Source organism: Rahnella sp. BIGb0603 (assembly GCF_024808755.1).
Lineage (GTDB): Bacteria > Pseudomonadota > Gammaproteobacteria > Enterobacterales > Enterobacteriaceae > Rahnella > Rahnella contaminans.
Genome location: NZ_JANUEX010000001.1, coordinates 576715 through 689179 on the forward strand (window position 1 = coordinate 576715; position 112465 = coordinate 689179).

Annotated in this window: 113 protein-coding genes, 4 tRNA genes, 1 pseudogene and 1 riboswitch (1 of these 119 cut by a window edge); of the genes and pseudogenes, 53 read left to right on the forward strand and 65 right to left on the reverse strand. The window is 54.1% G+C overall.

Features of this window, described 5'->3' with window-relative positions:
* Together M2403_RS02665 and M2403_RS02670 are read right to left on the reverse strand one after the other, a co-directional pair.
* Positions 1–230, reverse strand: the 5' portion of a protein-coding gene (locus tag M2403_RS02665; protein ID WP_152325581.1) for a hypothetical protein. It extends 127 nt beyond the left edge of the window; 230 of the gene's 357 nt are visible here — the first part of the coding sequence; its start codon is at positions 228–230; its stop codon lies off the left edge, out of view.
* Between the two features lie 131 nt (positions 231–361).
* Positions 362–760, reverse strand: a complete 399-nt coding sequence (locus M2403_RS02670) for a VOC family protein (protein WP_152325580.1) — start codon at positions 758–760, stop codon at positions 362–364.
* 226 nt (positions 761–986) lie between these two features.
* On the opposite strand from M2403_RS02670, the gene M2403_RS02675 reads away from it, so the two are divergent.
* A complete protein-coding gene (locus tag M2403_RS02675; protein ID WP_259228523.1) occupies positions 987–1394 on the forward strand; it encodes a MysB family protein in 408 nt (135 codons plus the stop codon).
* Positions 1395–1409: 15 nt separating this feature from the next.
* Here the strand turns inward: M2403_RS02675 and M2403_RS02680 are convergent, their stop codons facing one another.
* The 3 genes from M2403_RS02680 to M2403_RS02690 form a co-directional block, all read right to left on the reverse strand.
* On the reverse strand, positions 1410–1655 hold the full coding sequence (locus M2403_RS02680; RefSeq protein ID WP_165059597.1) for a YceK/YidQ family lipoprotein: 246 nt from the start codon (positions 1653–1655) through the stop codon (positions 1410–1412).
* Between the two features lie 237 nt (positions 1656–1892).
* Positions 1893–4475, reverse strand: a complete 2583-nt coding sequence (mdoH, locus tag M2403_RS02685) for a glucans biosynthesis glucosyltransferase MdoH (protein ID WP_152325577.1) — start codon at positions 4473–4475, stop codon at positions 1893–1895.
* Positions 4468–6003 carry a glucan biosynthesis protein G gene (locus tag M2403_RS02690; RefSeq protein WP_152325576.1) on the reverse strand — a complete coding sequence of 512 codons (1536 nt, stop codon included), beginning with the start codon at positions 6001–6003 and terminating at the stop codon, positions 4468–4470. The genes mdoH and M2403_RS02690 overlap by 8 nt, the downstream gene beginning before the upstream one ends.
* 329 nt (positions 6004–6332) lie before the next feature.
* On the opposite strand from M2403_RS02690, the gene mdoC reads away from it, so the two are divergent.
* Positions 6333–7517 (forward strand): glucans biosynthesis protein MdoC, encoded by a 1185-nt coding sequence (gene mdoC, locus M2403_RS02695; protein WP_259228524.1) that lies wholly within the window; start codon positions 6333–6335, stop codon positions 7515–7517.
* Positions 7518–7616: 99 nt separating this feature from the next.
* Here the strand turns inward: mdoC and M2403_RS02700 are convergent, their stop codons facing one another.
* Positions 7617–8651 carry an HlyD family secretion protein gene (locus M2403_RS02700; RefSeq protein ID WP_259228525.1) on the reverse strand — a complete coding sequence of 345 codons (1035 nt, stop codon included), beginning with the start codon at positions 8649–8651 and terminating at the stop codon, positions 7617–7619.
* 58 nt (positions 8652–8709) lie between these two features.
* Positions 8710–10320, reverse strand: a complete 1611-nt coding sequence (locus tag M2403_RS02705; RefSeq protein ID WP_259228526.1) for an MFS transporter — start codon at positions 10318–10320, stop codon at positions 8710–8712.
* 255 nt (positions 10321–10575) lie between these two features.
* Between M2403_RS02705 and M2403_RS02710 the strand changes: the two genes are divergently transcribed.
* Positions 10576–11340, forward strand: a complete 765-nt coding sequence (locus tag M2403_RS02710; protein WP_208950251.1) for an IclR family transcriptional regulator — start codon at positions 10576–10578, stop codon at positions 11338–11340.
* Between the two features lie 38 nt (positions 11341–11378).
* Positions 11379–11825: a universal stress protein gene (locus tag M2403_RS02715; protein ID WP_152325572.1), complete on the forward strand. Its 447-nt coding sequence runs from the start codon at positions 11379–11381 to the stop codon at positions 11823–11825.
* Positions 11826–11898: 73 nt separating this feature from the next.
* On the opposite strand, the gene M2403_RS02720 is transcribed toward M2403_RS02715, so the two are convergent.
* The 3 genes from M2403_RS02720 to M2403_RS02730 all read right to left on the reverse strand — a co-directional run bounded on the left by M2403_RS02720 (position 11899) and on the right by M2403_RS02730 (position 13310).
* The gene (locus M2403_RS02720) at positions 11899–12159 is read right to left on the reverse strand and encodes a hypothetical protein (protein WP_165059738.1); all 261 of its coding nucleotides are present in this window, start codon (positions 12157–12159) and stop codon (positions 11899–11901) included.
* 426 nt (positions 12160–12585) lie between these two features.
* On the reverse strand, positions 12586–12927 hold the full coding sequence (locus tag M2403_RS02725) for a DUF2502 domain-containing protein (protein WP_152325571.1): 342 nt from the start codon (positions 12925–12927) through the stop codon (positions 12586–12588).
* Positions 12928–13178: 251 nt separating this feature from the next.
* Entirely contained in the window at positions 13179–13310 is a 132-nt protein-coding gene (locus M2403_RS02730; RefSeq protein WP_013576285.1) for a hypothetical protein, read from the reverse strand.
* Between the two features lie 212 nt (positions 13311–13522).
* On the opposite strand from M2403_RS02730, the gene M2403_RS02735 reads away from it, so the two are divergent.
* Entirely contained in the window at positions 13523–13735 is a 213-nt protein-coding gene (locus M2403_RS02735; protein ID WP_152325570.1) for a YccJ family protein, read from the forward strand.
* Between the two features lie 70 nt (positions 13736–13805).
* Here the strand turns inward: M2403_RS02735 and M2403_RS02740 are convergent, their stop codons facing one another.
* The 3 genes from M2403_RS02740 to M2403_RS02750 all read right to left on the reverse strand — a co-directional run bounded on the left by M2403_RS02740 (position 13806) and on the right by M2403_RS02750 (position 15028).
* The gene (locus M2403_RS02740) at positions 13806–14069 is read right to left on the reverse strand and encodes a hypothetical protein (RefSeq protein ID WP_226790063.1); all 264 of its coding nucleotides are present in this window, start codon (positions 14067–14069) and stop codon (positions 13806–13808) included.
* A 48-nt stretch (positions 14070–14117) separates the two neighbouring features.
* On the reverse strand, positions 14118–14393 hold the full coding sequence (locus M2403_RS02745) for a hypothetical protein (protein WP_152325569.1): 276 nt from the start codon (positions 14391–14393) through the stop codon (positions 14118–14120).
* A gap of 128 nt (positions 14394–14521) precedes the next feature.
* Complete coding sequence (locus M2403_RS02750; RefSeq protein ID WP_152325568.1) at positions 14522–15028, reverse strand: YlaC family protein; 507 nt, start codon at positions 15026–15028, stop codon at positions 14522–14524.
* Positions 15029–15211: 183 nt separating this feature from the next.
* Between M2403_RS02750 and M2403_RS02755 the strand changes: the two genes are divergently transcribed.
* Complete coding sequence (locus M2403_RS02755; RefSeq protein ID WP_152325567.1) at positions 15212–15688, forward strand: GyrI-like domain-containing protein; 477 nt, start codon at positions 15212–15214, stop codon at positions 15686–15688.
* Positions 15689–15693: 5 nt separating this feature from the next.
* On the opposite strand, the gene deoR is transcribed toward M2403_RS02755, so the two are convergent.
* Together deoR and M2403_RS02765 are read right to left on the reverse strand one after the other, a co-directional pair.
* The gene (gene deoR, locus M2403_RS02760; RefSeq protein WP_152325566.1) at positions 15694–16458 is read right to left on the reverse strand and encodes a DNA-binding transcriptional repressor DeoR; all 765 of its coding nucleotides are present in this window, start codon (positions 16456–16458) and stop codon (positions 15694–15696) included.
* An 84-nt stretch (positions 16459–16542) separates the two neighbouring features.
* Positions 16543–17202: a metallophosphoesterase gene (locus M2403_RS02765; RefSeq protein WP_152325565.1), complete on the reverse strand. Its 660-nt coding sequence runs from the start codon at positions 17200–17202 to the stop codon at positions 16543–16545.
* 226 nt (positions 17203–17428) lie between these two features.
* Here M2403_RS02765 and M2403_RS02770 point away from each other — a divergent pair, with 226 nt between their 5' ends.
* The gene (locus tag M2403_RS02770) at positions 17429–17695 is read left to right on the forward strand and encodes a hypothetical protein (RefSeq protein WP_152325564.1); all 267 of its coding nucleotides are present in this window, start codon (positions 17429–17431) and stop codon (positions 17693–17695) included.
* A gap of 185 nt (positions 17696–17880) precedes the next feature.
* Here M2403_RS02770 and M2403_RS02775 read toward each other — a convergent pair.
* From M2403_RS02775 to uvrY, 6 genes are all read right to left on the reverse strand, one after another.
* Positions 17881–17966, reverse strand: a tRNA-Leu gene (locus tag M2403_RS02775).
* An 11-nt stretch (positions 17967–17977) separates the two neighbouring features.
* Positions 17978–18051: transfer RNA gene (locus M2403_RS02780), tRNA-Cys, on the reverse strand.
* 58 nt (positions 18052–18109) lie between these two features.
* A tRNA-Gly gene (locus tag M2403_RS02785) sits at positions 18110–18185 on the reverse strand.
* A 147-nt stretch (positions 18186–18332) separates the two neighbouring features.
* Positions 18333–18881 carry a CDP-diacylglycerol--glycerol-3-phosphate 3-phosphatidyltransferase gene (pgsA, locus tag M2403_RS02790; RefSeq protein WP_152325563.1) on the reverse strand — a complete coding sequence of 183 codons (549 nt, stop codon included), beginning with the start codon at positions 18879–18881 and terminating at the stop codon, positions 18333–18335.
* Between the two features lie 56 nt (positions 18882–18937).
* Positions 18938–20773 carry an excinuclease ABC subunit UvrC gene (uvrC, locus tag M2403_RS02795; protein WP_259228527.1) on the reverse strand — a complete coding sequence of 612 codons (1836 nt, stop codon included), beginning with the start codon at positions 20771–20773 and terminating at the stop codon, positions 18938–18940.
* The gene (gene uvrY / locus M2403_RS02800; protein ID WP_152326324.1) at positions 20766–21422 is read right to left on the reverse strand and encodes a UvrY/SirA/GacA family response regulator transcription factor; all 657 of its coding nucleotides are present in this window, start codon (positions 21420–21422) and stop codon (positions 20766–20768) included. Before uvrY ends, uvrC begins: the two co-directional genes overlap by 8 nt.
* A 776-nt stretch (positions 21423–22198) precedes the next feature.
* Between uvrY and M2403_RS02805 the strand changes: the two genes are divergently transcribed.
* The 3 genes from M2403_RS02805 (at position 22199) to M2403_RS02815 (ending at position 23490) form a co-directional block, all read left to right on the forward strand.
* Positions 22199–22423, forward strand: a complete 225-nt coding sequence (locus M2403_RS02805; protein ID WP_015697982.1) for a DUF2594 family protein — start codon at positions 22199–22201, stop codon at positions 22421–22423.
* A gap of 116 nt (positions 22424–22539) precedes the next feature.
* Positions 22540–22710 (forward strand): hypothetical protein, encoded by a 171-nt coding sequence (locus tag M2403_RS02810; RefSeq protein WP_165059584.1) that lies wholly within the window; start codon positions 22540–22542, stop codon positions 22708–22710.
* A gap of 3 nt (positions 22711–22713) precedes the next feature.
* Positions 22714–23490: a helix-turn-helix transcriptional regulator gene (locus tag M2403_RS02815; protein WP_152325561.1), complete on the forward strand. Its 777-nt coding sequence runs from the start codon at positions 22714–22716 to the stop codon at positions 23488–23490.
* Here the strand turns inward: M2403_RS02815 and leuA are convergent.
* Positions 23459–25129 (reverse strand): 2-isopropylmalate synthase, encoded by a 1671-nt coding sequence (leuA, locus tag M2403_RS02820; RefSeq protein WP_259228528.1) that lies wholly within the window; start codon positions 25127–25129, stop codon positions 23459–23461. The two genes, M2403_RS02815 and leuA, sit on opposite strands and share 32 nt — an antisense overlap.
* Before the next feature lie 192 nt (positions 25130–25321).
* On the opposite strand from leuA, the gene M2403_RS02825 reads away from it, so the two are divergent.
* On the forward strand, positions 25322–27088 hold the full coding sequence (locus M2403_RS02825) for an EAL domain-containing protein (RefSeq protein ID WP_259228529.1): 1767 nt from the start codon (positions 25322–25324) through the stop codon (positions 27086–27088).
* Positions 27089–27156: 68 nt separating this feature from the next.
* Here the strand turns inward: M2403_RS02825 and M2403_RS02830 are convergent, their stop codons facing one another.
* Positions 27157–27570, reverse strand: coding sequence for a hypothetical protein (locus M2403_RS02830; protein ID WP_152325558.1), 414 nt, complete (start codon positions 27568–27570; stop codon positions 27157–27159).
* A gap of 416 nt (positions 27571–27986) precedes the next feature.
* A tRNA-Lys gene (locus tag M2403_RS02835) sits at positions 27987–28062 on the reverse strand.
* A 373-nt stretch (positions 28063–28435) separates the two neighbouring features.
* Here M2403_RS02835 and cycA point away from each other — a divergent pair.
* A complete protein-coding gene (gene cycA / locus M2403_RS02840) occupies positions 28436–29836 on the forward strand; it encodes a D-serine/D-alanine/glycine transporter (protein ID WP_152325557.1) in 1401 nt (466 codons plus the stop codon).
* Between the two features lie 53 nt (positions 29837–29889).
* Here cycA and M2403_RS02845 read toward each other — a convergent pair whose 3' ends face one another.
* Together M2403_RS02845 and rutR are read right to left on the reverse strand one after the other, a co-directional pair.
* Positions 29890–30879, reverse strand: a complete 990-nt coding sequence (locus M2403_RS02845; RefSeq protein WP_152325556.1) for a metal-dependent hydrolase — start codon at positions 30877–30879, stop codon at positions 29890–29892.
* Positions 30880–30889: 10 nt separating this feature from the next.
* A complete protein-coding gene (gene rutR, locus M2403_RS02850; RefSeq protein ID WP_208952226.1) occupies positions 30890–31570 on the reverse strand; it encodes an HTH-type transcriptional regulator RutR in 681 nt (226 codons plus the stop codon).
* Between the two features lie 407 nt (positions 31571–31977).
* Between rutR and rutA the strand changes: the two genes are divergently transcribed.
* The 13 genes from rutA to M2403_RS02915 all read left to right on the forward strand — a co-directional run bounded on the left by rutA (position 31978) and on the right by M2403_RS02915 (position 45423).
* On the forward strand, positions 31978–33069 hold the full coding sequence (gene rutA, locus M2403_RS02855) for a pyrimidine utilization protein A (protein ID WP_217153330.1): 1092 nt from the start codon (positions 31978–31980) through the stop codon (positions 33067–33069).
* Positions 33069–33836: a pyrimidine utilization protein B gene (gene rutB, locus M2403_RS02860; RefSeq protein ID WP_259228530.1), complete on the forward strand. Its 768-nt coding sequence runs from the start codon at positions 33069–33071 to the stop codon at positions 33834–33836. Before rutA ends, rutB begins: the two co-directional genes overlap by 1 nt.
* Positions 33837–33862: 26 nt before the next feature.
* Entirely contained in the window at positions 33863–34249 is a 387-nt protein-coding gene (rutC, locus tag M2403_RS02865) for a pyrimidine utilization protein C (RefSeq protein ID WP_152325552.1), read from the forward strand.
* A gap of 41 nt (positions 34250–34290) precedes the next feature.
* A complete protein-coding gene (rutD, locus tag M2403_RS02870; protein ID WP_208952224.1) occupies positions 34291–35130 on the forward strand; it encodes a pyrimidine utilization protein D in 840 nt (279 codons plus the stop codon).
* Positions 35115–35633, forward strand: coding sequence for an NADH-dependent FMN reductase RutF (rutF, locus tag M2403_RS02875; RefSeq protein WP_259228531.1), 519 nt, complete (start codon positions 35115–35117; stop codon positions 35631–35633). The genes rutD and rutF overlap by 16 nt, the downstream gene beginning before the upstream one ends.
* A gap of 25 nt (positions 35634–35658) precedes the next feature.
* The gene (rutG, locus tag M2403_RS02880) at positions 35659–37014 is read left to right on the forward strand and encodes a pyrimidine utilization transport protein G (RefSeq protein ID WP_152325549.1); all 1356 of its coding nucleotides are present in this window, start codon (positions 35659–35661) and stop codon (positions 37012–37014) included.
* A 249-nt stretch (positions 37015–37263) separates the two neighbouring features.
* Complete coding sequence (locus M2403_RS02885; RefSeq protein ID WP_152325548.1) at positions 37264–38904, forward strand: TIGR04028 family ABC transporter substrate-binding protein; 1641 nt, start codon at positions 37264–37266, stop codon at positions 38902–38904.
* Positions 38905–38920: 16 nt separating this feature from the next.
* Positions 38921–39880, forward strand: coding sequence for an ABC transporter permease (locus M2403_RS02890; protein ID WP_101077266.1), 960 nt, complete (start codon positions 38921–38923; stop codon positions 39878–39880).
* Positions 39877–40740 carry an ABC transporter permease gene (locus tag M2403_RS02895; protein ID WP_152325547.1) on the forward strand — a complete coding sequence of 288 codons (864 nt, stop codon included), beginning with the start codon at positions 39877–39879 and terminating at the stop codon, positions 40738–40740. The genes M2403_RS02890 and M2403_RS02895 overlap by 4 nt, the downstream gene beginning before the upstream one ends.
* Complete coding sequence (locus tag M2403_RS02900) at positions 40737–42356, forward strand: ABC transporter ATP-binding protein (RefSeq protein ID WP_259228532.1); 1620 nt, start codon at positions 40737–40739, stop codon at positions 42354–42356. Before M2403_RS02895 ends, M2403_RS02900 begins: the two co-directional genes overlap by 4 nt.
* Positions 42357–42387: 31 nt before the next feature.
* The gene (locus M2403_RS02905; RefSeq protein WP_259228533.1) at positions 42388–43464 is read left to right on the forward strand and encodes a putative FMN-dependent luciferase-like monooxygenase; all 1077 of its coding nucleotides are present in this window, start codon (positions 42388–42390) and stop codon (positions 43462–43464) included.
* The gene (locus tag M2403_RS02910; RefSeq protein WP_152325544.1) at positions 43461–44570 is read left to right on the forward strand and encodes an alkylhydroperoxidase domain protein; all 1110 of its coding nucleotides are present in this window, start codon (positions 43461–43463) and stop codon (positions 44568–44570) included. The genes M2403_RS02905 and M2403_RS02910 overlap by 4 nt, the downstream gene beginning before the upstream one ends.
* The gene (locus tag M2403_RS02915; RefSeq protein WP_259228534.1) at positions 44563–45423 is read left to right on the forward strand and encodes a VOC family protein; all 861 of its coding nucleotides are present in this window, start codon (positions 44563–44565) and stop codon (positions 45421–45423) included. Before M2403_RS02910 ends, M2403_RS02915 begins: the two co-directional genes overlap by 8 nt.
* Before the next feature lie 796 nt (positions 45424–46219).
* Here the strand turns inward: M2403_RS02915 and M2403_RS02920 are convergent.
* Genes M2403_RS02920 through M2403_RS02930 form a run of 3 tightly spaced genes read right to left on the reverse strand, consistent with a single transcriptional unit; the run spans position 46220 to position 48478 of the window.
* Positions 46220–47155, reverse strand: coding sequence for a phosphatidate cytidylyltransferase (locus M2403_RS02920; RefSeq protein ID WP_152325542.1), 936 nt, complete (start codon positions 47153–47155; stop codon positions 46220–46222).
* Entirely contained in the window at positions 47152–47802 is a 651-nt protein-coding gene (locus M2403_RS02925; RefSeq protein WP_259228535.1) for a 1-acyl-sn-glycerol-3-phosphate acyltransferase, read from the reverse strand. Before M2403_RS02925 ends, M2403_RS02920 begins: the two co-directional genes overlap by 4 nt.
* Positions 47786–48478, reverse strand: coding sequence for a CDP-alcohol phosphatidyltransferase family protein (locus M2403_RS02930; protein ID WP_259228536.1), 693 nt, complete (start codon positions 48476–48478; stop codon positions 47786–47788). Before M2403_RS02930 ends, M2403_RS02925 begins: the two co-directional genes overlap by 17 nt.
* Before the next feature lie 294 nt (positions 48479–48772).
* Here M2403_RS02930 and M2403_RS02935 point away from each other — a divergent pair, with 294 nt between their 5' ends.
* On the forward strand, positions 48773–50254 hold the full coding sequence (locus M2403_RS02935) for a sugar ABC transporter ATP-binding protein (protein WP_152326323.1): 1482 nt from the start codon (positions 48773–48775) through the stop codon (positions 50252–50254).
* Between the two features lie 11 nt (positions 50255–50265).
* The gene (locus M2403_RS02940; RefSeq protein ID WP_152326322.1) at positions 50266–51261 is read left to right on the forward strand and encodes an ABC transporter permease; all 996 of its coding nucleotides are present in this window, start codon (positions 50266–50268) and stop codon (positions 51259–51261) included.
* A 599-nt stretch (positions 51262–51860) separates the two neighbouring features.
* On the opposite strand, the gene M2403_RS02945 is transcribed toward M2403_RS02940, so the two are convergent.
* Positions 51861–52397, reverse strand: coding sequence for a GNAT family N-acetyltransferase (locus tag M2403_RS02945; protein WP_259228537.1), 537 nt, complete (start codon positions 52395–52397; stop codon positions 51861–51863).
* A gap of 24 nt (positions 52398–52421) precedes the next feature.
* Positions 52422–52991 (reverse strand): helix-turn-helix domain-containing protein, encoded by a 570-nt coding sequence (locus M2403_RS02950; protein ID WP_152325538.1) that lies wholly within the window; start codon positions 52989–52991, stop codon positions 52422–52424.
* Positions 52992–53169: 178 nt separating this feature from the next.
* Here M2403_RS02950 and M2403_RS02955 point away from each other — a divergent pair, with 178 nt between their 5' ends.
* Genes M2403_RS02955 through M2403_RS02995 form a run of 9 tightly spaced genes read left to right on the forward strand, consistent with a single transcriptional unit; the run spans position 53170 to position 60075 of the window.
* Positions 53170–54024, forward strand: a complete 855-nt coding sequence (locus M2403_RS02955) for a MerR family transcriptional regulator (protein WP_152325537.1) — start codon at positions 53170–53172, stop codon at positions 54022–54024.
* Positions 54024–54476 (forward strand): nuclear transport factor 2 family protein, encoded by a 453-nt coding sequence (locus M2403_RS02960; protein WP_165059559.1) that lies wholly within the window; start codon positions 54024–54026, stop codon positions 54474–54476. Before M2403_RS02955 ends, M2403_RS02960 begins: the two co-directional genes overlap by 1 nt.
* Positions 54476–55192 carry an SDR family NAD(P)-dependent oxidoreductase gene (locus tag M2403_RS02965; RefSeq protein WP_152325535.1) on the forward strand — a complete coding sequence of 239 codons (717 nt, stop codon included), beginning with the start codon at positions 54476–54478 and terminating at the stop codon, positions 55190–55192. The genes M2403_RS02960 and M2403_RS02965 overlap by 1 nt, the downstream gene beginning before the upstream one ends.
* A gap of 2 nt (positions 55193–55194) precedes the next feature.
* On the forward strand, positions 55195–56550 hold the full coding sequence (locus tag M2403_RS02970) for an NAD(P)/FAD-dependent oxidoreductase (RefSeq protein ID WP_259228657.1): 1356 nt from the start codon (positions 55195–55197) through the stop codon (positions 56548–56550).
* Positions 56547–57263 carry a DUF1365 domain-containing protein gene (locus M2403_RS02975; RefSeq protein WP_259228538.1) on the forward strand — a complete coding sequence of 239 codons (717 nt, stop codon included), beginning with the start codon at positions 56547–56549 and terminating at the stop codon, positions 57261–57263. Before M2403_RS02970 ends, M2403_RS02975 begins: the two co-directional genes overlap by 4 nt.
* Positions 57264–57265: 2 nt before the next feature.
* On the forward strand, positions 57266–58498 hold the full coding sequence (locus M2403_RS02980; protein WP_152325532.1) for a cyclopropane-fatty-acyl-phospholipid synthase family protein: 1233 nt from the start codon (positions 57266–57268) through the stop codon (positions 58496–58498).
* Positions 58495–58989: a DUF2878 domain-containing protein gene (locus tag M2403_RS02985; protein ID WP_259228539.1), complete on the forward strand. Its 495-nt coding sequence runs from the start codon at positions 58495–58497 to the stop codon at positions 58987–58989. Before M2403_RS02980 ends, M2403_RS02985 begins: the two co-directional genes overlap by 4 nt.
* Positions 58989–59516, forward strand: coding sequence for a hypothetical protein (locus M2403_RS02990; RefSeq protein ID WP_152325530.1), 528 nt, complete (start codon positions 58989–58991; stop codon positions 59514–59516). The genes M2403_RS02985 and M2403_RS02990 overlap by 1 nt, the downstream gene beginning before the upstream one ends.
* A 22-nt stretch (positions 59517–59538) precedes the next feature.
* Positions 59539–60075: a DUF3833 domain-containing protein gene (locus M2403_RS02995; protein ID WP_259228540.1), complete on the forward strand. Its 537-nt coding sequence runs from the start codon at positions 59539–59541 to the stop codon at positions 60073–60075.
* Between the two features lie 5 nt (positions 60076–60080).
* Here M2403_RS02995 and yedA read toward each other — a convergent pair whose 3' ends face one another.
* Positions 60081–60998: a drug/metabolite exporter YedA gene (yedA, locus tag M2403_RS03000; protein WP_259228541.1), complete on the reverse strand. Its 918-nt coding sequence runs from the start codon at positions 60996–60998 to the stop codon at positions 60081–60083.
* Between the two features lie 224 nt (positions 60999–61222).
* Between yedA and M2403_RS24870 the strand changes: the two are divergent.
* Positions 61223–61324: pseudogene (locus M2403_RS24870) on the forward strand (hypothetical protein); the annotation flags it as partial.
* A 63-nt stretch (positions 61325–61387) separates the two neighbouring features.
* Here the strand turns inward: M2403_RS24870 and M2403_RS03010 are convergent.
* The 4 genes from M2403_RS03010 to M2403_RS03025 are packed head-to-tail and all read right to left on the reverse strand — an operon-like array spanning position 61388 to position 65264.
* Positions 61388–62158 (reverse strand): ABC transporter permease, encoded by a 771-nt coding sequence (locus tag M2403_RS03010; RefSeq protein ID WP_259228542.1) that lies wholly within the window; start codon positions 62156–62158, stop codon positions 61388–61390.
* Positions 62155–63099: an ABC transporter ATP-binding protein gene (locus M2403_RS03015; RefSeq protein WP_152325526.1), complete on the reverse strand. Its 945-nt coding sequence runs from the start codon at positions 63097–63099 to the stop codon at positions 62155–62157. Before M2403_RS03015 ends, M2403_RS03010 begins: the two co-directional genes overlap by 4 nt.
* Positions 63096–64265, reverse strand: coding sequence for an ABC transporter permease (locus M2403_RS03020; protein ID WP_165059550.1), 1170 nt, complete (start codon positions 64263–64265; stop codon positions 63096–63098). Before M2403_RS03020 ends, M2403_RS03015 begins: the two co-directional genes overlap by 4 nt.
* A gap of 60 nt (positions 64266–64325) precedes the next feature.
* On the reverse strand, positions 64326–65264 hold the full coding sequence (locus M2403_RS03025; protein ID WP_152325524.1) for an ABC transporter substrate-binding protein: 939 nt from the start codon (positions 65262–65264) through the stop codon (positions 64326–64328).
* A 236-nt stretch (positions 65265–65500) separates the two neighbouring features.
* On the opposite strand from M2403_RS03025, the gene M2403_RS03030 reads away from it, so the two are divergent.
* A complete protein-coding gene (locus tag M2403_RS03030) occupies positions 65501–66565 on the forward strand; it encodes an NAD(P)-dependent alcohol dehydrogenase (RefSeq protein ID WP_259228543.1) in 1065 nt (354 codons plus the stop codon).
* A 115-nt stretch (positions 66566–66680) separates the two neighbouring features.
* Positions 66681–68177 carry an MFS transporter gene (locus M2403_RS03035; RefSeq protein WP_259228544.1) on the forward strand — a complete coding sequence of 499 codons (1497 nt, stop codon included), beginning with the start codon at positions 66681–66683 and terminating at the stop codon, positions 68175–68177.
* A gap of 186 nt (positions 68178–68363) precedes the next feature.
* On the opposite strand, the gene M2403_RS03040 is transcribed toward M2403_RS03035, so the two are convergent.
* Together M2403_RS03040 and M2403_RS03045 are read right to left on the reverse strand one after the other, a co-directional pair.
* Positions 68364–69470, reverse strand: coding sequence for a suppressor of fused domain protein (locus M2403_RS03040; protein WP_152325521.1), 1107 nt, complete (start codon positions 69468–69470; stop codon positions 68364–68366).
* A 157-nt stretch (positions 69471–69627) separates the two neighbouring features.
* Positions 69628–70524, reverse strand: a complete 897-nt coding sequence (locus tag M2403_RS03045) for a LysR family transcriptional regulator (RefSeq protein WP_152325520.1) — start codon at positions 70522–70524, stop codon at positions 69628–69630.
* A 345-nt stretch (positions 70525–70869) separates the two neighbouring features.
* Here M2403_RS03045 and M2403_RS03050 point away from each other — a divergent pair, with 345 nt between their 5' ends.
* The 3 genes from M2403_RS03050 (at position 70870) to abgT (ending at position 75255) form a co-directional block, all read left to right on the forward strand.
* Entirely contained in the window at positions 70870–72186 is a 1317-nt protein-coding gene (locus M2403_RS03050) for an amidohydrolase (protein WP_165059547.1), read from the forward strand.
* Positions 72186–73640, forward strand: coding sequence for a M20 family metallopeptidase (locus M2403_RS03055; protein WP_259228545.1), 1455 nt, complete (start codon positions 72186–72188; stop codon positions 73638–73640). The genes M2403_RS03050 and M2403_RS03055 overlap by 1 nt, the downstream gene beginning before the upstream one ends.
* Positions 73641–73731: 91 nt before the next feature.
* Positions 73732–75255, forward strand: coding sequence for a p-aminobenzoyl-glutamate transporter (abgT, locus tag M2403_RS03060; RefSeq protein ID WP_101077294.1), 1524 nt, complete (start codon positions 73732–73734; stop codon positions 75253–75255).
* 2 nt (positions 75256–75257) lie between these two features.
* Here abgT and M2403_RS03065 read toward each other — a convergent pair whose 3' ends face one another.
* Positions 75258–76145, reverse strand: coding sequence for an oxygenase MpaB family protein (locus tag M2403_RS03065; RefSeq protein WP_259228546.1), 888 nt, complete (start codon positions 76143–76145; stop codon positions 75258–75260).
* A gap of 3 nt (positions 76146–76148) precedes the next feature.
* On the reverse strand, positions 76149–76808 hold the full coding sequence (locus tag M2403_RS03070) for a TetR/AcrR family transcriptional regulator (RefSeq protein ID WP_165059540.1): 660 nt from the start codon (positions 76806–76808) through the stop codon (positions 76149–76151).
* 202 nt (positions 76809–77010) lie between these two features.
* Between M2403_RS03070 and M2403_RS03075 the strand changes: the two genes are divergently transcribed.
* From M2403_RS03075 to M2403_RS03090, 4 genes are all read left to right on the forward strand, one after another.
* Positions 77011–77268 carry a hypothetical protein gene (locus M2403_RS03075; RefSeq protein WP_152325514.1) on the forward strand — a complete coding sequence of 86 codons (258 nt, stop codon included), beginning with the start codon at positions 77011–77013 and terminating at the stop codon, positions 77266–77268.
* 414 nt (positions 77269–77682) lie between these two features.
* Positions 77683–77940, forward strand: a complete 258-nt coding sequence (locus M2403_RS03080; RefSeq protein ID WP_259228547.1) for a YdgH/BhsA/McbA-like domain containing protein — start codon at positions 77683–77685, stop codon at positions 77938–77940.
* 167 nt (positions 77941–78107) lie between these two features.
* The gene (locus M2403_RS03085; RefSeq protein WP_013576350.1) at positions 78108–78365 is read left to right on the forward strand and encodes a YdgH/BhsA/McbA-like domain containing protein; all 258 of its coding nucleotides are present in this window, start codon (positions 78108–78110) and stop codon (positions 78363–78365) included.
* Positions 78366–78515: 150 nt separating this feature from the next.
* On the forward strand, positions 78516–78773 hold the full coding sequence (locus M2403_RS03090) for a DUF1471 domain-containing protein (RefSeq protein ID WP_152325512.1): 258 nt from the start codon (positions 78516–78518) through the stop codon (positions 78771–78773).
* Positions 78774–78904: 131 nt separating this feature from the next.
* Here M2403_RS03090 and ddlA read toward each other — a convergent pair whose 3' ends face one another.
* Positions 78905–80002 (reverse strand): D-alanine--D-alanine ligase, encoded by a 1098-nt coding sequence (gene ddlA / locus M2403_RS03095; protein ID WP_208951633.1) that lies wholly within the window; start codon positions 80000–80002, stop codon positions 78905–78907.
* Positions 80003–80054: 52 nt separating this feature from the next.
* Complete coding sequence (locus M2403_RS03100; protein WP_259228548.1) at positions 80055–80384, reverse strand: DHCW motif cupin fold protein; 330 nt, start codon at positions 80382–80384, stop codon at positions 80055–80057.
* Between the two features lie 360 nt (positions 80385–80744).
* Between M2403_RS03100 and M2403_RS03105 the strand changes: the two genes are divergently transcribed.
* Together M2403_RS03105 and M2403_RS03110 are read left to right on the forward strand one after the other, a co-directional pair.
* The gene (locus tag M2403_RS03105) at positions 80745–82124 is read left to right on the forward strand and encodes an NAD-dependent succinate-semialdehyde dehydrogenase (protein ID WP_152325509.1); all 1380 of its coding nucleotides are present in this window, start codon (positions 80745–80747) and stop codon (positions 82122–82124) included.
* A gap of 157 nt (positions 82125–82281) precedes the next feature.
* On the forward strand, positions 82282–83403 hold the full coding sequence (locus M2403_RS03110; protein WP_259228549.1) for a cupin domain-containing protein: 1122 nt from the start codon (positions 82282–82284) through the stop codon (positions 83401–83403).
* A 76-nt stretch (positions 83404–83479) separates the two neighbouring features.
* Here M2403_RS03110 and phnE (M2403_RS03115) read toward each other — a convergent pair whose 3' ends face one another.
* From phnE (M2403_RS03115) to phnC, 4 genes are all read right to left on the reverse strand, one after another.
* The gene (gene phnE, locus M2403_RS03115) at positions 83480–84403 is read right to left on the reverse strand and encodes a phosphonate ABC transporter, permease protein PhnE (protein WP_152325507.1); all 924 of its coding nucleotides are present in this window, start codon (positions 84401–84403) and stop codon (positions 83480–83482) included.
* Positions 84403–85266, reverse strand: coding sequence for a phosphonate ABC transporter, permease protein PhnE (phnE, locus tag M2403_RS03120; protein ID WP_152325506.1), 864 nt, complete (start codon positions 85264–85266; stop codon positions 84403–84405). The genes phnE (M2403_RS03115) and phnE (M2403_RS03120) overlap by 1 nt, the downstream gene beginning before the upstream one ends.
* A 68-nt stretch (positions 85267–85334) precedes the next feature.
* Positions 85335–86267, reverse strand: coding sequence for a phosphonate ABC transporter substrate-binding protein (gene phnD, locus M2403_RS03125; RefSeq protein ID WP_015698041.1), 933 nt, complete (start codon positions 86265–86267; stop codon positions 85335–85337).
* Between the two features lie 114 nt (positions 86268–86381).
* On the reverse strand, positions 86382–87215 hold the full coding sequence (gene phnC / locus M2403_RS03130) for a phosphonate ABC transporter ATP-binding protein (protein WP_165059528.1): 834 nt from the start codon (positions 87213–87215) through the stop codon (positions 86382–86384).
* 206 nt (positions 87216–87421) lie between these two features.
* On the opposite strand from phnC, the gene dld reads away from it, so the two are divergent.
* Positions 87422–89113, forward strand: coding sequence for a D-lactate dehydrogenase (gene dld, locus M2403_RS03135; RefSeq protein WP_152325504.1), 1692 nt, complete (start codon positions 87422–87424; stop codon positions 89111–89113).
* Positions 89114–89189: 76 nt separating this feature from the next.
* Here the strand turns inward: dld and M2403_RS03140 are convergent, their stop codons facing one another.
* The 5 genes from M2403_RS03140 to M2403_RS03160 all read right to left on the reverse strand — a co-directional run bounded on the left by M2403_RS03140 (position 89190) and on the right by M2403_RS03160 (position 94723).
* The gene (locus M2403_RS03140; protein ID WP_152325503.1) at positions 89190–89780 is read right to left on the reverse strand and encodes a Yip1 family protein; all 591 of its coding nucleotides are present in this window, start codon (positions 89778–89780) and stop codon (positions 89190–89192) included.
* A gap of 199 nt (positions 89781–89979) precedes the next feature.
* Positions 89980–90636 carry a hypothetical protein gene (locus M2403_RS03145; protein ID WP_259228550.1) on the reverse strand — a complete coding sequence of 219 codons (657 nt, stop codon included), beginning with the start codon at positions 90634–90636 and terminating at the stop codon, positions 89980–89982.
* Positions 90637–90865: 229 nt separating this feature from the next.
* On the reverse strand, positions 90866–92173 hold the full coding sequence (locus M2403_RS03150) for a cytochrome c (RefSeq protein WP_152325502.1): 1308 nt from the start codon (positions 92171–92173) through the stop codon (positions 90866–90868).
* A 2-nt stretch (positions 92174–92175) separates the two neighbouring features.
* Positions 92176–93948: a GMC family oxidoreductase gene (locus tag M2403_RS03155; protein ID WP_152325501.1), complete on the reverse strand. Its 1773-nt coding sequence runs from the start codon at positions 93946–93948 to the stop codon at positions 92176–92178.
* A gap of 55 nt (positions 93949–94003) precedes the next feature.
* Positions 94004–94723, reverse strand: coding sequence for a gluconate 2-dehydrogenase subunit 3 family protein (locus M2403_RS03160; RefSeq protein ID WP_152325500.1), 720 nt, complete (start codon positions 94721–94723; stop codon positions 94004–94006).
* A 266-nt stretch (positions 94724–94989) separates the two neighbouring features.
* Between M2403_RS03160 and M2403_RS03165 the strand changes: the two genes are divergently transcribed.
* Positions 94990–95622, forward strand: coding sequence for an aspartate/glutamate racemase family protein (locus M2403_RS03165; RefSeq protein ID WP_259228551.1), 633 nt, complete (start codon positions 94990–94992; stop codon positions 95620–95622).
* Between the two features lie 353 nt (positions 95623–95975).
* Here M2403_RS03165 and pbpG read toward each other — a convergent pair whose 3' ends face one another.
* The 4 genes from pbpG to M2403_RS03185 all read right to left on the reverse strand — a co-directional run bounded on the left by pbpG (position 95976) and on the right by M2403_RS03185 (position 100065).
* Positions 95976–96914 carry a D-alanyl-D-alanine endopeptidase gene (gene pbpG, locus M2403_RS03170; RefSeq protein WP_193333123.1) on the reverse strand — a complete coding sequence of 313 codons (939 nt, stop codon included), beginning with the start codon at positions 96912–96914 and terminating at the stop codon, positions 95976–95978.
* A gap of 240 nt (positions 96915–97154) precedes the next feature.
* Positions 97155–97580, reverse strand: coding sequence for a VOC family protein (locus M2403_RS03175; RefSeq protein WP_152325497.1), 426 nt, complete (start codon positions 97578–97580; stop codon positions 97155–97157).
* A 51-nt stretch (positions 97581–97631) separates the two neighbouring features.
* A complete protein-coding gene (gene dusC / locus M2403_RS03180) occupies positions 97632–98561 on the reverse strand; it encodes a tRNA dihydrouridine(16) synthase DusC (RefSeq protein ID WP_259228552.1) in 930 nt (309 codons plus the stop codon).
* 58 nt (positions 98562–98619) lie between these two features.
* Positions 98620–100065 (reverse strand): MFS transporter, encoded by a 1446-nt coding sequence (locus tag M2403_RS03185; protein WP_152325495.1) that lies wholly within the window; start codon positions 100063–100065, stop codon positions 98620–98622.
* A gap of 120 nt (positions 100066–100185) precedes the next feature.
* Between M2403_RS03185 and M2403_RS03190 the strand changes: the two genes are divergently transcribed.
* A complete protein-coding gene (locus M2403_RS03190; RefSeq protein WP_165059520.1) occupies positions 100186–100833 on the forward strand; it encodes a metalloregulator ArsR/SmtB family transcription factor in 648 nt (215 codons plus the stop codon).
* Positions 100834–100896: 63 nt separating this feature from the next.
* Here M2403_RS03190 and rhlE read toward each other — a convergent pair whose 3' ends face one another.
* Positions 100897–102306 carry an ATP-dependent RNA helicase RhlE gene (gene rhlE / locus M2403_RS03195; RefSeq protein ID WP_152325493.1) on the reverse strand — a complete coding sequence of 470 codons (1410 nt, stop codon included), beginning with the start codon at positions 102304–102306 and terminating at the stop codon, positions 100897–100899.
* 377 nt (positions 102307–102683) lie between these two features.
* Here rhlE and M2403_RS03200 point away from each other — a divergent pair, with 377 nt between their 5' ends.
* A complete protein-coding gene (locus M2403_RS03200; protein WP_152325492.1) occupies positions 102684–103886 on the forward strand; it encodes a multidrug efflux MFS transporter in 1203 nt (400 codons plus the stop codon).
* 104 nt (positions 103887–103990) lie between these two features.
* On the opposite strand, the gene M2403_RS03205 is transcribed toward M2403_RS03200, so the two are convergent.
* The 6 genes from M2403_RS03205 to moaA all read right to left on the reverse strand — a co-directional run bounded on the left by M2403_RS03205 (position 103991) and on the right by moaA (position 107552).
* Entirely contained in the window at positions 103991–104701 is a 711-nt protein-coding gene (locus M2403_RS03205; RefSeq protein WP_013576373.1) for a Bax inhibitor-1/YccA family protein, read from the reverse strand.
* 118 nt (positions 104702–104819) lie between these two features.
* Positions 104820–105272 (reverse strand): molybdopterin synthase catalytic subunit MoaE, encoded by a 453-nt coding sequence (gene moaE, locus M2403_RS03210; protein ID WP_152325490.1) that lies wholly within the window; start codon positions 105270–105272, stop codon positions 104820–104822.
* 1 nt (position 105273) lies between these two features.
* Positions 105274–105519 carry a molybdopterin synthase sulfur carrier subunit gene (gene moaD, locus M2403_RS03215; RefSeq protein ID WP_165059518.1) on the reverse strand — a complete coding sequence of 82 codons (246 nt, stop codon included), beginning with the start codon at positions 105517–105519 and terminating at the stop codon, positions 105274–105276.
* A complete protein-coding gene (gene moaC / locus M2403_RS03220) occupies positions 105516–106019 on the reverse strand; it encodes a cyclic pyranopterin monophosphate synthase MoaC (protein WP_259228553.1) in 504 nt (167 codons plus the stop codon). Before moaC ends, moaD begins: the two co-directional genes overlap by 4 nt.
* A 2-nt stretch (positions 106020–106021) precedes the next feature.
* Complete coding sequence (gene moaB / locus M2403_RS03225; RefSeq protein ID WP_101077326.1) at positions 106022–106534, reverse strand: molybdenum cofactor biosynthesis protein B; 513 nt, start codon at positions 106532–106534, stop codon at positions 106022–106024.
* Positions 106535–106565: 31 nt separating this feature from the next.
* Positions 106566–107552, reverse strand: a complete 987-nt coding sequence (gene moaA, locus M2403_RS03230) for a GTP 3',8-cyclase MoaA (protein WP_152325487.1) — start codon at positions 107550–107552, stop codon at positions 106566–106568.
* Positions 107542–107699: riboswitch (molybdenum cofactor riboswitch) on the reverse strand. Its footprint overlaps the gene before it by 11 nt.
* A gap of 296 nt (positions 107700–107995) precedes the next feature.
* Between moaA and yvcK the strand changes: the two genes are divergently transcribed.
* Positions 107996–108904 (forward strand): uridine diphosphate-N-acetylglucosamine-binding protein YvcK, encoded by a 909-nt coding sequence (yvcK, locus tag M2403_RS03235; RefSeq protein ID WP_152325486.1) that lies wholly within the window; start codon positions 107996–107998, stop codon positions 108902–108904.
* A gap of 65 nt (positions 108905–108969) precedes the next feature.
* Here the strand turns inward: yvcK and M2403_RS03240 are convergent, their stop codons facing one another.
* Genes M2403_RS03240 through uvrB form a run of 3 tightly spaced genes read right to left on the reverse strand, consistent with a single transcriptional unit; the run spans position 108970 to position 111962 of the window.
* Complete coding sequence (locus tag M2403_RS03240) at positions 108970–109494, reverse strand: isochorismatase family protein (protein ID WP_152325485.1); 525 nt, start codon at positions 109492–109494, stop codon at positions 108970–108972.
* 40 nt (positions 109495–109534) lie between these two features.
* Positions 109535–109903, reverse strand: coding sequence for a VF530 family DNA-binding protein (locus M2403_RS03245; RefSeq protein ID WP_152325484.1), 369 nt, complete (start codon positions 109901–109903; stop codon positions 109535–109537).
* Between the two features lie 52 nt (positions 109904–109955).
* Positions 109956–111962: an excinuclease ABC subunit UvrB gene (gene uvrB, locus M2403_RS03250; RefSeq protein ID WP_152325483.1), complete on the reverse strand. Its 2007-nt coding sequence runs from the start codon at positions 111960–111962 to the stop codon at positions 109956–109958.
* Positions 111963–112465: the final 503 nt, after the last annotated feature.

Sequence of the window (112465 nt, forward strand, 5' to 3'; positions counted from 1 at the left end):
TCCGTTGGATTATCGCTAGCCATGCTCGCACAGAATAGTGCGCCCGGATGGCAGAGCCCCATCATCACCGGTGGCGGAGGCAGCATGCCTTCATGGTCGGATGGCGGCATACCGTGCGGATATTCCATCGGCGGTTGTGGATGCGTACTGTCAGCCGCCATACCGGCGACACTGAAAAACAGGCCAAGACCACACAGCGGCATAAGCAAAGTACGGGAAAAAATCTTCATAACAGTAACCTTTTTCTTGAAAGTTCACCGTCACTCTACCCGCCAATTCTTCCCCGGACTGGCGGTTTGCTAAACTTTTACCTTCTGCCACCGTCCTCTTTGCAAAGCTGAAGCTCTTCTGACATTTCTCTCTACACGGTCCAGTCACGTGAAGCCAGCACCACGCGATAACCGTCTAAATCTTCAAACGTTTGACCATTTTCATCCCAGTACGGATTGTACGAAGGAACGGCAATAAACCCGGCTTGCAGCATCGCGTCACACTGCGCCTGCCATTGCGCATCCTCCGGGATATAAAACACCAACAGGCTATCCTGCGTTGGCGCGCGCCCGACGGTTGTTCCCCGGTGATGTGTAAATTCCAGGTGATAGTGATGATGCGGATGGCCGATCAGAACGCCATCAAAATTCTGATGGTCGCTGAAACCGCCGATCACCTCAAAGCCCAGTCCCTGACTGTACATCGCCGCAATCCGCTCCAGATTATCGGTCGGACGGGCAACCCTCAGCACTGCGTTTCGTGAAACCATAGCCGCCATAACTCCTTCAACTTACCGTGTTCCGGCATTAAGACTCAGAGAATAGCAGAAGAAAGGCGACCTGTTTTTTCATCTCAAAACTTGCATCCTGTCAGTTATCGACAACAATCATTTAATCAGAGTTTTCACTGTCAGATGGCTGTTACTTCTTCATTCCTAACGCTATTTACTATCAAGACTATTGATTATTTCCCCTTATTCAACTCAGGAGACAACAATGAGCATGTACGCAACGCTTGAAGAAGCTATTGATGCCGCCCGCGAAGAATTTCTCGAAGCCGCACAGGAAAGAGTTCAGAACGATGAAGAGCCCGTTCCGGATCAGTTCAACCTGCAAAAGTACATCATGCAGGATGGCGATGTGATGTGGCAGGCAGAATTTCTCAGCGATGAAGGCGATGCCATCGATGCGCTGACGTTCCGCAGCGGCCCGGCCGCGCAGGCTATCTTTGATGAAGATTACGATCAGATTGAACTCGAAGAAGAATGGCAGGAAGAAGCGACGCTGTATGAATGGGATGAAGGTGAATTCCAGCATGAGCCGCAGCTGGATACGGAAGAAGGCGAAGCCGCCGCCGAAGAGTGGGATGACGAGGACGATTATCCGGGACGGGATATCGACTAAACGTTTATAACAGATTTATTCGTAAGGCCCGTGGCGGGCGTCAATCGGCAACATGAAGGTATCGACAATCATGGACAGCGGGACATCAATAACAGTGACATACCGCCACGGGCTGTCACGTAAATCCCACTGCACGCCGGGATAATACTGGTTGCCATGCCCCTGCCCTGGCACGGTCCGGCTGATAATGCTGCCACAACCTGTGAGCGAGGTAGCCAGTAGCACCAGTACACATCCACGAAAAATTACGCGATTAATCACTTACCCAACCTGTCGATTCAAATCAAAAAGAAGCTCTTTTTAAGCGCTGAACAGCGCGCTCAGAATAGCACGCGCGTCATGTTCCCTGATGTTAAGGGGACGTAAAACTTTATACGCTGCAGGCCTGAGAGTCACCTGTTGTCTTTGCGGCGTGATGGCCTGTGCGGGCCGGTGATCGTGAAGCAATAAAAAGGGCAGCATGTTTTCACATACTGCCCTTTCCGTCCGCTATTTAACTCAGGCGGATTTAACTTCCAGAGTCTGCGTCACAGGGAAAGCCTGCACGTTACGCGGAAGCTGGTCGTAATAAGCTCCCCACGCCTGCTGATCGGGTTGCGTCCACACCGCGGAGTGTAAACGCGCCATCAGCACCGGGTCGCTCAGCAAGACCAGACGGTCAGCTTTGCCCAAATCTTTTGGCCCGGTTTTCAGGGCCTGCTCCAGACGAGCCCGACGACCGTTTTCTACAGTTTCACGCAACAGATGACGGGATGTTGCCATCGCCGTAGCCAGTGCGTTGAAGCCCGGATCAAACACCGCATGCATAAAGCCGTTTTGCAGCTTACGTTCACGGTTCAGTGCCAGATATTCTTCAGTCGCAACCAGCTCACGCGGCGGATCGTACTCTTCCGGGATCAGGAACAGCTTGGCTTTCTTACTCTTAATCCCCAGCGTTGCTCGGCTCGACAGAACCGAAACAATCGGTGACAGGATCAGAGAGAAGACGATTGGCGCCAGCCACCACAGGAAGCGCAAGTCCAGCCATGCCATACCGGCAGCCCAGACGGCACCGAGCAGAAGCTGCGAACCATGGCGTTTAAATGCTTCACCCCACGGCGTGTCATCATCATCACGCTGCGGAGAGTTCCAGACCACTTCCCAGCCCAGGAATGCGCTGACCACGAAAACGGTGTGGAACAACATACGCACCGGTGCGAGCAGCACCGAGAACAGCATTTCCAGGAACATGGAAACCAGCAGACGGAATGCACCACCAAATTGCTTCGCTCCCTTCGCCCAGATCAGGACGATACTCAGCAGTTTTGGCAGGAACAACAGAACCATTGTTGTCGAGAACAGGGCAATTGCCAGCTCAGGACGCCATTGTGGCCATACCGGGAATAACTGCCGCGGTTGCAGGAAGTACGTCGGTTCCATCAACGTATGCACCACCTGTAATGCCGTGGACAACGCAAGGAACGTAAACCACAGCGGCGCAGAAAGGTAGGACATAACGCCGGTCAGGAAGACCGCACGGTGAACCGGGTGCATGCCTTTGACCAGGAACAGGCGGAAGTTCATCAGGTTACCGTGACACCAGCGACGGTCGCGTTTCAGCTCGTCGAGCAGGTTTGGCGGTAATTCTTCATAGCTACCCGGCAGGTCGTAAGCAATCCACACCCCCCAGCCTGCACGGCGCATCAGCGCAGCTTCCACAAAGTCGTGAGACATGATGGAACCGGCAAATGAACCTTCACCCGGCAACGGTGCAAGCGCACAGTGCTCGATGAACGGTTTCACGCGGATAATGGCGTTGTGCCCCCAGTAGTGAGATTCACCCAACTGCCAGAAGTGCAGACCGGCGGTAAACAGCGGGCCGTAAACACGTGTCGCAAACTGCTGGCAACGCGCATACAGCGTATCCATGCCCGACGCTTTTGGCGCAGACTGAATAATACCGGCGTTCGGATTCGCATCCATTAGACGAGCCAGACCGGTCAGACATTCGCCGCTCATGACGCTGTCCGCATCGAGGATAACCATGTAGGCATATTCCCCGCCCCAGCGACGGCACCAGTCATCAATGTTTCCGCTTTTACGCTTCACACGGCGACGGCGACGGCGATAGAAGATACGACCATGACCGTCTACGTCGCGGCATACTTCCATCCAGGCTTTCTGTTCAGCGACACAAATATCCGGATCGTAACTGTCACTCAACACGTAGATATCAAACTGATCCAAATCACCGGTAGCTTTAACAGATTCGTAAGTAGCACGCAGGCCCGCGAAAACGCGTTCCACGTCTTCGTTACAAATCGGCATGATCAGCGCAGTACGGTTATTCGGGTTCAGCGGCTCATCGCCCTTAGTCGAGGCGGTGATGCTGTATTTGTCGCGCCCGATAAGCAATTGTAAAAAGCCCATCAGCGCGGTCCAGAAACCGGCCGAAACCCAACAGAACAGAATTGCAAACAACACCAGAATCCCGGTCTGCAACACGTACGGCAGCAATTGCAGAACCGACTGCAACCAGTCCTGATTCAGCATATCTGCGGGGTCGATCAGCGCCCACCCCTGATAAGGCAGGATGGTTTTCATGTACCAGGTTGCGATCGCCGTCTGAACCAGCATCAGAACCAGCAGGACATAACGACGAACCGAACCGGCATGACGCCAGCGCTTTTCTGACTCCGGCATATCGGCAACCGTATGACGCGAAGCCGCGCTGCGTCCCATCAGATTGTCCCAGAAACGCCCTACCGGGTTGGTACGCCAGACATCCGGGAACATACTTGAACGCTTCACAGGCGGCATTGCGCTGGCGATGGTACGCCCTTCGTTGTCCACTTCGTCCAGAGAACCGTTGGCCAGCGCATCCGGCCAGCTTGCGCCGACGCGCGCTTTCACCGAGAGCAAAGGTGCATCCGGTTCAGGGGCATTAGCAGAGGCTGTCACATCACCGCCTAAGCGGTGATGTACGGTAGCAAAAGCCTGCTCATCTTCAGCGGGAAGCTGCTGAGTGAGCGCCGCTTTCTGATCATCAGTAAGCGGCAAAGCTTCTACATAATCATGAGTAGAGTGCGTTGACTTATTCATTTGCAGGCAGCTGATAGCTCCAGGTTTCACTCAGTGTTTTATCGCCATTAGCCAGAGAAGCGCGCATTTCGATCGCTTTCTTCGGATCTTTCACTTTCAGGCGCAGCGTCAGACGCCAGCCTTTGGTTACCGGATTATAGCGGACAGTGTTTTCAACCAGTTCACCGTTGTCACCCACGCTGACCTGAGACGCCACCGGAGTGTCGCTTTTCAGGGCTTTCAGATTTGGGCCGACAAAATCAACCAGGAAAGCCACGCTGCCGTCAGGTTCACGGATCAGATTCGACTGTTTCACATCACCGGTAGAACGCATGGTACGTTCAACCCACGCCAGATCAGGAGAATGTAATTTTTCTTCTTCACGGGTGAAATGCAGACGATAGTTCAGGCTCAGCGGTTTACCGGCATCCGGCAATTGTTCCGGCGTCCAGAATGCGACGATGTTGTCGTTGGTTTCGTCTGCGGTTGGAATTTCCACCAGCTCAACTTTACCTTTACCCCAGTCGCCTTTGGTCTCGACCCAGCCACTCGGACGCAGGTCGTAACGATCGTCGAGATCTTCAAAGTTTGAGAAGCTGCGACCCCGTTGCAACAGACCGAAGCCTTTCGGGTTCTCCATGGAGAACTGGCTGACAGCAAGGTGTTTCGGATTGTTCAGCGGACGCCAGATCCATTCACCGTTACCGGCATGGATAGACAGACCATTGGAATCATGCAGCGCCGGACGATAGTTCATCACCGGAGAGGGCTGATTCGCGCCAAACAGGAACATGCTGGTCAGCGGAGCGATACCCAGTTTGCCGACTTTGTCACGCAGATAAACTTGTGACTGCACGTCAACGGTCGCTTCTTTGCCCGGATACACATCCAGACGATAAGCACCGGTCGCACGCGGCGAATCGAGCAAGGCATAAATGACTAAATGTTTTTCGTCTGGATTTGGACGTTCAATCCAGAACTCGCGGAAACGCGGGAATTCTTCGCCGGAAGCCAGCGCGGTGTCGATCGCCAGACCACGGGCAGACAAGCCATAAACCTGGCCTTTACCGATGACGCGGAAGTAGCTGGCACCCAGCACACTCATAATTTCATCATCTTTGTCTGCTTTATTGATCGGATAAAGCACTTTGAAGCCAGCAAAACCGAGGTTTTTGACTGAGTCAGCGTCATGTTTGACGTTGCCAAAGTTAAAGTAGTCCGGGCTGTATTTGATTTCTTTTACGGAGTCTGCCGTCACTTCGTTGATTTTTACCGGAGTGTCGAAGTACATCCCCTGATGGTAGAACTCAAGCTTGAAAGGCGTATTCAGGTTTTTCCAGTACGCTTTGTCATGATTGAACTGAATTTGTTGGTAATCTGCGAATTTAAGATCGCGGAATTGAGACGGAAGATTGCTTTTCGGCGCTTCGTAACCTTTATCGGCTAATGCCTTCGCTTGTTTGGCAACATCATCTATAGAAAAAGCCCAGGCAGATGAGGTGAACATGGTCATCAACACTGCGGCACTTAGCAAACGGACTTTGATCATACGTGACCCTATGGAAAAATTTTTATCCGACACTTTGTCTCCTATGCGCGCTTCAATCATTCACTGTAACTATTTTATGGGAAGTGTCAGGTTTCCGACAACTTGAGCAGTCGATGGTTCAGCCATTGATGAACCGTTTAAGCGCAACAGGGTACAAGGATATCAATTCGTTGAAACTCCGGCTATGGAAACTTGTCCTATAACAATGCATGTTTTAAGGTGAGAAACTAAACTAATGTCAACGACAGTCATTTTTGGTTACCTGAGAAATTAGCCCGAATACAAACTACGCTCTAAAATTAGGATGAGCCACATACAACGGATACGTAATGAAACCACAAAAACCACAACGTGAGTTTTTCCTGGACTCTATCCGCGCATATTTGATGCTGCTGGGTATTCCTTTCCATATATCATTGATTTACTCCAGTCATATCTGGGCGGTAAACAGTGCGGTGCCTTCGCACGGCCTGACAATTTTCAATGATATTATCCATGCCTTCCGGATGCAGGTTTTCTTTGTCATCTCCGGGTATTTTTCTTATATGCTGTATGAGCGCTACGACTCGCACCAGTGGCTCAAGGTACGTCTGGAGCGGGTTGCCATCCCGCTGGTAGCGGCCTTCCCGCTGATTACAATCCCGCAGCTCTATTTCCTGATGAAATTCACCAGTAAATTCTCAGACTGGGGAAATATGGATTTCTATCAAAAGATTAACATTACCGTCTGGGAATTAGTGTCCCATTTATGGTTCCTGTTAACGTTAGTTATTCTGACCAGTATTTGTTTTTACCTCTTCAAATTTATTAAAGAAATTAAGACTAGTCGTATTCAATTAATAAAAACCCGGACAAACACGTTAGGAAAACTCTCAATTGTATTTTTATTTATCGGCTTAATTTACGCCGCGTTTAACCGCGGGCTGTATCTTTTTGCACCTAATTTACTTTCCAACGGTGCGTTTAATTTCGTCGTGATGCAGACATTGTTTTATCTGCCATTTTTCATCATCGGCGCGTGTGCTTATAAATTCTCCTGGTTGAAAGAGCTGTTCCTGAAGCCTTCAGCAACTGCCGGCGTGGTGAGTATCTTCCTGTTCGCCGCTTACATGTTTAATCAGCACGTGAATACTCCGCAGCTGTACTCGATGGAAATCGACGCCATCATCACCACCCTGTTGGGGATCCTGATGGTTAATGTGGTGTTCTCATTCAGTCACTACCTCCTCAATTTCCAGGCGCCGTGGATTACTTATCTGGTGAACTCGTCGCTGTTTATCTATCTGATTCACCACCCGTTAACGCTGATTTACGGGGCATTTATCACGCCGAAGATCCACAGCGACTGGCTGGGTTTCTGGCTGGGTCTGGTGTTTGTATTCGGTATTGCGTTTATCTTGTACGAAGTACACAAACGCATTCCGATTCTGCGATTCCTGTTCTCGGGTAAACCGCAGCATCCGGCGAAGAAGGATTCATCGGACGCCACGCCACCGCAGAATCAGGCGTCCTGACGCTTCAGGTGAAGCGAAAACAAAAAGGGCCGTGCGGTTAAGCATGGCCCTTTTGCTTTCAGGCGGCTGATTTTTGACGCAAAGAAAGACAAACGAAAATCAGCGTGACGCAGTATCTATCGTCGGGATCACCGACATTCCGACTTTCAGCCGCTTCGCATCGGCCTGATCTTTATCCAGCACAATCTTCACCGCCAGACGCTGCACCACTTTGGTGTAGTTACCGGTTGCATTATCCGGTGAGATCGGCGAAAACGTGACACCCGTGGCCGGAGAAATACTGTCCACTGTCCCTTTCAGCGTCACGCCCGGCAATGCGTCGATTTTGATATCAACTGGCTGATTTTGCTGCACATCACCCAGCTGCGTTTCCAGATAATTCGCCACAATATAAGCATCGTGAAGCGGCACGACTGCCAGCACACGGGTTCCTGCGCTGACATAGCCGCCGATGCGCAGAGAACGCTGGCCGACCACGCCGTCAACCGGCGCCGTGATTTCTGTATAGGAAAGATTGAGTTTCGCCTGCGCCAGCGCGGTGGCAGCAGAATCAATCGCCGCTTTGGCCTGCGCCTGCTCCGCTTTCAGTACGTCAACCTGCTTTTCAGCGGCCTGCACGGCGGCCATATCACTTTGCTGGGAAGCCAGTTTTGAGCGCAAACTGGCATCTGATTCATCACGAGCATCCGCCGTGCCGGAGCCATTTTGCAGCAAACGTTGGTAACGGTCAGCACTCTGGCGTGCATACGCAATACTGGCAGAATCCGCATTCACCAAGGCCTGCGCCTGTAAAATAGTCTGCTGCTGTTTCGCAAGTTGCGCGTTCAGGCTGAGCATTTGCGCATTCGCCGTTTCGAGGCTGGCCTGCGCGGTGAGCACGGCGTTGCGGTAATCGCGATCGTCAATTTTTGCCAGCACATCGCCCGCTTTAACACTCTGATTATCCTTAACATACACATCAGCAATCGTACCGGAAATCCGCGGTGCAACCAGTGTAGAGTCTGCCGACACAAAAGCGTCATCGGTTTCCGGTGCGCTCCCTGAAGACAACATCCAGAAGGCAATCACAATCAGTAATACCACCACCACGGCGGCAACCAGCCAGCTCAGGCGGACAGGCGATGTTTTTATCATGATGATTTTCTCTCGTACTTTCTTATAGTGAAATTCATTCGTTCAGGTGATGCTTCATTCAGGGGCGTTTAACCAGAGACTGAGGCGGATAAGAGCGTTTGGGCAGGATTGAGGCCAGCACAATCAGCGCAAGCGCCAGGCCGATAATCAGCATGTAAATATCAGCCAGGCTCATAACCAGTGCCTGCTTCCTGACCAGCGTGGAAAACTGCGTAATGACTTCCGTTGAAATCGCAGAACCGTCAGTGTTCAGCGGTGCCAGAAAACTGCTGCCACCGCCATAAGGCTGGGAAAGCAGATAATTCACACCGCCAATGTGATTGAGTAAAACGTTAGAATGGAACTGCTCACGGTCGCTGACCATCACGCCCAGAAGGGCACTTCCCGCAATACTCCCCATTCCGCGCGTGGTATTAAACATCGCTGCGGCAAAAGGGCCTTCCTGCGGTTGAACGACGCTGGTTGCGCCCAGCAAAATGGGCAACACCGCCATCGGCTGGCCGAACGCCTGCATAATCTGAATCACATAAAAGTTATCACGTGCCCAGACGCTGGTGATATGCGTTCCCCAGTAACAGGAAACCCCCACCAGCCCCAGCCCGCAGGCCAGAACCCAGCGGCTGTCTACCCAACGAATAGTCAGGAAAAACGCCACCAGCGGAGCCAGAAGCAGCTGCGGCAAACCGATCGTCAGCGCCAGCGGCCCGACCTGCACCGCACGAAATCCCCCCACCTGCTGCATGAAACTCGTCGGTAATGCCGAGCCGGATAAAAACAGGAACATCAGCGCAAACAGCGTGATTAAACCGTGCGCCAGATTGTGGCGTTTCAGCATTTGCAATTTGAACAGCGGCAACGGGTGATGCCATTCGTTAACCAGAAAAATCGTTAGCAGCGCCAGCGAGGCGAAAAACATGACGGTAATCAGCGGCGAGTTGAACCAGTCCAGCCGTTCGCCCTGTTGAAGAACCAGCACCAGCAAGGAAATGCCGCTGCATCCCGTCACCATGCCGACAATATCCATCTGTTTAAATCGCTCAAAACGCTGCGGATCTTGTGGCAATCCGTAACCAATCAGCAAATACCCCAGCACACACGGTGGAATAACCTGCCAGAACACCCACTTCCAGCCGACATAATCGGTCCAGATGGCTGCCATGGAGGTCGCGATGTTTGGCCCAAAAGTAGCGGTCAGCGCATAAGCACTCAGCCCGTAAAGTTTGTACTGCGGCGGCATAAAGCGCAGCGCCGCCGTCATCAGCAAAGGCGGCATCGCCCCGCCAAACAGTCCCTGAACCGCACGCAGCGTAATAAACACCGGCAGGTTGGGTGAATACGGTAAAACGGCGGCGACCAGCAAAAAGCCCAACGTTACGAACAGCGTGAAGCGGCGCAGCGAAAACGTCACCGCCAGCCACGGAGCAATCATCATGGCCGCCACTTCCGCAGCCTGATAGGAGCCGATCAGCCATGAACCGGCATCATTACTGATACTTAAAGCGCCACGAACATCAGCCAAAGCAATATCCGTGACACGGTCGTTCAGGCCGGAGCAAAGTGCGACGATCAATACGCCCGCTAATCCGGTGACCAGCCTCGCGGTAAACGGCGGTGGTCCGGACATTCCGGCGCTGCTTGCGGCCGGTGCCTGTGCAATTGACTGATTCATAGTTGTACTCATTAACTTCGCCGCTTTATGGTGCGCCGATAGTGAGAAGGCAGGTCTGCGCCGGGAAGGCGCAGTTCAGTGAGCGATGTCACTCATATTTCGATGCAATGCACCGCATCGTGATACACGCCAAAATACTATAATACGGTACAGTGTATTGCAATGTGATTAGGAATTGTTTTTCACCGGTTCAGCCATTACATTGGCAAGACAAGGTGTTGGCGGATGACACCGGATAATGAAGAAGGAAAAAGAATGGCGCAGGATATTCCGGCAGACGAAGAGCGCAGCGGTGGGATCCAAGTGATCTCGCGGGCAGCATCGGTGCTTAACGCACTGGGCAAACATCCTCAGGGCATGAGCCTGGGAGCCATCGCGAATGATGTCGATCTTCCGCGCTCGACGGTTCAGCGCATCGTTGCAGCACTGGCAGAAGAAGGGCTGGTGCGTTCGGAAGGCAACGGCGGTGTCCGGCTCGGGCCGACGTTGCTGAAACTGGCGTCAACAGTACACACCGACATGATCGCCATTGCCACACCGTTTCTCCGTCATCTGAACGAAATTACCGGGGAGACCGTCGCCATTGGCCGCGCCAGCGGTCGTCAGATTGCCAATATTCACTGCATTGTGTCGGAAAAAGAGTTACGCATTGTTCCCCGCGTGGGCCTGAATTTGCCGATATACAGCACTTCCTCAGGCCGTGCGCTGCTGGCGTTAAAAACCGATGAGGAAATTCGAATTATTGTCGGTGAAGTGCTGGAGCCGGCGACGAAAAATACCGTCGGCACGCTCGGCGCACTGCTCGATATCGTTGCCGACGTTCGCCGTAACGGTTACTCGATTGAAACGGGCGAAACGGTAGAAGGTGTATCCACTATTGCGATTGCCATCGACACGATTTTGGGGCGCTATTCAGTTTCCGTTCTGATTCCCACTCCGCGCCTTGAGGCTAAACAGGACGTGATCCGCACCGCTTTGCTTGAGTGCAAAGAAGCGCTGACCAGCGAAATTGGCAAGTAATACCGAACCTCAAAAATCAGGCTGTATAAGGAATACAAATGTTTGACGTCATTTTGTTAGCCGTAGATGGCTCCAGACAAACGGGATTTGTAGTGGATCTAAGCCGTCAGCTTGCCACCGGCCATAACTCAACGGTCTATGTCACCTGTTGCATCGATGAGTCTTATGCACTGGAAGAAAACGGGGATATGCCCGGCGAAATCATCGAATATCCTCCTGCGGAGGAAGAACAGACTACCGCCCGCGCCGTGGTCGGTCAGGCATTGAAAACGCTCGCAGAAGCAGGGATTCAGGCGAAAGGCAATATCATTGTCGGTAACGCCGGAGAAGCGCTGGCGGCAGAAGCCGTGAAAAGACAGGCGTCGGTCATTGTGATGGGCCACCGGCAGCTTTCAGCTTTTGGCCGCATCATCAAAGGTTCGGTCAGCGCAGAGGTTATCGCGCGATCGCCCTGCCCGGTGATGGTAGAAGTACGGGGAAACTGATTCTTCTGTCATCCGCACAAGTAAAAATGCAAAAAGCGCCCGAAGGCGCTTTTTTAATGTCGGGAAAGCAATACTATTTCGTATTCATCAATCCCATCAATTTTGCCCATTCCGTAATGTGTTCACGATAGAAAAAGGCAATATCAAATTCCAGCGAACATTCTTTGGAAGGCGTGACCGTTCCTAAACATGGATATTCCTGCGGACGGCATTCAAATAAAAACTCATCCATCTCTTCGTCGGTCAGCAACGTATCGCCTTCTATCTTATCCTGATAAAAATAGGCATCCAGCATCCAGAGACGGAACTCAAAATCGTTTTTAATCAGGCGCATAGCGGTAATCTCAGTAAATGACAAATAGCGCACCTGAGTAAAAATTCCATAACACTTCAATATGATATCAGGCACGCATTGCGTTCAGGCCTTCCATTGCTGATCTCATATAACAAGAAATTAACACAATAGTGACACTTAGCAAGCAGCACTTTCTCTGAAAAGTTTATGGGATAAGCGTTTATTGCTATTCCTTGCAATAATCGGTTTAAAATATAATTCTCATGAATGGTTTATATTTTAAATATTCAGCATGCGATTAATTTTGCAGGAAATTATCAGCAGCGGAGGTTTTAAAATGATTAAAAACGAAAGGAACAGAACTGACATTGGGGATGCTTTGCATCGCCACTGCCAGCCCTGTTCCCAAAATCTGTCGTTACTGTTCTTTCGTGTTCTGACTCTTAGCCGTTCTGTAAAACGTGATTACCAGCGGCCAGGAGGCGGGCCTTCACGCCAGTGCCCCGGAGGACCATCACGCCAGTAGCCGGGAGGCGGACCTTCATGCCAGTGCTCGTGATGCCAGTAGCGCGGCGGTGGCGGCGGAGCCGGTTCGTAATAAACCCAATGCCCGCGGCCTTCATCACGATAATGGTTATCCCACCAGCCTGGCGGACGCCAGTCACCACCGTCCCAGTAATATCCACGATTATCTCGGTCACCGACATGCAGTGACAACCCCGGCATATTAAGCCCTACCTCGACGTCTGCCTGTGCGATAGCGGGCAAAGTGAGCAAAACGGCGAGAACAAAAATTAGTTTTTTCATTGTGAACCTCACGACCTGCTTATCAGGTGGTGACAAAGTACCGCCAGCTATCTTCCTGTTCTATAGGAATTTATCCCAAAAAAAATGTCCTGACGTTATCCTTACAGTTGCGTCAGAAGCGATGTCGGGAGACTGCGATGCAACACTATGTCGGTAAAGGAGATTCAGCCAGAAGTGCCAGAATAGGAATAGATGACAGATACAAAAAAACCGCCGAAGCGGTTTTCTGTTTGCTGCTAAGTTGTGCAAAATCAGATTTTGCAGCCTTCGCAGTCGCTTTCGTCCTGAACGGCTTCAGGCACTTCTGCTGCTTTTTCAGCCGCTTTTACTTCAGCAGTTTCTAGTGCAGCATCAATGTCAAAATCAAAAATATCGTCGCTCATTCTCATCACCTTAATTGTTCAAAATCGCGTTCAGTATAAACGACAGTCCCCGCCCGGTGCCGGTTTTTTTGTGCCCTGCACCGGCACTAATCATGGAATTTCTGCCCTATCCTGCCTCGCAGATTTGCATTAACCCCGCGCAGAAACCATAGTTAACCTGAATATGATGGTGTCATGGAGACACCGTTGCGCAAAAATACGAGGAGAACCGGATGACGACGTCAAACATCAAAGCCTGGGCCAACACACGTGAAACCTCTCATGAAATCGCTGAAGCCATTTTCGAACTGGCTAAAAATGATGAGAAACTGGCGCAGAAAATTTGGGAAGAAGGCAGCGATGAAGTCTTGCCCATCGCGTTCGCAAAAACCAAGGACGACTATTTGTTCTGGGGTGAAGAGAAAATCGACAGGAAAAATGTCTGATCAGTAGCCCGGCCATTCGCCAGGAAACCCTGGGACCTTCCCGGGGTTTTTGCGTTAACCGGATGCGCCGTTAGCTGTCAAAACCAAAGCCCATTTTGTGTGCCCACTCAAATACCTGTTCTTTATAAAAGAATCGGGGTTCGCATACGCCAGGCTCACCGGGCGTCTGAATCATCACTGCGACGCAGGGATAAGCCACCGGACGCGCGTCAAAGATAAAATCTTCCACTTCCTGATCGGCAAACTCAGAGGTTTCGCCTACCGCGCTTGCCTGGAATATTTCGTCCATGATCCACTGGCGGTATTCAAATTCGTTACTGATAAATTTCATCATTCCCCCCTGTTCGGCTTTTACTTAACATGCGGTCAGGCCCGGATTTATTCAATGGTGCAGGGCATCGCCACCGCAGCAAGGGCACACTTCAGCGCGGGAAACCGACATTGCGGCGCTGCCGTCGCTGTCCCATTCCACACGTAAAGGTTTGCCATTGTCGTTTTCGGCTTGGATAAAGCGATCAAAATGCATCGCCTGCCCGGTCATTGTTTCAGTCAGCAACAGTTCATCGCCAGCATAAATGCGCGCAGTCGCCTGTGCATCCTGTTTTTCACCGGAAATGATTTTGTGCAGATGATGAATAGTAAGTTTGATTCGTTCCACTGTCGCTCCTGTAACGGCTGGCATCATTTTTCGCATGTACGATTCATTCACGAAAATGATACCCAGCCACTATTTTATCAGAGCATGCAGGGTAACGTCATGGGCAGAAGCCATGTTTAAGGGCGCGATCAGTGAGCTAACTGTGCTGTTCTGGTGGGATCTTGCTGCTGATTTTCCAGACGAGCCAGATCGTATACATCATAAAAGTCGATCGAGCCTTTGTTGCGTACGATCGATTCAATACGATTTTTGATGTGCGAACTTACGCTGCCGGCACTCAAAATTTGCTTAACCGCATCACCGGATAATTCACGGCTGAAATACCATTCGCCGTTATAGCAAACGCGAAGATCTAACACGCCGATATCTTCGTAACGGTAAACCGGTTTGATTTCGAGCAGCAGCATCGCCGACATAAACACCAGAAATGCGGTGAAGCCGATAAACCAGCCCACGCCCATGTACGGTGAAACATACATCACCACGCCGACGGCGATATAGCCGACCAGCATCGCCAGGCATAACCATGGATGGTTCACGAAGAACTCTCCATTAATGCGCGCCTTTCCGTCACGGCCTTCCTGACGATTGATCCGATCAATTTCACTGTTTAATACGTTTTTGATTACGTCCATCTCATAACCTCACTGCGTCACGACTATAATGCAATCTGATTACATAATTTTATCATGACAACTGTTATAGCGCGTAGAGCAGTTACCGTGAGTAAAACGGTGAACTGTTATAGATAAGCTTGGCATTGACGTTTTTACCCACATGGAAACCACCCAATCTATGTCAGATAAAAGGAGATCATCGTGGCATTATCAATCGTAGAAAGACCGGCCAAAAAGCTGGTGAGCTACCGGGTTGTCGGCCCTTATCAGCAGTCAATCCACAGCGGCTTTCAGCAACTGACCAAATGGGTTGCGCGGCATCATCAGCCGCGTACCGAATGGCTGACCTGGTTTCATGATAACCCTGATACCACGCCGGCAGAGGCTTTGCGGGCCGATCCTTCGGTTTGCGTTGCCGATAATTTTATTCTGGATGAAGCAGAAGGTCTGTCGCTGCAAACGTTGCCAGGAGGCACTTATGCGGCCTATCACACCACTATTGCCGACGGTGATTTTGAGAAAGCCTGGCGCGATTTTTATGCTCAGTTGCTGACCAGTGCGCACTACCGGCCGGACGGAAAAGCCTGTTTCGAACACTATCTCAGTGATGGTTCGAAAAGTGGCATCTGGGAAGTTGTACTTTATCAGTCTGTGGAGAAAATTCCCGCTATCCGCTAAAAGGCTCAGACCAGAAGCGGAATGTCAGACTGACTGCAAAAATCGAGATAAGCCCGCGGTGGCTCAGCGTCGCTGACCAGTACATTGAATCGGGCAAGAGGTGCGATTGCCGCCGGTCGCACCTGATCAAACTTCGTGCTGTCTGCCACCAGAATACTTTGCGCAGAACGCTCCATCGCCTGATGTTTCATCAGCAACTCATCAAAATTGTAGCAAGTGACGCCGTGTTCAATACTGACACCGGCCGCCGAAATAAAAGCTTTGGACGGACGGATATAATCCAGCTCACTGCTGCGCCCTAACGGGGTAAAAATACTGTTGCTGGATTTGAACGCGCCGCCACACAAAATCACTTCACAGTGAGGCTTTTCCTGCAATGCGAGAAAGGTATTGAGCGAATAGCAGATTGCCGTAAAAACGAGGGTTTCGGGAATGCTTTCGATGACGTAAGGCATTGTGGTGCCGCAATCAAAAAACACCGTGTCGTTCGTCTGAATCAGCCCCGCTGCGCGTGAGGCCAGGCGTTTTTTCTCCGCAACCTGACGCATTTTCTGTTCGCTGACGAAATAATGTGTCGCCGGGTTATTCTTAGGATCCATGACAATGTAGCCACCCAGCAAAATAACCGGCGCAGGCTCCACGTTAAGGTCACGCCGTATGGTCATTTCGGAAACATTGAGCAGTAAAGACGCTTCTTTCAGATGAATTTTGTCGGTCTTTTTTAATGCCAGCAACAAACGCTGGATCCTGTCTTCACGCTTATTTTCCATGGTGTTATCTCACGCCTTTCCCGTTCGCAGCCGCTCACTATACCTTTGCCGCGCAACCACCGCAAACCCGCCTGCAGCCTGATATTATTGCAATTGCCGTATCGTCAGATAACCACCAAAGACCGCGCCGGTATCAATATAAAACAGGTTCGCAAATTGCAGTGCAGGTTCAACCGGCGTATGTCCGAAATAGAAAGCATCAGCGCCGGATATCGGCCCGTAACGTCCGGCAAGCGCAGAGTTAATACGGTCGCGGTTCCAGATAGTTTCATAACTGTCGAGCGGCTTTCCGAAAACATATTCGTCCGAAACGTAATCCGCATGCGCAATGACGATGCGTTTTCCTTCGCGCGTGTTGAGTTCGAGAACGTGTGGCAATTTGTCTGCCTGCAAAATCAGCGCTTTTGCCTGCTCCTGAATCTCATCCTCCAGTGCGTAAAACCAGTCGCCGCCGTTACGCAGCCATCTTGAAACATTCTCTTCATGTATCGCGTCAATCGCCATCTGTTCGTGATTGCCGCGGACACAGGAAAACCACGGCTCATTGATCAGGCGCAGGCACCCGACACTGTCAGGGCCGCGATCGGCGAGATCGCCGACAGATAACAGTAAATCGCGTTGCGGATCGAACGCTATCTTTGCCAGTTCATGCCCGAGCAGGCTGAGACATCCGTGCAGATCCCCCACGACAAAAATGCGGTGGTAAAGCGAGCCATTGATACGCTGATACAAAGCAGGCGTCATACGAAACAGAAATCCATTTAAGCAGTGAATTCTTTAAGTGTAACGTATGAGAAGAAGGAGGAAAGAATGCGTGCGGCCGGGAGGAAAATTTTCACTGCCCGTCAGCGGTTTGAGCGCTCTTTACACGTAGTTGGCGCTGAAATCCACTGATAATTAAATTATCGTTAAGTAACTGCCGCCTTTTTGTGCTAGACTACTGCCCGCTCTAAGTAAAACCGGAGGTTTTATGAGTTCCACCGTTGTAAGCGCTCAAGACGAGTGTCCGTTGTGCCAAAGCACGAATAAAACGTCGGTGAATATGTCGGCGAAAATTGTCACTGTGACCTGCACTTCTTGCGGCCGTTACAGTATCTTCCGCAAAACTATGGAAGAAATTTCTATAGACCGGAAGAAACGCGTTGCCCTGCAGGCGTTTTTTACCAGCCAGCCTAACTACCATCTGCCTTTATCTATCAGGGCACTGAGCAACACTGATTCACCGGGTGAATTTTAACCCTAAAAACGCCCCTCGGGGCTGTTTTAATTCCCTTCTCTGCACTTACTCCCCTGCACGCCACACGAAAAAGCATCATTGTGCATTCTTGTGGCTTGCCGAATTTCAGGCATAAAAAAACCACCCGAAGGTGGCTATAACGACATTACTACTTTATTGCTTTTGATTATTCAGCTAATTTTCCATGGTACCCGGGACGAGACTTGAACTCGTACAGCCATAAGCCGAGGGATTTTAAATCCCTTGTGTCTACCGATTCCACCACCCGGGCTCCGGGAAAATTGGAGGCGCGTTCCGGAGTCGAACCGGACTAGGCGGATTTGCAATCCGCTACATAACCGCTTTGTTAACGCGCCTTAAATCTTACTACTTGTCTTGCACTTAAACCAATTCACGAACCAGTTTAAGAAAATTTGGAGCGGGAAACGAGACTCGAACTCGCGACCCCGACCTTGGCAAGGTCGTGCTCTACCAACTGAGCTATTCCCGCTTTAATCAGAACGTACTGATTTTTTTAACTATCTTCTGGCGCATGACTGGCTGCCTTCCGATGCGTTGCATTCTACTGACCTGACGGATTGAGTCAATAAAATTATCAGGTTCATGCGATCGTTTGACGTTTTTTACGTCAGTTTGATCAGGGTTCCAGCAAATCGTGGCGCGCAGCGTTCAAATACTGGAACATTGACCAGAAAGTCAGCACCGCAGCAATGTAAAGCGCAACCACACCGACACCCACCACGATGTTATCCGGACGCCACAATAACGCGACCAGAGACAACATTTGCGCCGTTGTCTTCACTTTACCAATCCAGGACACCGCAACGCTGCTCCGTTTACCAATTTCCGCCATCCACTCGCGCAGCGCCGAAATGATAATTTCACGTGCAATCATCGTCGCCGCCGGCAACGTAATCCACCATGAATGAAAGTATTCTGCGACCAGCACCAGCGCGATGGCAACCATCACTTTGTCTGCGACCGGATCCAGAAATGCACCAAAACGCGTTGTTTGCTTCAGGCGACGGGCAAGATAACCATCAAACCAGTCAGTCACCGCAGCAAAAACAAAAATCAGCGCGCAGGCCAGTGATGCCCAGGGATAAGGCAGATAGAAAGCCAGCACAAAGAACGGTATCAGTACAACGCGGAACAGGGTAAGGCACGTAGGTATATTAAATTGCATAGCGAAGGTAACTGTTTGTCCGGTGTGGATATTATGAGTATGTTGCTACATTGCCTTTAGTGTTTCAACGCATTATGAATCTTTTCTGCCAATGCGTTAGAAATACCCGGCACCTGTGCAATTTCCTCTACGCTGGCATTCAGTAATGGCTGAATGCCTCCCATGTATTTCAGTAAAACCTGACGCCGTTTTGGCCCGACGCCTTCAATTTCTTCCAGTGCACTGGTCGTACGCACTTTAGCGCGACGCTGACGGTGGCCGGTGATCGCATGATTGTGCGAGTCATCGCGGATGTGCTGAATCACATGCAATGCCGGAGAATCCGCCGGTAACGCAATGCCCTCACCTTCTGGTACGAAAAACAGCGTTTCGAGCCCGGCTTTGCGGTCAGCACCTTTCGCGATACCAATCAGCAGCGGTTTAGATTTATCCCACTCAACATTCAGCGAATCAAAAACATCGCGCGCCATGCCGAGCTGGCCTTTCCCGCCGTCAATAAAGATGACATCGGGAATTTTCTTTTCATCGAGCGCTTTACCATAACGGCGGTTCAGCACCTGAGCCATCGCCGCGTAATCATCGCCTGGCGTAATACCGGTAATGTTATAGCGGCGGTATTCCGGACGCACCGGGCCGTTGCCGTCAAAAACAACGCAGGAAGCGACCGTTTGCTCGCCCATAGTATGGCTGATGTCGAAGCATTCCATGCGGTTAATTTCGGCAAGATGGAGTGTTTTTGCCAATTCTGCCAGCCGCTGATGGATGGTGGATTGCTGCGCAAGCTTTGTTGTCAGCGCGGTGGACGCGTTGGTACGCGCCAGTTTCAGATAACGCGCGCGATCACCGCGAGGCTTACTTTGAATCTGAACTTTACGTCCGGCCATTTCACTGAGCGATTCCGCCAGCAAGTCTTTTTCTGGCAAGCTGAAATCCAGCAGAATTTCACCGGGAAGCGTACGCATCTGGCTCCCCTGCAAATAAAACTGCCCGACAAACGTCTGCACGACTTCGCCCAGATCGGTGCCGCCCGGCACTTTCGGATAATAGCTGCGGCTGCCAAGGACTTTACCCTGACGGATAAACAGCACATGAAGACAGGCCATTCCCGACTCAAAGGCCACGCCGATGACATCCAGATCTTCGCTGTTGCCCGATACAAACTGACGTTCTGTGACGCGACGGACGGCCTGAATCTGATCGCGGATCCGCCCGGCATCTTCAAATCGCAAATCTTTGCTGGCTTCTTCCATACGACTGACCAGCTGCGTCACAACCTGCTGATCTTTGCCCGACAGGAACAGACGCACGTAATCTACCTGATCGTTGTATTCCTGATCGCTGACCAGCCCTTTGACACACGGGCCCAGACAACGGCCAATCTGATATTGCAGACACGGACGTGAACGGTTGCTGTAAACACTGTTTTCACACTGTCGGATGGGGAAAAGTTTTTGCAACAGCGCCAGCGTTTCGCGAACAGCGTAAGAGTTTGGGAAAGGCCCGAAATATTCGCCTTTCGCATGCTTCGCGCCACGGTGAACGGTAATTCTCGGATGGTTGTCCGCGCTGAGGAAAATCAGCGGATACGACTTATCATCGCGCAGCAAAACGTTGTAGCGCGGCTGATACAGTTTGATGTAGTTGTGTTCAAGCAGCAGCGCTTCAGTTTCCGTATGCGTTACGGTGACATCGATTTGCGCGATATTTTTGACCAGCGTTTCCGTTTTACGACTGGAAACCTGGACGCGAAAATAGCTGGAAAGACGTTTTTTAAGGTCTTTGGCTTTACCTACATAGATTACGGTGCCGCTGGCGTCATACATCCTGTAGACGCCCGGCTGGCTGGTGACCGTTTTCAGAAAGGCTTTAGGGTCGAAACGCTCATCACTCACTGCCTGATAAAGTCTCCGCGTTGAACAAGCCGTGCCGGATAGCCAAATGGGTTAACTCAACATCGCCGCTAATATTTAATTTACTAAACATCCTATAACGATAACTGTTAACTGTCTTCGGACTCAAGTTCAGCTGTTCTGAAATTTCATTCACCTTTTGCCCTTTGGTAATCATAAGCATGATCTGTAATTCACGCTCTGATAAGGAATCAAAAGGCGTTTCAGATTGGGGTTCAATCTGGCTGAGTGCCATTTGCTGAGCGATGTCAGACGCAATATAGCGCTGACCCGAATCAACCAGGCGGATAGCATTCACCACTTCCTGTGGCGCAGCCCCTTTACTCAGATACCCCGAAGCCCCGGCCTGCATCACTTTGGCGGGTAACGGATTTTCGGTATAAATCGTCAGGATGATTATCTTGATGTCGGGCGAAAAACGAATAATTTTCTTCGTCGCTTCTAACCCGCCGATACCCGGCATGTTCATATCCATCAGGACAATATCAACATCGTTGGCGCGACACCATTTGACGGCATCTTCACCGCACTGCGCTTCACCAACGACTTTGATGCCTTTGATATCTTCAAGAATGCGTCGGATCCCTGCGCGCACCAGTTCATGGTCATCAACAAGAAGAACGCTAATCAAAGAGAATTCTCCAAAAAATAAGGGCGACACACCGTCAGGTTCTTCAAGCCCGTCTTAACGTAATCATGTACGCTGAACATTAATAGTGTTCTCAGACCGCTTATAAACGAAGAGGAGGTGGCAATTAGAGGCCAGCATTAACAAACTCGCCCCACTACCGCTCATCGGCAGTGTTTTAAATCAGGAAGACGAAAACATTATTATAGCCCGCGTATTTTACTCTATCATGCCGTCCTGACCAAGGAATGTCTGAAAAAAACTACTTTGCTGAATGTAAATGAGAAGTGCCATCACCTGTATTAATAATTCGTTAAAAAAACCTGTCTAATCAACGAAAAGGCTGATCAGAGGTCCGATGTTTTCAGCAGTAAAAAAATAATAACACCGGAATTTTCAGGTCTAAAACAGGCATTTTCTTAGACAGCTTATTTATCCGTCAACGTCGTTCTTTCATATATCTATGATATATCCGATTATTATTTTGGATAGCACGAATTGCTGATGGCTTATATGAATAAGTCTGCACATCTGCATGAAAGGTTCTCAGCTTGCTATTACGTTTAGTATTCTTTACGGCGCCCATAATATTCCGTATGAATAATCCTATTTGGCTGTTTTAACCGCAACAGGTCCGCGCTGCACTAAACCGTGCCAACTATGCTAAAATGCTGCCACTTTTCACCCTTCATAGCGGGTGAGTTCACTTTTTGCCCTGTTCTTTTTACCGTTCAGAATTCGGCGTGCTGCCTGCCAGCCTGTCTGAGGAGATTTAAATAATGAGTAATTGCGATTTTACGACTGAAGCAAACGTTGAAACACTGGCGACCGAAGTTGCCTGCCTGAAAGCCACGCTGACCCTGATTTTGAAAGCCATTGGTCAGGCTGATGCAGGTAAAGTCATGTTGAATATGGAACGTTTTGTGGCGCAGATGGAAGACGAGCAACAGGCTGAAGTCTTCAAAAACTCCCTGCAACAAATCAAATTTGCTTATCGCCAGTAAGAATATTTCGGAGCCTGCCGCCTGGCGGGCTCCGCGCTTTCCCCGCACGCCCCCCGGCTTTCGCCCTATATTCTGCTATAATAGAGCCCTGCATTCACATCATCAGGACAACCGTAATGAGCGAAAATAATAAAGAAAACAAAAGCAAGGCAGACGAAGTCCATGTCAGCGACGGGCTGGCAGAACTGATTGAAGCGGCCGAGCAACTGACAGAAGAAGAGATTGAGAAAGCGGCAGAAGAAGCCAAAAAAGCCGTCGAAGACGCCAAGAAACAGAAACATCACTGATCAATGCACCGCAACTTCCTTGCACCTCATCAGGCCATCGCGCCGCTGGCCATTGATTATCAGCATGGTGATAGCGAAGCGGCACACAGCCACCACTGTTCGCAACTGATCCATACTTTATCTGGCGTTGTTGAGGTGAACACCGCGCTCGGCACCTGGATGGTTCCGCCGGGCCGCGGCGTCTGGCTGCCCGCAAACGTCGAACACAGCCTGCGTTTTATCGGTGGCGTAAAAGCCCGCACCTTATTTGTCGATCCCCTCGCCCGCGCCGATTTACCCGCGCAGTGTCAGGTGGTCCAGATTTCCCCCCTGCTCCGCGAACTGATTCTGACATCTCTGACGATCCCGCACGATTATCTGCCGGGCGGCCGTGATGAACGGATTATGGAGTTACTGCTCGACGAACTTCGGTTGCTGCCAACGTTGCCGCTTCATTTGCCCGAGCCCAAAGAACCGGAGTTGCTTGTGCTCAGCCAGCAAATTCGCGCCGATTTGTGTGCGTCATGGGAGCTTGAGGAAGTGGCTAAGCGTCTGGATATCAGCAGCCGGACACTCTCGCGCCGCTTTCAGCGCGAAACCGGGCTGCGTTTCAGTGACTGGGTCAGACAGGCAAAATTACTCGAAGCGATTAACCAGCTGGCAGCAGGTCTCTCGGTGATTGATGTCGCGCTGGCACTGGGCTATGACAGCCCGAGTGCATTCAGCGCGATGTTCCGCCGTTCCCTTGGCATTTCACCCAGCGAATATTTTAGTCAGACAGAATCCCGCCAGCCGCATTAAACAGCGCCTGCACGGAAGCACTGGAGACATCGCTGTCGATACCCACGCCGTAGCGGGTTTCACCATGACGTCCCTGACAACTCAGGTACGCAACGGCACGGCTGTGGCTCTGATGCCCTAACGTATGCTCGTGGTAATCGCCAATTTCCAGCTCCACGTCAAAACTGCGGCGCAGGGCATCGACCGCGCCGGACAACAGCCCGTTGCCGCTGCCGGCAATTTGCTGCTCTTCATTGCGGTAGCGGATGCGCGCACTGAAATGACAGACATTTTGCTCATCACTGCGGATATCGTAGCTCAGCAGTTTTACCACCGGTTGCTCGGTCAGTCCGTAACGCGCACGGAACAGCCGCCAGATATCGCTGGTGCTCATTTCCTTGCCATGCGTATCGGTTTCGCGCTGCACGGTTTTACTGAAATCTATTTGCAGGCCGCGCGGCAATTTCAGCCCGTGATTCTGTTCCAGCAACCAGGCCGCCCCGCTTTTGCCCGACTGGCTGTTGACGCGGATCACTGCCTCGTAACTGCACCCGACATCAGCGGGATCGAGCGGCAGATAAGGCACCCGCCAGACGTCACTGTCTGAGGTTTTCTGCGCCGCGAAGCCCTTTTTGATGGCATCCTGATGTGAACCGGAAAATGCGGTGAACACCAGTTCACCGGCATAAGGATGGCGCGGATGCACCGGCAGCTGATTACATTCCTCAACCGCTTCGACAATCGCCTGCAAATTACTGAAATCCAGTTCAGGGTTTACGCCCTGGGTATAGAGATTCAGGGCCAGCGTCACAATATCCACATTCCCGGTACGTTCGCCGTTCCCGAACAAACAACCTTCCACGCGATCGGCACCCGCCAGCATCGCCAGCTCGGCACACGCCACCCCGGTTCCGCGGTCATTATGCGGATGCACGCTGATGGAAACCTGCTGACGACGGCTGAAATGCCGGCAAAACCATTCAATCTGATCGGCGTAAATATTCGGCGTACTGACTTCCACGGTGGCCGGTAAGTTGATAATCATCGGACGCTCAGCGCCGGGCTCCCAGACATTCGCTACCGCTTCACAGACTTCCAGTGAAAACTCCAGCTCAGTAAAACAAAACGTTTCCGGGGAATATTCGAACGTCCATTGCGTCTGAGAATATTGTTCGCACAACTGGCGGATCTGCTGCGCACCACGGACAGCCAGCTCGCGGGTGGCGGCCTTATCCTGACTGAAGACCACTTCGCGGAAAACCGGCGCCGTAGCGTTATATAAATGTACGATGGCGCGCGGCACATCTTTCAGGGCTTCAAACGTGCGGGCAATCAGATCCGGGCGCGACGGCGTCAGCACCTGAATCACCACGTCGTCGGGGATCAGCTTGTCTTCAATCAACCCGCGCACGAAATCAAAATCGGTTTGTGATGCAGAGGGAAACGCCACTTCAATTTGCTTAAAACCACAGCGCACCAGCAGGTCAAAAAACTGGCGTTTACGTGCATTATCCATCGGTTCCGCAAGAGCCTGATTTCCGTCACGCAGATCACTTGAGCACCATTGCGGCGCTTTATCGAGCGTATTCCCCGGCCACTGGCGGTCCGGCAAATTCACCGGGGGGAACGGGCGATATTTCTGTGACGGGTCGTTTAACATACGAATCTCCTTAGGAATAAAGTGAGCGGCAATGCTCTGCGAATTCCATAGTACGCAAACGATATCCTTCTGCGCCTTGCTAACTGACAGCAACCCTCGCAAAACGGACAAAAAGAAAATGATAAATGAATCAGAGTCACGCTATAGTGCATAACTAAACGCGTCCAGTTCGGCGATCAGAGGTCGTACAGAATGAAAAGGGTTCTGAATCCAAACGAAAATAAACGGCTTGCGGCGCTGCAAAAACTCAAGATTGCAGACAGCAATCCGGATGAAGTGCTTGACCTGATTACCCGCCTGACTCAACAAATTTTCGATATTCCTATTTGCATCATTACTCTGGTTGACCAACACCGTCAGTGGTTTAAATCCAAAACTAATACAGCAACTCAGTACACCGCACGTGATATTGCATTTTGTGATCACACCATCCGCTCTTCTTCGGTAATGGTCGTCAACGATGCCAAAAAGGATCCGCGTTTTCGCGAGAATCCGCTGGTCACCGCCGATGAGGGAATGCGTTTCTACGCCGGTGCCCCGCTTATCACCCGCGATGGTTTTGCCGTCGGCAGCCTGTGTCTGGCCGACAAACAACCGAGAGATTTTTCCGTGCAGGAAGTGGAAATGCTCTCGGATCTCGCGGCTATCGTCATTGATATTATCGAATCGCGCAGCTCGGTGAGCTTTGTGGATATCGTTACGCGCCTGCCTAACCGCCAGCGGCTGATGGAAGATATCGCGCAACTGATCAAAACGCCGGATAACACGTCCTATCTGCTGATCCTGATTGATACGCTCGACACGCTTTATGCCTACGACATCGGGCGTTCAATTGGCATTCCGAAAGTCGAAAACATTCTTAAAGACGTCGGTGCTTTCCTGCGCAGTGAACTGAATGAAAACGACAAAGTTTACAGCCTGATGCTCGGCCGCTTTGCGCTGATCAAACGGCTCGATGAACAGCAGGAGATTTTCAATCAGCTGGAAATCGCCGCCGCTAAAATCCAGCGCAGCATTACCAGCGATATCCCGATCAATGTCCGCTTGCACGCAGGTTACACTGTCTTTTCGTCAACCTCTTCCTGCGCGGAAACCACCCTGCGTCAGGGTATGTCGTCCCTGCATGAAGCCATCAGCAATAATCAGCTGGTGATGCCGTATCAGCAGGAATCCGATGTTATCCAGCTACGTGCCTTCAATTTGCTTAATGATCTGATGGCGACCGTCGCGTCCTGCGAAGATTTTCATCTGCTTTATCAGCCAAAAATTCGTCTGGCTGACAAAAAATTCCAGGGCGTGGAAGCGCTGATCCGCTGGCGGCACCCGACACTCGGGGTCATTTCACCTTCAGAGTTCATTCCTCTGGCAGAAAAAACCCCGCTGATTACGCCGCTGACTAACTGGGTCATTACTCAGGCCGTAATGCAGATTGCCGAATGGCAAAAACGCGGTGCGCAGATCCAGGTTTCCATCAATCTGACGGCCAATAATCTGGTGGAACAGGATTTGGTTCAGCGCATCCATACCGCGCTAATCCTGCATCAGGTTTCCCCGTCGATGCTGGAAATCGAGTGTCTGGAAACCCAGACGCTGGTGAATAATCCGCACGCCGTCGCATCGCTGGATGCCCTGAGACAAATGGGTATCAGCATTGCGCTGGACGATTTCGGTTCCGGCTACAGCAACCTGAACTATCTGCAAAAAATTCCGGCGGATACGCTCAAGCTGGATCAGTCCCTGATTCAGGGCATCAGCAATGACAGCAAAAGCAAAGTGATCGTCAAATCGATGATTGAAATGGCGCATGCGCTGAGTTACCAGGTCGTTGCCGAAGGCGTGGAAGACAATGACACGCTGATGTGTCTGGAAGAACTGCGTTGTGATTCCGTACAGGGCTTCTATTTTTCCCGCCCGCTGCATCACGATCAGATACTGGAATGGTCGAAACCGTACATCTGATATTCCCCGTGTAATCATTGCGAAAAATAGCCATAAAAAAACCCGCAGGAGCGGGTTTTTCATTTCGGTCATTCGCCGGTTTTCTGCCGGATATTGTAGGTTCCGAAGAAACTGCGGTCTGTTTCGAGACTGACAGGTTTCCCGTTCGCATCCACAGTAATCGAACCGGTCGTTTTGGTCAGTGCGCAGGCAAGACGAACGTCGATGGTTCGCATGCCGTTTGGCACATTTAAATCCACATACTGATTAAAGTGCAGCGACGCGACGGTCTGACCATCTAGAATCACGATCAGCGGACAGGTCTTTTCAAAAGGTATTACCGACCACTGCTCGATGCGGTGCAATCTGACATGCGTCTGGCCCGCCGGCGGTGTGGTGCTGGCATTGGCAAACGACGATTTGACCTGAAGTGTCGGCTCGTAAGGATTAGCTGCACACCCGGCTAAAAATAGAGCAGCCAAGGCCACCAGTGTTTTTTTCATCGTTATCTCCCTGAGTTTATGCACGAATAATAGCAGCGTGCGCGCATTTGTCCGACTCTTTTTAGGAGAGATTGTTGCACCGGAAGCAGGCCGGGCAAAACAAAATCACACCCCAGATTGCAATGTTAAAGCATTGGGAAATTAATGCCGTGCCAAAGAAAGCCTGAATATTTCCTGTCAAAAAATGAAGTTCCTGAACCAGTAAAGTTAAACAGCCGCTCCAGAAAATTTATATCCCGCATTTCATCAAATTTAACCACAGTAAAACTAATCCGAACTCACTGATTAAATTTAAGGCAAAGCACAGCTTTATATTTCCGGAATTAGAACGAAATAATAATATTGCTGAATCAGGAAGATAAAACAGAAGGGAATGACGAAATAGGGGAATCACAACACATTGATAACCAGATTGTTGGTGGGTCGTGGCGGGTTCGAACCGCCGACCAATTGATTAAGAGTCAACTGCTCTACCGACTGAGCTAACGACCCAACGGGACGGATTATTCTCTTCTCAACGGATGATGTCAAACGCTTATCCCTACTTTTTTTACAGTTATTCTCAGTGATAATTGTGAAGCCCATCACAGTGAAAAACGGTATTATTCCCGTCGCTGTCACTGACATTTGATTAATTAACACTCAGTTATCCGCGTTGTAAAAAATACGATACATTTTTTTCTGCGGCATTTTTCATGCCAGTTATAATAAATGCGCATATAACATTACTATTACACCGGTCATCCCGGCTGTCGTTCCAGTTAGGCTGACAAAAGAGCCATTGAGAGCTCAATTTACTGACATAAATAAATGCGATATGGCGGAGTTCATACGCAAAAAAGCAAAAAACAGGAATCAATACAACATGCAAGAAGAGTCAAAAATCCTCACTCAGTCAGAGGAAGAGAACGCAGAAGGCTTGCGGCGAAACCTCTCTAACCGCCATATTCAGCTTATCGCTATCGGCGGTGCCATCGGTACCGGCCTGTTTATGGGCTCAGGAAAAACCATCAGTCTCGCCGGTCCTTCCATCATTTTTGTGTATATGATCATCGGCTTTATGCTGTTTTTCGTGATGCGCGCGATGGGCGAACTGCTCCTTTCCAATCTTGAATACAAATCCTTCAGCGATTTTGCCGCCGACCTTCTCGGTCCGTGGGCCGGATATTTCACCGGCTGGACCTACTGGTTCTGCTGGGTCGTCACCGGTATCGCCGACGTCGTCGCCATCACCGCCTACGCGCAATTCTGGTTCCCCGGTCTTTCACAATGGATCGCCTCGCTGCTCTGCGTTCTGGTTCTCCTTAGCCTGAACCTTGCTACCGTCAAAATGTTTGGTGAGATGGAATTCTGGTTCGCGATGATCAAAATCGTCGCCATTGTCGGGCTGATTATTGCCGGACTGGTGATGGTTCTGACTCATTTCCAGACCCCAACCGGCACCGTCGCGGCTTTCAGTAACCTGTGGAACGATGGCGGATTCTTCCCGAAAGGCGTCAGTGGATTCTTCGCCGGTTTCCAGATTGCGGTGTTTGCCTTTGTCGGGATTGAACTGGTGGGCACAACGGCTGCCGAGACGAAAGATCCGCAGAAATCGCTGCCACGCGCCATCAACGCGATTCCGCTGCGCATCATCATGTTCTACGTTTTCTCGCTGATCATGATTATGTCAGTCACACCGTGGAGCCACGTTGTTGCGGATAAAAGCCCGTTTGTTGAGCTGTTCGTTCTGGCCGGTCTGCCGGCTGCGGCGAGCATCATCAACTTTGTCGTGCTGACCTCTGCTGCTTCTTCCGCCAACAGCGGCGTGTTCTCCACCAGCCGCATGTTGTTTGGTCTGGCCCAGGAAGGCAATGCGCCGAAAGCGTTCGGCAAACTCTCTTCCCGCGCCGTGCCGTCTAACGGGCTGACCTTCTCCTGCATCTGCCTGCTCGGTGGTGTGGTGCTGATTTACCTGATCCCGAACGTGGTGACGGTCTTCACACTGGTCACCACCGTTTCTGCGATTCTGTTTATGTTCGTCTGGACCATCATCCTCTGCTCGTATCTGGTCTACCGTCGTAAACGTCCGCAACTTCACGAAGCATCCATCTACAAAATGCCGCTCGGCAAAATCATGTGCTGGGTATGCATGGCGTTCTTCGCCTTCGTGCTGGTGCTGCTGACTTTGCAGGATGACACCCGTCAGGCGCTGATGGTTACGCCGCTCTGGTTCGTGATCCTCGGCATTGGCTACTGGCTGCGAAGCAGAAGCCGCCGCGCTTAACTGAACCGGTAATAGTAGAAAGGAGCCTTTACGGCTCCTTTTTCTTGGGTTGTTTACTCCACATCCAGCGCCGATCTGAACTGCCGCCACATTTTCACCGCTGAGGGTCTGGCCGAGGCCACTTTGACCGGTAATTGAGGCGGTTCTCCGGCTTTCATCTCGCCAAGATCAAACACAAAGGTGTAATCCGGTTCCTGCCCCATGCGTAAATCGCTCACCAGAATGTGGCCGCCCTGCTCTTTCACACTGAAAAATCCGTGACTAAACCACGCGACGCGGGCGAGAAACGCATTGTCTTTATGCGCTTCGTAAAGTGCTTCTCCGCGCGGATAAAAGCGGAAACGGATCGGGGAATCCGGGTGCAGCAGCGATGTAAAACCTTCGCCGTAGCTGTCTTTATTCATCACCACGACGCGCCACACCAGTGAGTTGAGCGGCGTCGGCGTCACCAGAACCTGTGTGCTTTCGATGTTCTGCCGCTGCAATTCTTCGCTGACGTGCACCGTCACCTGATGCTGTTCGATAACCGTGCAGACCAGATACAAACAGCTCACGCCCAGCAGCACGTTATTCCACATAATCCCGCGCTGTTGCTCACGGTACAGCGCCAGCCCGACGCCGATGATCAGCGGCAAGGTATACAGCGGATCGACGATGAAAATGCTGCCGACCGCAAACGGATAATGCGTAAAAGGGATGCCCAGCTGTGTGCCGTAAACCGTCATTAAATCCAGCAACGGATGCGTGATCAGCGCCAGCCAGACCGTGCTGCACCAGCGTCTGAAGTGCTGCCCGGCGCTGAAAATTTTCGCCATCATCCAGGCGAGCAGCGGCGAAACCAGCGTGAGATACAACAACGCATGAGTGTCCGTGCGGTGCTGCGTCATATTGCTGATGGCGTCGCCGTGATCGTAGAAAACATCCAGATCCGGCAGCGTTCCGCAGACCGCGCCCGCCAGCGCGGATTTCCACACCGGCGTCCGCTTGCCCATCACTGCGATACCCACGGCGGCGCCCAAGACTAATTGTGAAACCGAATCCATCCTGACCTCTTCAAGCCCGAAGCTGTATGCCTTCGGTAATAATGCGCTGCACGTTGCTCACGGTCAGTTCGAAAAATTCAGGATCGTTGAGCGTTTTGCCGGTGATGGCTTCCACCTGCACACCAAAATCGGCGTAATGCTGGGTGGTTGCCCACAGCATAAAAATCAGCTGCATCGGGTCAACCGGCGCAATTAATTCATCTTTGATCCAGCCGCGGATCACATCCGATTTATCTTCCACCAGCGTTTTCAGGCTGCCGCCAAGTTCCTGTTTCAGCAGCGGCGCGCCCTGCACCATCTCCAGACAAAACAGTCGCGACGCCTGCGGATGATCGCGTGAAACACAGAGTTTCAGGCGGATATATTCACGTATCGCTTCCAGCGGATGCTGATCCCGTTGCAGCGCTTTCAGCGGTGCCAGCCAGATATCCAGCAGGCCTTTCAGCACGGCGATATACAGATCTTCTTTCGACGGGAAGTAATACAGCAGATTGGTTTTTGAGACATCGGCACGCTCAGCGACCTGATCCAGGCTGGTGCCGTGAATGCCGTACAGCGAGAAAAACTCCAGCGCGGCGGCCATGATATTGCCACGTTTGGCGGCGACCGCCCGCGAGCGGCGCGTCGGTGCTTTCACCCCGGTTTTGCGGGAGTTGCTTTCCCCGGCGGCGGGCTGAGGAGGTTCGACCAATGGCTTCACAAGGATTTCCTGAGACAAACAGCAAGGGAGAAATCATAACAAATAGGGATAAACGCGACTATCGCTATAAGTCCGGTCAATTAAACAACAAATAAATAACCACAATAATTGTGTTATTTAACAAAAATGCACCATTTGCGGACATTCCTGCCTGATTTATGTGCAGTTTGTTTTGACCAAATGGTCTGAAACAGACCGTTTGCTCCACCACAAGTCAAAACACATTTTTAACTTATTGATAACCATAACATTTAAAAAAGTGGCACTGCCCTTGCAATACTCACCCCGTTAGGAAATTTCAGCACGGTGCAATTCGGAACCCGCAGGACGCACTCAAGCCGCGCAGAGATTTTCGCAAGCCCTTGTATTGAAAAACAAATATTCAACTGAGGTGAGCTATGAAAATCGGTGTCTTCATTCCTATCGGCAACAACGGCTGGTTAATTTCTGAAACAGCGCCACAGTACAAACCGACTTTTGAACTGAACAAAACCATCGTGCAGAAGGCGGAACACTACCATTTTGACTTCGCGCTCTCGATGATCAAACTGCGCGGCTTCGGCGGTAAAACCGAATTCTGGGAACACAACATGGAGTCGTTCACGCTGATGGCGGGCCTTGCCGCCGTGACCTCCCGCATCCAGCTCTACGCCACCGCCGCCACGCTGGTGATGCCACCGGCAATCGTGGCGCGCATGGCGGCCACGATTGATTCCATCTCCAACGGTCGTTTCGGCGTGAACGTCGTCACTGGCTGGCAGAAACCGGAATACGAACAAATGGGCATGTGGCCGGGCGACGACTATTTCAGCCGCCGTTATGACTATCTGACCGAATATGTCAGCGTCCTGCGCGACCTGTGGGGCACCGGCCACTGCACGCTCGACGGCGAATTCTTCAAGATGGACGACTGCCGTGTGAGCCCGCGCCCGCAGTCTGAAATGAAAGTGATCTGCGCCGGACAAAGCGACGCAGGCATGGCGTTCTCTGCTAAACACGCCGATTTCAACTTCTGTTTTGGCAAAGGCGTTAACACGCCAACCGCGTTTGCGCCGACCGCTGCACGTATGAAAACGGCGGCGGAAGCCGAAGGCCGCGATGTCTCCTCTTACATTCTCTTTATGGTCATTGCGGATGAAACCGACGCCGCCGCCCGCGCCAAATGGGAACTGTATAAAGACGGTGCCGATGCCGGTGCGCTGGCGTGGCTCACCGACCAGAGCAGCAAAGATACCAAATCCGGTGCTGACACCAATGTCCGCCAGATGGCCGATCCCACGTCGGCGGTCAATATCAACATGGGTACGCTGGTCGGCTCCTACGCCAGCGTCGCCAGAATGCTTGATGAAATCGACACCGTGCCCGGCGCAGGTGGCGTGTTGCTGACCTTCGACGATTTCGTAGAAGGCATCGAAAACTTTGGCCGTTTCATCCAGCCATTAATGAAAACCCGCCAGCACATCGCAACGCAGCAGAAAGAGGTGGCCTGATGACTTTGTTTGAGAAACCCAAAGCGGTTGATGAACTGAACGTGGTTCGCCGCGACCCCAAAAACAGCGGTGAGGAAACCATTCTCACGGCCCGCCCGGAAGCCATTGCGTTTACGCCACAGCAAACGGCGCTGATTGTGGTCGATATGCAGAATGCGTACGCCTCGCAGGGCGGTTATCTGGATTTAGCCGGTTTTGACGTTTCCGCCACCGCACCGGTGATCGCCAACATCAAAGTGGCGATTGCCGCCGCGCGTGCCGCAGGCATCAAAGTGATCTTCTTCCAGAACGGCTGGGACAACCAGTACGTCGAGGCCGGGGGTGCCGGTTCGCCAAATTTCCACAAATCCAACGCGCTGAAAACCATGCGTAAACGCCCGGAGCTGATGGGCAAATTACTGGCAAAAGGCGACTGGGATTACGACCTGGTGGATGAACTCCGGCCACAGCCGGGCGACATCGTGCTGCCAAAACCGCGCTACAGCGGATTCTTCAACACCCAGCTCGACAGCTTGCTGCGCAGTTACGGCATTCACCATCTGGTGTTTACCGGCATCGCTACCAACGTGTGTGTGGAATCCACGCTGCGTGACGGTTTCTTCCTCGAATATTTCGGCGTGGTGCTTGAAGACGCCACCCATCAGGCTGGCCCGGAATTCGCGCAAAAAGCGGCGATTTATAACATCGAAACGTTCTTCGGCTGGGTCTCCAGCGTCCGCAACTTCTGCGACGCCGTGGGTTATGACGCTAAACAAAACGCCGCATAACGGCTTTATGAAGAGGAAATAGCAATATGCCTAAAAGTGCCATTATTCCGGCTGGCAGCGGCGTTCCGCTGGCACCGTTTGTTCCGGGAACGCTGGCCGACGGCGTGGTCTACGTCTCCGGCACACTGCCTTTTGATAAAGACAATAACGTCGTGCATCTGGGCGATGCCGCCGCGCAAACCCGCCATGTGCTGGAAACCATTAAAAGCGTGATTGAAACCGCAGGCGGCGCAATGGATGACGTCACCATGAACTCGATTTTCATAACCGACTGGGCGAATTACGCCGCCGTGAATCAGGTTTACGCTGAGTACTTTCCGGGCGAAAAACCGGCGCGGTTCTGCATTCAGTGCGGGCTGGTCAAACCGGGCGCGCTGATTGAAATCGCCACCATCGCGCACATCGGCAAGTAAAACGCCGGGATCCGTTCTCCTGAAGACCTTGAGGAAACATCATGTATTACAAGGTATTGGGTAAGAATAATGCAGACGCCGAAACCGTGGTGCTTTCCTCCGGCCTCGGCGGTTCAGGCAGTTTCTGGCAACCCCAGCTGGCGATGCTGAGCGAGCATTTTCGCGTCATCATTTATGACCAGCACGGAACCGGCGTCAGCAAAGGCACAGTGCCCGCCGGTTACCGGATGGAAGATATGGCCGATGAACTCGCCGGACTGCTCAACGAACTGGATATCACCCGCTGCCATCTGGCAGGTCACGCGCTCGGCGGCATTATTGGCCTGCATCTGGCACTGCGTTATCCCGCGCTGCTGCAAAGCCTGGTGGTGATCAACGGCTGGGCGAAGCTCGACAACCAGACGCGCCGGTGCTTTGAAGTCCGCCAGAATTTACTGCTCAACAGCGGCGTCGATGCCTACGTGCAGGCGCAACCGCTGTTTCTGTATCCGGGCGACTGGCTGTCGGCCAACGACGCATTACTTCAGGATGAGCGCCAGCATCAGGTGGCGCATTTTCAGGGAATGGAAAATCTGCTTCACCGTTTACAGGCGCTGATGAATTCCGATCTGACCCAAACGCTCGGGCAGGTCATCGCGCCCACGCTGGCGTTCAGCTGCAAAGATGATTTGCTGGTGCCGTGGATGCGTTCTGCCGATCTTGCCGAACGCCTGCCGAACGGTGAACACACACAAATGTTGTACGGCGGCCATGCCATGAGCGTGACCGACCCGGAAACGTTTAACCCGATTTTACTGGAATGGCTGCAACGGCATTCATCGCAAAAACCTGCCGCGCCTTCCCATCGCCTGCCCACGGAGACAACATGGCCGAAACATTAACCGCTATGCCAGCCGTTGAAAAACAAGCGTTTCGCGATGCGATGGCGCATCTCGGTTCCGCCGTTAACATTATCACCACCGACGGCCCCGGCGGTCGCGCGGGCTTTACCGCATCCGCCGTGTGCAGCGTCACCGACTCACCGCCGACCCTGCTCGTTTGCCTGAACCGCTCGGCGTCGGTGTATCCGGCATTTACCGAAAATCAGGTGCTGTGCGTCAACACGCTCGCCGACTGTCATGAATCGCTGTCGAATTTATTCGGCGGAAAAACGCCAATGGAACAACGCTTTGAGGCCGCCGAATGGTCATCCCTTTCCACCGGTTCTCCCATTCTCAGCGATGCGCTGGTCTCGTTTGATTGCAAAATCACGCAAGTCACCCGCGTCGGCACCCACGATATTTTGTTTTGCGAAGCCGTCGCGATCACCCGCAACGACGAACGCCACGGACTGGTGTATTTCGACCGCCGCTATCACCCGCTGATGCGGCAGTCAGCCTGTTAACTCAACCTGATTAGGGAATTGCAGCATGGCAAATACCAATACCTCCTGGTTTCCAAAGTGGCGTAAAAGAGAAGGCAATCTGGATGGCGCCGTTATTGCGCCGGACGAACGGCTGCCGTTAGGGCCGACGGTGATTATGGGGCTGCAACATACCGTCGCCATGTTCGGCGCGACGGTATTAATGCCGCTGCTGATGGGGTTTGACGCCAACATGGCGATCCTGATGTCCGGCATCGGCACCCTGCTGTTTTTCCTGGTGGTCGGCGGACGCGTGCCGAGTTACCTCGGGTCGAGCGCGGCGTTTGTCGGGCTGGTGATTGCGGTGACCGGCTACAGCGGCCACGGCGCAAACCCGAATATCGGCGTCGCGCTCGGCGGGATTATTGCCTGCGGCGTCATTTATACGCTGATTGGTTTTGTGGTGATGGCCGTCGGTACGCGCTGGATTGAACGCCTGATGCCGCCGGTCGTGACCGGTGCGGTGGTGATGGCAATTGGTCTGAACCTCGCGCCGATTGCCATTAACAGCGTCTCCGCGTCGTCGTTTGACAGCTGGATGGCGGTGGTCACCGTGCTGTGTATTGGCTCAGTGGCCGTTTTCACCCGCGGGCTGGTGCAGCGTTTACTTCTGCTGCTCGGGCTGGTGGCGGCGTATCTGATCTATATGCTGGTCACAAACGTCATGGGGCTGGGCGCGCCGGTAGATTTCACTACCGTCGCGCAGGCGCCGTGGTTTGGCCTGCCGACCATCACCACGCCGGTGTTCAGCACCCACGCAATGCTGATGATTGCGCCGGTGGCCGTGATTCTGGTGGCGGAAAACCTCGGGCACATTAAAGCGGTCGCGGGCATGACCGGTAAAAATCTCGATCCATACATGGGCCGCGCGTTTGTCGGCGACGGGCTGGCGACATTACTGTCAGCCTCTGCGGGCGGAACCGGCGTGACAACCTACGCGGAAAACATCGGCGTCATGGCGGTCACAAAAATTTATTCCACGCTGATTTTCGTCGCTGCTGCCATTGTTGCCATTGTGTTGGGCTTTTCGCCCAAATTTGGTGCACTGATCCACACCATTCCCGGTCCGGTATTGGGCGGCGCGTCGATTGTGGTGTTCGGATTGATTGCCGTCGCCGGTGCGCGCATCTGGGTACAAAACCAGGTGGATCTGGGTCTTAACGGCAATCTCATCATGGTTGCGGTCACGCTGGTACTGGGCGCAGGCAACTTTACCCTGAGTCTGGGCGGCTTCAGCATGGGCGGTATCGGCACAGCAACGTTTGGCGCAATTTTGCTGAACGCTTTCCTCAGCCGCAGCAAACAGGTAAAAACGCAGCCGGAAATAAAAACTGGCACAGAAGCTGCATTAAAAGATCACTGACGACCTCAGTTTCTCCTTAGCTCATCATTTTTGATGATCGCCAGCGGTTATCCGGTCCACCCGTCCGGATTAGCCGCTGGTTTTTTTCTTTCTGCGCCTCACACATTCCCACATTGCAGCTAAGTAATGCGAAATTCCTTCGTTCACCTCCCCTTTAAATTGGTTTGTTATGGAACCAGCACTTTCGTTCTATATGAATAAAAAGTGATTCATCTGCCAGACATCGCCAAAAATAAAAAGGGTCTCACTATGCACATTCTTCGCCGGAAAAACGCGGTCACACGCGCACTGGCTTTAGGGGTATTGATCACCAGTTCTTCCGCCGTTTTTGCCGCCGACGCAACACCGGTTAAGGGCGGAACACTGGTTTATCTCGAACAACAGGCGCACACCAATTTGTATCCTCCGGCCGGTGGCTTTTACCCGAACGGCGGCATCCTCAATCAGATCACCGACAAACTGACCTATCAGAACCCGCAGACGCTGGAAGTCGAACCGTGGATTGCTGAGTCCTGGAGCTTCAACGCCGACAAAACCGAATACACCTTCAAACTGCGTCCGGGCGTGACCTTCTCCGACGGCACGCCGCTTGATGCTAACGCCGTGGCGAAAAACTTCGACACCTACGGGCTGGGCAATAAAGAACGCCATCTGCCGGTTTCCGAAGTGATTAATAACTACGACCACAGCGAAGTGATTGACCCGCTGACCGTGAAGTTCTACTTCAAAAAATCCTCACCGGGCTTCCTGCAAGGCACGGCGACCATCGGCTCCGGGCTGGTATCACTGAGCACGCTGGATCGCAATTTTGATGCGCTGGGTGACGCGACACACATCATCGGTTCCGGCCCGTTCGTCGTCAGCAAGGAAACGCTCGGTCGTGAAGTCGATCTGACGGCGCGCAAAGATTACAACTGGGGGCCGAAAAACCTCAAACAGCAGGGCCGCGCCAATCTCGACGGCATCAAAGTGATCGTCACCGGCGAAGACAGCGTGCGTATCGGCGCGCTGCTGGCCGGTCAGGCAGATTTCATCCGTCAGGTTCAGGCGTATGACGAGAAACAGGCCAAAGACCAGAACTTCCCGATTTATGCCGCGCCAACCAAAGGCGTGAACGACAGCATTTCGTTCCGTCCGGACAACGCGCTGGTATCTGATCTCAAAGTCCGTCAGGCGCTGCTGCACGCCACCAACAGCAAACAGGTGGTCGATACGCTGTTCTCGCCAAACTATCCGCAGGCCACCTCCGTCATCGCTAAAACCGCCGCCGGTTACGTGGATCTGAGCAACAAACTGACTTATGACCCGACGCTGTCGAAAAAACTGCTGGATGAAGCAGGCTGGAAACCGGGCCCGAACGGCCTGCGCCAGAAAGATGGCAAAACGCTGTCGCTGACCATTTATGAATCCCTGCCGCAGCCGCAAAACAAAGAAGTCTTGCAGCTGGTTTCACAGCAGTGGAATCAGGTCGGCGCGAAGCTGAACATTCTGGCCGGTGACGCGGGCAGCCGCGTGGCGGACAACCTGGATCCTGAAAAAACTCCGGCGAACGTGGTGGAAGTCGGTCGCGCCGATCCGGACGTCATCAAAAGCTCCTTTTACCCGACCAACCGCGATGCGCTGCTGCAAAAAGGCGGCCTGAGCAGCAAGGTGAAAAGTTTCCGTGACGACAAACTGAACGACCTGCTGGTGGCGATTTCAGCTGAAGTGGATCCGAAAAAACGTCTGGCCCTGGCCGGTGACGTGCAGAACTACCTGCTCGATCAGGCTTACGTCATTCCGATTTTCGAAGAACCGCAGGTCTTTGCCGGTGCGCCTTATTTTAAAGGCGTGAGCTTCGAAGCCGTTGGCCGTCCGAGCTTCTACGGCGCATGGCTTGAAAAGCACTAACAGGCAGGAGTGAATCATGAACCGATACGTTAGCGGCCGGTTCGGGCAGGCTTTGCTGGTGTTGTGGGCGGCGTTTACCGTCTCTTTCATTCTCCTGCAAGTGCTGCCTGGCGATGCCATTCTGATTAAATTCCAGAACCCGGACATGGGGCTGAGCCCGGCGCAAATCGCGGATATGCGCGCGGCCTACGGCGCGGATGTGCCGCTGGTGCAGCAATATCTGCATACGCTGGGGAATTTCCTGCGCGGGGATCTGGGCTATTCGATTCAGGCTGGCGTACCGGTCACTGAATTACTCAGCAGCAACTTTCCGCCGACCTTGCGGCTGGCGCTGATGGGCTTCGCACTGGCCGCCGTGGTGGCCTTTGCGCTGGCGTTTATCTCCAGCCTGCTGCATTTCGGCTGGCTGAAAAACCTGTTGCAGTCGGTGCCGTCGCTGTTTATTTCCATTCCGACCTTCTGGCTCGGCATCGCGCTGATTCAGTTTTTCTCTTTCCATTTGCGCTGGATCCCGGTGATCAATCCGGGGGAATGGGTCGGGCTGATTTTACCGGTGGTGACGCTGGCCGTGCCGATTTCCGCACCGCTGGCGCAAATTCTTATCCGCAGCATTGATCAGGTGCAGACCCAGCCGTTCGTCGCCGTCGCCCGCGCCAAGGGGGCCAGCCGCAGCGGCGTGCTGTGGCGTCATGTGGCGCGCAACGCCCTGCTTCCGGTGCTGACTATCGCCGGTTTGCTGTTTGGCGAACTGATCGCCGGGGCGCTGATCACCGAAACGGTATTTGGCCTGAACGGCCTCGGGCAACTGACGCAGCAGGCGGTGAACAATCAGGACGTCGCGGTTTTACAGGCGATTGTGGTGATTTCCGCCGCCGCTTTTGTCGGCATCAATTTACTGGTTGATTTGCTTTATCCGCTGCTTGATCCGCGTCTTAAAGCTAACGCTTCGAAAAACTCAAAGGGAGCCACCGCATGAGCAGCTTACCGCTGGGTAAAAGCACTCTTTCCCTGCCCGCCACACAGCGCCGCCGCTGGAAACCGGCCCGTTTACAACCGGGGCTGATCATCGCCTGGCTGGTGATCGCGACCGTGATTTTATGGGCGGTCGCGCCCGGCTGGTTTACCGGTTACAGCGGCACCGAAGGCATCGCGGGCGCACAGCGTCTGGCTCCGCAGGCCGGTCACTGGCTGGGCACCGATCAGCTCGGCCGCGATGTTTACGCCCGCATCGTTTACGGCGCGTCGCATTCACTCTCCGGCGCACTGGTCGCCGTGGCGCTCGGGCTGGTGTTCGGCACCGCATTAGGGCTGGCAGCCGGTGCCAGCGGCGGCATTGTTGATGCAATTGTCATGCGCATCAACGACGTGTTGCTGTCGATTCCCGGCCTGCTGTTGTCGCTAAGCGTCATCATTTTGCTCGGCTTCGGCACGGTTCACGCGGCGATTGCCGTCGGGGTCACCTCCGTCGCCAACTTCGCCCGCCTCGCCCGCGCCGAAGTGGTATTGGTGCGCCACAGCGATTACGTCGAAGCGGCCTATGGCAGCGGCGGCACCTTCTTCTCGATCCTCTGGCGGCACATTCTGCCGAACTCGCTGACCTCGGTCATCGCCTTCTCGGCATTGCAATTTGGCAGTGCGATTCTGGCGATTTCCACCCTGAGTTTCCTCGGTTACGGCACACCGCCGCCAACGCCGGAATGGGGTTTACTGATTGCCGAAGGCCGTAACTACATTTCAACCGCCTGGTGGCTGACCACCTTCCCCGGCATCGTCGTGGTGCTGGTGGTGCTTTCCGCCAACCGCATCAGCCAGTCATTACGCAGGAGAACGCGATGAGCACACAGGCAATTTTGAATAACCACGCCGCACCCGTTCTTGAGCTGGATAATCTGACGATTGCCTATGACGGCAAAGCTGTCGTCCACAACGTCTCATTTTCCATTAACGCCGGAGAAGTGCTGGCACTGGTGGGCGAATCCGGTTCCGGTAAAACCACTACCGCGCAGTCGATCATCGGCCTGCTGGCGGAGAACGGTCATATCGAACAGGGCGAAATCCGCCTGAACGGCACCGACATCAGCCAGTGGTCGCAGCGCCGCCTTGATGCCCTGCGCGGCGCACGCATCAGCCTGATCCCGCAGGACCCGACCAGTTCTTTGGATCCGGTGAAAACTATCGGTTCGCAGGTTGCCGAAATTCTGGATATCCACCAGCGTCTGCCGCGTGTTCAGCGCGACGCACGCGTGGTGGAACTGCTGACCCGTGTCGGCCTTACGCACCCGGAACAGCGCGCGAAACAGTATCCGCACGAGCTTTCCGGTGGCATGAAACAGCGAGTGCTGATTGCGATTGCCATTGCGCTGCAACCGGCGCTGATCATTGCCGACGAACCGACCAGCGCACTCGACGTCACGGTGCAAAAACGCATTCTGGATTTGATTGACGATTTGCGCCGCGAATCCGGCACCGCTGTTTTGCTGGTCACGCACGATCTGGCGATTGCCGCCGAACGCGCCGACCGTTTACTGGTGTTCCGCCACGGCCAGGTGCAGGAACAGGGCGTGACGGCGGAAGTGCTGAACGCGCCGAAAAGCGATTACACCCGCCAGCTGTTTGCCGACGTTCCTGCCCTTTCCGGCCGACACCGCGCGCATATTGCCGCCGTCGCCGAACCGGTGCTGTTGGTCGAAAATGTCACCCATGATTTCTCCCTGGGCGGTAAACATCAGGCAGCATTCCGCGCCGTTGATAACGTTTCGTTCAGCATTCCGCGCGGCACCACGCATTCTCTGGTCGGCGAATCCGGCTCGGGTAAAACCACGCTGGCGCGCATTCTGCTCGGTTTTCAGAAACCGGACAGCGGCCGCGTATTGATCGACGGCGAAGACATCACGCGCCTCAAAGGCGAAGCGCTGCGTCAGGTACGCCGTAAAATTCAGCTGGTCTATCAGAACCCGTTCGCCTCGCTGGATCCGTCGCAGACCTTGTTCAGCGTGATTGAAGAACCGCTGCTGAACTTCGAAAAAATCCCGTCAGCCGTACGCCGTGAGCGCGTTCTGGATATCGCCCGCCGCGTGGCGCTGCCGGAAGAACTGCTGGGCCGCAAACCGCGTGAGCTTTCCGGCGGCCAGCGTCAGCGCGTGGCGATTGCGCGGGCGCTGATCCTCGAACCAAAAGTACTGGTACTCGACGAAGCGACCTCGGCGCTCGACGTCACCGTACAGGCGCAAATCCTGACCCTGCTCCGGGAGCTACAGGATTCACTCGGCCTGACCTATTTATTTATCTCGCATGATCTGGCGACCGTCCGGCAAATCTCCCACAGCGTCTCGGTGCTCAACCGCGGGCAACAGGTGGATTCCGGCAACGTGGAAGACGTGTTTGCGCTGCCTTCCAACGATTACACACGGCAGCTGATTGATGCGATCCCCGGCCGCCACCGCGCCGCCTGAGTCAGCACATGAAAAAGAAAAGAGGGACATTATGAGCAGCAAACGTCTTGGGTTTTTCACCCGACTTCTGGATAACACCAGCGCGCAGGAACGTTACCGGCTGGCGACCGAGCAAATTATTCACGCCGAGCAGCTGGGTTTCGACTCCGCGTGGGTCGCGCAGCACCATTTTCACGAAGCGGAAGGCGGCCTGCCCGCACCGCTGGTCTTCCTTGCTCAGGTCGCGGCGCATACCCGCTTTATCCGTCTCGGCACCGGCGTGATTACGCTGCCGATGGAAAATGCGCTGCGCGTGGCAGAAGACACCGCCGTGCTGGATTTACTCTCCGGCGGACGGCTTGAAATCGGGCTGGGTTCCGGCGGCACGCCGTCGTCATTTCTGCCGTTCGGCTTTGAAAGCAGCGAGCGCGGTGCGGTGTTTAGCCATAATCTGCAAACCCTGCTGACCGCCTGGCGCGGCGAACCGCTGGCGGGCACCGATAACCGGTTGTATCCGGCGGCACCGCATCTGGAAAAACGCGTCTGGCAGGCCACATTCTCGGTTGACGGCGGCGCACGTGCCGGTAAATCCGGCGACGGGCTGATGCTTTCGCGCACCCAGCCACGCCCGGCGAATGCGCCAGACCTGCGTCTCGACGAATTGCAAAACCCGATTATCGATGCCTATCTCGACGCGCTGCCGGACGGCGTTGCGCCGCGCATCATGGGCTCACGCACGGCATTTGTGACCGAAAACGGCGACGAAGCCCGCGAACTGGCGCAAAAAGGTTTACGCCGTCAGGCCGAAAATCACCGTGCCAGCGGACAGATTGTGAAAGGCGATACGCTGGATGATTACATCCGCACCTTCGACGTGCATCTTGGCACCGCGGAGCAGGTCACCGCCACGCTACAGGCCGACACCGCACTGGCCCGCGTCACCGATCTGGCGTTTCAGGTGCATTCTATCGATCCGCCGCATCCTTACATTTTGCGTTCCATTGAACTGATTGCGCGTCACGTCGCGCCAGCCCTTGGCTGGGTTCGCCGCACGCCGCAGCGCCGTGTTTCCACCTCTTCCGCCGACCCTACGCTCTCAAAGGCTGCATTTACACAGGACAACTTATGACCACTTATTCGACTGATCTGCTGGAAAAACTGGCTGAAATCGCGCCGTCTTCTGAACTGAAACAGGCACGCGACACCCGCGACGCCGCGACCCGCCACGCGCAAGGCAGTTACGATGCGCTGTTTACCGAACAGGACGGCGTGGATTTCACGCTTGCCGAGCGTCTGCGTTTAGCGCAAAACGTCGCGCGCTGGCACGGCGATTCACAGCTCACCAATCACTATTCTGAGCGTTTGCAGGATTTGCCGGACATCGACGAAACCGCCCGTCTCGACGCCGCGCTGACTCACGGCGAACGCCTGAGCTTCAAACCCGCCAGCGCCACGCCTGCACATTTACAGGCACTGAAAAAAGCGGGCTGGTCGGTGGATGCCATCGTCACGATTTCGCAGCTGATTGCTTTCGTCAGTTTCCAGAGCCGCGCGCTGCGCAGCTACCGTCTGATTGGCGGCAAACCGGTGGAAAACGCCAGCAATAAACCGGTCGGCGCCGCGTTCTGGCGCACTGAACCGAATACCCACAGCGGCCGCGACGCACCGCAGGCATTCACGCAGGAAGAGCTTGGCTGGGAACCGTGGATCCCGTCCAAAAAGCTGGAGGAATTTGATGAAGCCCAGCAGGCGATTCTGGCGAAATTTGGCCATACCGATTCCGACTATTTCCGCCTGTTAGGCCGTAACCTGCCGGTGCTTGAACAACGTACGCTGACCGACAAAGGCATTTTCTACACGTCCGGCGGCCTGCCGCGCAAAGAGCGTGAACTGGCGGCCACCGTAGCGAGCAAAATCAACGGCTGTATTTACTGTGCGTCGGTGCATTCGCGCAAAGCCAGCCAGCTTTCCAAACAAACCGAAGACGTTCAGCGGCTGATCGACACCCCGCCGGGCGGCATTCTCAGCAAGGAACAATCCCCGCGCTGGCAGGCCGAAATTGATTTCGCCGCCGCGCTCTCCGCCACGCCGCCGGTCGCCTCGCCGGAACACATTAAGGCACTGCGCGATCAGGGTTTGAACGAACTGGAAATCGTCGATCTGGCGCAGTCTGCGGCGTTCTTCGCCTGGGCAAACCGCCTGATGTTAACGCTGGGAGAACCGTTTAATGACTGATTCACAGACTTCTCAACGCCCGGTTCCGCAGCTCGATCACGTAGTGATTAACGTCGCCGAACAGCTTAACGGTGCCGAGCAGCAGTTCCGTCGTCTCGGTTTCCGGCTCACACCGCGAGGCCATCACTCGCTCGGTTCCAGCAATCATCTGGCGATTTTCGGCGAAAACTATCTGGAACTGCTCGGCTTCGAACCGGGCAATGCGCATACGCGTAAAGATCTCTGGCAGGCTCCGCTCGGCCTCACCGGTCTGGTGTGGAAAACGCAGAATTCGAACGCCGTGTTTGATCATCTGCAACAGCAAAACATCGCGGGTTCAGCACCGGCAGAATTCTTTCGCCCCGTGGCGCTCAACGACGGCACCTCGCCCAATGCACGGTTCCGCACGGTCCCGCTGGCCGCCGACCGCGTGCCCAATGGCCGCAGTTTCTTTTGCCAGCACCTGACCCCGGAACTGGTGTGGCGCACCGAGTGGCAAAACCACCCGAACGGCGTCGCGGACATCACCGGTTTTGTGATTTCCGCCGCCTCCCCGCAGGCCGCAGCGAAAGTGTACGGCGAACTGTTCGGCGCAGAAGCCTTGCAGACTAGCGCTGAAGGCGTGACATTACGCGCCGGTCGCGCAACCGTCCGGTTTGTGACGCCACAACAGGCGCAGGCCGAGTTTGGGATCGTACCTGAGGGGGAAAACGGGAGTGCGCGGATGGTCGGGTTGGAATTTGCGACCCGGTCGCTGGATGCGGTGCGCAATAGCCTGCGCGTGGGCGAAATTTCGTTTAATGACTTAACCAGCCGGGTTTTGGTTCGCGCTGCGGATTCGCTGGGAGTGGCGGTTAGTTTTAGCGAAGAATAAATTCCAGGTCGTGGGCTCGCCGCCCAAACCCGCAAAACCTTGGGTTGCCGCTCAAAACTGCAAAACCTTGGGTTGCCGTTCAAAACTGCAAAACCTTGGGTTGCCGTTCAAAACTGCAAAACCTTGGGTTGCCACCCAAACACTGCAAGACCTTGGGTTGCCACCCAAACCCGCAAGACCTTGGGCTCGCCGCCCAAACTGGCCCAAAGGGCGCGTTAACGCGCGCGCCCTCTGGACACCCGCGCTTTTCAACTGCGCGCTGCCGCTCGCTGGCTATGTTTCAGTAACTCCGGCTAGTGCCGCAAACGCCGCCGCTGCGCGGTACTTTCGCTTCGGGTTCGAACCTGCTCGGAAAAAAACCTCGCCGTTTCTCACCTCTCACTCAACGTCGTTTTGAAAGCGGCCGCAGTTTTCTAATTCGCAACCTCACCGCTGATTGTCATCAAAAAAATAAGCAGACGGTTTTACCAAAAGTTAAGTAAGAAAACAGAATGCCGTTGAATTTAGATAAGCCCCCAGCCGCTTTCAGAAAGCTTGCCGTGCGAAGAGTTTCGAGACCTGTGGCTCGAAACCGAGTAAGGGAACCGCGCAGCGGCAAGTTTTCGCGGCAATAACTGCGGCACCTGAAACATAGCCAGCGAGCGGCAGCGCGCAGTTAAAGAGCCCGGGATTCTCAAGGGTGGTGGCGATAGACCACCCTTGAGGCCGGTTTGGGTGGCAACCCAAGGTCTTGCAGCGTTTGGCCGGCGAACCCAAGGTTTTGCAGTGTTTGGGCGGCGAGCCCAAATCCCTCCCTTCAGGTGAAATAAAACCTGATCAGGTGAAAAAACACCGGTGCTGCAAAGCACAACGAATCAATGCGATCCATCATCCCACCGTGCCCCTCGATCATCGCGCCGAAATCCTTCACGCCGCGATCGCGCTTAATCGCCGACATACACAAGCCCCCGGCGAAGCCGAGTAAGGTAATGACCAGCGAAATCAGTGCGGCCTGCCACGGTGCGAACGGGGTGATCCACCACAGCAACGTCCCGACCAGCGTGGCGCTGAGGATCCCGCCGGCAAAGCCTTCAAGGGTTTTGTTCGGGCTCAGACGCGGCGCAATCGGGCGTTTGCCGAAAAGCTTGCCGAACACGTACTGCAACACATCGGAAATCTGCACCACAATCATCAGAAACAGCAGCAATTTGATGTTCTGGTTTTCATAGCCGGGAATGTTCAGCATCAGCAAGGCAGGCGCGTGGCTTATGCAGTACACCGCCAGCATCATGCTCCACTGAATTTTCGCGCTGCGTTCGAGGAAGTTGACCGTGTCTCCGGCCAGCGCCATGCGGGTGGGGATAAACAGAAACGCGTAGACCGGAATGAAGATCGCAAACGTGCCGTACCAGCGTTCGCCGACCAGCAAATATTGCAGCGGCAGCATAATGAAGAAACACCAGAACAGCGCTTCGTGGTCACCGCGCCGGGTGGGCGTCAGTGTGATGCATTCGCGCAAGGCCAGAAACGACATCACGGCAAACAGCAGCGTCGAGCCGACCGGGCCGAACCACATTGCCATCACCGATAAAATACACATCATCCACCAGGCGCGGATGCGGGCATTGAGGTTGGCGACGACCGGCGTATTACCTTTCACCAGCGCGATCAGATAGCCCAGAATGCTGGCAATCAGCAGCAGACCGAACAATCCGCACAGTAAATAAACTAACGATTTATCCTGAAAATTCATGGTGCCAGTGTCTCCAGAGCAGCCCGCACACGAAGCAGAAATTCCGCTTTCTCTTCCCCTTCCCGGATACTTTCAACCGGTTCGCCAAACGTTGCCGAACACAGAATGGGCACCACCAGACGGGAGCCTTTCGGCAGCACACGGTTGAGGTTTTCGAGATAAACAGGCACCAGTTCGACATCCGGATTCATTTTCGCGAGATGCCAGATCCCGCTTTTGAACGCCGAGATTTCCTCGCCGTTACCACGGGTGCCTTCCGGGAAAATAATCAGCGACTGGCCTTTTTTCAGAGGGTCGTTCATCAGTTCCAGCGCATTGTTCGGCTGTTCAGACTGCTTTTCAGCAGGACGCCGTTTGATCAACACCGCGTTAAACACACGACGCGCAATGTAACGGCGCAATTTAGAAGAGAGCCAGTAATCAGCCGCCGCAACCGGACGAACCTGCGGACGCAGATGACCGGGCAGGCTGGCCCAAATCACCATACCGTCGAGATGGCTGGAGTGATTGGCGTAGTAAATGCGGGCCTGTTTTTCAGGTAAAGGTGCCAGCCAGCGGGCGCGGACGCCGGTCAGCAGGCGGCAAAGCCGTACCAGAAAACCGGCCACCAGCCGGCCATCCAGCGGTAATTTAGTGCGAGGTTCCATCGTTATCTCCCTCAGTTCCGGCCTTTTCATGCAGTTCACGCAAAATACGTGAACCGCGACGCCAGCAGGTCACCAGTGCGCCGAGCGTAATGATCACCAGACAACTCAGCAGCAGGAGTTGCCCCCACTGCGACGGCAGGAAAATCGCAATCACCGCGCCCGCACACAGAATCGCCATGCGGTGCTGTTTTGCCATCGGCCCGAGAAATTGCTGTTTCAGCCCGCAGGTTCCGCCCAGCAGACGCAAATACGCCGTCATCAGCGCCAGCAGCGCCGCAATCCAGCCCAGCGTGACGGCCTCCGGCATCGCCACCAGACCATAACCGACGCCCGCCAGAATCAGCGTATCGGAAACACGATCCGGTAATTCGTTGTAAACGGGTCCCGCCGGGCTGGCCATGCCGCCTTCCACCGCCACCATGCCGTCGAGCAGGTTACAGATGAGCCGCCCCTGAATCATCAGCGCCGCCAGCAGGAGAAGAAATCCACGCCCGAAAGCCGTTTCACAATAAAATGCCAGCAGAAAACACAGCCAGGACACCAGCGCAAAACCCATGCTGGCCACGGAAATCTGATTCGGCGTAATGCCTTTATTCTTTAACCAGACCGCGCTGTTTTTGGCCCAACGTTTATCCCGGGTGGCGATCGGCCGCCGGTCCTTGAGATCTAAGTCCATAAATAATATCCCTTTATTACTGAAAACTGATGACCCTGATTTCTATAAGCCTTTGTAAGGCATCCAGATAATAGTGAAGTTGCCTGCGCGGTGAAATGTTTTTGTTCAGCCCTCACCCTGAAACGTTCCTGGCCGCTTATGCCGGTTTGAGCATTCCTTAGATCTTTTAATTGGTTGATTAAATCACACAATATGTTAAAACTCTGCTACACCGCATTTTAGACGGCTAAACGTCTGAAGCTCCACATCCCCCGTTTAGAAGGCCAACGTCCAGTGACCGCTTCCCGTCTTGAGATGCGCAACATCTCGATTTCATTTGCCGGTTTTCCCGCGCTTCGCCAGGTAGATTTTACGCTGGAAGGCGGATCCGTCCATGCGCTGGTCGGTGCGAACGGCGCCGGAAAATCGACGCTGATGGCTGTGCTTTCCGGCACGCACGATCATTACACCGGGCAGATCACCATCGACGGCGAGCCGGTGAACATTAAACTCCCGCACCACGCGCGCGCTCACGGCATTCATCTGGTCCAGCAGGAAGTGGATGTCGCGCTGGTGCCGACGCTGAATGTCGCCGAAAACATCATGCTGGACCGGCTTTCCGAGCCCGGACATTTGCATAACTGGCCGCGTTTATACCGTCAGGCGCAGCGGCTGACCGAACAGCTTGGCCTGAACATCAGCCTGAAAGCCCGTATCGAAAACTGCACGCTGGCCGAGAAACAGCTGATTTTGCTGGCGCGCGCGTTGTCGCATAAATGCCGTTTCCTGATCCTCGATGAACCGACCGCGCCGCTCGATCAGGCGGAAAGCGCCCGTCTGTTTGCACTGGTGCGTAAGCTGAAAGACGCGGGCATGGCGGTGGTCTTTATCTCCCACCGCATTCATGAACTGCGCGAAATCTGCGACCGCATGACGGTGCTGCGCGACGGTCGTCTGGTCAGCGATGACAGCATGGACGGCCTGAGCAACGAGCAGATAATCGAGAAAATGATCGGCCATCAGCTCGATGATATTTATCCGCCACGCCGTCCGCCGCACAGCGGCGAAACGCTGCTGCGCATTCACGGCATGCACGACAAAGACAAACTGCGTGATATTTCACTGCGCCTGCATCGCGGTGAGATCCTCGGCATTGCCGGGCTGGCCGGTGCCGGAAAAACCGAGCTGTGCAAAGCGTTGTTTGGCGCGACGCCCAGCCAGGTCGAAAGTGGTGAGCTGAACGGCAAACCGTGGAAGCCGAAAGAACCGCATCTTTCCGTCGAACAGGGTCTGGCATTAGTGCCGGAAGAACGGCGCAAGGAAGGGATTTTCATTGATGAAAATATCCCGATGAACCTCAGCGTCACCGCTGACGATTCGTTTTCGCGCTGGAGTATTTTCAGTAAACGCCAGTCGCTGTCGTGGGCGAAAGACATTATCAGCCGTTTAGGCATTCGCGCTTCCGGGCCGATGCAGAAGCTGGCGAGGCTTTCCGGTGGTAACCAGCAAAAAGTGGCTATCGGAAAATGGCTGCGCAGTGAGAGTCAGGTGTTGATTTTTGACGAACCGACCAAAGGCGTGGACATCAAGGCCAAAACGGACGTGTTCAGGCTGATTGACGGCCTGGCGCAACAGGGAAAAGGCATTATTTATGCTTCCGGTGAGTTCGCCGAACTGGTCGGTTTATGCGACCGCATTCTGGTGTTATGGGATGGCCGCATCGTGGCCGAACTGGACGCCGCAGACGTCGACGAAGAAACCTTATTAGTCTATTCAACCGGAGGAACACCCGCGTGAGCAAAGCCGTGGTGAGTAAAGAAAGTACATTGGCAGCGGGTCAGCCCTGGCGTCATCAGTTGTTCGAATTTTTGTATAAATGGGGCATGTTGCTGACCGTTGTGCTGCTGATCGCCGGTTTTGGCGTAGCCTCGGACAACTTCCTCGAGCCGTCGAACATCATCAACATTCTGCGTTCCATCGCCATCGTGACGGTGATTGCCATCGGCGTATCGATTTCACTTTCGGTCGGCGGCTTTGATTTGTCGGTCGGTTCAACGGCGTCGCTCGCCAATGCGCTGGTGATTTCGATGTTCGTCTGGCACGGGTTTGGCACCACCGAAGCGATTCTGATCACGCTCGCGCTGTGTACGCTGGTGGGCCTGTTTAACGCCTTCCTGATTGTTATCCTGAAAATCCCCGACATGCTCGCCACCCTCGCCAGCCTGTTTGTGATTCAGGGCGCGGCGATGACCTACAGTTACGGCGGTTCCATCACGGAGAACATGCTTCTGCCAAGCGGCGACATGGCAGAAGGCACGGTACCTGCGGTATTCAGCCTGCTCGGTCAGGTGCCGGTGATTGTGATCGTGATGGCGGTCGTGACCATTGCGGTACAATTGTTTATGTCGCTGACCAAACATGGCCGCCGTATGTACGCCATCGGCGGCAACCCGCTGGCCGCGCGCCTCGCGGGGATCCGCACCGCGCGTTACCGCGTGATTGCGTACGTGATTTCTTCGGTTCTGGCGGGCGCAGGCGGCATTTTGCTGGCGTCACGTATCGGTTCTTCGCAGGTGAATGCCGGTGGCGGTTATCTGATGGACGCCGTTGCCGCCGCGTATATCGGTTTCTCGCTGGCCGGTTCCGGCAAGCCGAATGCGCTGGGAACCTTGCTGGGCGCAGTGATTCTGGGCGTGCTGTCAAACGGGCTGGTGATGCTGTCGGTGCCGTACTACGCGATGGATATTATCAAAGGGCTGGTGTTGGCGGTGGCGCTGGCGCTGACGTACATACAGAAGCGGTAGGTCGCCTGAACGGGCTTTGCGTTTTTAAACGGAAAAGGATCGAGGAAGTTTCGGTTTTTCAATAGCAGTGATCACATGGCTTTTCGCGCCGACACCGACCAGAGAGGCCCGGGACGGGGCCTCTCTGGACTCTCCGCGTCTTTTTACAACACGCGCTATCGCCCGCTGGCTATGTTTCAGAAGCCACAGCTAGTGCCGCGAAAACTTGCCGCTGCGCGGTTCCCTTTCTCGGTTTCGAGCCACAGGTCTCGAAACGCTTCGCGCGGCAAGCTTTCTGAAAGCGGCCAGAGGCTTATTTAAATTCAAAATCAGGCTGGTTCTAATCTTTTAGAAAAGGCAATTTGGCGCGCTCAGAAATTTTGCTGACCGAGGGGTCGAGACCGCAGGCTCGAAGCCCTCGAGGAAGGAACCGCGCAGCGGCAAGATTTCGCGCCACACGCCGTAGTAACAGAACACGTCAGTCGACCTAGCGATAGCGCGCAGTGAAAGAGCCCGGGGGGTCTTGGGGGGTGGCGGCGATAGGCCGCCCCCCAAGTCGGTGTGGGCCGACGCCCACGACCTTGAATTTGAAGTTGAAGTTGAAGTTGGCTTTAAAGTATTTATGTGAGTACCTTAAACATCACACTCGTCGACTCCAGCACGCCTCCCGTCGACATTGCATACTGCGGAATGATCCCGCTCAGCGTAAACCCCTGATTTTCATACAGCGTCTGCGCCGGACTGCCCGTAACGGTATCCAGCACCAGCAGGGTTTTGCCCTCTTCACGCGCCAGCGCTTCCACCGCATCCATCAGCTTTTTCGCCACGCCTTTACGGCGCCCTTCCGGATGGACCATCAGTTTCACCACGTCGCCGCGATGGAGGCCGTTGCCCGGTTGATCGACCACCAGCTGGACGGTGCCGATGATTTTTCCGGCTTCGCGGGCGACCAGAAGACGCTTTTCGCCACGCTCAAAAGCAGGCAATAATTTTTGCCAGAACGCCTGCGCCTGCACAAACCCGAACGGCAGAATGAACCCGATGCTTGCGCCGAGCGCCACCGACTGCATCAGGGTTTCTGCCAGCGCGTCCAGATCCACCTCCGGCAATACGCCACCCTGCACTTCACTTATCACGACTTCTCTGCCGTTTTGCATAATGATGCTCCTGTTCTGTCAGATTTAAGGACGTGAAATCACAATGGCGTAGCGGGCATCCGCCGGGCCGGGAACGTGGAATGACGAGGTGCCGTGAAGATGGAAACGCAGGCAATCTCCGGCCTCAAGCCGGTAAGTGCGTGAAGCGAGCGTGAACTCCAGTATGCCTTCCAGCATCCAGATATGCTGCTCGAGGCCGTCCACCGGCGGGGAATCATACGAAATCGTGGCACCGGCTTTTAACGTGCCGGAGATCAGTTCGGCGCGAAAACCCGGTGCGGGCGGGGAAACCGAACGGCGCGCAAAACCGGTTTCGCGGTCATGCCACACCGGCTGCTGCGCGGCGCGGATAAGCTCCGGCGGGTTATCCTCCAGCGCCATCAGCAGGCGCGAGGTGGTCAGCCCGTACGCCGCACTCAGTTTGCCCAGCAGCGACGCGGTCGGGCTGGTTTCTGCACGCTCCACGCGGGAAAGCGTTGCCCGGCTGATGCCCGTGCGTTGCGCCAGTTGTTCCAGCGACCAGCCCTGGCTGACGCGTAATTCTGCCAGCCGTTCGGCCAGACGCAGATCGTGACTGTCCTGCCCTTCTTCCATTTCGTTCCCCTTGAAAATTCTCAATACAGGGAAAATATCTCTCATTTGAGAAATGCGCAAGTTAAAATAATGTAAGCAGAAAGTATTAGCTAAGTTGTACAAAAATAATAAAGTTGTACAGCTTTCAGATCAGGCGCTAGAGTTACGATAAGTTGGATGAATATTTTTGGATTTAACTATGTCTCTTTACAGCATCGGCGAAGTCGCCCGAATTTGTGGTATCAACCCGGTCACGCTTCGCGCATGGCAACGCCGCTATGGTTTGCTTAAACCGCAGCGCACCGAAGGCGGCCACCGCCTCTTTAACGATGATGATCTCGACACCATCCGCACCATTCTGGGCTGGATCAATCGCGGCATTCCCGTCGGCCAGGTGAAATCCCTGCTGGAAGGCAAAGTCGAGGCACTGCCCGGCGGCTGGTCGCAGGGCGAACACCGTCTTCTGACCGCGCTTCAGGACGGACGCAGCAACAAAGTGCGTCAGCTGATTATCGAACTGGGGCGGGAATATCCGGCGGCCTCGTTTGTGAATAATATTTTGCGCCCGTTGCGTGAGCGCCTGAGTTCCGGCGATTCACGGCTGCTGATGATGCGCAGCCAGCTCGACGGACTGATCATCGAGCACGCCGTGATGTGTATGAATGCCGCACGTAAACGGCCGGGAACCCCGGCAACGCTGACCGGCTGGGGGCACACCGACAGCACCGAGCTGTGGCTCGAAGCCATTGTGCGTTGCGAAGAAGGTATGCAGGTTGAAATCCTGCCGGTTCCGCTGGATGAGCCACATCTGGAAAACCTCAGCGGCTCGCAAATATTGTTGTGGTCGGAAGGCAAGCTCACGCAGATCCAGCGCCAGCGCCTTCTGAACTGGGTGGAACAAGGGCTTTCGATCATTCTTCTGGGCAGCTCGGCGGTCATTCTCAGCGCCGGAGAAGACGAACCTCACGAAGAGTCTGAGCCGGCGCTTTTGCCGCATGACGAAAGTCACACCATTCTCCAGATGGTGCCTTTGCGCAAAGAAGGAAAAAAATAATGATTAAACATTTTCCTGAGCCCGCCATTGCTCCCGACGTTTTGTCGCGGCTTTGCGAATTTTATCATCAGCTTGAGATGAGCCAGCTGCCGCAGCTTTCACGCATCTATCACCCGCATGTGGTGTTTATCGATCCGGTTTCGCATTACGACGGCGTGGACGCGCTCGAGCGCTATTTCTCGCAGTTGCTCAGGAAAGTGAATTATTGCCGCTTTGAAATTCAGCCCCCGCTGTTGCAGGGCGACGAAGCATCCCTGTTCTGGCAGATGGAGTTTTCCCATCCTGCCCTGAAAAAAGGCCAGCCGATGTTTCTCCACGGCGCGAGCCATATCCGCCTGCACGATAACCGCGTCATTTATCAGCGTGATTATTACGATCTCGGCGCGATGCTGTATGAGCATCTGCCGGTGCTCGGCGGCGCCGTCCGCGTAGTCAAAGCCAGGTTGAAATAATGCGCCGCGTTCTGATTACCGGTGCCAGTTCAGGTATCGGAAAACAGCTGGCACAGGATTACGCCGCCGAAGGCTGGGAAGTGACGGCGTGCGGTCGCAGCCTGGAAAAACTGATCAGTACGGCAGCCGCCAGTCCGCTGATTATTCCGCTGTGTTTTGATATCACCGATTTGGCCGCCACGCGTCAGGCGTTACACGACGTACAGGCCGATTTAGTGATTCTGTGCGCCGGAACCTGTGAATACCTGGATAACGGCGTGGTGGAAGCCGAAAAAGTTGCCCGCGTGATGAACGCCAATTTCATCGGCCCGGTCAATTGCCTGGACGCCCTGCTGCCGGGTTTAGCAGCCGGAAGTCGCGTGGCGATCGTCGGTTCCACCGCCTGGCTTTTGCCCTTTTCGCGCAGTGAAGCGTATGGCGCATCGAAAGCCGCGCTGGCCTTTTTCGCACGTTCACTGAGCGTCGATCTGGCTCCGCGTCAGATTCACATTTCGCTGATCCAGCCGGGATTTGTGGAAACACCGCTGACGGCGCGAAACAATTTTCCGATGCCGATGATGGTGACCGTCACGCAGGCTTCTCAGCACATTCGAAAAAAACTGGCGCGCGGTGCCAGTGAAATTGCATTCCCGCCGCTTTTTGCCGGTTTCCTCAGGGTGGCATCTTTGCTGCCGGTGAGTCTGCAAAAATGGTTATGTCGGAAAATGGTGAAATGAAAATGACAATAAAAGTGGCGATCGTGGGAAGCGGCATTTCGGGCCTGAGCTGTGCGTGGATGCTGGCGAAAAGCCAGCCCGGCTGCGAGATCACGGTTTTCGAATCGTCGGCAACCTTAGGCGGGCATACTGCCACGCAGGACGTGATTTCAGACGGCAAAGCCTACGCCATCGACACCGGTTTTATTGTCTACAACTCGCGGACGTATCCGCATTTCATCGCCCTTTTGCGCGAGCTGGGCATTGAAGGCCAGCCGACGGAAATGAGTTTTTCCGTGCGCAATCCGGCCAGCAAGCTTGAATATAACGGGCATTCGCTCAACAGCCTGTTTGCCCAGCGCCGCAATCTGTTCAGGCCGCAATTCTGGCGCTTCATTTTCGAGATCCTGCGCTTTAATAAACTCTGCAAGGCGCGCCTGCTGAATCCACACAATGACGAAGATACACTGGCCGATTTGCTCGATCAAAATGGCTTTTCGCCGTTTTTCGCACTGCATTATGTGTTGCCGATGGGCGCGGCGATCTGGTCGTCCTCGCTGGGCGACATGGCGAATTTTCCGCTGTCGATGTTCCTGCGATTCTTTGATAACCACGGGCTGCTCGATGTGACAAATCGTCCGCAATGGAGGGTGGTGCCGGGCGGTTCGCGTGAATATATCCGCCGCTTACAGGCGCGGTTACCCGCCAGTGTGAAACTGCTGACGGACGCTCCGGTGACTAAAGTCATCCGTTCTTCTTGCGGCGTGGTTGTGCATTACGCGCAGGGCGAAGCGCATTTCGATCAGGTGATTTTCGCCTGCCATTCGGATGAAGCACTGGCGATTTTGGGCGAACAGGCCACGGCCGATGAGCGCGGCATTCTCGGTGAGCTGCCTTATCAGGCCAACGACGTGATTCTGCATACCGATACCCGCCTGCTGCCGCGTGAAAAACGCGCCTGGGCGAGCTGGAATTATCAGTTGCCGAATACCGTTAGTGACGCGCTGCGCGGGGATATGCGTGATGGCAATCCGTCAAACATGCGCCGTGCCAGCGTGACGTACAACATGAACATTTTGCAGGGGCTGGACGCGCCGAAAACCTTCTGCGTTTCGCTCAATCCGCTCACGCCGGTTGACGGCAGCAAAGTCCTGTTCCGCGCGACCTATATGCATCCGGTGCTGAACGTCGCCAGCCATCATGCGCAGCAGCAGCGTTACCGGATCAACGGCGTCAACCGCACCTGGTTCTGCGGCGCTTACTGGTACAACGGTTTCCATGAAGACGGCGTCAACAGCGCCCGCGACGTGGCCGAACAGCTGACCCTGCAACTTGAACGCGAAGACACCGCCGGGCAGGCCGAACGGGAGGCGTCATGAACAGCACGTTGTACGTCGGTACCGTGCGCCACCGGCGGTTTACGCCGGTCGAACACCGTTTCGATTACGACATTTTCATGCCGCTGATTGATCTCGATGAGCTGGAACAACTGCCTGCACTCGGCGTAAAGCTGGAACGTTTTTCGCCGGCCAGCTTTCGCCGAAAAGATTATCTGGGCGGCGGCGACATCAAAACCAAAGCGCAGGAAAGAATTGCCGAACTGACCGGCGATCGCCCTGACGGACGGGTAATGTTGCTTTGTCAGTTATGTTATTTCGGCTGTTATTTCAATCCGGTCAATTTCTACTACCTTTATGATAAGACCGGAATTTTGCGCTGGATGCTGGCCGAGGTGCGGAACACGCCCTGGAATGAACGCCACACCTACGCCGTGCTGCCCGACGGTTCGCAGCCGGTCCCGAAAGCCTTCCATGTGTCGCCTTTTAATCCGATGGACATGGTCTATCACTGGCGTCTGACATCCCCGGGAAAAGAATTACATATCACTATCGAAAATCACCGTAAAGAACGGGAATTCGATGCTGCCCTGTCGCTGACTGCCCGCCCGCTGACCCGCGACGCGTTGCGCCAGCAATTATGGCGGCTGCCTCTCATGACCGCGAAAACCGCCCTGACGATTTACTGGCAGGCGCTAAAACTGTGGCTGAAACGGGCACCTGTTTATTCTCATCCTCCCGTTGATAAGGACTGACCATGAGCCAACCCGAAGTGCAATTCGCCCGCGAAGGGGCGATGAACCGGCGCAGCAAGGCTGCACGCGCACTGATTCTCGGCGTATTAAAAAATCTGAATGGCGCCGGGTTAACGCTGCGTGAACCGGGTGAAGATGCGGTCTTTTTTGGCGACGCGACAGCCCCTTTGCAGGGCGAAATTGAAGTTCACAATCTGCGGGCTTACCGGCGGGTTTTGCTCGGAGGAAGCATCGCGGCGGGCGAAAGTTTTATTGATGGCGACTGGACGACGCCCAATCTGACGGCGGTTCTGCAACTGCTGGCCGAAAACATGAAGCTGGTGGATAAAATCGAAGCGCGGCTGAGCTGGCTGAGTACGCCGCTGAACAGGCTGATTCACTTATTCCGCCGCAACAGCCCGACGCAGGCGCGCAAAAATATCTCCGCGCATTACGATCTCGGTAACGATTTTTATCAGGGCTTTCTGGATGAGCAAATGCTCTATTCATCTGCCTGGTATCAGACACCGCAGATGTCGCTGGAACAGGCGCAGGAAGCCAAAATGCGCCGCTTGTGCGAACAACTGCAACTGCATGCGGGCGATCATCTGCTGGAAATCGGTACCGGCTGGGGCGCGATGGCAGAGTTTGCCGCCCGTGAATACGGCTGCAAAGTGACGACCACCACTATTTCCCGCGAGCAGTTCCGCTACGCCAGCCAACGCATTGCGAATGCCGGGCTGAGCGACCGCGTGACGGTGTTATTTGAAGATTACCGCTCGCTCGACGGCCAGTACGACAAGCTGGTTTCCATCGAAATGATCGAAGCCGTCGGGAAACGCTACCTTTCCACCTTCTTCAAACGCTGCAATGCCCTGCTAAAACCACAGGGACGGCTGGCGATCCAGGCAATCACCATTGCCGATCAGCGTTACGCGACGTACAGCCGCAAAGTCGATTTTATTCAGCGCTACGTTTTTCCCGGCGGTTTTCTGCCGTCTATCACCGCCATGAATGAAACGATGACCCGTTATACCGGCCTGGTGGTGCGCGACTTGTTCGACATCGGTTTTGATTACGCCCGCACGCTGCACGAATGGCGCGAACGGGTACAGCGTTACTGGAATGCTCAACCGGACGGCGTTCAGGACGAACATTTCCGCCGCCTGTGGCTGTTTTACCTGTGCTACTGCGAGGCCGGATTCCGCGCCCGTACCATCAGCACCGTACAGCTTATCGCCGAGCGACGCGGATGAAATCGTGGCGGTTCTGGCTGCTGACGCTGGGCTTTGATGTCTGGTGGACACTGGCAGTCCGGGGACGCGATCAGTTTATCTTTTTTCTGCTGATCAGCAGCTTTCTGATGCTGGCGTTTACGCCTTCGCATCGACGTTTATGGGTGGCGGTCGTTTGCACGCTGGGCATCATGCTTGATTCGCTGTGGTGTATTTTGGGTCTGTTGGAATTTACAGATTCGCAGGCTGTTCCGCCGTGGATGATGGCGCTCTGGCTGGGGTTCAGCGCGTGGTGGCTGTGGCTGCTTGGCGTAATACGCCTTGCGTGGTACTGGCTGATCCCGCTCGGCGCGGTCAGCGGGCCGCTGGCGTATTTCCTCGGTATGCAGCTCGGCGCCATGCAGCTCATCGCCGCACCGGTTTACGTCTGGCTGGCGCTCGCCGCCGGATGGGCGGTTTTCCTGCCGCTGGTCAGTCTGCCGGTATTGTTCCGTAACACACGGAGAACCTGATGAAACGTTTTTTACTGCTGGCAATACCGCTGCTGTTTTCATTCTCTGCTATCGCCGCCACACCGTGGGATCACTGGCGGCAGGTGGGACGCGCCACGCTGAACTGGGGACCGTTTGAAGTTTACAACTCACAGCTGCTGACGCCGGAAGGCCATTATCAGGCGCAAAAATGGCCACAGGCGTTAGTGATCGACTATCTGCGCAGCATTGATCGCGAGGAACTGACCAAAGCCACGGAAGAGCAATGGCAGGCACTCGGACTGCTGGAACAGGCGCGGAAAAATGACTGGCTGAACCGCGTTGAAAAGATCTGGCCGGACGTCAGTAACGGCAGCGAAATCGTTTTTCTGGCTGATGAGAACGGTGGCCAGTTTTACAGCCGCGCGCCCAACAGCGTGCTGATTCAACCCATCGGCGAACCGTTCAACCCGGCGTTTCGCGACGCATTCCTGGCCATCTGGCTTTCACCCGCCACGCAATATCCTGATTTACGCAGCAAGCTCATCGGCGCGACGGCGTCCGATTAATGTTCATTCGACCGGAGGTTTTATGACTGCCCTGCGCAAAATGCTTCTTCCCCTTCTGGCGGCCTGCGCGCTGCTGCTGACCAGTTGCAGTGCCAGTATCAAAGATTATGCGCAAGCGCAGCCAGCGCTGGATATCTTCACCTATTTTGCCGGTGATACCGTGGCATACGGCATGGTGCAGGATTACAGCCATAAACAGACCCGGCGTTTTACCGCCAAAATTCAGGGTGACGTGGTGGCGGATACGCTGACGCTGCACGAGGATTTTGTATATGACGACGGCGAGAAACAGACCCGCGTCTGGCGCATCCGGAAACTCGCAGATGGCCGTTATACCGGTACGACGGGTGACATTATCGGCACCGCGACCGGGCAATCGGCCGGAAATGCGTTCAACTGGAAATATGTGATGGACGTTAAATCAGGCGGCAGCACGTACCGCCTGACCTTCGACGACTGGATTTATCAGCAGGACAAACAGCATCTGTTTAACGTCACATCGCTGAGAAAATTCGGCGTCGAAGTGGCGCGTGTGACGCTGTTCTTTGAGAAGAAGTGAGGGTGTTAAATCTTCACCTCTTTAATCACCGTTTTGCGGCGGCCGAAGACGAATTTACCCAGCGTCACCAGCAGAACGGCGCAAAGAATTACGCCTAACGCTACCCATTCGACTGGCGAAAGGGATTCACCGGCGAAGCCGATACCCAGCAAAACCGCGACTATCGGGTTCACATAGGCATAACTGGTGGCGACGGCGGGACGCACGGTTTTCAGCAAAAACATATAGGCGCTGATGGCAATCATCGAGCCGAAAACCACCAGATATCCCAGCGCCAGAAAGCCGCTGAGCTTCGGCGCGGCCGACAGATGTTCACCGGTGAGTCGGCTGGCAACCAGCAATACCACACCCGCAATAATCATTTCTGCCGCACCGGCCATCAGGCCAACCGGAAGGGTCAGGCGCGAACTCCACACCGAACCAAACGCCCAGCTCAGCGAGGCCAGCAGGATCAGCGCCGCGCCCCACGGGTTTCCTTCCAGATTGCTGCCGGTATTGAGCAGCACAATACCAAACAGGCCGATCGCCACGCCGGTCCATTCCAGACGGCTGTTGGGCATTCCCCACAGACGGCTGAAGCACAGCGTAAACAGCGGAACCGTAGCGACCATCACCGCGGCAATGCCCGACGGCACCTGCATATGTTCGGCGACAGTCACCAGACCGTTACCGACGGAGAGCAGCAAGATGCCCACCGCACCGGCGGCCATCCACTGTTTCAGCGTCGGGACTTTATGCCCGCGCAGCAGCAAAAAGGTGAACATAATGCATCCGGCAACAAAGAAACGCAGCCCGGCCATCATCAGCGGCGGCCAGCTTTCCACGCCCACGCGGATCACGAAATAGGTAGAACCCCAGATAAAATACAACGCAAACAGTGCTGCGATTAATGGCAGCAGGGAACGGGTCACAGAGGCAGTCATAGGAATAACTTATTAGCGTGATAATAAAGGCAAACAGTTAACGCTATTGGCCCGATTACCGGCAAGGGAATCTGTGCGATCGCGTCAAAATGTTGCTAAAAAGTTTCTGCATATGACAAAAAATGAGAGGCATTGGCGGTTAACGTAATTAGCGCATGAATAGTGTGTTGCAGGAGGAGGTAAACAATTTATAATTCGTCGTTCAAATTTCCGAGGTACTGCACATGAATTCGCTAGGCAAAAAATTATTTATCGCACTGTTCGGCCTGATGGCAATTGGCGCAATTGGTGGCGTGATGGTCGCGGGTTATGCGGTGGTGATTCAGGACGACGCCAAACCGGTCAGCGATAGCGACGCCCCTTCCGTAGTTCCGGCGCCGTCTTCGACGTCAGCGCACTGATTCACCGCCAGACCGCTGCTGCCACCGTTGCAGCCAGCGGCTCCAGCGTTCAAACAGCATATCCACGCAAATCGCCAGCAGCGCGACAATCACCGCGCCCTGCAAAACATACGCCGTATTAAAGCCGCTCAGACCGATAATAATCGGCGACCCCAGGCTTGATGTCCCGACCGTTGACGCAATCGCCGCCGTCCCTATATTGATGATCACTGATGTGCGGATACCGGCAATGATCACCGGCGCGGCCAGCGGGATTTCGACCTTTCTCAGCATCTGCCAGCGGCTCATCCCGACGCCCTGCGCAATTTCGCGTGCCGACGCTGGCACCGATTCAATCCCGGCAATGGTGCCCTGCAAAATGGGCAGCAGGCCGTAAAGCACCAGCGCGATTATCGCCGGTTTTTCGCTAAACCCCATCACCGGCACCGCCACCGCCAGCACGGCGACCGGCGGAAAAGTCTGCCCCATCGCCACCAGCGTTTCGATCAGCGAGCGGAATTCCTTGCCCGCCGGACGCGTGACACCCACGCCCGCCGCCACGCCGATCACCACCGCAATCAGGCTGGAAACACCGACCAGCAAGAGGTGCGCTTCCACCAGCGAGGCGAAGCTTTCCTGCTGATACACCGGTCTGCTGAGCGCGGGAAACATCCAGTGAAACAGGCCGCCGAGCGACGTCATGCCGAAAATCAGCGCCAGCAAAAGCGCCAGTACCCAGATGAGAGGATCCGTGAGAGCTCGCCGTAAGCCGTGTTTCATACAGCGTTCCCTGTCGTCGTCAGATCCGCAAAATGCAGCACACCGACCGGCTGCCCCTGCTCATCCACCACCGGCAGTTGCTGAACCTGTTGCGCGACAAATTTTGACAGCGCCTGGCTCAGGCTCATCGACGCCACCAGAGGTTTTTCATTACCGGCGTAATATTCGCCCTGACGTGTGCGCGAACCGACTTCCTGCAAGGACAGCAAACGAAGGCCCATATCGCTGCCGCCAAAGAAATCACGCACGAACGGCGTCGCCGGTTTGGTCAGCAATTCCAGCGGCGTGCCCTGCTGCACCACCTGCCCGTCGTTGAGCAGCACGATGCGGTCAGCCAGCGCCAGCGCTTCGTCGATGTCGTGCGTCACCAGCACAATCGTGCGGTGCGAGAGTTTATGAATACGCGCCACTTCTTCCTGCAACGTCGCGCGCGTTACCGGATCGAGCGCGCCGAACGGTTCATCCATCAGCAGCACTTCCGGGTCTGATGCCAGCGCACGCGCCACGCCGACACGCTGCTGCTGCCCGCCGGAAAGCTGGTGCGGATAACGCGTGCGGAACTGTTTCGGATCCAGACTCAGCAGTTCGAGCAATTCGGTCACGCGGTCGCGGATTTTGGCCTTCGGCCATTTCAGCAACTGCGGCACGGTGGCGATGTTCTCTTCCACCGTCCAGTGCGGAAACAGGCCAATCGACTGAATGGCGTACCCCATCCGGCGGCGTAAATCCTGCGCGCGAAATTTTTCAATCGGTTCACCGGCAAAGAGAATTTCGCCGCGATCGTGCTCTTCCAGCCGGTTGATCATCTTCAGCGTGGTGGATTTCCCCGAGCCGGACGTCCCGATCAGCACGGTGAATTCGCCTTTGGCCATTTCCAGCGTCAGGTCACGCACGACCGCCTTGCCAGCAAAGTGTTTACTTACCTGCTTGAAATGAATCATCTGCGTGAGGTTTCCAGTATTGAGACTGCGAATTTAAAAATGCTGTCGACCACGACGGCCATCAGAACCGCGGGGATCACCCCGAGCAACACCAGATCCAGCGCGCTGCTTAACAGGCCCTGGAACATAATCGCCCCCAGCCCGCCCGCGCCAATCAGCGCCGCGACCATCGCCATTCCGACGGTTTGCACCGCCACAATCCGGATGCCGGTGAGGATAACCGGCAGCGCAATCGGCATCTGGACGCGGAAAAAGACCTGCCCGCGGTTCATGCCCATACCGCGCGCGGATTCAATCACCGCTTCCGGCACGGAATCGAGCCCGGCAATCACGCCGCGCACCAGTGGCAACAGGGAGTAAAGCACCAGCGCGATAATTGCCGGGGCCAGCCCGATACCGCTGATCCCATGTTCGCCCAGCCACGGCAGCGCTTTTGCCAGCCCGGCCAGCGGCGCGAGCAGCAGGCCAAACAGCGCAATCGACGGCACGGTCTGAATAATATTGAGCACCGACAGCACCGGCCCGCGCCAGCGCACATGGCGGTGGCAGAGTAAACCGACCGGCAGGCCGATCAGCACCGCAGGCACCAGCGTGCCGAACAAAATCCCCAGATGCTGCCAGAGTGCGTCGTTAAAAACGTCTGAACGGTTGTCGTACTCTTTCAGCAGCGACAGCCCGGAAAGCTGGCCGTAAAACAGCAGCAAAACCACCGGGATCAGCATCTGGATATTGAGCAAAATGCGCAGGGTGTGATTGCGGGTAAAACGGGAAATGGCGTCGGAGGCAATCAGCAGACACAGCGCCGCTGCCGCCCAGAAACCGCCGCCGAGCGAGGTGCGCGCAATACTGTCTTCGTTGCCGCCGGTCAGTTGTACCGCGGTGTATCCGGCCAGCCAGACCAGCGCCGCCAGCAGAATTTCTGCCAGCAACATCACCAGCAAATGGCTGCGGCCAAACAACGTAAGAAAAGCGCTCACCACCAGCAATATCACCGGCAGAAGCACGAAAAAGGTATAGCCGTGGAGCAACGAGGCCAGCGAAATGCCCTGCCCCGACACCAGGCGGTTAGGCGCATGGCTGAGAAAGGCCAGACCGGAACCGGACAGCAATAACAGGAAAACCAGCGTCAGCAATACGCGGTTTTTAACGGGTGAATGATGAGCCAAAACGTTACCTGATTTCAGTGAACACGGCCCGCAGGCCGCATTCAGGGCGTCACTGCCCGATTATTTTTTAACGAAACCTTTGTCCTGCAAATATTTCGCCGCGACCTTTTTCGCATCCTGACCATCGACCGCAATTTTCGCGTTCAGCGTTTGCAGCGTTTTGGTATCGAGGGAAGCAAAGACCGGTTTCAGCAGATCAGGAATGTTCGGATGCGCTTTCAGCGCGGCTTCGCGGATGATTGGCGCAGGCGCATAAATGGGCTGCACACCTTTCGGATCTTCCAGCGTTTGCAGGCCGAGCGCGGCCACCGGGCCGTCGGTGCCATACGCCATCGCCGCGTTCACACCGGACGTTTTTTCCGCCGCCGCTTTTATAGTCACCGCCGTATCACCGCCCGCCAGCGACAACAGTTGTTGCTGATTCAGCTTGAAGCCGTAGGCATTTTCAAACGCCGGCAACGCATCCGGACGCTCAATAAACTCCGCCGATGCCGCCAGTTTGAAATCCCCGCCGCTGCTGATGAATTTGCCCAAATCGGCCAGCGATTTCAGGTCATGCGCACTCGCCACATCCTGACGCACCGCGATAGTCCAGGTGTTATTCGCCGGTGACGGATCAAGCCAGACAATCTTGTTCTGGTCGTAATCGAGTTTTTTCACTTTATCGAAACCGGCCTGCGCATTTTTCCACGCCGGATCTTTTTCATCGGAGAAGAAGAATGCGCCGTTACCTGTGTATTCCGGGTAAATATCGATTTCCCCGGCGGTGATCGCACCGCGCACCACTTTGGTCGTCCCCAGCTGCAATTTATTGGTAGTGTGAATGCCGTTGGCTTCCAGAACCTGAATAATGATGTTACCAAGGAGGGAACCCTCGGTATCAATTTTCGAGCCGACACGAACGGCATCCTCTGCGGCCTGTGCGCTGAAACTCAATGCCGAAACCAGCGCCAGCGCTGCCATGGAAACGCCCCGTACTCGCCCAGTTGTTACAGTCATGTTCTATCCTCTTATCGGGTTATGTTGGTTTTTGTCGCCCGGCGACTGCTCTGTCTTTCTGCTTTCATCTGAATAAACAAGCTGCTAACAAGAATAGTCCAATTTCGCGCAGGGGAATGGATGGTGAGCCATAAAAGCAGGCAGCGGTAGCTGAGTAAAATGCAAAAATGTTCGAAGCTTATCCGGTAAAACACTGAGCCGGAATCTTCTGTTTTCCCTTTAATAAGGAGAGCCAGATGTCCGTTTATTCACCGAAAAGAACCGCACCACGCATGATTGAAGCCGCCGTGGTCAGTGATAACCATCAGCTCAAATTTGAAAAGTTGCGCCTGAGCGCGCCGCGCCGTAATGAGGTGGGTGTCCGCATCGTTGCCTGCGGAATTTGCCACACCGATATCAGTTTTTTCTCGCCGGGCGCTGTTTTGGGCCACGAAGGCGCGGGGATTGTCGAGCAGATCGGCAGCGCGGTGACGACGGTAAAACCGGGCGATCACGTTGTGCTGTCTTTTCAGTCATGCGGCCAGTGCGACGCCTGTTCCGCGCACCGCCCGGCAGACTGCGAACATTTTTCTACGCTGAACTTTGGCTTCTCCCGCCTTGATGGCAGCAGCGCTTACCCTCCGGGCATCAGCGGGCATTTTTTCGGGCAATCCTCCTTTGCCAGTTACGCGCTGGTCACGGAACAAAATCTGGTGAAAGTCGGTAAATCGCTGCCACTCGCCACGCTGGCTCCGCTCGGCTGCGGCCTGCAAACCGGTGCGGGTACGGTAATGAATACGCTGAAAGTGAAAAAAAGCGATCGTCTGCTGGTCATTGGCACCGGTGCGGTAGGCATGGCGGCGGTGATGGCGGCAAAAATTGCTGGGGCAAAAGAGATTATCGCCCTCGATCAACATCAGCACCGGCGGGATCTGGCGCTGGAACTGGGCGCGACAGAAGCCATGAAAACCGGAAAGGAGCGTAGTCTGCGCGAAACTCTGGATTACGTTATCGATACGGCGGGCGTTTCCGCGCTGGATAAACTCGGGCAGGACGCGCTGAAAGACGGCGGCACCATGGTACGGCTGACCGGTACGGGCGGGGCAACGCTTTCGCGCGGGAGGAAAATACTCAGCGTGATCCAGGGCGACTCCGTGGCGCAGGCGTTCATCCCAAAAATGATTACACTCTGGCAGGCCGGGCAATTTCCTTTCGACCGCCTGCTGCATTTTTACGACTTTCAGGATATCAGTCAGGCTATTGACGATGCCGCCTGCGGCAAGGTGATGAAGGCCGTTTTACGCTGGCCTGCGCAGGCTTAGATCACTTAGCTTTAACTTATAGCCATTTGTTTTTACGTATCGCTGAATCAGGACTTGTGACCGGCATCACCTCGCCTCTATGCTGGTTTTTTTGTCAAAAAGCGTAAACACAACAATGTCTGATTCAATTGCGGCCTCTCCCGCCGCCTCTTCAGGGGATTACAGCGCAGATTCTGCGTCTGACAAACCGGTGGTGATTCGTTCTGCTGCCGATATTACTCAGTTAGTGAACCGTGGCGCCGCGAAAATCAGCGACGCGCGCATCGTGATAGCTATCGCACTGGGCGGCGTTTTCCTCGACGCTTACGACCTCGGTGCGCTGGCCTTCGGGATGAAAGATATCACCCGCCAGTTCGGCCTGACGCCTTCCGGCGCGGGCTTTGTCGCTTCCGCAATCACCTTCGGGGCGATTGTCGGCGCGCTTTTCGGCGGCTATCTGACCGACAAAATTGGCCGTTATCGTGTGTTCATGGCCGACATGTTCTTCTTTGTGATTGCCGCACTGGCCTGTGCCTTTGCGCCAAATGAATGGGTGCTTGGCGGCTCGCGCTTTGTGATGGGCCTCGGTGTCGGTATCGATTTACCGGTGGCGATGGCGTTTTTGGCGGAGTTCTCCAAACTTCAGGGGCGCGGCAATAAAGCCTCGCGCGTGGCGATGTGGTGCCCGACGTGGTACGCGGCGATCAGCGTTTCCTATCTGCTGGTTCTGCTGCTTTATGCGGTATTGCCGGCCACACACACCGACTGGCTGTGGCGTTTAATTCTCGGTTTTGGCGCGGTGCCGGCGATTCTGATTATCGCGATACGCCACCGTTACATGAATGAATCGCCGGTCTGGGCGGCGAATCAGGGCGACCTGCAAAGTGCGGCGGCTATCCTGAGAAAATCCTATAACATCAATGCGATTGTTGCCGATGATGCCGATAAAACGCCGCAGGTGAAAGTGCGCAAAGCGGCATGGCGGAATTACGGCACGCTGTTGCAGGGCATTTATCTGCGCCGCACCGTGCTGGCTACGGTGACCGCCGTCGCCTCGTCATTTGCCTACAACGCCGTGGCGTTCGGTCTGCCGGTAATTTTATCCAGCTTCCTGAAACAGTCGATGATCAGCACCATTTTGTTCTCGCTTGGCCTGAATCTGTGCTTCGCGTTTGTCGGCGGTCTGATTGCCGTGCGCTATGTCTCTAAATTTGGTGCATGGAAAATGACTTATGCCGGTTACGCCTGTCAGCTCATTGCGATGATCGGGCTGGCGCTGGTTGGCCGTCCGGCCGACGGCGGTGAAGCGGCAATTTCCATCGCCATGCTGGCATTGTTCCTGTTCGGACAGGGATTCGGTCCGGGCTCGCACACCATGACATTCGCTTCGCTGAGCTACCCGACGTCGCTGCGCGGCATGGGTGTCGGTTTCAACCAGACGCTGATGCGCGCCAGTTCCACCCTTTCACTGTTCCTGTTCCCGGTACTTTCCGCCGCGTTAGGCACCGGCGTGTTTTGGGTGATCGCGTTAGCGCCGCTGGCAGGACTCATCGTGCTGACAGCGGTACGGTGGGAACCGTCGGGGTATGACGTAGATGCTGAAGATTTTCAGCAGGAAATTAAACCAGTTTAGTTTTTGCCTTGCTCCTCCCCCTGCGAAGGGGGAGGTCGGGAGGGGGTTTTAAAAGCTAACGCCTTGTCTAAACAAACTTTAAATCTTGTTTTTGACCTTAATACCCCACCCCAACCCTCCCCTTCGCAGGGGAGGGAGCAGATCGGTATTCTTACTCATCTCTGTTAGAAAACCGAGAGAGTGACATCACATCACCGCGCTCCTCGGCGCAAACACAAACCCGATTCCATTCTCGATCATCGCGGCGACCAGTTCAAATCCGCCATTCGGTTTCCCTTTTGCGTATTCCAGTTCACTGGTAAATATCGGGCTGACCCAGAACTGATTCACCGGGTCGCCGTAAATCTCAGGCAGGTCCATTTTATCGGCCGGTCCGCACAGTGCGGAGGAAATGACGTGGCCTTCGAAGCCCAGAGGTGCCATCGGAGACATCAGCGTGTGGCCTTCGCCGAGCCAGCTAAGCGTGGTCCACGGGATTTGCGCATAACCGGACAGCGCGCTCGCCATCTGCACGGCGTTTTCTTCGGTCACGTACTCTTTCCCGACGGAAAACGCCAGTTCAATGCGGCGATGCTTTTCGGCTTCATCGTTGAAAATGATGTCGATTTGCGGCATCGGGCGGATACTCATACCGACGGTGAAGAAGTAATAATTCTCATCGTCTTCGTGCTGGGAAATCGCCATCGGAGGCCAGCTGCCCTGGTTAATCAGGTAATATTTCAGCGAAGGGCCAAAGCGATCTTCGTAGGATTCGAGCAGTTTTCGCTGGATTTTCGGCCACGGATTGCTGAATTCATTTTGCCAGTCACGCCAGAAAAGACGGGTTTTTTCTGCCAGCTCACACTGCGTATTGGTCGAGGCAGACCCCAGCGGGAAGGTCAGCGGGTTCTGCGCGATGCACCCGGCGGAATAACACACCGAGTGATCGATATACAAACTCCAGCCGGGGATCACCGCCAGCAGCAAACCCTGATACCACAACGCCGCGCCGTCATCGCTTTCGTTCCACAGGATCTGAATCTGCGACGGATCCAGCGGCGCTTCGCCTTCCAGATTGCGGCAATAAGGCGCGGCCAGCAGCGGCGCGATGCCCTGTTCGGTGGCGGCGGTGTCATCGTGCAAAGGCGCAGGCACCAGATTACGCACCCAGCAGGCACGCATTTTCGGAAAGCGGTCACGCAGATCTTCCCGGGCGAAAATGTAGAAATACACCACGCGGTTGTCCTGTTCGACCAGCGCGGTCAGGGTTTGTTTGTCGTTACTGACTTCAGCAACAATGTCGGACTGGCGCATATGACCTCGGCAATATTAGGAAGCTTATTATTCCCTGTGATGGTCAGTGTAGAACGGATAAGCCAGCCCGATAACGGGCAATATTCCCAAAAATCCCCGATAAATCATCAAAACACGCGCTTTTCACGCGAATGCGGTTTGTTACCGGCAGAATTGATTACCGGCAATAAAGTCGGAACAGTTGTGCCAGATGTGCCGCCATCGGCGTCAGCGTGGTGTCACGCCGCTGAATGAGATAGAACGTCGCGGTCGGCAACGGCAGATCCAAATCGAGTGCCACCAGGCTCTGGCCGATCACCGGATCGTTAATCACATCCACGGATAACACACTGAGGAAATCCGTTTTGGCAATCAGGCTGGTGCAGGACATAAACGTCTCGCAAATCACGCTGATATTCGGTTCCGCGTCCATCTCGCTAAACACTTCACTGAGCAGTTTGTAATAGCTTCCGCGCGGCGTCGGCATGGTCCAGTCGCAGTGAAGCAATTCTTTCATCGAACGCGCGTTTTGCATCGGGTGTCCGCGTCTGGCGACCACGCGGTACTCTTTATCCATCAGCTTTTCGTATAACAGCTCGTTATCAAAGGGACCCTGATAATAGGTGTTTACGGTAAAATCCAGCTCGCCCTGACGCAGTTCAGGGATCATCGACACCAGCTGGCCTTCTGCGATACGCACTTTCACATTGGGGAATTCCCGGTGAAAACGGTCGATCACCTCCGGCATTATGGTGCGCGCAATGCTGGCACCGACACCGATATTCACCCTGCCGCTGGTTCCGCCGAGGCGCTGGGCGATGTCTTCCTGTGCCACCCGCAGCTCTTCGAGAATCAGGCTCGCGCGTTTAAAAAACGCGTCACCACAATCGGTTAGCGTCACGCCCTGACGGCGGCGGACAAATAATCTCGCGCCCAGTCCTTCTTCCAGCTCTTTAATCGATTTGGTGAGCGCAGGCTGGGAAAGATTGAGCAGACGGCTGGCAGCGCGAATGCTGCCCTGTCGTGCTACTGACACAAACGCCCGCAGCTGATGCATTTTTATTTGTGATGGCATGAGATTCTTTGATAACCCCTGATTATCACTAAGAAGATTTTGGCATCTTATATGCCCTGATCGCTTTGTGTACATTGAAAAACACATAAGGCAGACGTTCGTCATAAAACGCTGACCGATACGACGGCAAAAATGCCGCGATGCAGTCCCTTCCGCCGGGCCTTTTCCTGCGGATTTTTCCTCCAAACGGCAACAAATTACGGGTTACTGGTTTGCGCTTCGCGCCTGCCGGTCTGGGTTTGTTGTGCCAGTTTTCGTGCTCCGGCGCGCACTCCCCCCAAACAAGATTTCCTCCTTTCTGCTTTTGGCAGAAAGCCTGCATGTCTGTAAAAAAGAGAGTCCGTGATGGTTAATGAGATTTCTGAACACGTTGAACAGCTGTTCCCTGCCCTGCAAACACAACGTCGTGACCTGCATAAATATGCCGAATCCGGCTGGCTGGAATTTCGTACGTCCACGCTGGTGGCCGACCGGCTGGAGAAACTCGGGTATGCGCTGAAACTGGGCAAAGACGTTATCGATGCGGATTCGCGCATGGGTTTGCCTTCTGCGGCCGTGCTGGCCGAACACGAGCAACGCGCGCTGGAACAGGGCGCAATTGCCCGCTGGATGCCGCATTTTTCCGGCGGTTTCACCGGCATTGTTGCCACGCTGGAAACCGGACGTCCCGGCCCGGTGATGGGATTTCGCGTCGACATGGATGCGCTGGATTTAAACGAGGTGCTCGACGAGGCGCACCGCCCGTTCCGCGAAGGATTTGCTTCTGCCAATCACGGCATGATGCACGCCTGCGGCCACGACGGGCACACCACGATCGGTTTAGGCCTGGCGGAAGTGCTGATGCAGGCGCGCGATAAGCTTTGCGGCACGATCAAACTGATTTTCCAGCCTGCGGAAGAAGGCACGCGCGGCGCGAAATCCATGGTCGCGGCAGGCGTGGTCGATGACGTCGATTACTTCACCGCCGTCCATATCGGCACCGGCGTTCCGGCCAATCATATTGTCTGCGGCAACGACACGTTCATGGCGACCACCAAGCTCGACGTGCGCTTCACCGGCGTGGCGTCGCATGCCGGTGGCAAACCGGAAGAAGGCCGCAACGCCCTGCTGGCAGCGGCGCAGGCCACGCTCGGTTTACACGCTATTCCCCGCCACAGCGGCGGCAGTTCACGGGTCAACGTCGGCGTATTGCAGGCAGGCACTGGCCGCAACGTAGTCGCCTCTTCCGCCATGATGAAAGTCGAAACGCGCGGTTCCACCAATGAGGTCAACGAATTCATTTATCAGCAGGCGCTGAAAGTGATTTCCGGCGCGGCCGAAATGCATCAGGTGAAATTCGACATCAAACTGATGGGCGCGGCGCAAAGCAGTAAACCAACGGCGGCGTGGGTCAATTACATCCATCAGCAGGCGGAAAAACTGGGTGAATTTGCAGAGATTATTGACCGTCAGGAAGGCGCGGCGGGATCTGAAGACGCGACGTACATGATGGAACGTGTGAAAGCGCGCGGCGGCGAAGCCTCTTACGTGATTTTCGGCACTGACCTGAGCGCAGGGCATCACAACGAGCTATTTGATTTCGATGAAAAAGTGATGATGCAGGGCATCAAAACGCTGGCCGCACTGGCGCTGAATATCGCTGAATTCAAAGGGGAAAACTGATGGCTGCTCAGCAAACGATTGTCAATTTCATCAGCGATTTTATCGATAACCAGCAACCGGCGCTGGCGGAAATCAGCGACGCCATCTGGGATCATCCTGAAACCCGTTTCGCCGAATCGTTCTCTTCAGCATTGCTGGCAGACAAACTGGAAGCCAGCGGATTTACGGTTGAGCGCGGCGTCGGTGGCATGGAAACCGCGTTCATCGCCAGCTTCGGCAGTGGCAAACCGGTGATCGCCCTGCTCGGCGAATTCGACGCACTGGCCGGGCTGAGCCAGAAAGCCGGATGCAACACCGCGCAACCGCTGATCGAAAACGGTAACGGCCACGGCTGCGGGCATAATTTGCTCGGGACGGCGGCGCTCGGTGGCGCGCTGGCGGTAAAAGCCTGGATGGAACGCGAAAAGATTCAGGGCACGGTGCGGTTTTACGGCTGTCCGGGCGAAGAAGGCGGTTCCGGCAAAACGTTTATGGCCCGCGAAGGCCTGTTTGGTGACGTTGATGCCGCGCTGACGTGGCATCCGGAAACTTACAGCGGCATGTTCAGCAACCAGACGCTGGCCAATATTCAGGCGTCGTTCAGCTTCAAAGGCGTGTCCTCACACGCCGCTGCTGCGCCACATCTGGGCCGCAGTGCGCTGGACGCCGCGACGCTGATGAACACCGGCTCCAACTTCCTGCGCGAGCACATTATTCAGGAAGCGCGGCTGCATTACGCCATCACCAATGCGGGCGGTATCTCGCCGAACGTGGTGCAGGCCGATGCGGAAGTGTTGTACCTGGTTCGCGCACCGCAGATGGATCAGGCGCAGGGGATTTTCGACCGCGTGGTAGATATCGCCAAAGGCGCGGCGCTGATGACCGGCACTACGATGTCGATGCGTTTTGATAAAGCCTGTTCCAATTACGTGCCGAACCGCACGCTGGAAAACGCGATGTATCAGTACGTTAAAGCGTTTGGCGCACCGCAGTACACGGATGAAGAACAGGCGTTTGCGGCGTCAATTCGCGCCACGCTGACGGACCAGGATATCGATAACAATCTGCTGAACATCTCCCGCACCAGCGGCGCAGAAGGGATGGCATTTGCCGAAACGCTGCGCACGTCACCCCTGACCGACGCCGTTGCGCCTTATGCACCGAACAGCAATATTCTCTACGGCTCCACCGACGTCGGGGATGTCAGCTGGCTGGTGCCGACCGCTCAGTGTTTCAGCCCGTGCTTTGCGGTCGGTTCGCCGCTGCACACCTGGCAGATAGTATCGCAGGGGCGCACATCAATCGCACATAAAGGCATGTGTCTGGCGGCAAAAGTGATGTCCTCCACGGCCATCGAGCTGTTCACGAAGCCTGATTTACTCGCGGCATGCCAGAAAGAGCGGGACGTCCTGCGCGAACGCCGTCCGTATCACTGCCCTATCCCGGCGGGCGTAAAACCTTCGCCACTCAAATAAATCACGACGAGTAAACCGCCCGCTCATGCCCCGTTCCGGCAGAGACGGGCGGCATAAATATAAAAAATCAAACACGACAGAGGGTTAAGAGATGAGTATTGAAGCACAAGACTCCGGCCAGAGCCCGGGAGGTTTTCTCCAGTGGGTAGAACGTGTAGGTAATAAAATTCCCAATCCGTTTTTGTTATTTGTTTATTTGATTGCCATTCTGATGGTCGCCAGCGCAGTGATTTCGTGGCTGAATATTACGGCGGTAAATCCGAGTAACGGCGAAGTTATCCACGTTAAAAATCTGCTGAGCGTGGAAGGTATCCAGTGGATTTTGCCGAACGTGATTAAGAATTTCAGCGGATTCACCCCGCTTGGCTCGATTCTGGCGCTGGTGATCGGCGCAGGTCTGGCGGAGCGCGTCGGGCTGCTGCAAAGCCTGATGTATAAAATGGCGTCGAAAGTGAACGCCCGTTATGCCAGCTATATGGTGATTTTTATCGCCTTCTTCAGCCACATTTCGTCCGACGCCGCACTGGTGGTGATGCCGCCGCTGGGTGCACTGATTTTCCTGGCTGTCGGGCGTCATCCTGTGGCCGGTTTGCTGGCGGCGATTGCCGGTGTGGGCTGCGGCTTTACGGCAAATCTGCTGATTGTGACCACGGACGTGCTGCTTTCCGGGCTGAGTACCGAAGCGGCAAAAGCGATTAATCCGGCGGTTCAGGTCAGCGTTATCGATAACTGGTATTTCATGGCTGCGTCAGTGATTTTACTGACGATTGTCGGGGCCATTCTGACCGACAAATTTGTCGAACCGCGTCTGCCAGTTTATCGCGGCGAACGTAACGAAGAGATGAAGAAGCTGACGCCGGAACAGAACCGCGGCCTGATGGCGAGCGGGATTGCGGCGCTGGTGTTCATCGGGCTGGTCGCGCTGCTGGTGGTTCCGGAAGCCGCACCGCTGCGCAATCCGAAAACCGGCGGCATCATCCCGTCTCCGTTTATTCAGGGCATCGTACCGCTGATCATTTTGTTCTTCTTCGTGATTTCGGTGCCTTACGGCATGGTGACGAAGCAAATCCGCAGCGCCAGCGATGTGCCGGATTTGCTGGTTGATCCGATGAAGTCTATGGCCGGTTTTATCGTGATGGTGTTCCCGCTCTCCCAGTTTGTGGCGTTTTTCAACTGGAGCAATATGGGAAAATTTATGGCGATCGGGCTGACGGATGTGCTGGAAAATCTCGGCATGACCGGTATTCCGGCGTTCCTCGGGCTGATTTTCCTGTCGGCATTGCTGTGTATGTTCATCGCCAGCGGCTCGGCGATCTGGTCGATTCTGGCACCGATTTTCGTACCGATGTTTATGCTGCTGGGCTTCCATCCGGCATTCGCGCAGATCGTGTTCCGCGTCGCGGATTCCTCAGTGATCCCGCTGGCTCCGATGTCGCCGTTTGTACCGCTGTTCCTCGGATTCCTCCAGCGATACAACAAAGAGGCGAAACTCGGCACCTACTATTCGCTGGTGCTGCCGTACCCGATTGTATTTTTCGTGGTGTGGCTGCTGATGCTGGTTGGCTGGTATCTGCTGGGTTTACCGATCGGACCGGGCGTTTATCCGCATTTATAAATTCAGAAAGGTAAGCGGCCCATGCGGCGCATCGCGCGATGCCATGAGCCGTTTCTGACCGCCCAGCGCAGGATACCTGCGATGCGGCGGGTGCCAAAACGAATCGTTTTACGCTTAACCGGGGAAAGGGAAATCCCCAGTTGTTCCGCCGCCCAGCCGGGCAAAAGCTCGATACCGGCCTGAATCATCAGGCTGCCGACCGGTTTAGCCAGACGGCTTGGCGCAGGCGCATTACGCAATAACCGCACAACTTCCTGCGTTCTTTCATCGCAGCGCAACTGAGGCCGCATGGCCTGCAAATAAGCTTCTACCGCCGCAACGCTTTCGGGCACGTTCACCGCCCCGAGGCTTTCTGCCACGCGGGCGAATTCCTGGTAATAGCGGTCCTGTTCGGTTGAACTGAGTGAAGGATTGCGGTAACGCAGATGAGATTGCAGAAAGCTGTACGCTTCCGCGACGTGTACCCACACCAGTAAATCCGGGTCGCTGGCAGCGTAAGGCGTGCCGTGCGCATCGGTGCCGGTCACGTGCAGATGAATGAATTTTACTTTTTCGATGAGCGCCGTGGCATCACGGGTCGGGGCAAATGTCGTTCCGGAAATAAACTGACTGGTGCGGCGCAGGCGGCCGAGCATGTCTTCGCGAAATGTGGAGTGATCCCAGACACCGGCGAGCGCCAGCGGGTGAAGCATTTGCAGCAGCAAGGCACTGACACCGCCGCAAAGCATCGAAGAAAAGTCTCCGTGAATTCGCCAGGTTACGCTTTCAGGGCCAAACAGCCCCGGATCGCCCGCAGGATTCTCGAAGTCTATACCGCCTAACGCCAGGCCCGAAATACTCAGCACCTGGCGTTCTATTCTCTTTCTTAATAACTGACGAAAATCAGACATCCGTTAGTGCGCAGCAGTGATTTGCACGGTGTTTTTTGTCAGTTCCGGCCACAGGTTCATGACCACGTCGATCAGACGATTAAGCTCAGCCGCCGTTGCGCCATCGCGCGCCTGGACAGAGAAACCCTGAATGGTACAGGCGAGGTATTTCGCCAGCAGGGCACTGTCCGTCACCGCAGCCAGATTGTCGCTTTGTTTCTGTTTCTCGAAATATTCGAACAATGTCCGTTCCTGCGACAGATGGTGCTCACGCAGCATTTCGGCAATATCCGCGGAAGATGAAGACATCCCGGACGATGCGCTGATCATGAAGCAACCGCTCGGCGTATCACAGTCAGTAAACAGGTTTGCAATGGCACGCAAATACTGGTCAATCGCCTGTTCCACGGACAAATCAGGTCTGCTCAGCAGACAGCGTCCTTTTTCGTAGAAATTTTTAACGTAGTGCTCAACGGCTGCGCGGAAAAGCCCTTCTTTATTACCGAATTCGGCATACAAAGTTGGCGCTTTTGCACCGGTTGCTTCGACCAGATCAGCTAATGAAGTGGCCTCGTAACCATGGCGCCAGAATAAATTCAGGGCCTTGCTCAGAGCAGTTCCACGGTCGAACTGTTTTGGGCGACCGCGACTTTTCCGGACCAAAGCCGTCTGTTCAGTGCTCATACACCCTCCTTCCATCACCATTGTGATAATGGTTATAAAAATTGTTTTTAGAAATAACTTAACGATCATTATTAAAAATAGTTGCGCACAAGTCCAGCGGAGTTTATCATTTAATTATCGAGCGATAAGAAAATCACTCACACCCGCAAAGCTGCACAGCTATAAGCGCTTTATAAAAGCAAAATACCCAGGACGAAACATCATGAGTAACTTCAAAATCCTTCTTGCAGTTCTGGCATTAACCGCTGTACCGGTTGCCAATGTTGCCGCACAGCAGGTTATCATGATGCCAGTACAGAGTCAGGAAGTGGCGATGGTCAATGTGACCGGTGACAGTAACTTCTGTAACCCGGCAACCTGTACGAACAAAAAAGTCGCGCAGAGCCGTATTTCCACTTCTCCGTCTCAGCCACCTGCACCAATGACTTCAGGTCATAAACCGGCTTCCATTTACTACTAAGGAAACCGGCCCTGACGACAGAATGTCTGAGCAGGAATAACGATAAGGCGGCATTTGCTGCCTTATCTTTTTTCTAAGCCGACCCTAGTTTTAACACCCTCTCCCGCCGGAACCAACCATTAACTTAGCGATCATTAAAGATTCATTCAGCACAATATTGGATAAGCCCGAACTCCATCTGTCAGGCGAATCATTTTAAAAACATAAATTTAACAAAACAAAAACAACAATGCACTTTGGTGTGATGTTCGTCACAGCACAATAAGTTAACGCTCATTAAAAAAACATCTTGCACAAACCCTCAACACCCTTTACCATTTACTTATCGAACGTTAAGTAATAAATAACGTTGACCGAATAACGGGGCTGACGAAAACGTCACTCCAAAAAAATTAACGAACAGGAATACAAATCATGAAAAGTATCGCAATGACAATCGCTGCCCTGACACTCGCTACCGCTTCTTTCTCTGCTCTGGCAGCCACTGAGGTTCAGTCCGCTCCGGCAGGTTCACAAACTATCGGGACTATCAGCGCTTCTTCAAACGGTAACCTGACGACTTTGCAGTCAAAACTGAATGCGAAAGCGACCGAAGCCGGTGCATCTTCATACCGCATCATCGGTGCTTCTGGTGAAAACCACCTGTACGGTACTGCTGAGCTGTACAAATAAGCACAACGACATTCGTTAGCAGATTGTTCCGCACAATTAGTTAACGATTAATAAATAATTGAGTTGCAAAGAATGTGATCCAGGTCTAAGATTTAATTATCGAACGTTAACAAATAACGTCTGACCTAAACCACCTGCTGATAAACAGATTAAAACAGGAAGAAATCATGAAAAACATCACTATGACATTAGCTGCAATCGCCCTCGCTACCGCTTCATTCTCAACTCTGGCTGCGACTGAAGTTCAGTCTGCACCAGAAGGCCAACAGGCAATCGGTGTGGTAAGTGCTTCTTCAAGCAATGATTTGTCAAGCCTGCAAAACAAGCTGAACGCTAAAGCGAATGAAGCCGGTGCAAGTTCATACCGCATCATTGGTGCTTCTGGTGAAAACCACCTGTACGGTACTGCTGAGCTGTATAAATAAGCACGGAGTACGATTTGATAAGGGTAAAGCGGCATTTAGTTAACGATTAATAAGCTAGATGTTGTATCGGACAGAAGACAGCTTTGCACATTAAATGAACGTTGATGACAACGCCTGGCAAAGCGCAATAAACGAATTGAGGAAACCATCATGAAAAACATTACTATGACTCTCGCCGCCATCGCACTGGCAACCGCATCATTCTCTACCCTGGCAGCGACTGAAGTTCAGTCCGCTCCGGCTGGTCAGCAGGCGATTGGTGTCGTCAGCGCGACTTCAGGTAACAGCCTGAGCAGCTTGCAGGACAAACTGAATGCTAAAGCCAGCGAAGCCGGTGCAAGTTCTTACCGTATTATCGGTGCGTCTGGTGACAACCACCTGTACGGTACAGCTGAGCTGTACAAATAAGAGTCCTCAGCAGTAAGCAGAAGAGGCGGCGTTTGCCGCCTTTTTCGTGTCTGCGATTTGAGGAGACCTTTAAATTGATCCCGCCACACAGGGATTTCTCCCTGCTTTTCTTTTGCAGCACCTCTTACAAATCAGTTCGCTGAGCTTTTGAGCTGGTTATCCTGCTCGTGTTGCTCCAGCGCCAGTTCGATCAGACGCGTGATCAGATCACTGTAATTTAAACCGCTGGCCGCCCACAGTTTCGGGTACATGCTGATGTTGGTAAAACCCGGCAACGTATTAATTTCGTTGATAACGACGTCACCCTGTTCGGTCAGGAACACATCGACGCGCGCCATGCCCCGGCATTCCAGCACCTGAAATGCCTGCAATGCGATGGCACGAATGCGGTCATGCGTCTCCTGCGGCAAATCGGCGGGAACGGCAATCGATGCGCCGGCTTCATTAATGTACTTGGTGTCGTAGGAATAAAACTCGTCGTGCAGGATGACTTCGCCGCATACGCTGGCCTGCGGGTAATCGTTGCCAAGTACCGCGCATTCGATTTCACGGCCTTTAATCGCGGATTCGACCAGCACTTTATGATCGAAACTGAATGCTTTTTCCAGTGCAGTAATGAAACCTGTTTCGTTGCTCACTTTGCTGACGCCGACGGAAGAACCCTGATTGGCAGGCTTAATAAACAGCGGTAAGCCGAGCTGCTTAGAGACTTCAGCAAACGTATATTTCTGGCGATTCGCACGGGTCAGGGTGACAAAGGGTGCGACGGACAAACCGGCATCCCGCAGCAGACGCTTGGTCACATCTTTATCCATGCTTACAGCCGACCCCAACACGCCGGAACCGGCGAACGCAATGTTTGCCATGCGCAGCAGTCCCTGCAATGAACCATCTTCGCCCAGCGTTCCGTGAACAATCGGGAAGATGACGTCCACCTGCGACAATGCGCTGGCACTGTGCGTTTCAATCAGCTGATTTTCAGTTTGCCCCGGAATGAGCGCGACCTGATTATTCGAGCGGTTGAGGGCAATCAGTGACGGATTTTCAGCATTAATCAGGTAGTTACTGGCGTCATTAATATGCCACTCGCCTTTCTTATCGATGCCCAGCAAAGTCACGTCAAAGCGTTCTTTATCAATGGCATCCACAATATTTTTTGCTGATTGTAATGACACTTCGTGCTCAGCCGATTTGCCGCCAAAAATGATGCCTACCCGTAATTTACTCACCTGCTGCTCCTTGTCGCCAGCCTCACGCTGGCGGCGATTTTTCTGTGTACGACTAATCAACGACAAATAATTTAGCCCCGACGGGGGTTGAGGAACGGTGCGCTTCCGCGTTATCCGCCACCTGATAACTCATGCCCGGTGAGAGGGTAAAGGTGCGGCCATCTTCCAGGCGCGTGTGCAATTCCCCTTCCAGGCAAAACAGCACATGCCCTTTACTGCACCAGTGATCGGCCTCGTATCCTGCGGAATATTCGACGACCCGCACGCGGATATCGCCATATTTTTGCGTACGCCACAGCGCCATACCAGTGTCGCCCGGATGTTGTGTCGGCGTTACGTCGCTCCAGTCAGTCGTGCAAAACGGGATCGCATCAAGCTTCATGAGTTTCTCAATGTCGGAAAAGGAAGGAAAGCCAGCATAAAAGTGAGCGGTAAATTTATCAATCGCTTGCTGAAAACAATTCGAAAGCCCTTTCGCCGCAAAGTTAAGTAAAGGCGATTGTTCTTAGAGACAGGCGGCAGCCCGCGGATGGCAAGGCCTGCGCGCAAGCCGCTAAAAAGCCCGAACCTCATGTGTTGCATGAGATGTCTGTGAGACAGAGTTCACGTTTTATCGACTATGCTTATTGGCAGTGAGATGAAACAAGCGTTAAGAAGCAGGCCAAAGGCAGTAAATCGAACGCACCTCAATTCCAACGCGCTGATGACATTATCCGGCGCGCCACAAAACAAGGAGCAACAGATGCCATATCAGACGATAAATCCTTTTAATAACAAGCTCATTAAAGAATATCAGACGCACAACGACAAGCAGGTTGAACAAGCCTTGTCCACCGCGCATGCCCTTTATAAATCCGACTGGGCACAGGGAGATATCAAACAGCGGATCAAAGTGCTGCATAAATTGTCCGAGCTGATGGCTTCCCGTGTCGATGAACTGGCAGAAGTGGTCAGTGTAGAGATGGGCAAACTCATTGGTCAGAGCCGTGGCGAAGTGCAGATTTGCGCCGATATTGCGAAATTCTATGCGGAAAACGCCGAGGAATTTCTCAAACCTGTGCCGTATAAATCTGACCTCGGCGAAGCCTGGGTCGAGCATCATCCGATTGGCGTAATCATGGCGGTCGAGCCGTGGAATTTCCCGTTCTACCAGCTGATGCGTGTGCTTGCGCCGAATCTCGCGTCCGGTAACAGCGTGCTGGTAAAACACGCCAGTATCGTGCCGCATTGCGCAGAAACCTTTGAGAAGCTGGTTTCTGAAGCCGGTGCGCCAAAAGGTGCCTATACCAATCTGTTTATTTCTCAGGATCAGGTCGCATCGATCATTGATGACGATCGCGTTCAGGGCGTCGCACTGACCGGTTCGGAAAAAGCCGGGGCGATTGTAGCGGCGCGCGCAGCCGGGAAACTGAAAAAATCCACGCTCGAACTGGGCGGGAATGACGTCTTCGCGGTACTGGATGATGCCGATATTGATCACGCCGCCAAAGCCGGTGCTCAGGCGCGTGTTTCCAACGCCGGGCAGGTTTGTACTGCCGCCAAGCGCTTTATCATTCATGAAAAAGTGGCCGATGAATTCCTGAAAAAATTCACTGAACACTTCAAGGCACTGAAAATCGGCGATCCGCTGGATAAATCGACCACGCTGGGGCCATTGTCTTCAGCCGACGCGGTGAAAACGCTCAGCAAGCAGGTAGACGATGCCGTGAAGCACGGTGCAAAACTGCATTTCGGCGGCAAGAAAGTGACGGGGAATCCGGGCAACTTCTTCGAGCCAACGATCCTCACACACATCACGCGTGATAATCCGGCTTACTTCGAGGAGTTTTTCGGCCCGGTTGCGCAGGTTTATATCGTCAAAAACGACGAGGAACTGGTGAAACTGGCCAACGACTCGCACTACGGCCTGGGCGGTTCGGTATTCACGACCGATCTCAATCGCGCCCGTAAGCTGGCGAGCCAGATCGAAACCGGAATGGTATATGTTAACTCACCAACGGATACCGCCGCCGAGCTGCCATTCGGGGGGGTAAAACGCTCCGGTTTTGGCCGCGAGCTGTCAGATCTGGGGATCAAAGAGTTTGTGAACCAAAAACTGGTGGTGCTTGCCGCCAAGTCTTAATACCCGTTTGCACCGCCCCGTAACACTTCCCTCTCCGCCCGGAGAGGGAAATTCCCTCCCTCCGCCAGTCTTTTGTGATCCCTTGATTAATGACAAAGCGGCATACCCGCCAGCCTCTCTATAATCAGGCCCGTTTGTCTTCCCACTGGTAAATCACATGGCGTATGAACTCAATCTGGACTGGCCGGAATTTTTAGAAAAATACTGGCAGAAACAACCTGTTGTATTAAAAAAAGCATTTACAAACTTTGTCGATCCGATCACTCCCGATGAATTAGCCGGCCTTGCGATGGAACCTGAAGTGGACAGCCGTCTGGTGAGCCATAAAAATGGTGAATGGCAGGCGAGCAACGGTCCTTTTGAGCATTTCGACGGGCTGGGTGAAACCGGCTGGTCGTTGCTGGCACAGGCGGTGAACCACTGGCATCTGCCTGCGGCTGAACTGGTTCGTCCGTTCCGCGTGCTGCCAGACTGGCGCCTGGATGACCTGATGATCTCCTATTCCGTGCCCGGCGGTGGCGTTGGCCCGCATATCGATCAGTACGATGTGTTTATCATTCAGGGAATGGGCAGCCGTCGCTGGCGCGTGGGCGATGCTTTGCCGATGCGTCAGTTCTGCCCGCATCCGGCGTTGCTGCATGTCGATCCGTTTACGCCGATCATCGATGAAGATCTCGAGCCGGGCGACATTCTGTACATTCCGCCGGGCTTCCCGCACGACGGCTTCACCCATGAAACCGCCCTCAACTATTCCGTCGGTTTCCGTGGCCCGAATACCCGCGACTTTATCAGCAGCTTTGCCGACTACGCACTGGAAAATGATTTAGGTGGCGACCACTACAGCGACCCGGATTTAACGCTGCGCGATCATGTGGGCAAAGTAGAAGAATACGAGCTGGATCGCGTGCGCAATATGATGCATGACCTGATCAATCAGCCGGAAGCGTTCAGACAATGGTTCGGACGTTTTGCAACCACGCCGCGCCATGAGCTGGACATCGCCCCCGCCGAACCGCCATATGAAACGCACGAAATCGTGGATGCGCTGATGCAGGGCGACAGCCTGACCCGTCTGAGCGGTCTGCGTGTGCTGAACGTCGGCGACCGTTTCTTCGTCAACAGTGAAGCGCTGGAAACCGAGCAATATCAGGCAGCGGATGCACTTTGCCGTTTCAGGCTGATCGGTAAAAAAGAGCTGGGCGATGCCGTTCAGGATCCGGCGTTCATGGCCGTGTTCACCGATCTGGTGAATCAGGGTTACTGGTATTTCGACGAGTAATATTTTTTGCTGCCCGGTTATGACAAAAGGCGGCATCCGGTGGATGCCGCCTTTTTAGTTTTAAGAGCGGTCCGAATCAGGGTTTATACAATTCGACCGGCGGCTTCATTTTCCGCTCTTCCGGCACAAACAGATCAATCTCTTCGCCCAGAATATATTTGGCGCGCAGCATCGCTGAAATCTTGTCCATCGTCATGACGATAGCCACCAGAATCAGCGTGATAAACATCACCACATCCCAGTTCCACAACCGCATATTTTCCGCATAAACCAGACCGATACCGCCCGCGCCCACAAAACCGAGAACGGCAGCAGAACGGGTGTTGGATTCAATCTGATACAGCGACAGCGCCAGAAACGTCGGGAAAGACTGCGTGAAAATACCAAAACGGTGCGTCTGTAGCGGAGATGCGCCCAGCGCACGCAGGCCGCGGCTTGGTGAACGTTCCACTGCTTCGTGGCCTTCAGCGTAAAGCTTGCCGAGTAAGCCTAAATCCTGCATCACAATTGCCAGCACGCCGGCCAGAGGCCCCATGCCGACAGCGCGGACAAATATCAGCCCCCAGATCGCCATATCCAGGCCGCGAAGCACGTCCAGAATGCGGCGGATCACCAGTGAAACCGGCCGGAGAACCGGCGTGGACATCACATTTCGTGCCGCAAGAAAAGACAGCGGCAGTGCGAGGAAAGAGGCGGTGACCGTCCCGGCAAACACAATCGCCAGCGTGATCGCAATCTGCGAGAAGTAGTACATAAACGGCCATTCGGAAACGTTATGCCACACGAACATGCGCAGGAAATAACGCCCGACTTCGCGGGTGCCGCGCACGACTTCGCTCCACGGAATGCCGAAATAGCTGAAGAAATAGACGTAATACAACACAATCACGACAGCCAGAATTGCCAGATAACGCAGGTAACGACGCTGCGCGGAAAACAGATGTGCGTGCTGCTGTTTCAGGCCAGCAATAACATGAGGTTCAAGCGCGTCAGTTAACATCAGAAAGTGCCCTCCACCACGCGTTTGCGTAATTTACCCGACAGATAATCCATCCCGGAAACCACCAGAATAATCAGCAGCAACGTCATGCTGACCTGGTCATAGCGGTCGAGCTTGATGGACGTCATCAGTTCCTGACCAATCCCGCCCGCGCCCACCAGGCCGAGGATGGTCGACTGGCGGAAATTAATTTCCAGACGCATAAAGCTGTAGGACAAAAAGATAGGTTTAACCTGTGGCCACATGGCAAAACGCATGCGCTGCAAGCGCCCTGCTCCGCAGGCTCTCAGGCCGCGCACCGGTTTGTCCGACGCGGTTTCGATAGATTCGTAGAACAATTTTGTCAGACTGCCGACGGTGTGTAAGGTCAGCGCGATAAAGCCCGGAATAGCCCCGACGCCAAAGGCCATTACGCACATCACGGCCCAGGCCAGTTCAGGCATGGTTCGCAGGAAAGCCACAAACGTGCGGATACTGAATTTCACCCATTTTGGGGAATCCGTATTGCTGGCGGCAAGAAACGCCAGTACAACGGCCAGCGCGGTAGACAAAATCGTTGAAGACAATGCCAGCTGAATAGTTTCCCAAATCAGCGGTAACTGGATATTGAGACGGTATCCCCAGTAAGCCAGAGAACCTTCGGTGTGTCCGTCTGCGAATAATAATGACCAGTGCAGAACCGGAACTGTCTGGCCGATATAATCAAAAAAGCTGGGAGCTGAAACAATAATAGTTTTCAGATTAAGTTCGGAAACATTGCCAGACCATAAATATAACAGCAGCATCAGCCCTGACCAGATCAGCGCCTCGCGCTTTTGCTTACCGCGTATATTCTGGTAATAACGATTGAAGTCTTTATTCAAAATAATATTTCCGGTTTACATGGAGATTTTTTTATTCCTCCCCCGTGAAAGGGGAGGAAGTCAGGGTATTAACGGCCACCCTTCGTCAATTCACGCTTCATATCAATAATCTGCTGATATTCAGCCAGAGACGTTTCGCCGATATGTTGTTTACCGCCAACGGCCTTCACGAAGCAGGCGTGATCGTCTTTATCCAGTTTCTTAATGGCTGAAACCAGCTTCGCTTTAAATGCCGGTGGCAAATCGCTGCGAACCAGAATCGGGCCGTTAGGAATTAACGGGGATTCCCAGATAATGCGGATTTTCTTCATCAGATCCGGATGGTCCATGCGGATCATGCGGTTGAACGCGCCGGAGGTATAGCCGGTTTCGCGATCGCCAATCATGGAAGCCCAGGTTACCGCGCCTTCAAACTGCCCGTTCAGCACGCCGAGGATATCCTGCTCGTGGCCGCCGGAGAAGGTCACGCTGGAGAAGAAGTTGTTGTATTTGTTATCCGTCGTACCGCCAAACTCTTTCTTGAAAGTCTGGTTCGGGATCAGGTAACCGGACGTGGAATCCGGATCAGCAAAGCCAAATGATTTGCCTTTCAGGTCAGACAGTTTCTGGTACGGGCTGTCCGCTTTTACGACAACAACAGAGTGATAACCGCGGGATTTGTCGGTGTCATCGATTACGATACCGACCAGATCTACCGCTTTCGGGTTATTAATATACACAGACGCGAAAGAAGAAGGCGACATGCTTAATACCATGTCGACTTTCTTGCCTAATAATCCCTGAATAACACCCGAGTAATCGGATGAATTACGCAGTTTGGTATCCACATTTAATTCTTTATCGAAGAAATCTTTTACACACTGATTATCGCCGATTTGCTGAGTGGCGTTCTGACCACCCAGAATACCTAAATTCAATTCTTTAGGCGCATCTTCTGCCATGCTGTGCATTGCGGTAAGGGAACCTGCAACAAAGACCGCCAGACGTAATAACTTCTTCATTTAATGATGACCTTGTGTAGATTGAGAGAAAGTGAAAATAAGTACGGCTAAAATTTATTTCCGAAATAAAATACGGAATTTATTTATTAAAACATTCGTTACAACGCGTGAGCATCAGGAATTAACGTCGTGTTCTTCGCCATATAACTGCTGCAAGATCCCGTCGGTTAACTGATCCGGATGACCATCAAAGATAATCTGCCCTTTCGCAATGCCGATCACGCGGGTGCAGTAATCTTTTACCAGTTCTACGGAATGCAGGTTAACCATCACCGCGATGTTCTCTTCGCTGACCTTTTTCAGGGCATTCATGATGCGCAGGGTATTTTTAGGATCCAGCGAGGCAACCGGTTCATCGGCCAGTAAAATTTTCGGGTTTTGCATCAGGGCGCGACAAATAGCGACTCGCTGCATCTGACCCCCTGAGAGATTTTCAGCACGTTGCAGCGCATGCGGCAACATGTGCAACCATTCCAGCAGGGAAATCGCGCGGGCGCGGTCTTCGTCATCGAACTGATTAAAGAAGGATTTAAACGTGGAGGTGTGGCTCAGGCGCCCCAGCAACACGTTGGTTAACACGTCCAGACGCGGAACCAGGCAGAAATCCTGAAAAATCATGCCGCAGCCCGAACGCCAGCGACGCAGCGCTTTGCCGGTCAGACCCGCCAGTTCCTGCTGCTCACCGTTTTCGTAATGACACACCACACTGCCGTCGGTTAACGGGATCGTGCCGTTAAGCACGTGCAGCAGAGTCGATTTCCCCGCACCGGAACGGCCAATGACCGCAACAAATTCACCGGCGTGAAGATCGAAATTGATGTCATTAAGAACACGCTGACCTGATTTATAGGATTTCACCAGGCCTTTCACGTCCAGCACTTTGTTCAGATGTTGCTGCCCGGCCTGAGGATATTCAGCCTGTGCCAGCTTAAGTTGAGCTTGCGCCATGATGCTGTCTCTCGGTTGCTTTCGTTATCTGGCGTTCATTAAGCGCGAGTTTTGTGACACATCAATGACGATTTAGTGGACAGCATATGACAAAAATGTAGCAACTTAAGAGAAATCCCTCGGTAATTATCCTGAATGATCTGTAGCCTGTTATGTGGCATTTAAGTCTATGATTGCAGAGCCTACGTCAAAAAAAGGAAGATGAAATGGATAATCAGTCACTCATCACCACGTTGAAAGAAATCGCCGGAAGCCGCCATGTCCTGACCGGCGACAGCAATACCGAGCGCTACCGCAAGGGGTTTCGCTCCGGCGGCGGCAAGGCGCTGGCGGTGGTATTCCCGCAGACATTGCTTCAACAATGGCAACTGCTTAAAGCCTGCATCGCGGCCGACAAAATTGTCATCATGCAGGCCGCCAATACGGGGCTGACCGAAGGTTCGACGCCGAGCGGCGACGATTATGACCGCGACATCGTCATTTTCAGCACCCTGAAACTCGATCAGATCCAGCTGCTCGACGGCGGCCATCAGGTGATCGGTTTCCCCGGCAGCACGTTGTATAAACTCGAAAAAATTCTCAAGCCGTATAACCGCGAACCGCATTCGGTCATCGGTTCATCCTGCATTGGTGCCTCCGTCGTCGGCGGGATATGCAACAACTCCGGCGGTTCACTGGTGAAACGTGGTCCGGCTTATACGGAAATGGCGTTGTATGCGCAGATTGATGCGCAGGGAGAACTCCGGCTGATAAACCATCTGGGGATCAATCTGGGTGAGACGCCGGAAGAGATTCTGACACGGCTGGAAAAAGGCGATTATCTCGAAGCTGATATTCTGCACGATCAGCGGCTGGCTTCGGACCATGATTACGCGGCGCGTGTCCGCGAAGTGGATGCCGATACGCCATCACGCTTTAACGCCGATGAGCGCCGTTTGTTTGAAGCCTCGGGCTGTGCCGGGAAGCTGGCGGTTTTCGCCGTCCGTCTCGATACTTTCCCGGCAGAAACCCAGCAGCAGGTTTTCTATATCGGCACTAATGACACAGCGGTTCTCACTGAGTTACGTCGTCAGATCCTGAGAGATTTTGCGAATCTTCCGGTGGCTGGCGAATACATGCACCGGGATATTTTCGATATCACCGAAGTGTACGGTAAAGATACGTTCCTGATGATCGACAAGCTCGGCACAGACAAAATGCCGGATATGTTTACCGCCAAAGGGAAGTTTGACGCACACGCCAGCAAGGTGCCTTTCCTGCCGAAACATTTCAGCGACCGTGTAATGCAGTGCCTGAGTAAAGCGCTGCCGAATCATTTACCGCCCCGCATGAAGCAATATCGTGACCGGTTTGAGCATCACTTATTGCTGAAAATGTCCGGCCCCGGAATTGATGAAGCCAGAACGTTTCTGACCCGTTTCTTCAGCGAAAATCAGGGTGATTTCTTTATCTGTTCCGCCGACGAAGGCAAAAAGGCGTTTCTGCACCGCTTCGCTGCGGCGGGTGCCGCCGTTCGTTATCACGCTGTGCATGAGAAAGAAGTGGAAGACATTCTGGCGCTGGATATCGCACTGCGCCGCAACGATCGCGACTGGTTTGAAACGTTGCCGGAGGATATTGATAATCAGCTGGTGGCAAAACTCTATTACGGCCATTTTATGTGCCACGTTTTCCATCAGGATTACATTGTCAAAAAAGGGGCGAACAGTAAGGCGCTGAAACACCGCATGCTCGAGTTGCTGGATGCCAAAGGTGCCGAATATCCGGCGGAACACAATGTCGGACATCTGTATATTGCAAAACCGCATCTGAAGGAATTTTACCGGCAGGCCGACCCGACCAACAGTTTTAACCCGGGGATCGGCAAAACCAGTAAGCTGAAAAACTGGCAGGAATAACGCGGTGAAGTGCTTCTTACCAACCCTCCCCTTTTCAGGGGAGGGATACTACGTCACTCCGACCTCATCTCATTGGTTAGAACAATTTCGTTCCATAACCCCACATCAGCACGGTCAGTGCGAGTAACAACTCAAGAACCAGAACCCCCATCGCCAGCGTCGAACTGGAGAACAGGAACCCCTCGCGGTGGTCAATGTTGAGGAAGTTTGGAATACCGAGGTACAGCAGATATCCGCTGTAGCAAAGGCCAATCAGCCCGACAAACAGGCATAACCAGACCATCGGATAAAGCGCAACGATCCCGCTGAGGAACATCGGCGTGGCAACGTAACCGGCAAACACAATACAACTGTTGAGTGTCGGGCGGCTGTCATAACGACGCGCCATCCAGTAGATAATTCGCCCCATCAAAGCAACAGCGGCGAGCATCAGAACATAGAAGATTACAGCGATGTAGGACGCGGTGAACATGGAAACCATCAGCTTCTGGCCGTCACCGAAGTTCCAGCCCAGCTGCGTTGTCCCGATAAAGGAACAGACAACCGGAATCAGCGCCATCAGAAAAACATGGTGGGAATAAACATGTGAAACGGTTTCCCGTTCACGCTGGATTTGCTGCAATTCGGGACCTGGATGAGATAACAGTCCCCAGACATGATTACCCATGAAACACCCCCTTGTGCGCCGAAAGCCGCCAGCGGCGTACGATGATAAACCTTCGGGAATGCCCGTTTGATAAAGGTCACAAGGGCAACAAGAAGGTGGCAGCCTGTTTATATTATAGCCGTTATTAAGCGGTTTGCTGGCGGCACAACCCCCCTGTCGCAGAGGATGTTGATGCCGGAGAAAGGAATTTCCCTGAAGGTCAGTGGATATAGCAGGCAGCGGTAAGCACCACACCAGCCAGTGCTACCATCATGCCCATGATCCAATGGGTCTGTTTTGTAATATAGATGTGGAAAATATCCTTGGTCACGTAATTCGACTGAATAACCGCCAGCTGCGACTCAACGGAATCAAATCGGGCATCCATTTTATCGAAACGCAGATCCATTTTGACAAAGCGCTGGTCGACTTTCTCAAAGCGTTCATCTGCCAGGTCAAATTTCTTATCAATGAGAACAAAATGATCGTCAATTCGCACCAGATGCTCGTCGATCCTGACCAGATGTTTATCGATGCGAACAATACTTTCCTCCGTTTTCCCCACGCGAACACCGATATCTGTCACAGCATCGGTGAGCGTGACCATCTGGTGTTCGAGTTTTCCCACACGGAGATTGGTGTCCGTAACGACCTCTGTAAGCTGAACAACTTGCTGTTCAACCTTTCCCACCCGCAAATTGAGGCCTGCGATTTCCTCACCGGTTTTGATTCCCTGCTTTTCGATACTGTTGATCTGGCTTTGCAGTAACGCTTCCATAATCCATTCTCCCTTAAAGTCTTCCGGCATCGTCAGGGCACCGGGAAGATAGAGCATCGGGTTGGCTGGCCAGCAATCTGGCATCCTGAGCAGAAACATGATGTGTTGTCCCTCGCTTGAGCTAATCCTTGTTCAGGCATCCTTAATCTGCGGGCAGTCTGCACTGTATAAATAAACACCTCAAATCAATTTTTTTCTCGTTCAGGGCGTGATTATTTATGAATCTATGCCTTAGGGAATTGCATTGATAAAATGAATAAATACCAAATAAAAGAGCCGCTTACGCGGCTCCGTTACAGGGACTCCTGATAATACGCTCAGGTTTTTTTTACGGTGCAGGGTTATGCAATGCCGCCGCGCCGTCCTGCGTTTTTCTGGCCTTCGCAACATCGTCTTTACTGACCGCTGGCGCCTGATTTCCCCACGCGTTGCGGATGTAAGTCGTGACATCGGCCATTTGCTGATCCGTCATTTTCCAGCCAAACTCCGGCATATCCGCGCTGGTCGGATTGCTGAGCGTCGCGGCACCCTGCGCACCGTTCATCAGCACATGCAGAATATTCGTCGGCTGGCTGGCCTGAACGCCGTTGTTGCCTTTCAGCGCGGGCACCATATTGCGCACACCTTCACCGGAATTCTGATGGCAGGCCGCACAGTTATCGGCATACAGCGCTTTGCCATTTGCCATGGCTGAATTTGCTGCCAGCGGCGCAGACACCTCTTTGCTGCCCGGTAAGCTTTTCAGGTAAACCGCAATGGCATGAAGATCGGAGTCCGACAGGTGTTGCAGCGAATTTGTCACCGCTTCCGCCATCGGGCCGGAGGCCACGGTACGGGCGTTCGCGCCAGTTTTCAGGTACTGAACAATTTCATCGTTGCTCCAGTCGCCAAGCCCCTGACGGACATTCCCGGTGATTTCCGGCGCAAACCAGCCCTGAAGTTCTCCGCCCTGCAAATGCACCCCAAAGTTATCGCCCCCCAGCGGATTTTTCGCCGTATGACACGATGTGCAGTGCCCCAGCCCTTCCACCAGATACGCGCCGCGGTTCCATTCTGCTGACTGTGCCGGGTCGGCCTTAAACGGGGCGGTATCCAGGAACAACAGGTTCCAGCCAAACATCATCAGGCGGATGTTATACGGGAACGGCAGATCGGTTTTCGGGCCATCGTAATGCACGGCTGGCACGGTATTGAGGTACGCTTTGATGTCTTTCAGATCCTGATCGCTGACCTTGGCATAGACGTTATATGGCATCGCCGGATAGAGGTTTTCCCCGTTGATCCCTTTGCCGTTACGCACCGCATTAATGAACTGCTGATCGGTCCAGCCGCCGATACCGGTTTCTTTATCAGGCGTGATATTGGTGGCGTAAATCGTGCCAAACGGCGTGTTCAGACCATAGCCTCCGGCAAACGGCTTGCCACCGCCCGGCGCGGTATGACAGGCCACACAATCCCCCGCCAGCGCCAGATATTTACCGCGTTCGATGGCCGTTTTACCGGTCATCGCCGCCGCTGCGGGTGCCTGAAATTCGCCGGACTGGCTGGCGTTGTACCCCATTTTCACACCGACAAACCCCAGCCCGCCGATGACGACCACACCGGCAATCACTGCTAACGTTTTTTTCATTCTCATGCTTAAACCCTCACCAGCGGACCAGGGGATTTCAGATATTGGGTTTTAATCGCTTCTGCCGCCCATAAAGTCAGCGCGCCCACCGTGCCGGTGGGGTTATAACCGCCGTTATTGGCAAACGCCGATGCGCCACACACAAAGACGTTATGTACATCCCAGCTTTGCAGATAGCGGTTCACCGCACTGGTTTTCGGGTTGTCGCCCATGCAGGCGCCGCCCGTGGTGTGGGAAGAAAGGTTATCCATTGGCGAGAACGGTTTAGCCGTCGGTTCCTGACGCACAACGGTTTTTGCCCCCATCGCATGCGCGATTTCAACCGAGCGGTCAGCCATGAATTTCGCTGAACGTTTGTCGTTTTCGATCCAGTCGAACGTCACGCGCAGCAGCGGCTGACCGTGGCGGTCTTTGTATTCCGGATCAAGATCGAGGAACACGTCGCGGTGCGGATAGCTGTTGCCCATACAATAAATATTGTTGTAGTTCTGGTAGCTGTGTTTGACGGCTTTTTTCCAGTCTGCGCCCCAGCGCGGTGTGCCCGGCGGTACGTTGTTGGAATAGCCGATCGGGCGTCCGTTAGTGGAATGCACCAGCGCAACGCCGCCGCCGATAAAGTCATGGCCGGTGTGATCGAAGTTATCGCCGTTGAAATCATCAATGGCCTGTGAAAGCGCCCCTGCGCCGATGAACGGATTCATCATTTCGTCTTCGAAGAAGAAACCTGCGCCGGAAATAGTCTGGTACGCATAGTTACGCCCGACCACGCCTTCACCGGTTTTATGGTCGTAAGGCTGGCCGATGCCGGAAAGGAGCATCAGGCGGACGTTATCCATCTGGTAGGCAGAAATCACCACGATATCCGCCGGTTGCTCCCACACCACGCCGTCGCTGCCAATGAAGGTCACGCCGGTGGCAGTTTTGCCGTCCGGTGCTTTGTTGACGCGCAAGACTTCGGATTCGGTGATCACCGTAAAATTAGGGCGCTGCATTACCGCAGGCAAGATGCAGGCATTCGGGCTACTCTTCGACCAGTTGCCGCAGCCGAAGAATTCGCAGTAACCACAGTATGTGCACGGCGCCATGTTGACGCCCAGCGGGTTGGTGTACGCACCGGACGTGTTGCCCGCAGGCACCGCAAACGGGTGATAGCCCATCTCGCGCGTGGCTTTGTCGAAAATCATCGACAGCTGGGTGCGCTTAAGCGGCGGCAGCGGATAATCCCGGCTGCGCGGGCCTTCGAAGACGTTGCCGCCTTCAATTTTTTCGCCTTTGATGTTACCGGCTTTCCCGGATGTCCCGGCGTAACGTTCAAATTTATCGTAGAACGGTTCGACGTCGTCAAATGTCACGCCCCAATCCTGAACCTGCATTCCTTCCAGGAATTTGTTTTTACCGTAGCGTTCAACCGTCTGGCTGTAGCTCTGGAAATCATACGGCAGGAAGCGCCAGGTCATGCCGTTCCAGTGCGTGCCCGCCCCGCCGACGTTCATCCCGAACTGGTAAGTATTAAACTCACGCAGCGGCAGCGCCTGCTGGATCGGGTTATTACGGAAGGTCAGGGTTTCTACCGCCGTGGGCTGCATAATCGCGCGACGGCTGACGAAGCGCAGTTCGTCGGTATCAATGGTGGTCGGGAAATCATTGCTGGTATCGCGCCATGAACCACGTTCAATGGCGACCACATTCAGGCCAGCCAGCGTCAGTTCATTGGCCATCAGCGAACCCGCCCAGCCGAGGCCGACAATCACTGCGTCGACCTTCTCTCTTTTATTGCTCATACGACATGTACTCCTGAAAATATCTCAATAATCAAAGCCCGTGCGTTGCCGGTTTTTATGATTTTTCGTATTGGGTCAGCATGCTGACGGGCTCGATATGCAGATCTTCACCACGGCGGTCGATGACATCGCGGAAGTCATACCGCGCGCCCGGGAAGCCAATCATTTTCCAGCCGGCCATGTCTTTATTGCCGCCATAAAGCGGGTCGGAGAAGAAGCCTTCGCGCATGTTCTGCACCAGCATATTGAAGAACAGCTGGCCGTTGACGCCGGTCAGCGGGATCTCGCCGGATTCCACGCGGCGCAGTAAATCGTCCTGTTGCTCGCCGGTCAGTTCGGTAAAGTTTTTACCCGCATTACGCGCTTTCGCCACGCTGTTCAGCGCGGCCAGCCCCAGCCTGTAGCGTTCGGCAGGGGTATCTTTGTATTGTGGCCCGGCCTGCGGTAAACCGTCCTGGATCACCGGCCCGAGGCGGTAAGTCGTGACCGCGTTGCCATAATCGCCGCTCAGCTGACGGTCAAGAAATACCGCACAGCCCGCCTCTTTCCCGCCGATGCTCAGCTCATCAGCCGGAATAATCCGGTCAGCCAGCGTTTCAATCAGGCTGACTTCATCAGCGGTGAAGAACGTCCATTCCCCGGCAACCACCGGTTTTGGCGGACGAACCGAATGGATAATCCACGGCATGCCGCCGGAGAAAATTTTGGCTTTAACCTTTAAGGCGGTACTGAATAACAGCACCGCCATCGAGGTCAGAAAGTGTCTGCGTTTCACGATAATTCTCCTGTTTACGCACATTGAAAGGGGACTTACCCACATCAGATATGGGTTTATATTTGTGACGGAGATTATACGAAGATGTTAGATGAAAGTAAGATATTTCGAACCAAAAGGTACATATTTTATATATTTAAAATCAATGAGTTAATTATTCTGCATTGAGTTAGTACACTAATTAACAAATTTTTACAGGCAAAAAAGCCTCCACGGGAAGATAGAAACTCGTTAACGTAGAGTCATCACACTTTCCGGAGACGTCCATGCGCATCACTTGTTTACACACGGCAGACAGCAACATCGCGGTTTTTGAAAATGCAATTCAGGAGCTGGGACTGAATAACCATACATTCCGCCATATTTCCCGCCCGGATTTACTGGCGGCGGCAGAAGACGCTGGCGGGCTGACGCCGGAAATTCTTGAAGAAACCGCACAGGTATTGCTCGCGCTGAGTCAGGACAGCGATCGCGTTTTACTCACCTGCTCAACGCTGGGCGCAGCCGCTGCGGCCGCCGCTGAAAGTACGCAGGTGCCGGTTTTGCGCGTTGATCAGGCGCTGGCCGAAGCCGCGATGAAAACCGCCGGAAAAGTGGTGGTGTTATGTGCGGTGGAAACCACGCTCGGCCCGACCAGGAAGCTGTTTGAGCAGACAGAAAAACACCCCGGCGCCGCGCTGGAAATGCGTCTGGTAGCCGGAGCCTGGGACAAGTTTAAGCAGGGAGATCTGGCGGGATATTTGCAGACTGTCGCCGCAGCGGCCGACGCAGCCTATTTAGCTGGCGCAGCCGCAGTGGTGCTGGCTCAGGCATCGATGACCGGCGCGGCGCAGTTCACGCAAAGGGGCAAACCGCTCACCAGCCCGGAATGCGGCCTGAGAGCGGTCGTCGCGGTTTAAGACTGGCGGAAAAGCGCAAATGGCAGGATTGGCTATACTGAAAGTGGAATAATCATTGGCTTAGCCAACTTAGCTGATGACGACAAAAGGGTGTGATAAGGAGAAAACATGAAAATTATTCTGTGGATCATCGCCATCATCTTTATCGTTGGCTTACTGACCCTGACAGGGGTGTTTAAACTGATTTTCTAAAAATCGTCAGTCTGCGTATAAAACAAAAGTCCGGCACCTGCGCCGGACTTTTTAGTTTGAACAATCTTAATACCCTAAATAATTCGTGTCGCAGGAAGGCGGCAAGTAAAGGTTACCCGGATCACGGCCAATACACCTGCGGCATGAGGGTTAACGGGTATTTAATCGTCAGCTTCTTCTATCGATGGCTGAGATTTCTGCTGCTCTTTCTGCTTACGGTAGTTCTTGGCAATCTGCGGAACAGGCACGGTTTTTCCGGTTTCCATCCAGGTTCGCAGACGGTTCGCATCCGCAAAGGCGGTAAATTTCCCGAACGCGTCCATCACCACCAGCGTGACCGGTTTGCCGTTGATGGTAGTGCGCATCGCCAGACAATGACCGGCAACGTCGGTATAACCGGTTTTGGTCAGCTGAATGCTCCACGACGGATTCATGATCAGATGGTTGGTATTGCGGAACGGCAGTGCGTAGGCCGGATGGCTGAACACCGCAGTTTTCTCAGCCGTGGTACTGAGCTGGCCGATCAGCGGATAGCGCTGCGAAGCCAGCAGCAATCGCGTTAAATCGCGCGCCGTGGAAACGTTTCGCGGCGAAAGCCCGGTCGGCTCCACGTAATGGGTATGGGTCATGCCGAGGGATTTCGCTTTGGCATTCATCGCATTGATAAACGCCGAATACCCCCCCGGATAATGCGCCGCCAGGCTGGCCGCCGCACGGTTTTCGGAAGACATCAGCGCCAGCTGAATCATCTGGCGGCGGGTAATTTCACTGTTGAGTTTTACGCGGGAAAACACACCACGCATTTCAGGCGTATTGCTGATATCAACGTTGATCACTTCATCCAGCGGCAGATTCGCATCCAGCGTCACCATCGCGGTCATCAGTTTGGTCAGGGAGGCAATCGGCCTCACTTCATCCGGATTTCGGGAATAAATCACTTCGTGGCTTTTAAGATCCACCACCATGGCGCTGCCTGAAGCAATTTGAACAATGGGAGCGACGGCCTGCTCATGTTTTGCAGCGAAGGCGGCAGGTGCAGACAACATGCCTGTATTTAAGGCTAATAAGCTCAGAACCAGAAGACGAATTTTCACATGCATTGCTCTGTATTTAAGAAAGTTGTCATGAAGTTATGTCGGAACAGCGGCGGGAATTATAAGTGACAGGAATAGTCTTAGCACTCGCAATTTTCAAATCTATTTGTCACAAAGTCTGTCACAACCACCCGCAGACCGTGCAATGGCGAGTTAGTGAACACTTGCGTAAGATTGAAGGGAGTTCAGACGACAACGGGCAGGGTTTTAGCTCCCTGCCCGTTTTTATTATTGATTATCCGGCAATTACTGATGGTCGATTAAATAACCGATTTCCTGCCCGTAGGAAAGTTCGAGCGTATTTCCATCCGGATCATCGAGAAAAGCCCAATAGCCGACAGGCGCGCCGGAATCTGTCGGTTCCTGACGCAAAACGCCCGCATCACGCGCTTCGGCAAGTTTGTTGTCCATCGCTTCTTTCGAGGCACAGGCAATACCGAGATGCCCGAACGGGCCGAGTTGAGTGTCGGTAGAATGCGGGTCTTCTGCCAGGACCAGGGCAAAGTGGCGGGTCATGTCGCTGAGCCAGGCAACAGGCCGGACGGGGGTGCCTTTTTCGCCGCGCCGGTGGATGACTTTCATTCCGGCAAATTGCTGATAGAAAGCGATACTGGCGTCGAGATCTTTAACGGCAAAAGCTATGTGACTCAGGCCGATGTCTTTATTGTCCATGATACTCCTCCATTTTTAAGCGTTGCCGCGTGGAGAAGTCATGGAATTCAGTCACCGGTTAATGCGTCCGGCAATTTCCTTCGACGTCTTCAGCACGCGCACTTCAGTAAATAACTCTGTCGCCTCTTCGTACTCTTTACGCAAATAACTCAGCCACTGTTTGATACGCGCTACGTGATACAAACCGGTATCACCCTGCTTTTCCAGACGGGTATATTTCTGCAACAGCGTCATCACGTCCGACCACGGCATACGCGGTTCGTTGTACTTCACCACGCGGCTGAGATTGGGAATATTCAGCGCGCCGCGCCCGATCATGACGGCGTCACAGCCGGTGGTTTGCATACAGGCCTGAGCGCTGGCGTAATCCCAGATTTCACCGTTGGCAATCACAGGAATACTCAGCCGCTGACGGATTTCGCCAATCGCCTGCCAGTTAATCCGCTCAGGTTTGTAACCGTCTTCTTTGGTGCGTCCGTGTACGGTGAGCTCTGTCGCGCCCGCCTGTTGTACGGCGTCAGCGATTTCAAAACTGTGCTCCAGAGAATCCCAGCCCAGACGTACTTTTACCGTCACTGGCAAATGCGCTGGCACCGCAGCCCGCATGGCTTTAGCGCCCTGATAAATCAGCTCCGGGTCTTTGAGTAACGTGGCGCCCCCGCCGCTGCCGTTAACCATTTTCGACGGGCAGCCGCAGTTGAGATCCACGCCGTAAGAGCCCAGCTCAGTGGCTCGGGCGGCGTTTTCAGCCAGCCATTCGGGATACTGACCGAGAAGCTGCACACGAACCCGCGTGCCGGAAGGCGTGCGGCTGTCGTGTTCTAATTCCGGACACAGGCGATGGAAGACTTTGACGGGAAGCAGCTGATCTACCACACGCACAAACTCAGTGATGCACAAATCGTAGTCGTTCACTTCGGTGAGAAGTTCACGAACCAGGGGATCAAGCACACCTTCCATCGGAGCCAGTAATACGCGCATCGCAGTTCAACCTTTAAAAATGACGCGCAAGATTACCGCATGGCCCGCCGCCGGGCAATTACCCCTGTGACAAATCGCGGCTCAGGTGTTCCGGCGCACTGCCACTGGCCTGCCGGGCTTTCACCGAACGCCAGGCAATCCACACCGCCAGAAACGCCGGAACAGCAAACAGCAGGAACATCCAGAAAGCGGCATTGGCAGCGCCCGCATCGCCCTGATTCACGCCGGAGAAATTAGCCACCGTTCCGGCCAGCGCGGCACCCAGCGCAGAGGCGAAAGACTGCACGACGGTGATCGACGCACCGGCTTTTTCGCGATCTTCCTCCGGTGCCTGTTGCAGGACGCGGGTCAGCAGGTGTGGCCAGCCCAGCCCGATGCCAAAACCGGCCAGCGTCAGCCCGAGCACTACCCCGCTGATATTCAGCCACGGCATTCCGAAAGCCACCGGCACGGTGAACAGCAATAGCAGCAAGCCGGCTGCCAGAATCAGCGGGCCGGAAACAATGGCGTTGTCGGCACGACGCCCCGTCCAGCCCGAGCTGGCGACTTCACTTAACGTCCAGCCCGCGGCGGCGGCGGCAGTAATATATCCGGCAGCCAGCGGTGTCTGGCCGTGCAAATGTTGCAGCAGATATGGCACAAACAGCTCGCAGCCCAGGCCGATAATCAGCAACGACATCACCAGATACAGGCCATAAAGCGGCGATGAACGGCGCAGCGCGTTACGCGGCAACAGCCTGACATTGGCGGTAAACTCCCGGTGGCGCAGGATAAGGATCATCACCACCGCAATCACAAAACCGAGCAGATTAATCAGCCCGTGCGAAGACAGGCTGCCCGCCGAAACCACCAGCACCGCGCCGGTCAGCAGCGCCAGTTGCATCAGCGGCAACGGTTCTTCCGGTTGTTTCTCCCGCTGAGATTTAGGCAGGATCCGCCAGACCCACAAGCCAAATAATGACGTGACCGGCAGAAGCAGACCAAATGCCCAGCGCCACGCGTGCAGCTCTGCAAAAATGCCGCCGACCGCCGGGCCGACCAGCGTCGCAATCCCCCACATCGCGGAGATCAGCGCCATCGCGCGGGGCCAGAGAGATTCTTTAAACAGAAGATTAATCATCGCGTAAGAAAGCGCGAACAGGAAACCGCCACCCAGCCCCTGCAAGGCGCGCCCGACAAGCAGCACCGGCATACTCGGCGCAACGGTACAAAGCGCAGCACCGGCGATGAAAATACCGGTCGCCATAAGATAACTGCCGCGCGGTCCGGCGGTTCGCATCAGTCGGGCAGAAAGCGCCGAGCCGAGAATCGAGCAGACGACGTAAAGCGTGGTGTTCCACGCGTACCACGCCAGCCCGCCGATATCCTGCACTACGGATGGCAAAATCGTAATCACGATGTAGCTGTTGGTGGCGTATAGCGCGACGCCGGCGCTCAGGGTGATGGCGCTTCCCCGGTTTTCCGCACTGAATAAATCCTTCCAGCCGCTCTGACTTTCCGACATTTCTCTTCGTCCCTTTGGTTTATGTTTTCCGCACATTGAAGCGCGTTGTGATTATGGTATGATTAAAACAAGAATTTACTTGGAATATGTTTTACCTAATCTAGAACCCGGCGAGGCGATATGTCAAGCAACGACTTGGAAAATAAAAATGACGTCCGGCAAAGCGTCGCTGAGCGCTTAATGACGCTGCTGAAAACCCGCGGGGAAATGCAGGCCAGCGATGCGGGTCATCTGCTGGGCACAACCGGCGAAGCGGCGCGGCAGCAATTTGTAAAGCTGGCTAAAGACGGTCTGGCTGAAGCGAAAGCCGTGTCACAGGGTGTCGGGCGGCCGGCACAATACTGGCAACTCACCGCCAAAGGGCATGCGCACTTCCCCGACGCGCACGCTGATCTGACCGTACAACTTCTTCAGCTTATCCGCACGTCGCTGGGCGAATCCGCGCTGGATCAGCTGATTACATCGCGTGAAAGCCAGACGCTGGATAATTACCGGCAAGCGATGAAAGGCGCGAATTCGCTGGAAGAAAGGCTGCAACGGCTGACGGCAATCCGCACCCGCGAAGGGTATATGGCGGACTGGACATTGCAGAAAGACGGCAGTTATCTGTTTGTCGAAAACCACTGCCCGATTTGCGCCGCCGCAACGACCTGTCAGGGTTTTTGCCGCGCCGAGCGGGATGTCTTCCGTGATGTGCTGGAGGCGAACGTTGAACGCACCGAGCATATTTTACAGGGCGCGCGCCGCTGCGCGTATGTGATCCGTTAGCCGGATTTCAGGCGAAAAAAAACCGCCGGTTAAGGCGGTTTGATTGCAGAGCAGTGATGACAATTACTTATTGCCGCTGCCTGCATTTCCGGTACGGCGCTGGCCTGCATGCGCAGGACGCGAACGTGCCGGACGGTTTTCAGCTGAACCACGGTTATCTGAACCACGGTTTTCAGAGGTACCGCTGCGCTGACCGTTTCCGCCCTGACGCGGAGCACCGGAACGTGGAGCACCAGAGCGCGGTGCGCCCGGACGCTGGCCCTGACGAGGCGCGCCACGACCGCCGCCGCCATTACCCTGACGACCATTGATGATCGGCTCAGCTTTGATGCTCGGGTCTGGCTCGTAACCTTCCAGCGCGATACGCGGGATTTCACGTTTCAGCAGACGCTCGATGTCACGCAGCAGTTTGTGTTCATCCACACACACCAGAGAAATCGCTTCACCGGTGGCTTCAGCACGACCGGTACGGCCAATACGGTGAACGTAATCTTCCGGTACGTTTGGCAGTTCATAGTTCACAACGTGTGGCAGCTGATCGATATCCAGACCGCGCGCGGCGATGTCGGTGGCGACCAGAACACGGATTGAACCGGCTTTGAAATCGGCCAGCGCACGGGTACGCGCGCCCTGACTTTTGTTGCCGTGAATTGCTGCGGCAGTGATGCCGTCTTTATTCAGCTGTTCAGCAAGATGGTTCGCGCCGTGTTTGGTACGGTTGAACACCAGCACCTGTTTCCAGTCGCCTTCACCGATCATCTGAGACAGCAATTCTCTTTTACGTTTCTTATCAACAAAGTGGACGCTTTGTTCAATTTGCGCAGAAGCGGTGTTGCGACGGGCCACTTCAACAGAAGCAGGGTTGGTCAGCAACTTGCTCGCCAGACCTTTGATCTCATCAGAGAACGTCGCGGAGAACAGCAGGTTCTGACGCTTGGCAGGCAGTTTCGCCAGCACGCGACGGATATCATGGATGAAGCCCATATCCAGCATGCGGTCAGCTTCATCAAGCACCAGGATTTCAACCTGAGATAAATCCACAGCACGCTGATGTTCCAGATCCAGCAAACGACCCGGCGTTGCGATCAGCACATCCACACCCCCGCGCAGTTTCATCATCTGCGGGTTGATGCTTACACCACCAAATACCACCAGCGAACGCAGGGTCAGGTATTTGCTGTAAGCCTGGACGTTTTCACCAATCTGCGCCGCCAGCTCACGGGTTGGGGTCAGGATCAGCGCACGAACCGGGCGACGTCCTTTGAATTGCGCGTTGGTATGGCTGAGCATGTTGAGCAGCGGCAGTGTAAAACCAGCGGTTTTACCGGTACCGGTCTGCGCACTCGCCATCAGGTCACGACCTTCAAGCACGACAGGAATAGCCTGACGCTGAATAGGCGTAGGTTCGCGATAGCCCTGTTCTTCAACAGCACGCAAAATTTCGGCACTTAAGCCGAGGGAATCAAATGACATATAAGGAAAAGCTCCAGTCCACTCTAACCCGAACGGGGTTCGGTGCAGTTTCAAGAGTGGATGATCAGACGAGGCAAATGAGGCATTACCACGAGGATTCGGCACAAACTGCAGTGCGCCAGTTGGGTGGATACTAGCACAAAACGCCGCCATGCGTGAAGTTATCTCCTTTTTGCCTGTAACTGACGGTTACAACGGCAGGATCGGGTCACAGTTTCAGGCCGCATAATCTGCCGCGATAATCCGAAACTTTGATACAGGATAATCAATTATAAAGCTGATGAATGGGTTCCCACTTTTTGCGTCCCACTTCACAGATTTGATTGCTATGCTTCGTTTCTCACACTCCTCTGTCCATAAGGCCATACCGCTGCAACATGGAAACCTGGAAAGTAAATTTAATCTCCGTCTGGCTCGGCTGTTTTTTTACCGGCATGGCGATGAGTCAGATCCTGCCTTTTTTACCGCTTTATATCGAACAACTGGGCGTGACCGATCACGCATCACTCAGTTTGTGGTCGGGTCTGGTTTTTAGCGGGACGTTTCTGGTTTCCGCTGTGGTTGCGCCGCTGTGGGGCAGCCTTGCTGACCGCAAAGGCCGCAAGCTGATGTTGTTACGCGCCGCGCTGGGCATGGCGATTGTCATGATGCTGCAGGGCTTTGCCACCAACGTCTGGCAGCTCTTCATTTTGCGTACGCTGATGGGGCTGACGTCCGGGTATATTCCCAATGCGATGGCGCTGGTCGCCTCACAGGTGCCGCGTGATAAAAGCGGCTGGGCACTGGGCACGTTATCCACCGGTCAGGTATCGGGCGTGATTATCGGCCCGCTGCTGGGTGGATTTATGGCCGACCATCTCGGCCTGCGCACGGTATTTTTCGTCACCAGCGGCATGTTGTTTATCAGCTTCCTGATCACGTTATTCCTGATCAAAGAACGCGTTGTTCCGGTCTCCAAAGCTAACCGTCTGAGCGGGAAAGCGGTCTTCACCACGTTGCCTTATCCGTGGCTTATCGTCAGCCTGTTCGTCACCACCATGATGATTCAGCTGGCGAACGGTTCTATCAGCCCGATCCTGACGCTGTTTATCCGCGAGCTTTCCTCCGATACCAGTAATATCGCCTTTATCAGCGGGGTGATTGCCGCCGTACCGGGCGTTTCCGCGCTGATGGCCGCCCCGAAACTCGGCAAACTCGGTGACCGCATCGGCGCGCACCGGATACTTATCGCCGCGCTGGTATTTTGCTTTGTCCTTTTCTGCCTGATGGCGCTGATTAATACCCCGACGCAGCTGGGTATTCTTCGTTTCATGCTCGGTTTCGGCGATGGTGCATTGATGCCTGCGGTTCAGGCATTGCTGGTGAAATACAGCAGCGACCAGGTCACAGGGCGGATATTCGGATACAACCAGTCGTTTATGTACCTCGGGAACGTGGTCGGGCCGCTGATTGGCTCGAGTGCCTCAGCCCTGCTGGGGTTCCGCTGGGTGTTTATCGTCACCGCGATCCTGGTGTTGTTCAATACGGTGCAGGTGTGGTGGAGTTTCCGGCAGGTGCCGACGGGAAGAGTGAGGGTTTGATTTGCTCTTCCCCTTCGCAGGAGAGGGAGTAAAAGACCTCACCATCCGGCATAAAAAAGGGACACTTCTCAGTGCCCCTCTCTCACATTTGAAATCAAAAATAATTACCGGCGGTTGCCGAAAATCCGCAATAACATCAGGAACAGGTTGATGAAATCCAGATACAACGTCAGTGCGCCAACGATGGAGTATTTGCGGAAGTTATCGCGATCATCAGCAGACAACTGCGCACCCATGTTTTTCAGCTTCTGCGTGTCATACGCGGTCAGGCCGACGAAGATCAGCACACCGGCGTAAGAAATGATGTTCGCGAGGCCAGAGCTTTTCAGCCACATGTTGACCAGCGATGCCAGAACCAGGCCAATCAGCGCCATGAACAACATGCTGCCGATACCGGTCAGGTCACGTTTGGTCACGTAGCCGTAAACACTCATCGCACCAAACATCCCGGCGGCGACAATGAAGGTGCCGAAAATCGAGTCACCGGTGTAGACCAGGAAAATACTGGAAAGCGTGAGCCCGGTCAGCGCCGAATAGAGCATGAAGAGGCCGGTAGCGACGGTGCCGCTCAGGCGGTTCACCATGCCGGAAATCACAAAGACCAGCGCCAGCTGGGCGATGATCAAACCGAAGAACGTAATCTGGCTGGAGAAAACGAAGCTCATGATTTTTTCAGAGCCGGAAGCATACCAGGCGACAAATGCGGTCAGCAGCAAGCCACAGAACATCCAGCCATACACTTGCGCCATGTACGCCTGAATGCCGGTATTCGCGCGTTCAACAATTGAACCGTTACTGCGTGGATATCGATCCATGATGATTACCCTTTTGCATGGAGGACGAAAAATGAGGCCAAAAAAGCCTCCCGATCTTCTAAGCGTATCACAGATAATGCGAAAAGCATGGGAGGTCTGCGTGCGGTTGAGCCGCTATTTACCAGCGCGCCGCCGCGACTTTATCGCTATCACGGGCATCAACCCAGCGGTCACCCTCTTCCGTCGCCTCGCGCTTCCAGAAAGGTGCGCGCGTTTTCAGCTGATCCATAATAAATTCATTGGCTTCGAACGCCATTCCACGATGCGCACTGGTGACGCCGACAAAGACAATTTCATCGCCCGGATACATCGGCCCGACGCGGTGATAAACAGAAACACTTTGCAAAGGCCAGCGCGCACGCGCCTGCTCAACAATCTCCGCCAGCGCTTTTTCGGTCATGCCCGGATAGTGCTCCAGCGTCAGTGCCGTCACATGGCTGCCCAGATTGTGATTGCGCACTTTGCCGGTGAACGTCACTACCGCGCCGTCGGCGTCTGACTGCGCCAGCCAGTTGTACTCTTCGCCAACGTTAAACGGGGCGGCATCCACAATAATTTTTGTCCTGTCCATCTCAGCCCCCGGTCACTGGCGGGAAGAACGCCACTTCGTCGCCCGCTACCAGCGGATGCGCCATCGTGGTCAGCGTCTGGTTAACAGCCACCAGCAGTTTGCCGGATTCCAGCGCCAGTGCCCAGCGGTCACCGCGTCTGGTCAGGGAATTGCGCAAATCTTCCACGGTGGAAAAATCAGCCGGCAATTGCAGGCCGGACGTCCCGGTTAACTCACGGACCTGGGCGAAGAATAAAATGTCGATCATATTTCTACCTTACCTTCAGCCTTGCTTTCCGCCTTAAAGTCGCCTGATTTACCGCCGCTTTTTTCCAGCAGGCGGATCGGGCCGATCACCATATCTTTCTGTACCGCTTTGCACATGTCGTAAATGGTCAGCGCCGCTACAGAAGCCGCCGTCAGCGCTTCCATTTCCACACCAGTTTTGCCGCTCAGACGACAGCGGGATTCGATGCGCACGCGGTGATGTTCCGGCTGAGCTTCCAGATTCACTTCCACTTTGGTCAGCAGTAACGGATGACACAGCGGGATTAAATCCCAGGTCTTTTTGGCTGCCTGAATCCCGGCGATACGCGCCGTGGCAAAGACATCACCTTTGTGGTGATTGCCGTTAATAATCATCGCCAGCGTGTCAGCGGCCATTTCTACAAACGCTTCTGCACTCGCTTCGCGAACCGTTTCGGCTTTACCGGAAACGTCCACCATGTGGGCATCACCGGAAGCATTAATGTGGGTTAATTCAGACATTCTTATTTCTTCAAATGTGGGGTGAAATTGCACGGCCCCTGACGGGCGTCGAGCTGTGCTTCGATGATATTTTCCCAGGCGGTCTGGCAGGCGCGGGTTGATCCCGGCATGGCAAAAATCACCGTCTGATTGGCAATACCGCCGATGGCGCGTGACTGAATGGTCGAGGTGCCGATATCTTCGAAAGACACCATACGGAACAGCTCGCCGAAACCTTCAATTTCACGGTCAAATAACGGCTTCAGGGCTTCCGGCGTATTGTTGCCCGCGTTAAATCCGGTACCGCCGTTGATCAGAATGGCCTGAATTTTTTCATCTGCAATCCACGCAGAAACCACGGCGCGAATGCTGTAAATGCTCTCTTTAACAATTTGCTGCGCCACAACGTGGTGGCCGCCTTCGGTCACGGCTTCTTTCAGGTAATGGCCGGAGGTATCTTCCGCGTCGGTGCGGCGGTCAGAAACCGTCATGATCGCCACAGATAACGGCAAAAATTCTTTGCTGGCTTTGCTCATCAGTTTGCTCCTTAAACGATTAATGCCGGACTCAGCCGCCGATAAACGACAGGTTCTGGGTTATTCCGGTATTGCCTTCATGCAGGAAGTGCGTTTGTTTTTTACGGCTGAGGCCGCCCTGGATCCTGTCCATCAAATCGTCCTGCTGCATGTCGTCGGCTAATAAATCGCGCAGCGGAATGCCCTGCTCGCCGAAAAGACACAAATGCAGATTGCCGATGGCTGAGACGCGCAGCCGGTTACAGCTGGCGCAGAAGTCTTTTTCGTACGGCATGATCAGACCGATTTCACCGAGATAATCCGGATGGCTGAACACCTGCGCCGGGCCGTCACTGCGGGAACGAACCTGTAACTGCCAGCCCTGACGCACCAGCTGTTCGCGCAGGACTTCGCCGGATACATGGTGTTTGCGGAACAGGTCGCCGCCGTCGCCGGTTTCCATCAGTTCGATGAAACGCAGCTGAATCGGACGGGTTTTAATCCAGTCGAGGAAGGTGTTCAGACTGGCGTGATTCACATCGCGCATCAGCACGGTATTGACTTTGACCTTGCTGAAACCAGCGTCAAACGCGGCGTCAATGCCGGCCATCACATCGCGGAATTTATCCTGGCCGGTGATGGCGTGAAACTGGCGGGCATCAAGGCTGTCGACGCTGACGTTAATGTTTGTCAGCCCCGCATCACGCCATTTGCTGATATCACGCGCCATGCGGTAACCGTTGGTGGTCACGGCCAGCGTTTTAATTGAGGGGTTTTCGCGAACGGCGGCAATGATGTCGCAGAAGTCACGGCGCAGCGACGGTTCTCCACCGGTCAGGCGCACTTTTTCCGTTCCCAGATTGGCGAACGCGCGACTGACCCGACGGATTTCATCGAGCGAAAGAAAGCTTTTATTGCTGTGCCCGTGCGGCTTGTAACCGTCCGGCAGACAATAGGTGCAACGAAAATTGCACACGTCAGTGATCGACAGCCGCAAGTAATAAAACTTGCGGGCAAAAGCATCAGTAAGTTGAAGCACCTAAACACCTTTCCAAATACGGGAGATGCGGGCATTTCTGCCATGCACCCTGGTGACTGATTGTCACGGCCAGGGCTCCATATTGTTTCTGTGGGAACAACGTCAGAAAGGCAACTTAGGAACCAGGGCTAGGAGTTGATTCAACACGTTCAGTGCAGAACGATGAAGAATTCGGGTAACGGACTACAGTTTAACGCTCTGAAGACCGGATCGCCAAGGTGGTTTTTCGTTATGCATTTTGATATATAACGATTTTTCACGACAAAAGAGAGCATTTTCAACGATAAAACCGCTTGATTTTGAAAGCGCTGAGAGTACTGCGAAGGGATAACATCCTGTTGCAAAATTAGGTAAAATCTCCCGGCGACACAAGTCTCTGCAGCATCATTATTGTGCCCTGAGCACGCACTATTCTCACCTCTGGCCGCTTCACAAGGATCTTTATGCGCAATCGAACATTAGCTGACCTCGACCGGGTGGTGGCATTAGGCGGAGGGCACGGCCTGGGCCGCGTAATGTCTTCTCTTTCTTCGCTGGGCCCGCGTCTCACCGGCATTGTGACCACGACCGACAACGGCGGTTCAACCGGCCGAATCCGTCGTTCGGTGGGCGGCATCGCCTGGGGCGATATGCGCAACTGCCTCAACCAGCTGATCACCGAACCGAGCTTAGCCTCGGCGATGTTCGAATACCGCTTCAGCGGCCAGGGCGAACTGGACGGACACAATCTCGGCAACCTGATGCTGCGCGCACTGGATCACCTGACCGTCCGTCCGCTGGAAGCGATCAATCTGGTGCGCAGCCTGCTGAAAGTGGACGCTGAGCTGATTCCGATGTCCGAACAACCGGTAGATTTAGCCGCGATCGACGCAACCGGTCAGCGGGTTCACGGCGAAGTAAACGTCGATAAACTGACGCAAATACCGCGGGAATTACTGCTGGAGCCACAGGTTCCGGCCACACGCGAAGCGTTGCACGCCATCGCCGAAGCGAACCTCATCCTGATTGGCCCCGGCAGTTTCTTTACCAGCCTGATGCCGCTGTTGCTGATGGAAGATCTCACCACCGCCCTGCGCCGCAGCCGTGCGCACATCGTATATATCGGGAATCTGGGGAAAGAGCTGAGCGTTGCTGCGGCGTCGCTGACCCTGGATGACAAACTGGATATGATCGAAAAGCGCATTGGCCGTCGCGCTGATGCCGCGATTGTCGGGCCGAAAGTGACGCTGGGCGAAAGTGCCAAAGCGCATCTGATTATTCAAAGCCCGCTGGAAGCCAGTGATATTCCGTATCGCCATGACCGCGATATGTTGCGGATGGCGGTAGAAGAAGCGCTGCAAAAGATGCTCTGATTTATCATTAGCAGAAATACGAAAGGCCGCGCAAAGCGGCCTTTTTGACGTTTGGGAAACCGAATTTACTGCCAGTCAGCCAGAATTTCTGCGGTGGTTTTTACTGTGACCGGATTGCCGGGCACGGATAATTCACGCCACACTTCGTTGTGCTGACCAATCAGTTGCTGCGCGGTAACATGCGTACGGTCGCCGGTTGTATGCGCATCCGACGCAACGGTCACGGCATAACCTTTGCTGGCGGCGACTTTGATGGTCGTATCCACACAATAATCTGTCGCACAACCACAAACCGTAAAACGGGTCGTGTTCAGTTCCTGTAGTACCGCGTCCAGCGTGGTGCGATAGAAAGAATCACAGGCGGTTTTGGTGACAGAAATCGCTCCTTCGGGCTGATGTAGCTCAGGCAAAACCTGCCAGAATTCGCTGCCTTCGGTCATTTCACCTTCAGCGTGCTGAATGAAGATGACGCGCCCTGCCCGGTCAATCAGCTGATTAATACGCTCAGCCCGTCCGCTGCGGTCATAACGCGGGGAAGCGAAAACGCCGTTTTGCATATCCACCACAATAAGAACATGTTGCTCTGACACGACTCTTTCCCTCAAATAAACACAATGAAATGCAAATGATTTACTTTTTCACCAGCGGATGATTATTCCACGGGCTGTCGGCGGCAGGTTTCACGGTACTGACTTTAGGCTTTTGCGGCTTTTCAGCGGAGAGCGGCGTGCGACGTTTGCTGCGCGTCATATCAGGGCGCAAATGGCCTTCGATAAAATCCAGATACAGCGTTTCTACTTCCTTACGCGCCCAGGGCGTGCGGCGCAGAAATTTCAGACTGGACTTGATGCTCGGATCGCTTTTGAAGCAGTTGATATTGACCTGCGAGGCCAGTGCGGGCCAGCCAAAATTATCCACCAGCGTTGTCAGCAGTTTTTCCAGCGTGACACCGTGCAACGGATCTTTCGCCGCTCCGGGATTTTGTGGTGTATCAGTCATTGGCTCGCTTTTCCTTATCAATTTTCAGGCCGCGCACTTTATCATTTTTCCCTTACGAAAGAGCAATAAACTGTTCACGCAGGGCGTGGAGTTCGTCACGTGTATTGGCCGCTTCTTCGAATTCCAGATTCTGGGCGTGCGCATACATCTTGCTTTCCAGCTCTTTAATGCGCTGTTCCAGCGCTTTAGGCGTAAGCGATTTGTAGGTTTGCGCCGCTTCGGCATCGCGCTTGTCTTTGTTCTTTTTGGTCTTCGGCTGGCCCAGTTGCAGGATGTCGGAAATCTTCTTGTTCAGGCCCATCGGCGTAATGCCGTTTTCCAGGTTGTAAGCTTCCTGTTTCGCACGACGACGCTCCGTTTCACCGATAGCTTTGGCCATTGAATTCGTGATTCTGTCGCCGTAAAGAATGGCTTTACCGTTGAGGTTACGCGCCGCACGACCAATGGTCTGGATAAGCGAACGTTCGGAACGCAGGAAACCCTCTTTGTCGGCATCAAGGATTGCCACCAGAGAAACTTCCGGCATATCCAGCCCTTCCCTCAGCAAGTTGATGCCCACCAGCACATCGAATTCACCGAGACGCAAATCGCGAATGATCTCCACGCGCTCGACAGTATCGATATCAGAGTGCAGGTAACGCACCTTCTCGCCGTGTTCTTCCAGATACTCGGTCAAATCCTCGGCCATGCGTTTGGTCAGCGTGGTGACCAGCACACGCTCATTGATGGCAACGCGTTTGCGGATTTCAGACAGCAGATCGTCGACCTGCGTGGTCACCGGGCGCACTTCAATAATCGGATCCAGCAAGCCGGTCGGACGCACCACCTGATCCACGACATCGCCGCCGGATTTATCCAGCTCGTAAGCGCCTGGCGTGGCGGAAACATAAATCGTCTGCGGCGCCAGTGCTTCAAATTCTTCAAAACGCATCGGGCGGTTATCCAGCGCCGATGGCAGGCGGAAACCGTATTCCACCAGCGTTTCTTTACGCGAGCGGTCGCCTTTATACATCCCGCCGATTTGCGGAATGGTGACGTGGGATTCATCGACTATCAGCAAACCGTCGGCAGGCAGATAGTCAAACAGTGTCGGCGGCGGCTCGCCCGGCCCGCGCCCCGAAAGGTAGCGCGAATAGTTTTCGATACCCGAGCAATAACCCAGCTCATTCATCATTTCGAGATCAAACTGCGTACGCTGGCTGAGACGCTGTTCTTCGAGCAGTTTGTTGTTATCCAGCAACACCTTGCGGCGATCGGCCAGATCGACTTTGATCTCTTCCATCGCCTGCAAAATACGTTCACGCGGGGTGACGTAGTGCGTTTTCGGGTAAATGGTGAAACGCGGAACTTCGTGCTGCACCTGACCGGTCAGCGGATCGAAAAGGGAAAGCCGCTCGACTTCCTGATCGAAAAGCTCGATGCGCAGCGCCAGATCGTCCGATTCCGCCGGGAAGACGTCGATCACTTCGCCGCGGACGCGGAAAGTACTGCGCTGGAAAACCTGATCATTGCGGGCATATTGCAGCTCGGCCAGACGGCGCACGATCGCGCGCTGATCGATAATCATCCCTTTGGTCAGGTGGAGCATCATTTTCAGATACAAATCCGGGTCGCCCAGACCGTAGATCGCCGAAACGGATGCCACCACGATGACGTCGCGGCGCTCAAGCAGCGCTTTAGTCGCGGAAAGTCGCATCTGCTCGATGTGTTCGTTCACCGAGGAATCTTTTTCGATAAACGTGTCTGAACTCGGGACATACGCTTCTGGCTGATAATAATCGTAGTAAGAAACAAAATATTCGACGGCGTTCTCCGGGAAGAACTCTTTCATTTCGCCATATAGCTGGGCCGCGAGGGTTTTATTGGGCGCGAGAACCATCGTCGGCCGGTTCAGGTCAGCAATCACGTTCGCGACGGTGAAGGTTTTACCGGAACCGGTAACGCCGAGTAACGTCTGGTGCGCCAGACCGTTCTCCAGCCCTTCTTCCAGACGGCGTATTGCCTCAGGCTGATCGCCTGATGGCTTAAATTCGGAATGCAGTTTGAACTCTTTACTCATGACGGGCTACCTGGCTGAAATGAAAACGCATAAGGCCGTACGAAAGGCGCTCACGGAAAAACAGTATGAAAGACTCCGCGAATTTTGCCAGCCTTGATTTTACCGCCCTATAGTACTGTATATAAAACCAGCCTCCAATCGATAAAAATCACCGGTGATTTAACAGGTTGCTTCATCTGCACTTTTTTAGGTTATTACGAAAAAGAATTCTCACCATCAGGTGACAATTATCCCCAAAATTTTTCATCCGTTAACTTTCTGACCACAGGTTGACGAATTCTGACACAACTATGACGAACGAATTACGGGCATATTGCTTTTAACTAACTCACTGATTATTAACAACATCATCAAAAAGCTGCGAATACGGGCAAAGTGAGCACAACCCGCGCCCCGACTCGTCTGTAGCATCTTTTCTTACTCTCATGCACATGGTTATCCACAGGAATAGTGGATAACTCTCAGCACGCCCCGTGCTGCGGGAGTTGGCAAAAAGTGCACTT

What these genes read in the sequence shown, in the direction of transcription:
- M2403_RS02670 (WP_152325580.1), bottom strand. Translation starts at nt 760, where the DNA reads ATGGTTTCACGAAACGCAGTGCTGAGGGTTGCCCGTCCGACCGATAAT.
- M2403_RS02675 (WP_259228523.1), top strand. Translation starts at nt 987, where the DNA reads ATGAGCATGTACGCAACGCTTGAAGAAGCTATTGATGCCGCCCGCGAA.
- mdoH (WP_152325577.1), bottom strand. Translation starts at nt 4,475, where the DNA reads ATGAATAAGTCAACGCACTCTACTCATGATTATGTAGAAGCTTTGCCG.
- M2403_RS02690 (WP_152325576.1), bottom strand. Translation starts at nt 6,003, where the DNA reads ATGATCAAAGTCCGTTTGCTAAGTGCCGCAGTGTTGATGACCATGTTC.
- mdoC (WP_259228524.1), top strand. Translation starts at nt 6,333, where the DNA reads ATGAAACCACAAAAACCACAACGTGAGTTTTTCCTGGACTCTATCCGC.
- M2403_RS02700 (WP_259228525.1), bottom strand. Translation starts at nt 8,651, where the DNA reads ATGATAAAAACATCGCCTGTCCGCCTGAGCTGGCTGGTTGCCGCCGTG.
- M2403_RS02705 (WP_259228526.1), bottom strand. Translation starts at nt 10,320, where the DNA reads ATGAATCAGTCAATTGCACAGGCACCGGCCGCAAGCAGCGCCGGAATG.
- M2403_RS02710 (WP_208950251.1), top strand. Translation starts at nt 10,576, where the DNA reads ATGGCGCAGGATATTCCGGCAGACGAAGAGCGCAGCGGTGGGATCCAA.
- M2403_RS02715 (WP_152325572.1), top strand. Translation starts at nt 11,379, where the DNA reads ATGTTTGACGTCATTTTGTTAGCCGTAGATGGCTCCAGACAAACGGGA.
- M2403_RS02720 (WP_165059738.1), bottom strand. Translation starts at nt 12,159, where the DNA reads ATGCGCCTGATTAAAAACGATTTTGAGTTCCGTCTCTGGATGCTGGAT.
- M2403_RS02725 (WP_152325571.1), bottom strand. Translation starts at nt 12,927, where the DNA reads ATGAAAAAACTAATTTTTGTTCTCGCCGTTTTGCTCACTTTGCCCGCT.
- M2403_RS02730 (WP_013576285.1), bottom strand. Translation starts at nt 13,310, where the DNA reads ATGAGCGACGATATTTTTGATTTTGACATTGATGCTGCACTAGAAACT.
- M2403_RS02735 (WP_152325570.1), top strand. Translation starts at nt 13,523, where the DNA reads ATGACGACGTCAAACATCAAAGCCTGGGCCAACACACGTGAAACCTCT.
- M2403_RS02740 (WP_226790063.1), bottom strand. Translation starts at nt 14,069, where the DNA reads ATGATGAAATTTATCAGTAACGAATTTGAATACCGCCAGTGGATCATG.
- M2403_RS02750 (WP_152325568.1), bottom strand. Translation starts at nt 15,028, where the DNA reads ATGGACGTAATCAAAAACGTATTAAACAGTGAAATTGATCGGATCAAT.
- deoR (WP_152325566.1), bottom strand. Translation starts at nt 16,458, where the DNA reads ATGGAAAATAAGCGTGAAGACAGGATCCAGCGTTTGTTGCTGGCATTA.
- M2403_RS02765 (WP_152325565.1), bottom strand. Translation starts at nt 17,202, where the DNA reads ATGACGCCTGCTTTGTATCAGCGTATCAATGGCTCGCTTTACCACCGC.
- M2403_RS02770 (WP_152325564.1), top strand. Translation starts at nt 17,429, where the DNA reads ATGAGTTCCACCGTTGTAAGCGCTCAAGACGAGTGTCCGTTGTGCCAA.
- pgsA (WP_152325563.1), bottom strand. Translation starts at nt 18,881, where the DNA reads ATGCAATTTAATATACCTACGTGCCTTACCCTGTTCCGCGTTGTACTG.
- M2403_RS02805 (WP_015697982.1), top strand. Translation starts at nt 22,199, where the DNA reads ATGAGTAATTGCGATTTTACGACTGAAGCAAACGTTGAAACACTGGCG.
- M2403_RS02810 (WP_165059584.1), top strand. Translation starts at nt 22,540, where the DNA reads ATGAGCGAAAATAATAAAGAAAACAAAAGCAAGGCAGACGAAGTCCAT.
- M2403_RS02815 (WP_152325561.1), top strand. Translation starts at nt 22,714, where the DNA reads ATGCACCGCAACTTCCTTGCACCTCATCAGGCCATCGCGCCGCTGGCC.
- leuA (WP_259228528.1), bottom strand. Translation starts at nt 25,129, where the DNA reads ATGTTAAACGACCCGTCACAGAAATATCGCCCGTTCCCCCCGGTGAAT.
- M2403_RS02825 (WP_259228529.1), top strand. Translation starts at nt 25,322, where the DNA reads ATGAAAAGGGTTCTGAATCCAAACGAAAATAAACGGCTTGCGGCGCTG.
- M2403_RS02830 (WP_152325558.1), bottom strand. Translation starts at nt 27,570, where the DNA reads ATGAAAAAAACACTGGTGGCCTTGGCTGCTCTATTTTTAGCCGGGTGT.
- cycA (WP_152325557.1), top strand. Translation starts at nt 28,436, where the DNA reads ATGCAAGAAGAGTCAAAAATCCTCACTCAGTCAGAGGAAGAGAACGCA.
- M2403_RS02845 (WP_152325556.1), bottom strand. Translation starts at nt 30,879, where the DNA reads ATGGATTCGGTTTCACAATTAGTCTTGGGCGCCGCCGTGGGTATCGCA.
- rutA (WP_217153330.1), top strand. Translation starts at nt 31,978, where the DNA reads ATGAAAATCGGTGTCTTCATTCCTATCGGCAACAACGGCTGGTTAATT.
- rutB (WP_259228530.1), top strand. Translation starts at nt 33,069, where the DNA reads ATGACTTTGTTTGAGAAACCCAAAGCGGTTGATGAACTGAACGTGGTT.
- rutC (WP_152325552.1), top strand. Translation starts at nt 33,863, where the DNA reads ATGCCTAAAAGTGCCATTATTCCGGCTGGCAGCGGCGTTCCGCTGGCA.
- rutD (WP_208952224.1), top strand. Translation starts at nt 34,291, where the DNA reads ATGTATTACAAGGTATTGGGTAAGAATAATGCAGACGCCGAAACCGTG.
- rutF (WP_259228531.1), top strand. Translation starts at nt 35,115, where the DNA reads ATGGCCGAAACATTAACCGCTATGCCAGCCGTTGAAAAACAAGCGTTT.
- rutG (WP_152325549.1), top strand. Translation starts at nt 35,659, where the DNA reads ATGGCAAATACCAATACCTCCTGGTTTCCAAAGTGGCGTAAAAGAGAA.
- M2403_RS02885 (WP_152325548.1), top strand. Translation starts at nt 37,264, where the DNA reads ATGCACATTCTTCGCCGGAAAAACGCGGTCACACGCGCACTGGCTTTA.
- M2403_RS02890 (WP_101077266.1), top strand. Translation starts at nt 38,921, where the DNA reads ATGAACCGATACGTTAGCGGCCGGTTCGGGCAGGCTTTGCTGGTGTTG.
- M2403_RS02895 (WP_152325547.1), top strand. Translation starts at nt 39,877, where the DNA reads ATGAGCAGCTTACCGCTGGGTAAAAGCACTCTTTCCCTGCCCGCCACA.
- M2403_RS02900 (WP_259228532.1), top strand. Translation starts at nt 40,737, where the DNA reads ATGAGCACACAGGCAATTTTGAATAACCACGCCGCACCCGTTCTTGAG.
- M2403_RS02905 (WP_259228533.1), top strand. Translation starts at nt 42,388, where the DNA reads ATGAGCAGCAAACGTCTTGGGTTTTTCACCCGACTTCTGGATAACACC.
- M2403_RS02910 (WP_152325544.1), top strand. Translation starts at nt 43,461, where the DNA reads ATGACCACTTATTCGACTGATCTGCTGGAAAAACTGGCTGAAATCGCG.
- M2403_RS02915 (WP_259228534.1), top strand. Translation starts at nt 44,563, where the DNA reads ATGACTGATTCACAGACTTCTCAACGCCCGGTTCCGCAGCTCGATCAC.
- M2403_RS02920 (WP_152325542.1), bottom strand. Translation starts at nt 47,155, where the DNA reads ATGAATTTTCAGGATAAATCGTTAGTTTATTTACTGTGCGGATTGTTC.
- M2403_RS02925 (WP_259228535.1), bottom strand. Translation starts at nt 47,802, where the DNA reads ATGGAACCTCGCACTAAATTACCGCTGGATGGCCGGCTGGTGGCCGGT.
- M2403_RS02930 (WP_259228536.1), bottom strand. Translation starts at nt 48,478, where the DNA reads ATGGACTTAGATCTCAAGGACCGGCGGCCGATCGCCACCCGGGATAAA.
- M2403_RS02935 (WP_152326323.1), top strand. Translation starts at nt 48,773, where the DNA reads ATGCGCAACATCTCGATTTCATTTGCCGGTTTTCCCGCGCTTCGCCAG.
- M2403_RS02945 (WP_259228537.1), bottom strand. Translation starts at nt 52,397, where the DNA reads ATGCAAAACGGCAGAGAAGTCGTGATAAGTGAAGTGCAGGGTGGCGTA.
- M2403_RS02950 (WP_152325538.1), bottom strand. Translation starts at nt 52,991, where the DNA reads ATGGAAGAAGGGCAGGACAGTCACGATCTGCGTCTGGCCGAACGGCTG.
- M2403_RS02955 (WP_152325537.1), top strand. Translation starts at nt 53,170, where the DNA reads ATGTCTCTTTACAGCATCGGCGAAGTCGCCCGAATTTGTGGTATCAAC.
- M2403_RS02960 (WP_165059559.1), top strand. Translation starts at nt 54,024, where the DNA reads ATGATTAAACATTTTCCTGAGCCCGCCATTGCTCCCGACGTTTTGTCG.
- M2403_RS02965 (WP_152325535.1), top strand. Translation starts at nt 54,476, where the DNA reads ATGCGCCGCGTTCTGATTACCGGTGCCAGTTCAGGTATCGGAAAACAG.
- M2403_RS02970 (WP_259228657.1), top strand. Translation starts at nt 55,195, where the DNA reads ATGACAATAAAAGTGGCGATCGTGGGAAGCGGCATTTCGGGCCTGAGC.
- M2403_RS02975 (WP_259228538.1), top strand. Translation starts at nt 56,547, where the DNA reads ATGAACAGCACGTTGTACGTCGGTACCGTGCGCCACCGGCGGTTTACG.
- M2403_RS02980 (WP_152325532.1), top strand. Translation starts at nt 57,266, where the DNA reads ATGAGCCAACCCGAAGTGCAATTCGCCCGCGAAGGGGCGATGAACCGG.
- M2403_RS02985 (WP_259228539.1), top strand. Translation starts at nt 58,495, where the DNA reads ATGAAATCGTGGCGGTTCTGGCTGCTGACGCTGGGCTTTGATGTCTGG.
- M2403_RS02990 (WP_152325530.1), top strand. Translation starts at nt 58,989, where the DNA reads ATGAAACGTTTTTTACTGCTGGCAATACCGCTGCTGTTTTCATTCTCT.
- M2403_RS02995 (WP_259228540.1), top strand. Translation starts at nt 59,539, where the DNA reads ATGACTGCCCTGCGCAAAATGCTTCTTCCCCTTCTGGCGGCCTGCGCG.
- yedA (WP_259228541.1), bottom strand. Translation starts at nt 60,998, where the DNA reads ATGACTGCCTCTGTGACCCGTTCCCTGCTGCCATTAATCGCAGCACTG.
- M2403_RS03010 (WP_259228542.1), bottom strand. Translation starts at nt 62,158, where the DNA reads ATGAAACACGGCTTACGGCGAGCTCTCACGGATCCTCTCATCTGGGTA.
- M2403_RS03015 (WP_152325526.1), bottom strand. Translation starts at nt 63,099, where the DNA reads ATGATTCATTTCAAGCAGGTAAGTAAACACTTTGCTGGCAAGGCGGTC.
- M2403_RS03025 (WP_152325524.1), bottom strand. Translation starts at nt 65,264, where the DNA reads ATGACTGTAACAACTGGGCGAGTACGGGGCGTTTCCATGGCAGCGCTG.
- M2403_RS03030 (WP_259228543.1), top strand. Translation starts at nt 65,501, where the DNA reads ATGTCCGTTTATTCACCGAAAAGAACCGCACCACGCATGATTGAAGCC.
- M2403_RS03035 (WP_259228544.1), top strand. Translation starts at nt 66,681, where the DNA reads ATGTCTGATTCAATTGCGGCCTCTCCCGCCGCCTCTTCAGGGGATTAC.
- M2403_RS03040 (WP_152325521.1), bottom strand. Translation starts at nt 69,470, where the DNA reads ATGCGCCAGTCCGACATTGTTGCTGAAGTCAGTAACGACAAACAAACC.
- M2403_RS03045 (WP_152325520.1), bottom strand. Translation starts at nt 70,524, where the DNA reads ATGCCATCACAAATAAAAATGCATCAGCTGCGGGCGTTTGTGTCAGTA.
- M2403_RS03050 (WP_165059547.1), top strand. Translation starts at nt 70,870, where the DNA reads ATGGTTAATGAGATTTCTGAACACGTTGAACAGCTGTTCCCTGCCCTG.
- M2403_RS03055 (WP_259228545.1), top strand. Translation starts at nt 72,186, where the DNA reads ATGGCTGCTCAGCAAACGATTGTCAATTTCATCAGCGATTTTATCGAT.
- abgT (WP_101077294.1), top strand. Translation starts at nt 73,732, where the DNA reads ATGAGTATTGAAGCACAAGACTCCGGCCAGAGCCCGGGAGGTTTTCTC.
- M2403_RS03065 (WP_259228546.1), bottom strand. Translation starts at nt 76,145, where the DNA reads ATGTCTGATTTTCGTCAGTTATTAAGAAAGAGAATAGAACGCCAGGTG.
- M2403_RS03070 (WP_165059540.1), bottom strand. Translation starts at nt 76,808, where the DNA reads ATGAGCACTGAACAGACGGCTTTGGTCCGGAAAAGTCGCGGTCGCCCA.
- M2403_RS03075 (WP_152325514.1), top strand. Translation starts at nt 77,011, where the DNA reads ATGAGTAACTTCAAAATCCTTCTTGCAGTTCTGGCATTAACCGCTGTA.
- M2403_RS03080 (WP_259228547.1), top strand. Translation starts at nt 77,683, where the DNA reads ATGAAAAGTATCGCAATGACAATCGCTGCCCTGACACTCGCTACCGCT.
- M2403_RS03085 (WP_013576350.1), top strand. Translation starts at nt 78,108, where the DNA reads ATGAAAAACATCACTATGACATTAGCTGCAATCGCCCTCGCTACCGCT.
- M2403_RS03090 (WP_152325512.1), top strand. Translation starts at nt 78,516, where the DNA reads ATGAAAAACATTACTATGACTCTCGCCGCCATCGCACTGGCAACCGCA.
- M2403_RS03100 (WP_259228548.1), bottom strand. Translation starts at nt 80,384, where the DNA reads ATGAAGCTTGATGCGATCCCGTTTTGCACGACTGACTGGAGCGACGTA.
- M2403_RS03105 (WP_152325509.1), top strand. Translation starts at nt 80,745, where the DNA reads ATGCCATATCAGACGATAAATCCTTTTAATAACAAGCTCATTAAAGAA.
- M2403_RS03110 (WP_259228549.1), top strand. Translation starts at nt 82,282, where the DNA reads ATGGCGTATGAACTCAATCTGGACTGGCCGGAATTTTTAGAAAAATAC.
- phnE (WP_152325507.1), bottom strand. Translation starts at nt 84,403, where the DNA reads ATGTTAACTGACGCGCTTGAACCTCATGTTATTGCTGGCCTGAAACAG.
- phnD (WP_015698041.1), bottom strand. Translation starts at nt 86,267, where the DNA reads ATGAAGAAGTTATTACGTCTGGCGGTCTTTGTTGCAGGTTCCCTTACC.
- phnC (WP_165059528.1), bottom strand. Translation starts at nt 87,215, where the DNA reads ATGGCGCAAGCTCAACTTAAGCTGGCACAGGCTGAATATCCTCAGGCC.
- dld (WP_152325504.1), top strand. Translation starts at nt 87,422, where the DNA reads ATGGATAATCAGTCACTCATCACCACGTTGAAAGAAATCGCCGGAAGC.
- M2403_RS03140 (WP_152325503.1), bottom strand. Translation starts at nt 89,780, where the DNA reads ATGGGTAATCATGTCTGGGGACTGTTATCTCATCCAGGTCCCGAATTG.
- M2403_RS03145 (WP_259228550.1), bottom strand. Translation starts at nt 90,636, where the DNA reads ATGTTTCTGCTCAGGATGCCAGATTGCTGGCCAGCCAACCCGATGCTC.
- M2403_RS03150 (WP_152325502.1), bottom strand. Translation starts at nt 92,173, where the DNA reads ATGAGAATGAAAAAAACGTTAGCAGTGATTGCCGGTGTGGTCGTCATC.
- M2403_RS03155 (WP_152325501.1), bottom strand. Translation starts at nt 93,948, where the DNA reads ATGAGCAATAAAAGAGAGAAGGTCGACGCAGTGATTGTCGGCCTCGGC.
- M2403_RS03165 (WP_259228551.1), top strand. Translation starts at nt 94,990, where the DNA reads ATGCGCATCACTTGTTTACACACGGCAGACAGCAACATCGCGGTTTTT.
- pbpG (WP_193333123.1), bottom strand. Translation starts at nt 96,914, where the DNA reads ATGCATGTGAAAATTCGTCTTCTGGTTCTGAGCTTATTAGCCTTAAAT.
- M2403_RS03175 (WP_152325497.1), bottom strand. Translation starts at nt 97,580, where the DNA reads ATGGACAATAAAGACATCGGCCTGAGTCACATAGCTTTTGCCGTTAAA.
- dusC (WP_259228552.1), bottom strand. Translation starts at nt 98,561, where the DNA reads ATGCGCGTATTACTGGCTCCGATGGAAGGTGTGCTTGATCCCCTGGTT.
- M2403_RS03185 (WP_152325495.1), bottom strand. Translation starts at nt 100,065, where the DNA reads ATGTCGGAAAGTCAGAGCGGCTGGAAGGATTTATTCAGTGCGGAAAAC.
- M2403_RS03190 (WP_165059520.1), top strand. Translation starts at nt 100,186, where the DNA reads ATGTCAAGCAACGACTTGGAAAATAAAAATGACGTCCGGCAAAGCGTC.
- rhlE (WP_152325493.1), bottom strand. Translation starts at nt 102,306, where the DNA reads ATGTCATTTGATTCCCTCGGCTTAAGTGCCGAAATTTTGCGTGCTGTT.
- M2403_RS03200 (WP_152325492.1), top strand. Translation starts at nt 102,684, where the DNA reads ATGGAAACCTGGAAAGTAAATTTAATCTCCGTCTGGCTCGGCTGTTTT.
- M2403_RS03205 (WP_013576373.1), bottom strand. Translation starts at nt 104,701, where the DNA reads ATGGATCGATATCCACGCAGTAACGGTTCAATTGTTGAACGCGCGAAT.
- moaE (WP_152325490.1), bottom strand. Translation starts at nt 105,272, where the DNA reads ATGGACAGGACAAAAATTATTGTGGATGCCGCCCCGTTTAACGTTGGC.
- moaD (WP_165059518.1), bottom strand. Translation starts at nt 105,519, where the DNA reads ATGATCGACATTTTATTCTTCGCCCAGGTCCGTGAGTTAACCGGGACG.
- moaC (WP_259228553.1), bottom strand. Translation starts at nt 106,019, where the DNA reads ATGTCTGAATTAACCCACATTAATGCTTCCGGTGATGCCCACATGGTG.
- moaB (WP_101077326.1), bottom strand. Translation starts at nt 106,534, where the DNA reads ATGAGCAAAGCCAGCAAAGAATTTTTGCCGTTATCTGTGGCGATCATG.
- yvcK (WP_152325486.1), top strand. Translation starts at nt 107,996, where the DNA reads ATGCGCAATCGAACATTAGCTGACCTCGACCGGGTGGTGGCATTAGGC.
- M2403_RS03245 (WP_152325484.1), bottom strand. Translation starts at nt 109,903, where the DNA reads ATGACTGATACACCACAAAATCCCGGAGCGGCGAAAGATCCGTTGCAC.
- uvrB (WP_152325483.1), bottom strand. Translation starts at nt 111,962, where the DNA reads ATGAGTAAAGAGTTCAAACTGCATTCCGAATTTAAGCCATCAGGCGAT.